The sequence below is a fragment of the Candidatus Nitrosopumilus sp. bin_6a genome (assembly GCF_054095695.1).
This window is the reverse complement of the sequence record NZ_JBSWSR010000005.1, coordinates 1-110,511: the sequence shown is the minus strand read 5'-3', so window position 1 is coordinate 110,511 and position 110,511 is coordinate 1. Positions and strand designations below refer to the sequence as shown.

Below are 110,511 nucleotides of genomic sequence, written 5' to 3'. Positions count from 1 at the left end.
ATATAATGAGGTAAGTATACTGTCATGAGTCAAACATACAACAGTTTCTTAGAAGAAATATACAGTGAGTTTCCTGCATTAGCAAACGCAAAACAAACAGATGTCACTGATCATAACATTCTATGGACATTAGAAGAATGGATGGATGCAGGACATGTCAGATACACTACTTCAAGAAAGGAACTATACAGAATCAGTATCTTACTTGAAAATTATGCAATAAAGCATAATGCACCACTGCTGGCAACGTTTGAAACAGAAAAGAGATTCAAATATGTTGAAGACAGATACGTAGAGATTCTAACGAAAATTCCAAAGGCATGGATTATTGGAAACTTTAACAATCCATTTTTGCAACCTCAACCACCAAAAGGCGCTGAAGTGATTAGTTGTGATGGAACAAACATTTCAGATATGTGGATAGTTGTCACCAAAGGTCCTAACGGTCCATTTGGATTAGTTGCAGAAGACATGGGAGATGGTCAGTTTTCAGGATTCTTCTCAATAAGTACACAAGTAATTCAAAAGGCAGTCAACATCATAAATCAAAATTTAAGATCACAAATCGTTTTTTAATAATGATTTTGATTGTCATACATATTTTTAAAAAAAACAATTCATTTTTAGAAATAGATTTTGTGAAAGAATTAAAGATTACTGTAATGTGAATTTTGTTCCTAAAATTTTACTCATCTTGTTAACAGCATGTCTACAGACATTTGGATTCAGTGTGAAAAATCCCTTAAATTTTCCGCTTTCATATTCTTCAGCTATCAAACCAAATGGCCCATATGGTCCTCTAGTTATTACACTCCAGACATCAATTAGACTGGTATCTTTGCAATTTATCACGTTAATTTTTGGAGGAGTATCTATCGTAGTTTTACCATAGTCTGCAACGACCGTAATTTGTGGAATTTGTTCAATCATTTTTTGGTATCTTTTTTCAACAAATTTGTATCGTGCAATTTTTTCAAAAGTAGCAAGTAATGGCTGATTATTCTTTTGAGCGTAATTTTCAATTAGTTTGCTGATATGGAATAATTGCTTTCTTTCTGCATGAAAATTGTGATAACCGGCTTCGATAAATTTGTCCAGACTCCACATTGAGAGAAGTGAAGGATCATCATCATGCCATTCTGCAAGCTGTGGAAAGTCTTCCCAAACTTCACCAACAAAACCAGCATATTTTCCCAGCATGATTGATATCAGTTAAAATAAGATATAAGTTAATCTTCTTTTCCAACAATTTAGAACTTTACAAATTGTTTTTATTCCCCAAAATTATATCATATTCATGGGAAGATATGAGAAAGTTCTCAACATGTTAATGGATTATGATGAATCCATTAGGCTTGCAATAATTAGTAACACATCAGGAGATATTTTATGGAATTCCAAAAGATCGGATGCAAAACTTAATGTCCCAATTGCTGAAACTAAAAAAGCTCTAAAACGTGAATCTGAAGACTGGGTAGATAGATGCAAGGCTGCAGATAGTACTGCACTTGGAGCACCACTATACCACATTACGTCTTTTGAGAAAACCAAGAGAGTGACACTTCCAATTGATGCATTTCACCTATTGTTTCTAAGTGTAGATAATACGCCTATGAAAAATACAAAAAAGAAAAGTTATGGACGAATGGTCGAAATGGGAAAAATATTATCCATAGTAGATTTTGTAAACACGTTTGAATAGAATTTTAATAGTTTTCAATCAAACTTTTAAATAATTTTAAATCAATTTTAACACTAGAAAAAGAATTTGGAATATTTATTAAGATAAATGGTTCATGTTATTTGTGGATAAATACGAAAAACTGCTTGACATGATTATGGATTTTGATGAAGCAGTTAGATTTGCAGCAGTGACTGACGAAAATGGTCAAATTTTATGGAATAGTCAAAGGACAGGATTGAAAAATATTGTTTCAGTGAGTGAAACCAAACAAACAATTTCCAGAGCTCTACATGCTTGGAAAGAAAATGCAGGATTTAAGAAGTATATTGGTTCAGGATTATATTCAATTGCATCTTATGAAAAAATTAAAAGAATCACAGTCCCTTTAGATAATGGTAAACTATTATTTTGCACTGTAAATAATGAACCACTAAAATCAGCCATCAATAGAAGAAAAAGCTATGGACATCTTGCAGACATGGGCAAAATTTTATCCATTGTGGATTTTATTAAATCCCAAAAATAAAAACTAGTTTAGTTTTTTACTGATAGTGTATCTTGAAAAATATTGAATGATTTCATTGCCACATGTAGAAAATGCAAATTTAAAATTGATATTCCAGACCAAGGTCCTTGCACAGATTTAGAATACATGGATTACATTCATGCATATGGAAAACAATGCAAATGTGGTAAAAATGATTGGCAATTAATTTCACCATAGAATTAATTGTAGAATTTTAATTTACTATAACTTTACCAGTCATCCAAGGATGAACCATACAAAAGTAATCATAAGTTCCTGCCTTGTCAAATGTAAATTCAAAAGTTCCACCTGCCATGAACAATCCAGAATCAAAAACTCCGGTTATTCCAGCAGTTACAGTTCCACTAGTTACTGTATGTGCTGCTGAATCATCATTAATCCAAGATACCGAAGAACCAGTTGGTATAGAAACTTCATAAGGCAAGTAACATTCGTTTGTTTCTTCACATCCAGGAACTGCAGAACCAACAGGAATTGAAACAATAGCACCAGATGGCAATAATTCTAGCACAGGTTCTAATACAGACTCAGATTCTGGTTCTTCTATTACAACCATTTCCTCAATTTCATTCACAGTGACTTTACCAGTCATCCAAGGATGAACCATACAAAAGTAATCATAAGTTCCTGCATTGTCAAATGTAAATTCAAAAGTTCCACCTGCCATGAACAACCCAGAATCAAACATACCATCATGCCCATCTGAAATAGTTCCACTAGTTACAGTGTGTGCAGCACTATCAGGATTATTCCATTGGACTACATCACCGACAAGAATTGTAATAGAATAAGGCAAGTAACATTCGTTTGTTTCTTCACATCCTGGTGTTCCAGAGCCTTCAGCAATGTTAACTGTATGAACACCAGTTGCAATAGGCATAGTCATTGTTGGCTCTGATTGTGCAATTATACATTCACCATCATAGTCAAATGTAATTCCAGATGATTCTAACATACACATATTTCCATATGTTTTTTCATCAACACCACATACTGGCACATATTCTTTTGTACAAGGTTTCATTACGGGTTCTGGGGTTGGTTCAACGCGAGGTATTACTTTAGGATCATCTACACCACATTCAAATCTATGAGCTAGTTCAACTCCTGCTGCATTAAGCATACACATATTTCCGTATGTTTTTCCATCAACTCCACACATAGGATCCCATTGTAATGTACAAGCAGTGACGTTTTCTTCAGAAACGGCTCTTGGCTCAATTATATAATTTGGATCTAGGGAAATGAATGTAATAGATATCGCAGCAAGAATTCCAACTGCAGCTATAATTCCATAAGAAAAATTCATCTCATCCACCTGTTAACTTTGCAAATGCCTCATTCTTACTTAACTTTTCCATAAATTCAATGTTAGATAAAGCAACAACTGCAGATTCAACCACAGGTTCTTCAGGATCCTCTAATGCTTTTTGCAGAGCTGCTTTTGCATCTTTAGAGCCAACAACTCCCAAAGCAATCGCAGCCTCGTGTCGTACAAACATACTTGGATCATGTAATGTTGCATCAGTTAGGGGAGGTATTGCACTAGAATAGCTCATTTGACCCAATGCAAACGCAGCCTCGTGTCTTACCAATTCATTTTCATCATTTTTTAAAACTTTAGCAATATATGGAACCTTATCTTCTCCACCAAAATCAACCAAAATGCATGCCACTCTTGTCCTAACAACATAATCGGGATGATCCAGAAGAGAGACAAAATATTCAGTATCTTTTTGCTCATATTTTGATTCCATTTCAGCAAAAAGTGCCAGTCGTTCTTCAGTTACTGCCTGCATTTTGTTTTAGAACTTTCTGAGTCATATATTAGGTTACTTGAGAAAAACCAGAATGGATGCGTTATCTATTTAATGGAAAAAATTCGATAAATCAACATGAGTGTAAAAATTGGTGAGAAAGCACCAAACTTTGGAGTATCAGAATGGGTACAAGGAGCTCCAACAAATTTTGATCAAGAAAAAGATCACATCATAGTCTTAGAAGTTTTCCAAGTTAATTGTCCAGGATGTTTCATGCATGCAATTCCCGAGGCAATCAACATCTATAACAAATACAAAGATGAAGGAGTTAGAGTTTTAGGTCTTGCAACAGCTTTTGAGGATTTTGATAAAAATACATTAGAAAATTTGAAAATGCTTGCAGAGACAGGAGAAGTCATCGGGGAGACTAAAGAGGCACTTTCAGCATATGGTCAATTAAAAGAAGGTAACAAACTATCATACAAAATACCATTTCCACTAGGAATGGACAAACTTACAAAGACATCAGGGGAGATTAGCCAGGAAAAAATTATGGAATTTATTTATCCACAAATTCCAGATTTTGATTCCCAACCAGAAGAATACAAGAATCAGATTATTGAAAGAGTGAAAAGTTACATGAAATCTAAAGAGTATTCTGCTGAAACTTTTGAAAAATTTGCCTTGCAAGGCACACCTTCTATGATAATAGTAGACAGAAGAGGAATTCTCAGGGATGTGTCATTTGGACAATCAGGTCATGCTGAAGCAATAATTGAAAAATTGCTCAAAGAAGACTAATCATCTTATCAATACGAGTGTAACAGAAAGTATCACAGTAATTATAAATCCACCAACAAGAGCAATTTTTGCGTTATCCATAATCATTACAAAATATGCAAAATGTTTTTTATTTTCTTCCCTGTTTGATTTTGAAAATTATTACACCTGCAATAGCACCGACTATCAAGAGAATCATAACTACTGTATAGATCAAATCATAATCAGTTGGAAGGACGGGGTTTGATTGAGGAATTTCAGTTTCCTCAGATAACCCAAAAAAATGAGTCGTTCCAAAAATTTCTAACTGGTTATTTCCAGACCCTGTAAAATTTAATGTCACAAAAGAAATTTTTTCATTTGTGTTTACTTTTGGAAAATATTCTTTATCATTTAGATAAAATGTAAGATTGCCGCCAAGAAGGTTTTGTGGAATTATTATTTCTCCCAAGTTATTCTTTAACCCGCTGCTTATGAACAAAGTTAGTTTCTTCTCGTCTTTATCAAATTCAAAATTAGAAATGTCAAAATTAGAAACTATCTCTACTTCAAAAGAATAGCCCCCAGATTGTATATCCAATCGGTTTACCAATCCTGTAGAATCAGATAACAATTGACCATGTACAGGTGTCACTACACAGAGTAATGCAATGCATGCTAAGAATATAATTTTCAATTTATGCGGTTTTAGGAATTCTTTTAGTTAGTTCTTTATCTTGAGCAATTCGTGGATGATCTGGATCTGCCAAGATAACTTCAAACCAATAGTGTTTCCCATCTTTGTAGACAAAGTATGAACCTAAAAGTTTCATGTTAGGATACCTTTGAGCAGCTCTTCTATCTGCAACAGTTTTCATATCATCATCAGCCTTTATTCTTGTAACACCGAGATGTTTTGGTCTTCTACCACCAGTAGGTCTTTGTTTTCGCATACCACCAGTACCAACTCTCATTCTAACAACAATAATTCCTTGTTTTGCTTTATAGCCTAATCTTCTAGCTCTTTGTAATCTGCTAGGCTTATCAATACGAGCGACAGCACTTTGTTTACGCCATCCAACTACGCGTTCACGGATATCAGGTGAATTTTCTTTCCATAGTCTTATCCATGTCTGATCTTGATAACTAGGCATATCGAGATTGATGAAAATCCCATTAATAACTCAAATGCTCACATGTTTTGATTCTATAAAGATGGTATTTACTAAATCACCATTACTTCTTTTAGTCACAGTATCACGAGAAGCATTATGATGATTTTGCAGGTGTGCTTTTCTAGTTTTTATTCCATAATTCCTACATAATCTACAAAAATAGGTCACTTGTCTTTCTTCTCGAGGTTTTGCCTGAAATGAAGACACATCTAAAACAGATTCTTGTTTCATTGTAAGATGTATATTAAAAATAATATTTTAATCTTGTCATAAATATGACATGATGTAATTAAATTGAGATGTAGTGATTGAAGGTTTGGACAAGCATGAACGATGTTGAATAGTTAAAAATCTCTTGAGTGGGGTTTCACATTCCACACACTCAAAGAGTTTGCTCCCGCAGAAAACTCGATGAATCAAGTTGGCTCAAGTTATTAAAAAAGATTCCTCAGCATTGCTTTGAGATTTTTATTGAAGATGAAAGATTTGGAGAAAAGATGGCTAGCAAAATAGTATATTTATCAACAATTTTCACAATCTGTTTTTCAATATTTATCACAACTGCATATGCAGAACCCACCGTGTCCATAGACATAGAAAAAACAACATACCAATACTGTGAAAAATTATCTTACATCATTGAAGTTTCCGAAGTGACAGGCGATCCTGCAATTATTCACATCAGAGATGAATCAGGCAAAGGAAGTAGTGCAATCCCAATTCCAATAGGAGGATTGCAAAATTTAGTTCCCGCAGCATTTCCATTTGAAAAAGAACAATTTGCACCAGGAAAATACTTCATAGATGTGGAATACGATGGAGTTTCAACTACGGCAGAATTTGAAATTATTGATTCAGACAACATTTGTGTCCCAGGAATTGTCAAACAATTTATCATAGGATGGATTAATGGAGAACTTCCTGATGGTTATTTTGTAGATGCATTACAAAAAAATGTTAATCCAAAATTAATCAACATACCATTTGAAGTAAATGCAGAGAATATTTTAGAAATTAACATGCCAAGTTGGGTTAAAGAGAACGTAGGGGTGTGGTGGTTAAATAACATGATTTCAGATAATGATTTTGCTCAAGCGTTCAATTATCTATTTGAGAAAAAAATCATAAAAGAAAGAACAGTTGTAGATGATGCGATTTGAATAAACACACAGTCATTACAGGAATTGCAATAACAATTATCATAATCCCATTTGTTCATTCAGGATTAAGCATAGTAGGAGTACAGCAATTAGAATACAGATGGGATAGTCCAGGAGATTTCAATTTTTTTACAATGTCCAATTCAGGAAATATGGAATTTTGTAATACTGTGCCATATTGGACCAGTTTCCAAAGTTTTGAGATTGCAACATTTTATGATACAACACATCTAGGTTCATTCGTAGTAAATCCAACTACAATCAATCCACTATCATCAACAGTACAAGCAGGGATTTTTTCATCAGAAGAAATTTCTGCAGCCCAACACAGTTTCATGACGTTGGATTTTGAATTTGATGGGGGAGATATTAGACTCGACCCAAACAAATTCATGATAGTAATCAATGCAGACATACCCATCATAGGACTAATTCCATACTCTACTTCAACTCAAATGACAGGATTTGATTTTGATAGGATAATGAATTCTGAAAATTTGTCTTGTGATTAATTACTCTTACTTGCTTTAGCTACAATTCCAAGAATTACTCCAACAATTCCAGCAGCAGCAAATGCAATAGCAAAACCCATCATTAGATCTTTACCCATTCCTTTAACAGATGGACTTGATGATTTTACAGTTGGATCAATAACACATGCGCCGTTTTTAAGAATGGTTCCAGGACCACATCGCTCATCTAGAACACATGCATTGTTTTTAAGAATGGTTCCAGGACCACATTGAGTTTTAGGAGTATCCACCACTGGTGTTTCTTCTTCAGGGGTTTCTTCAGGGGTTTCTTCAGGGGTTTCTTCAGGGGTTTCTTCAGGGGTTTCTTCAGGGGTTTCTTCAGGGGTTTCTTCAGGGGTTTCAACTGGAGGTTCTTCAACTGGAACAGATACACCTCCAAATACAGAACCTATAATTTCAATTTCTTCAGTACCAGCAGGCAATTCAATACTTAATGTTCTACTTTGAGAAGAAGTGTCTGTTTCTGAGAACACAGGTTCATCACCATCAACTAAAATAATAAAATCATCATCTAATCCCTGATAAGTGGAATCAAAGAAAGAACGATCAAGAGTAATATCAAGAACGCCACTAGAGCCAGTAATATCAACTGTTAAAATTAATGATATAAAATCAGTGTCTGCCTCAATTCCAGATACAGTCATTCCTGTTGCATCATATTGAATATCAAAAGATGTTCCTTCAACATCGACAGACATTGTTTCTGCATAGACCAATGCCGTTGAAATTATAGTAAACAAGATCAAACCAAGAGAAATTTTCAATAAAGAATCAGCATTAGGAAGTTTGGTGTGCTTTTTCGAATAGATTTCCCTTACTGTAAAATTATTCATTTGTAATTTAGACTCCCAAATCGACGTTAAAAATGAAGAGACGATAATAAATCACGTAAAAGTCAAGCTTTTTTGGTTATTTTTATAGTTCAGGCAGAAGTTCTACTAGATTACGCCACGTAGAATCTGAATAATCTTTTCAGCAATCACATTTGCTGCCAAAGATTGAGCCTCTTTTGTTTGAGCACCGATATGCGGAGTCAAAATCACATTGTCCAGTTCAGCCAGCTTTGTTCCAATGGCAGGTTCTTTTTCAAACACATCCAAAGCAGCACCACCTAAAGTACCGTTTTTGAGAGCATTGTAAAGAGCATCCTCGTCAACAACACCACCTCTTGAGGTATTGATGATTTTTGCAGTCTTTTTCATAGTGGACATTTTTTCAGCATCAAGAAGATGATATGTAGAATCTAAAAGTGGAACATGTATTGACACATAATCTGAACTTTGTAAAAGAGTATTCAAATCAGCTTTCATCAAACCTACTTCTTTTGCAAATTCTTCATCAATTGGAACTACATCATATCCAATAATGTTCATGTTTAATGCACGTGCCAGTCTTCCCAGTCTTTTTCCAATATTTCCTAAACCAATGATTCCCAAATATTTTCCACGAAGCTCTGTTCCTTTGAGTTCTTTTTTGAGCCATTTTTCATTTCTTATCGCTCTGTCACCTCGTGTAGTTTGTCTTGCTAATGATAACATTAAACCTAAAACCAATTCTGCAACGGCATTCATTGCTCCCTCTACAGCATTGATTACACGAATGTTTTTTGCCTTTGCAGCTTCTTGATCAACATTATCTAATCCAACTCCAACTCTGGCAATAATTTTGCAATTATCAGCTTTGTCAATCATCTCTTTTGTGATAGTGGTTCTACTTCTAACAATGACAATGTTAAAAGAAGAAATCTTTTCAAGAATTTGTTCAGGAGATATTTCAGGTTCGTATGAAACTTTTAATCCGTTATCAATCAAAATTTTATTCAATATAGGATCGACTTCATCACAAATCAGTACAGAGTCTTCAAATCCCATATGGAAAGAAAAGGATCAACGGAATATAATTCATTAAGAAAATAAAAAGAAAAAAAGATGTTAAAAGATCAAGAAGTAAGGATTTCTGCTACTACAGGAATTACTTCCCATAATGCGACATAATCGCCACTTGCTTGCATTTCAGAAGCTACTTCATCAGTGTATAAACCGTGAATGTTTAGTGCAGGATGAGCAATACTGTTTGCTCCCATTGGTGGGACAGCATCACTTGGATTGCCTAAAGCGTATGCATAAGATGCTACTGGTGCTGGGATAACTCCTTTCTCAACTAGAACTGGGTTCAAGCCGAATGGGTCACCTGCTACAAAGACTGTAGCTGCGCCAGTGTAAATTGCTGCATAATCGTGGTTTACTGCTGCATATGCACCTGGTTCATCAAAGACCAAATCAACAATCATTCCTTGTGAGCCACCGAGTAACCATGTCTCAGTTGCTGCAGATTGTACTCTGTTACCTTGGACAACTCTATCCAAAATTTCTCCAACAATGTGGAAGAAAACTGGTTCGTTGCCTTGGTTTTCAATAAAGAGTCTCACGTGTTGATCATTTTCAACAAACAAGAGTTGTGATTGGTATTGCTTGTGTTCAAGTCCATTCCATGGTTGTGCAACAAAGATGTTCTTCTTTACATCGCCATTGACGAGTAAGTTATGAGCCATGTTTGGTACATAACCAAATTGCATTCCGTTAACAACTGTTGCAGTGTTATGATGTTGGAACATTGCTCCTGCATCATAGTTACCTTCAGGTGTTAGGTACAATTGATTGTATTGGAGTTGGAACTCTAATGCATCTGCATCATAGAATTTTCTGTCAATTTCACCGCTTCCACTGGTTTTCTCAACCATTAATTTCTTGTATCCATTAGCTGGATCAACGATTGCAATTCCGTACATGCCGGAAAGTACGTGTTGGTCCATACCAATTAGTTTGACACCAGAACAATGGTATTTGAAAATACCTGCGGATTCAGCAATGTAACAGTACTGACTTGTTTCACCAGGATTAACTGATTCAAAGTTTCCTGCTGACATTTGTGATGCGTGCATGTCGTTACCGTGTCCAGTAACTTCATCTGCTGGAATTTCAAGTGTCATTTTTACAACATCGCCTTGTGTAACTCTAAGGGTTGGTCCTGGGACTGTTCCACTAAAAGTCATGGCGTTGTAAGTTTTTCCTCCCATGATTGGAAGTTCAACACTCTCACCGGTCAAGTTAAACTCAACTACGGTTCTACCAGAGCTTTCTAAGACACCACAATCAGTTTCTGCGAATGCTTGAGGCATTACAAGTTGCAAACCACCCATTTGCTTAATTTGATCCATCACACTGACATCCATTTTATTCATGTCTAGTGATTGACCAGCAATCTGGGTTTGTGTGTATGTGCTTCCGAATAAGGTTGCTCCCATTACAGCTACTGCTGCAATAGTAAAGAGCATACTAATACGCTTATTCATAAAGCAACGCACTAGCGAATCCTATATAATAATTCCCATTACTGCTACCGGAAATTTTGAAATAATCTGAAAAAGAATGAATAACGGGTGAAAATTTAGTAAAGTCGACATGAAATTTAGATTAGATCAAGATTCACTTGGAAAAGTCAAAATCCCAACTGACGCATATTATGGAGCATTTACAGGCAGGGCCATCAAACAGTATCACGTAACTGGGAATAAAAGCCATGAAAATCTGATAAGGTCATTTGTAATGATAAAGCGTTCTGCAGCAGTTGCAAACATGAAGACAAAGGCAATAGATGCAAAGAGGGGAAAAGCAATTGTTTCAGCATGTGATAAAATTTTGTCTGGAAAGCATGTAGACCAGTTTGTAGTAGACATGATAAATTCTGGAGCAGGTACTGCATTTAACATGAATTCAAACGAAGTGATTTCAAATGTGGCGCTAGAAATACTTCATAAAAAGAAAGGACAGTATGAATTCCTACATCCAAATGATCATGTCAACATGTCACAATCAAGTAACGATACATATCCTACTGCAATGCATGTCGCAATTCTAATGAATCTCAAAGAGACAATTCCTGCCATAGATATTTTGATAAAATCATTATCTAAGAAAGCAAAAGAATTTTCATCATTTAAGAAAATTGGAAGGACCCACCTAATGGATGCATTACCAGTCACATTGGGGAGTGAATTTGCAGCATATGTTACATCAATCACTAAAGCAAGAAAAGAAATCATTGATGCACAAAAAGAGTTGCAAAGTGTTGCATTAGGTGGAACTGCAGTAGGTACTGGAGCTAATACACCAAAAGGATATAGAAAGATTGCAATATCAGAATTATCAAAAATTTCAAAGTTATCATTAAAACCAGAAATGGATATGCAACATGGTTTGCAAAGTAAATTTGCAGTTGCAAATTTGTCAGGGGCTTTAAGAAATCTGGCAATAGAGATTGGGAAAATTGCAAACGACATAAGGTTGATGGCATCAGGTCCAATTGCAGGATTGGCAGAACTAGGAATTCCTGCAGTTCATGCAGGCTCATCCATAATGCCAGGAAAAGTAAATCCATCTTTAGCAGAATGTATGAACATGGTTTGTTTCAACATCATTGGAAACGATACAGCAGTTTCATGTGCAGCTCAGGGAGGACAGTTTGAGCTAAATGTTATGCTGCCTGGAATGTTAAAGTGCATGTTAGAATCAACAGACATGATAAAAAATTTCTTGCCAATATTTTCTGCAAATTTGATTGATGGATTAACTGCTAACAAAGACAAATTACGTGAAGACATTGAGAATAGTCCGGTAATTGTCACATTGTTAACACCAAAGATAGGATATCTAAAATCAGCAGAACTTTTCAAAGAGTCACTGAAAACTGGAAAAACTATCAGAGAACTTGTTGTCTCAAAGAAACTGATGAGTAACAAAGAGATCGATTCATTATTTGGATAGAATATGGCAAAGATTTTCGTAGAAGCCTACGGATGCTCTGCAAGCTTTGCAGATTCTGAGATGATTTCAGGATTAATCCTGAATGGGGGTCATACAATTACAGATAATTCAGAAGAATCTGATCTAAATATTGTAGTAACATGTTCAGTCAAAGATTCTACTGCCAACAAAATGATGTATAGAATCAATTCGTTAAAATCAAAACCACTTATTGTAGCAGGATGTCTTCCAAAAGCTGAAAAAGAAAATGTAGAAAAATTTTCAGAAAATGCCAGTTTGTTAGGTCCAAATTCATTAGGAAAAACTCTTCAAGTCATCAACACAACATTGAGAGGTCAAAAACAAATTGCGTTGGAAGATTCAGACTTAACCAAAGTAGGACTTCCCAAAGTTAGACTTAACCCATCAGTAGGAATTGTAGAGATTGCAAGTGGATGTATGAGCGAATGTACTTTTTGCCAAACCAAACTATCCAAAGGAGATCTGTCAAGCTACAGATTGGGAGACATTGTCAGACAAGTCAAGACCGAAATTAAAGAAGGATGTAAAGAAGTATGGTTGACATCTACAGACAATGGGTGTTATGGATTGGATATTGGAACAGACTTGCCAACTCTGATCAATGCAGTTTCAGAAATTCCAGAAGATTTTATGATTAGAGTTGGAATGATGAATCCAATGTACATGCCAAGGATAAAAGAAAAACTAATTGATTCTTATGACAATGAAAAAGTTTTCAAATTTTTACATATTCCAGTTCAAAGTGGAAGTGACAAAGTCCTAAACGATATGAAGCGAGGCCATACATCTGGAACATATAGAGAAATTGTGAATAAAATAAAAGAAAGGTTTGCAGACTTTACTATCTCCACAGACATCATTGTTGGATTTCCTTCAGAAACTGAAGAAGAATTCCAGAAAACAATCTCATTGCTTGATGAAACAAAACCAGACGTGGTAAACCTATCAAGGTATAGTGCAAGGCCCGGAACAGAGGCAGCAGAATGGAAACAAATTGATGCATCCGAAGTTAAACGAAGAACCAAGATAATTTTTGAGCAGATCAGTAAATTATCCATGGAAAGTAATCAGAAATGGATCGGTTGGAAAGGCAAAGTCCTATTTGACGAGATGACAGATGAGGGAATAAAAGGCAGAAACTTTGCCTACAAGCCCATAGCAGTAGAAGATGATGTAAAATTAGGCCAATCACACATAGTCGAAATTACTAATGCCACAGTAAAGAGACTGGTTGGGAAGATCGCAAGCTAATTTTTTTCGATCTAAAATTTGATTAAAAAAACGTAAGAAGGTTTTTTATCTAAATCAGAAAATAAGATCAGAAATGAGTTTCCAAGTTAAAGAACCAGTTTTGATCATAGGCATTGGAGGCGTAGGCTCAAAATTAGCACTGCAAGCAAAAGAGTCACTAAATTCAGATTGCATGGTAATTAGTAATGACAAAAAGGACTTGTCACAAGAAAGCCTATCAATACACGTTTCAACAGATTCTGTTGTCAACCCATCTGTTCAGTTAATCAGAGGCTCAACTTACAAAGTTGAAGATGAAATCAAGTCAAAAATTTCAGGTTATTCTACAGTTATCTTAATGAGTAATTTAGCAGGTAAAGCAGGCTCAGCCATGGCTCCGGTCATATCTGAAATATGTAAAAAATCAGATGCAGGTTTGATTTCATTTGCAATTATGCCTTTCAAATATGAAAAAGACAGAATTTTCAATTCAGGAGTATCCCTAAAAAGAGTCAGAGAGAATTCAGAGTGTACTGTTGTATTAGATAATGACTCATTGTTAGAAAGTAATCCGGATTTGAGTCCAAAATCATGCTATGAAATTGCAAATTCTGCAATGATGCATGTAATAGAATCACTAGGCACATCAGAGATATCATCTGAGACCAATGTCATCTCTACTAGTAAGAATGGACAAAATATCGAAGACTCACTCAGAGATTCACTAAAAATGCTATATGGTAATGCACCACCAAATTCTGTTAAACGTTCAATGTTGTATGTAGTTGGAGGTAGCAATATTCCTGTAGGAGTAATCAATTCAATTACAAATCTTACTGCAGGAATTGTTAATGAAAGTAATTCACAAATCGATATGGCTTCAGAATCAGAAGATTCCAAAGTTGTAATGCTATCATCGATTCAAGGAATGACAAAGTTTGACAGTTATGATCCATTAGGAATGATTCCACAGGAAAACACTCTTGATTGGTCAACACCAGATTGCAGTATTGATTGTGAATTAGATTTATACCAATTAGAATAAACTGATTGTTTTAAAATTATAATTTTTTGAAAAGAATTAATCTTTCTTTGGTGCTTCTTTAGCTGGTTCTTCTTTCTTTGGTGCTTCTTTAGCTGGTTCTTCTTTCTTTGGTGCTTCTTTAGCTGGTTCTTCTTTCTTTGGTGCTTCTTTAGCTGGTTCTTCTTTCTTTGGTGCTTCTTTAGCTGGTTCTACCTTATCAGAAACTTTTTTGGTTTCTTTTTCAGGAGAAACTTTGGTTTCTACTTCTTCATCGTATCTTGAAACAAGAACATAACCTTCTTCGGTTTTGCTCATTCTAACTCTAACTTTTCTTGGAGGACTTCTAACTCCTTTTGCCCAAACCTCATGTGCTAATTCTTCCTCAATTTTTATTGTTTCAACTTTCATATGATGTTGAGCAAATTCTCTAATCATGTTAATTGCTCTAACAGCTCTATGTTGAGATTGGGAAAGTTTTACCTTACCTAAATTAATTGTGTAAACTCGTTCTAATTCTTGAGACATCTATCCTACCTCCACATCAGTTGATCTCCAAGCTCTACGTTTTGGATTTGTTCTTACATTTCTCTTAGTTTTGAGAATAATCCATGCGGGTACTGCTGAAGTCTGTCTAGTCTTTTTGAGTAGACGGATTTTCCTTGGAGAGGACTTGCGTGCAGCCATAGATTTTCAGGCACGAAGAGCTCTTTTTAAATGAATCTCAGGATTTTAGGCAACTGTGAATTTGTTTTAGGATTCGAGCAGATGCGCCCCATACAATTTGATTCTCATATTCAAAAGTATACATTTCCTGAATTTGATTATGGGATGGATCAGGATCCTTTGCCTCAGTTTTTAAAAAGGATTCTAGAGGGATATGAAAAATTTTTTCAACTTCAGCATTGGCAGAAAGTGAGGGGATTTTGTCAACTATTGCAATAAAAGGCAAAATCAAAAAACCAGAATTCAGAGTTATTACAGGATCTAATTGTCCAATCACTTGGTCTTTAGAAATTGTCAGTCCTATCTCCTCACTAGTTTCACGCAATGCAGTTTCTAACAAATCAGAATCATTAGGGTCCAACTTCCCACCAGGAAATGAAATCTCACCAGCATGGAATTTCATATCTTTTGGTTTTTCAGTCATTACAACTATTGGTTCATTGCCATAAATTACAACAAGGATTGATGCCAAACGATACTTGTCACTATGTTCTAACAAAGGATCAATAGGAGTAGAGAGAAGCGATTTTAAATCATCTAAAAGCATCATAGTTCTTTCCTACTATTCCATATGGGTTTTGATATTCAAAGGTTTTAACCCAGAAGAAAAGAAATGAAAATATGACAATCAGGTATGAAGCCAATCCTCCAAAAATTTTACCGGATGTCAATACTGATGAGTCAATTCAAAAATTTGTTGAAAAGATAAAAATCATTTCAAAGAAATGTGATGCCATACATCTAACTGAAAACGTGTTAGGATTTCAAAGAGTTTCACCAATCAAAGTTGGAAAAATTATCAGAGAAGAAATTCCAGATTTACCAATTACCGTCAGTCTCAGAGTCAGAGATAAAAGTGAAGATGAAATTTTAGAATTTGTCAACAATTGTATTTCCATTGGCTTCTCAGGAGTTTTGATTTTGATGGGAGATCCGTCACAAACAGGAAAAAAAGATTCAGGTCAAATTCCAAGTTTAACTGTAAAAAGGTTAAGAGAGCAAGGAGTGGATTCAAAAATTGATTTGTATCTTTCAATATCAAACAAGCCTGATTTTTCAAAAATCGGAAAAAAACTAGAAGCAAAGCCCAAAGGATTCATGACTCAAGTTATTCAGAATATAGACCAAGTTGAAGAACTATATGAAAATCTCAAAGGCTTTTCAATAATTCCAATTCTGCTGTATCCATCTCCAAAAAATGAGAAATCTGCAGAGTTTCTGAATTTAGATTTAGCATCATACAGCAAAGAATTTGAAGGGTTATTGGAAAAAACACAAAGCATTACAGGAGATGTTTTACTTACTTCTCCAAGTGACTTTAATGGACTGGACAAATTTTTAGAAAAATATACCAATTAAAGCACAAAATATTTTGCATCAGGGTGATGAACAACTATTGCAGCAGTTGATTGTTCTGGAATAATTTGACCAGACTCCGTCAAGGTCATTCCAGATTTTTCAGGTTGCAATAATTTCCAGACAAGATGATGTTGAGACACATCAGGACAGCTAGGAAATCCCCAGCTGTATCTTAATCCACCTTTTTCCAAATGTAATTCAGATTTTATTTTTCTATTTACCCATTCAGCTAAGGCTTCAGCTACTTCAACTGCCAATCCATGAAGATAGTATGCATCAGTATACTTGTCTTCTTTATTCCATTGTTCAATTATTTGAGCCACTTTGTTACCTACAGTAACAGACTGAAATGCAACAATATCATCATCTCCAAAATAGTCAGTCAGGCAAAGATGGTCAGGTTTTGTGGAGCGAGGAAATTCCAACTCTATATCGTCACCATCAGGATTTTCAACTAGTAATGTTCTATCTTTGTTGTGACATTTGAAATACCCATATACAATTTCAGGTTCTAGAAGTTTATCCCTAATTATTCGAATTTTCCACTCAGTCAGTAATTGTTCATGTTCGTCTTGAGATTCTGAACCTGCTTTTCCTCTCAATCCCCAAGATAATTTGAAGAGAGATTTTTTATCAATCATGGTCCAAACCTCATCCATGTTGATTTGATCTAGTTTTAGTCGAATTGGTTTTCCAATAATTTTTGGATTGGGTGCAGGTACTGGCTTGATTTCGCTTTTTGGAAGCGTATCAGGATCTAATGAAACAGTAGATTTGTCTTTCCAGTTCTCAAGTTTTTCTTTCCAATCAGAAAGGAGTTTTGGTTTTTCATCAGAAATTAAAACATCCATTGTTTTTAGACCTTCAAACATAGTATTGCAGTAAAATACGCCGGGCTCGTAAATCCCATCTTCTTTTGCTATTCTGTTAATGTAATTACTGTTAATCGCAGCCCCGCCACAGAGAATTGGTATATCCATATTGTTTTTTCTAGCATGCTCTACAAAGAATTTCATTTGTTTTGATGTGGATACTAATAATGCAGATAATCCTACTGCGTCAGGTTTTGTCTCATTAATTTTTTCAAGGAATTTTTGCAATGGTACTTGTTTTCCCAAATCATGTACAGTGTATCCGTTATTTTGAAAGATTGTCTTTACAAGATTTTTACCAATATCATGTACATCACCATAAACAGTTCCTAGAACTAGAACTCCTTTACTTGTCCCTTCTTCTTTGATCAAATATTTTTCAAGTTCGCCTACTGCAGCCTTCATGCATTCTGCAGATTTTAGGACAAAAGGCAAAATCAATTCGCCAGCACCGAATTTATCACCAACTTCTTTCATTGCAGGAAGCAAGTCCTCATTGAGAGTCTTTATCGCACCATCATGAGTCACTTCTTGATTAGCATTAAGAGACAAAACCCCATCAGTGTCTTGAATCAGGTCATTTTTTCCTAGTTTTTCTGCAATTGCCGAAACGACATCGTTTTGAATTCCATCTTTGAGTCTATTTACAATTCTAAAGTTAGCGCGTTTTCCAGCAGGCCAGGTAGGATCAACATCTACTTTCTTTGAGACATCTCCGCTTTGAGGTCCTGCTTTCTCAAAGTATGTAATCAAGTCAGACAAGGCATTTGGATGTTTGTTGAAAATCAGATCTTCTGCAAGGTTTTTTTCTTTCTCATCAATTTCACCATATGGAATAATCTCCTTTGCATTTACAATTGCAGTGTCAAGGCCAGATTTTACAGCATGATATAGAAAGACAGAGTTTAGAATTTTTCTGGCATACGGGGCCAATCCAAAACTAATGTTGCTTAAACCTAAAGTAGTAAATGAATTTGGGAATTTTTCTTTAACTAGTCTGATTCCTTCAAGAGTGTTTTTTCCAGCATCAAGAAATTCATCCTCTCCTGTTGCCAAAGTAAATGTAAGAACGTCAAAAATGAATTGCTCAATTTTCAAACCATATTTTTTTCCAGTTTCATAGAGCAATTCAGCAGTGTCAACTTTTTGTTGAGGGGTTTTTGCCATACCTTCTGGCCCAATACATAATGCAATTGCAGGCAAACCATACTTTGCCATTATCGGAGCTAGCTTTTCAAATCTGTTTCCATCTCCTTCAAGATTTATAGAATTAATGATGGGTCTTCCAGGGATTTGAGTTACAGATGCTTCAATAACTTCAGGATCTGTGGAATCAATTACTAGTGGTGCATCAATTTCCAAGCTTAGTCGTTTTACCAAATTTAACATAAATTCACGTTCATCTGCACGTTCTGTTGTTGCAACACAGACATCAAGACAGTGAGCTCCATCCTCAACTTGGATTCTACCCAAATCAACTAATCCATCATAGTCATCAGCAAGAACTAGTTTCTTTGCTTTACGAGAACCCTGAGTGTTAATTCTTTCTCCAATTATCAGAGGTGGAGGGATTTGTTTTAGATCAACTGCTTTCAATGCTGAACTTACTCTAGGAACTGTCAATGTAGTAAAATCACATCTGTTTTTGTAAATACTTAACCCTTGATAGAATTTGCTTTTTCGTCAATTACCTTCCTTAAGGCTTTGATGTGCTCAGGATTTGTTCCACAACAACCGCCAATAATTCGGACTTTTTTGAATTCATTTAGAAAATCACCTAAAGCTGCACCCATTTTTTCAGGAGTCATCTTGTAAACTGCTTGACCTCCATCATTTTCAGGCATGCCAGCGTTTGGAACAACCAATACACTATGTTCATTTTGCTCATCTAGCCATCTAACACTTGGAGTCATCTCAATTGGTCCAGTAGAACAGTTTAATCCAAATACGTCGATTCCCATGTCAGATACTGTTGTGTATGCAGCTTGGATGTTTGTACCAAGCAACATCTTACCATATTGATCTAAAGTAGTGTTTGCAATTATCGGAACTTTTTTGCCAGTTTTTTTCATGGCATTGTGACATGCCTCAATTACCAATTTTACTTCAAGAATATCCTGGCTGGTTTCAATGAGTAATGCATCAACTCCTCCAAGAATCAATCCTTCAGCTTGTAACTCAAATGCTTCTCTAATTTCATCCAAAGGTTTTTGACCCAAATCAGGATCGTTTGAACTTGGAAGATATCCAGTAGGACCCATAGAGCCAATCACATACCGAGGTTTGTCAGTATACTCGTTGCATACTTCAGATGCCAAAGTAGCAATTTTCTTGTTAAACTCTACTGTTTGATCACCAAAACCATATTCGTCAAGTTTAATTTTGTTTGAGCCAAAAGAATTAGTTTCAATACAATCAGCACCAGCATCTAAATAATTTCTATGAATTTGTTTAATCCATTCAGGATGAGTAATAACTAAGCCATCGTTAAATCCGTCTTGATTATTTGGAAAGTCTTCAGGTTTAGGATCATGTCTTTGAATTTCAGTTCCCATTGCACCGTCAAACAACAGAATACGATTTTTCATTGCATCAAGAAAAGGTTCTTTTTCTGTCAATCTGATTTCAAAATAATACTGGACAGTTTAACTCTTTTCAGAAAAGATACAGAAAAGTGTGATTGATACGTATATTGAAATTAGGTTAAAGATAATTTTTTGTATATTTATGCAAAAGTCTCAAGTAAACAATCTAGTTCGTAGTGCCACTTTTTTTCAACATGCTGGAATTTCCATAATCTTTGTGTTTATGCCTGTCATAGCAAGAGGCGTTACAGAATCAGTATTTGAGATTGGACTTTTAGTAGCATCATTTAGTTTTGCCCAAATCTTATCTGAAATCTATTTTGGAAGACACTCAGACAAGAAAGGAACCAGGCTCAAATTCATCAGAATAGGCTTTATTGGGTGCGCAATTACATTCGGATTACATTATTTTGCAGACGACCTTGGCATGTTTTTCCTAGTCAGAATTGCTGCAGGGGTTGCAAGCGGAATTATGATTCCTGCAATGATTGCATATACCTACGAGGCAAATATTGACAAAAAGAGAGCAGCAACAGTAATTTCGTTTCATGCATTGGGATGGCTTGCCGGAATTGCAGCTGCCGGAATTGCAAATGATCTGAGATTAATTTTCTTGATCAGTGCTGCTTCATTTGTGATTGGATTGTTATTCACAATCAAATTGCCAAACCCACAACAAGTAAAAGAATTAACACCAGGAACTACAAAAAATGTAATTCTAAAAAACAAGTTTCTCTTTTCGTCACTATTACTAAGACATATTGGAGCAGCGGCAGTTTGGACAATTCTTCCAATAATGTTAATGGAGAAATTAGGTGCAGAACTTTATCAAATATCAATAGTATATGTTGCAAACACATTGACAGCTTTTATTTTGATGAATGTTATGGCAAGCAAGATTCATCTATCAAATGTAGCAAAGTTTCAAATCGGTGTTGGATTTACAACATTTGTATTTGTTGGGTTAGCAGTAATCACAGACTGGTGGATGGCAATGCCGTTTATGTCACTTGTTGGTGCAACGTGGGCATTTTTGTTCATTGGTGGAAATTTCCACCTGATGGAAAACAATCCACGTTCAACATCAACGGGGATTTTCAGCTCTACGATATCAATTGCAACAGTAGTTGGCCCAGTAATAGCAGGAAGTATTGCATTTTTGTTTGATTATACTGCAGTGATGTATTTTGCAATCATAGTAATCATATGCGCATTTGTGGTATCACTAAAGATTAGAAAATAAAGAAATTATCTCAGACCCCAACGAGACATTACTTTGTTTTCAAATCTCTTGAAAATCACACCATCAACTGCAAGACCGATTCCCATGATCACAATCATTATTCCAATGACTTGCGAAACATCATTTAGAGAACGACCAGCATTAAGCAAAAAGCCCAATCCTAGGAATGAAAATAGAATTTCTGCACCAATTACACCCCTCCATGCAAAAGCCCAGCCTTGTTTAAAGCCAGAAATCATGTATGGAAAAGCTGCTGGAATCAAAACCGAAGTGATCAACTGGCTGCCCTTTGCACCCATGTTTCTGGCTGCCTCAATAAAATGAGGATTGATGTTTTTGACTCCAGTGTAGGTGTTGATGGTTACTGCAAAAATAGCACCGATTGCAGTGACAAAAATTATTCCACCATCAGTTAATCCAAACCAAAGTATTGCCAAAGGCACCCAAGCAATAGAAGGAATTGATTGTAAACCTAAAACAAGAGAGCCAACAGTTTGGTTAATCACCTCAACTCTTGCCATAAATATTCCAAGTACAATTCCCCCACCAATTGCAATTGCCAAACCAATAGATAATCTCCACATACTAGTTGCTATTCCATACAACAAACTACCATCAGCTGCACCATATGCCAAATCTTCTGCAACCTCATATGGGGATGGGAAAATGTTTTCAGGCCAAACTCCAAGCATTGCAATGATTTGCCAAACTGCCACTATTCCAATGTAAAATGCAATTCTATGAAACGTGTAATTTTTTGCCATGATTGTCACTCTTTACTTTTTTTTACCTCGGGTCTAAGTTCTGCCAAGATGTCTTGCTGAAATTTCAGCAATGATTCATCTTCAGTTATTCTAGGTCTTGGAAAATTATTCTCAACTTCTTTTTTAATTACAGATGGGCGATTACTGAAAATTGCAACTTTGGTTCCAAGCACTGCAGCTTCTGAAACACTATGAGTTACAAACAAAATTGTCTTTTTTGTTTTCTCCCAAATTAATTGCATTTCAACTAATAGTAAATCACGGGTCTGTGCATCAAGTGCAGCAAAAGGTTCATCCATTAACAACACGTCAGGATCCATTACAAGTGCTCTTGCAATTGCAACACGCTGCTTCATTCCCGTTGATAGTTGATAAGTATACGAATCTGCAAACTTTGTCAATTGCATCATATCCAAATATCGATGAGATATTTTGGCACGCTCTTCTTTTGGAATTCCTGCCATCTTTAATCCAAATTCCACATTATCCTGAACCTTAAGCCATGGAAATAGTGCCCCTTCCTGAAACACCATAATCCTCTCCGGACCTGTCTCTGAAACAGTATGACCATCAAACAAGATTTGTCCATCATCAGGCTTTTCCAAGCCTGCAACAATGCGTAAAAAGGTAGATTTTCCACATCCTGATGGACCTACCAAGCACACAAAGTCTCCTGCCTCAACTTTGAGATTGACACCACCCAGTGCTTTGAGTTTGTGAGAATCATGGCTGAAATATTTTACAATATTTTTTGCTTCAAGTTTGGTCATGTAGTACCATCTCCATCAATAGAATTTGTATCAAAGTAGTAAAAAATACCAGACAAATCATATCCATTTCTTCCAAGATAGCCTAATGCATCTGCTTTCTCAGCAAATGAATGGACAGAATCAGGCAAGGGATCATCAGTGATTACAAGGTTTGATAATGCAACATCTACAACATCATCAGATAAGGATTGGCCCAAATGAGAATTTAAAAAATCATTAAAAATAATTCTAGTTTCCATTGGATTTTGATTAATCCAATCTGCAGTGTCGCTATTAGATTTCAATAAATTTTTAATCAGTGTTGGATTTTTTTCTACAAAATTTGTATTGCCAATTAAAAGAACAGATGCAAACTCATTGTTTGTCCATAATTCTTCTTCATGAAACAATCGTTTTCCATTCAACTCATATTCTAAGATAGTGGCCCAAGGCTCCGCTACCCAAGCACCATCAATATCACCCTTAACAAACAATGTGTAAATGTCAGGATTTGGAATATTGTAAATAATTACAGAACCGCCTTTTTCAGCTGGTTTGAGTCCATGTTCTGACAAGTAATTTCTCAAGGATACATCTTGGGTGTTACCGATTTGAGGGGCGGCAATTTTTTTTCCTGCAAAATCAGATGCAGTATTTATTTCAGATAAAGGATGAACGATAAAGCTTGCACCACCACTTGCAGCTCCTGCAAGAATCTTTACATTGTGATTTTCTGAATTTAGAAATCCGTTAATTGCAGGGCCTGGACCCACATATGCAACATCAATTGAATTGGCAAAAAGTGATTCGATTGCCTGGGGTCCACTATCAAAAACTCGAGTTTCTATTTTTGTTGTGTTTCCTATACTTGCTTCAAAAAACCCTTTTTCAATTCCAACTATTGGGATTGCATGACCAATGTTTGGAAAATATGCTATGCGTATTTTATTTTCATTCAAAGAATTTTCAGAATTAAGAGCAATTCCGACTATGGAAATGAGAATAACTGCAATGCTGAGAGATATAATCAAACGAGTTTTCATAAAACAGCGTTATATCTGGCGGTTAAATAATCATCGAATTTTAGCTCAAGCTAGTCAGAAATTTTTTCAAAATAATTGATTTTGAGTCCATCACAAAAGATAAATTCCAAAATACGACGGAAAAGATGTTTTATGACTCAAAAAGGAATTCTTGCATTTTCAGGCGGACTAGATACTTCAGTTGTTGTAAAGTATCTTCAAGATGAACACGATATGGATGTCATCACTGTTACAGTAGATGTTGGACAAGGAGATGATTGGAAAAAGATTGCATCTAAAGCAAAAAAGCTTGGTGTAAAAAAACACTACAACATTGATGCAAGAAAAGAGTTTGTCAAAGATTACATTTTCCCATCAATTAAAGCAAATGCGCTTTATCAAAAAAAATACTGTCTTGCAACAGCACTTGCCAGACCATTAATTGCTCAAAAAGTTTTAGAGATTGCAAAAAAAGAAAAAGTAACATCGCTTGCACATGGTTGTTCTGGAAAAGGAAATGATCAAGTAAGATTTGATATCACGTTACGTTCTGGTTCTGATCTTCCAATCATAGCTCCTATTAGAGATAAAAATTTGGATAGGGATACAGAATTGAAATTTGCAAAGAAACACGGAATTGAAATAGATACAGTAGCTAAAAAATTCAGTATTGATCAAAACTTGTGGGGTCGTGCAATTGAAGGAGGAGTTTTAGAAGATCCTTACAATGAACCACCGGAAGATGCATTCATTTGGGTCAAAACAAAGAATTTACCAGACAAACCAACATACTTGGAAATTAAATTCAATAAAGGAATCCCAGTTGCTGTCGATGGCAAAACAATGGAGCCAGTAAAATTAATTGAATACATTAACAAAAAAGCAGGTAATGCAGGTGTTGGAATAGTTGATCATATAGAAGACAGGGTTGTCGGAATCAAATCCAGAGAAGTGTATGAAACTCCAGCAGCAACTTGTTTAATTGAAGCACATGCAGATTTAGAAAAAATTGTCCATACCAAACACGAAAACAAGTTCAAATCAATTATTGATGACGAATGGGCATATTTGGCATATTCAGGACTATGGCAAGATCCTCTCAAAACAGATCTTGACGGATTCATAGAAGCATCACAAAAACCAGTTTCGGGAACTGTGAAGCTGAAATTATACAAAGGAGGCCTCAGAGTTGTCGGCAGAAAATCCAGTAATTCATTGTACAGTCACGATATCGCAACTTATGGTGCAGAATCAACATTTGATCAAAGATCAGCCAAAGGATTCGTAGAATTGTGGGGAATGCAGTCAACAGAAGCTAATAAATTACAAAAGAAAAGGTCAACAAAAACATGAACTGCCCAGAATGTGATGCAACAATAAACATCCCAGACGATGCCTCAGTAGGAGAAATTGTCTCCTGTCCTGATTGTGGCGCTGACTTTGAAATCGCAAAAAAAGACGGATCAAATGTTGAGCTAAAACAAGCAGAAACTGTAGGCGAAGACTGGGGAGAGTAATGTCAAAAGTTTGTATTGTCTTTGACCGTCTAAGAGCGGAAGAAAAGATGCTACAAAAAGAAGCATTGGAACTAGGTCACGATGTATTGATGTTAGATGCAAAGATCACTCAAATCAACACAGATAGCAAAAAAGAAGATTATGATTTAGGAGATATTGTTTTAGAAAGATGTGTTAGTTATTTTAGAGGACTCCATTTTACAGCCAGTCTTGAATTCATGGACATCCCAGTACTAAACAAATTTGCAGTTGCAAACATTTGTGGAAATAAAATGTTCATGACATTACTTTTGAAAAAGAACAATATTCCAACACCTAAGACATATTTTTCATTTTCAAGTGAAAGTGCAGCAGAAAATTTGGAAAAAGTGGGATTTCCACTAGTCATCAAACCAGTCATAGGAAGCTGGGGAAGAGGAGTGTTGCCACTAAAAGATAAAGATACAATGGAAGCAGTTTTTGAAATCAGAGATATTACAGATAGCCCTCATGATAGAATTTACTATTTACAAGAATTAATCAAAAGGCCTCCAAGAGACATTAGAGTTATCACAGTAGGAGATGAGCCAATTGCTGCCATGTATAGAAAATCTTCAGGAGGATTTAAGACAAATATTGCACTAGGGGCAGATCCAGAGCTTTGTGAGATCACAAAAGAGATGGAAGACATGGCATCTAAAGCATCCAAAGCCATGGGAGGAGGAATTTTGGGAATTGACATGATGGAAGATGAGAAAAATGGATTAGTTGTCCACGAAGTAAACAACACAGTAGAATTCAAAGGATTATCAAGAGTTGCACAACGAAATATACCAAAAGAAATGGTAGAATTTGCTCTAAACTACATAAGAAAATAAATTATACTACATTAGAAGTGGTCTTATCATGAAAGTAGGAGTTGTTGGAGCATCTGGATATGTAGGAGGAGAAACACTTCGTCTTCTTGTCAACCACCCAGATGTCGAGATCGCAATGGTCACATCACGACAACATGTAGGGGAATATCTACACAGAGTTCAACCAAGTTTGAAGGGATTTACCGATCTCACATTTTCAGAATTAGATTATGATAAATTGACTGACAAATGTGATCTAGTATTTACAGCAGTACCACATGGAACAGCAACTGAAATTGTCAAAGCACTGTATGACAGAGGAATCAAAGTGATTGATTTGAGTGCAGATTACAGATTGCATGATCAAGAAGCATATGACAAATGGTATGGTTGGAAACATCCACATCCAGATTATTTAGAAAAATCAGTTTTCGGAGTTCCGGAATTACACAGAGAACAAATTAAAAAAGCACAACTTGTTTCTTGTCCAGGATGTATGGCTGTAACATCAATGTTGGCACTGGCACCATTAATTCGAAATGACATTATTGATATTGAACATATTGTAGTAGATTCAAAGATTGGTTCATCAGGTGCAGGTTCTGGTTCAGGAACAGCACATGCAATGCGTGCAGGAGTAATCAGACCATACAAACCAGCAAAGCATAGACACACAGGCGAAATTGAACAAGAGCTCAGTGAAATTGCAGGAAAGAAAATTCATGTCTCAATGAGTCCACATGCAGTAGATGTAGTTCGTGGAATCTTATGTACAAACCATACATTCTTGAAAAAAGATATTGAAGAAAAAGAATTATGGAAATTGTATCGTCAAGCTTATGGAGAAGAGAAATTCGTCAGACTAATCAGAGACAAAAAAGGATTATACAAATTCCCAGATCCAAAATTCTTAGTAGGTTCAAACTTTTGTGATATAGGATTTGATTTAGACGAAGACAACAATAGATTGATTGCATTGTCTGCATCAGATAATTTAATGAAAGGTGCAGCAGGTTCTGCCATTCAAAACATGAATGTAATGTGTGGTTTTGATGAAATGGACGGACTAAGATACACCCCACTCACTCCAGTTTAGAAATGATCACAATTAAAATCGGCGGAAGTGTAGTAGACGATTTACATCCATCAACAATTTCAGATATTAAAAAAGTAGCAGAAACAGAGGGGATAATTATTGTTCATGGTGGTGGAAAAGAAGTCACCAAAGTCTGTGAACAATTAGGAAAAGAACCAAAATTTGTAACATCTCCAAGTGGCATCAAAAGCAGATACACAGACAAAGAGACAGCAGAAATTTTCACTATGGTCATGTCAGGTAGAATTAACAAAACAATTGTTCAAATGCTTCAGAAAAACGGTATTAATGCAATTGGTCTTTCAGGAGTAGATGCCAAAGTAATCGAAGCAGATAGAAAAAAGAAATTATTAATTGTAAATGAAAAAGGCAGAAAACAAGCAATTGATGGCGGATATACTGGAAAAATTCGCCAAGTTAATGCAAAATTCATCAAATCCCTCCTAGAACAGGGTCTTACACCAGTTATTTCACCCATAGCAATGAGTGAAGAATCAGAATTTCTCAATATTGACGGGGACAGAGCGGCAGCATATGTCGCAGGTAAGGTAGGATGTGATAAAGTATTATTCATCACAAATGTGGATGGATTATTAATGGATGATAAACTAGTTCAAAAATTAACATTGGCTGAAGCAAAAGAGATTAGACCAAAGATTGGACCAGGAATGGAAAAGAAGATTTTGGCATCCACTGAAGCATTAGATATGGGAGTCAAAGAAGCTTTGATTGGAAACGGTCAAAGAGAAAATCCAATATCATCAGCCATTGCACATGATAATTGTACGGTGATTGAACATGAGTGAAGATCAATACATGGGCAATCTCTATCAGAGATTCCCAGTAACAATTGAAAAAGGAGTCGGTTCTCATGTTTGGGACATAGATGGAAAAGAATACATTGATTGCATGGGAGGATACGGCGTAGCTTTAGTTGGTCATAAAAATAAAAGAGTTAATGATGCAATAAAAGAACAAATTGATAAAATCATAACAGTGCATAGTTCACTATACAACAAAACTAGAGAAGAGTTTTTGAAAACATTAATTGGTTTAGCTCCAAATGGACTCACACAAGTTCATCTAAACAACAGTGGGGCTGAAGCAATTGAAGCTGCAATGAAGTTTGCAAGAAAGTTTACAGGCAAAAAAGGAATGGTCGCAATGAAAGGTTCCTATCATGGAAAATCATTTGGGGCATTATCATTAACATTTAATCCAAAATACAGGAAAGCTTTTGCTCCACTCGTTGAAAAAGTTTCATTTGCATCATATGGAGACATAGAATCATTACGTTCAGAAATTGATGAAGACACTGCATTTGTAATTTTAGAACCAATACAAGGTGAAAGTGGAATCATTGTCGCACCAGACGGATTTTTGCAAGAAGTCAGGAAGCTTTGTGATGAAAAAGGAATTGTGTTAATTTTTGACGAAATTCAAGCTGGTTTAGGCAGAACAGGACGATTATGGGCATGTGAGCATTGGAATACCATACCAGATATTTTGTGTCTTGCAAAAGGAATTGCAGGCGGTGTGCCAATGGGAGCAACACTGGTAAAACCAAATATTTTAGCTGCAATAAGCAAAGGAGAGCATTCATCTACATTTGGAGGCAATCCAATATCTTGTGCAGCAGGAACTGCGGCACTCAAGGCAATTACAGAAGATGGAATGATTGAAAATTCTAAAAAAATGGGAGAAATATTCAGGGAAGGATTAGAAAAACTAAAAGAAAAACATACTATGATTAGAGAAGTCAGAGGAAAAGGCCTCATGATTGGAGTAGAGATGAAATTTGAAGTTAGAGATATTTTAATGGCATTAATGGAAAAAGGAGTCTTAATGTTGTATTCAGGAAGAAACATCCTAAGAATTCTTCCACCACTAGTAATATCTGAAGAAGACATAACAAAAGTTTTACATGCTCTTGATTCCGTATTAACTGAGGAGGAGCAAAAAAGAGATGTTCAAGGATAAAGTAGACGAAAAAATCATTGGTTATCTAAAAGAAGATTCTAGAGAATCATTTGTAGATATAGGTAAAAAACTCAAATTATCAGAATCAGCAGTTAGAAGGCGTGTAAAAAATCTAGTAGACAGTGGAACAATTAAGAAATTTACTTTGGAAATTGGAGAAGAAAATACAACTAGTGCAATTGTTTTGGTTTCAGTGGATTCTGCAACGGATACATCCAAAGTATCATTAAAGCTTGCAAAACTAGAAGGCGTTAAAACAGTTTATGAAATCACAGGTCAATATGACATTACAACAATTATGAGTGCTACAAACATTGCAGAGATCAATAGCAGCATTGATGCATTAAGAAAGATTCCAGGAGTAGTAGACACTAACACGGTCATTATTTTGAGAAAAGTAGCCTAAAACGACTTTCGTTTTGTAATTAAATTTAAAAACTAATTTAGGATCATTTTTGTGTATTTCAGACGAAGTTAGTACGAATATGTTTATATCATCAATTTTATGTAACGATTTCTGTAATGAAAGATCCGAATCACTATGCAAATCTGTATAATGCATACGACAAAAATCCAAAGAAAATCAGAATTTTGGACAGTACACTGAGAGAAGGAGAACAACATCCAGGTGTTTCATTTACAAACAAACAAAGAATTCAGATTGCATGGATGCTTGATTATTTCGGAGTAGATCAAATTGAAATTTCCCCAGTAGTTTCAAATGATCACAAAGAGGCAACTAAAACAATAATCAAACAAGGATTAAAGGCAGATATTGTCTCTCATGGTAGAGCACTAAAAGAAGACATCGACACTTCATTAGATTGTGATGCAAAGTGGTGTGCAGCATATTTAGGAATTTCAGATATTCATCTTAAAGACAAATTAAGAATTTCAAGAGAAGAAGCACTTGAGAGAGCAGTTGAAACAGTAGAGTATGCAAAATCTCATGGATTAAAAATTAGATTTACAGTTGAAGACGGAAGTAGAGCAGAGCCGGAATTTTTACTCAAAGTGTGTAAAGCTATTGAAGAAGCAGGAGTAGACAGAATAAGCCTACCAGACACTGTCGGGATTTTACGTCCAATTGGAATGTACAACTTTGTTAAAAAAGTAAGAGAAGTAGTAGATGTTCCATTAGATGCACATGTTCATAATGACATTGGTTTTGCAGTTGCTAATGCATTCTCAGCATGTGATGCAGGAGTTGATCAAATTCACACCACAATTGATGGCATTGGAGAAAGAACAGGAATTCCTCCACTTGCTGAAGTTGCAGTGGCATTAACCTATCTTTACAAATCACCAAATGATTTCAGATTAGACATGTTACTTGATTTGTCTAGATTAATTGAAGAATACACCTCAATCAAACCATACGATTCTAAACCAATTGTAGGTTCATCGGCATACAAACACAAGGCAGGTACACATCTTGCTGCAATTCTCAAGAATCCTGCTGCCTATGAACCAATTCCTCCTAGAGCAGTTGGAAATAGAAGACGAATAGTATTTGGAGAACTAGCTGGAAAAACAGGTGCAGCATACTTGATGTCATTATTAGGACTGGAAAAAGACGACGAAGGTGCAAAAGCAGTTGCCGCAGGATTAAAGGGTCTAAGAATGGGTGATCTAATAGAGATCCCACTAGAAGACAGACTTGAAAAAAAGATAATTAATGATAAATAAAGAGGAATAATGAAGAGATAATATGTCAAAATGTGAAGAATGTGATGCAGATATTTCTGTCCCAAGTGATGCACTTGAAGGAGAAATCATAACATGTCCAGAATGTGGAGCAAGTTTTGAACTAGCTAAAGGTTCAAACGGTTTCGATCTAAAGCCTGCCCAAACGGTTGGCGAGGATTGGGGACAGTGAGTCCTGACGTTACCATTCTTTACGATACCATCCGTTGGGAAGAAAAAGCTCTGCTAGAAGCAGGTAAAAAAAAGAACATCAATATTCAGATGGTTGATTGTAAGAAACTGGCAATAGATTTAGAAAAGAAACCCGAAGACTATGGTGTTGTAATTCAAAGATGTGTTAGTTATTATAGAAATCTTCATTCAACTGCAGCTCTTGAAGGAATCGGTGTTAAAGTAATTAATTGTCTTAACACAGGAGTTTTTGCAGGAAATAAATTATTCACACATATGTTACTAAAAAAATTCGGAGTGCCAACACCGGATGCAACTGTGGCATTTTCAAAAGAAGCAGCTTTGCAAGCATTAGATTCACAGGGATATCCAAAAGTAATCAAGCCAACAGTTGGTAGTTGGGGCAGATTAATTTCAAAATTAAATGACAGAGATGCAGCTGAAGGAATTATTGAAAGTAGAGAAAACATGTATCCAATTTATCAAGTACATTATTTGGAAGAATTTGTAAAAAGACCTCCAAGAGACATCAGAGCAATTATGGTAGGAGACAAAATAGTAGCTGCAATTTATCGTTCTTCTAAACATTGGAAAACTAACATGGCATTAGGAGGAACAGCTGATCCGTGTAAAGTTACGCAGGAAATGGAGGAAATGTGTATCAAGGCAAAACATGCAATTCAAGGAGATATCGTAGGTGTAGATTTAATGGAAAGTGATGAGAAAGGGCTCGTGGTGCACGAAGTAAACAATACGACAGAATACAAAAACACAGTAAGAGTTTGCGAAGTAGACATTCCTTCCTTAATGCTAGATTACGCGCTAAATATAGAAAAGTAAGAATTGGACAGCAATTTCACAATAACACCAAGGTTTGCAGTAAAGATGCTAGAAAAGTCACTCAGACTATACACACCATCATTGAGTGAAAAACCAATGGCAGAATTTTTAGCTGACAAATGTGATGATTTAGGTTTTGAAGACATTCAGATTGATGAAGTTGGCAACATCATAGCAAAGAAAGGTTCAGGTTCTCCAAAAATCATGCTATGTGGACATATGGATGTAGTCCCAGGAAAAGTCAAAGTTAGAAAAGAAGGAGATTCATTGTATGGCAGAGGTGCATCAGATGCCAAAGCACCATTAATGGCAATGTTGTTTGCTGCAGCATCAATTCAAAACAACAACGGAACCGTGTTTTTTGTAGGAGCTGTAGACGAAGAAGGCAATGCCACTGGAATTAAAAATCTTGTAAAGAAAAAGATGGGAATTGATTATGCAGTTTTTGGAGAACCAAGTGGAATTAAACAAGTGACTATTGCATACAAAGGAAGACTTGCAATCAATCTCAAAATCAGTGTTGATGATAGTTCTCATGCAAGTGCACCATGGCTTTCAAAAAATGCAATTCAAGAATCAATGATTTTTGTAAAAGAGCTTAAAGATAGATTAGAAGCAAATCAAGAGAGTAGAAGCAAAGGAATGCTACTTACAGTTACCATGACAGAAATCAAAGGTGGAACAAGTCATAACGTGACACCAAAAGATTGTGAGACTACATTTGACATTAGAATTCCTGTAGACATGAACTGCAAAACCATTGAGCAAAAAATTGCAACTTTGGTGAAAGAAATTGCCCAGGAAAGAGAAGTTGAAGCATTTTATTCGATTCTTGATGAAACAGAGCCATTTGAGGCATCTCACACATCCCCATTGGTCAGAGCATTTACTCTTGGAATTATGGAAGTAGAACATTCAAGACCAACTCTTATCAGAAAAACAGGTACAGGAGACATGAATGTTTTAGGAAATCAATGGAATATTCCTGTAGTGACATATGGTCCAGGGGATCCACATGAGGCCCATACAATTGATGAAAAAGTCTCAATTGATGAATATTTGAGAGGAATTGAAATTCTCAAGAAAACACTACAGCATTTAAAAAGACTACACGATAGAAAATTGCAGTAATGCTCTGGTTTGTAGGTTTAGGAATTTCGGGATTCAAATCAATTCCAAGTGAGGCATTAGATGTTTTATCAAAAGCAGATATTGTTTACTTGGAACAATTTACCAGTCCAATTGGAAAATCAGATTTAACAAAGATAAAAAATGCTACAAAAGGAGAATTCAAACTGGCAAAAAGATGGCTTGTTGAAGACGGCAGTGAAATTTTAAAAAATGCAAAGAAAAAGAAGGTGGTATTATTAGCATATGGGGATCCATACATTGCAACAACTCACATTGAATTAAGAACAAGAGCCATTGAAGAAAAAATCAAGACACAGTCAATTCATGCATCCTCATCACTCACTTCTATGATAGGAGAATGCGGTTTGCATTTTTACAAAGTGGGAAGAATTGCAACAATTATGAGCGAAATGAAATCTTTGACAACTCCATATTATGTAATATACAAAAATATCATAGAGGGAAATCACACAGTACTTCTTTTAGAATATAATCAAGACAAAGACTTTTTCCTGGATCCAAAGGATGCATTAAATGGACTCTTAGAAACTGAAAAAGGACAGATAAGAAATGTAATTGATTCATCAACATATGTCATAGTTGCTTCAAGAATAGGATTCAAAGATCAATCCATCATTTCAGGAAAAATATCTAGTTTAAAGAAAATAGATTTTGGAAAGCCTCCCCATACAGTAATAATTCCAGGAAGATTGCATTTTACAGAATCAGATGCATTGAAAATACTAGGTCAATGTATAGACGAACCATTTGATAATACAGAAAAAACAAAAAAGATTTCAATTCAAATGATGAAAAAATATGTCCCAATGGTAAGAGAAGCACTTGAGGAGGTGGAGCCCTTATACAAAGGCCAGAAAGAATTCCAAATTATTTTAGAAAATGCTGAACTATATGTCAAAGATGCAGAAAAATTTCTTGAAGATGGTCAAGATGAGGTAGCAATATTGAGTATTGGTTATGCAGATGGTCTTGTTGACGCATTGAGATTAGCAAAAGGCCTTGAACCAAAGATGTAATTTTTAGCGATGAATTAAAGAGAGGGTCAAAAATAGAAAAAATATTGGAGCAGAGTGAAAAAACCATCTTATCCATCATGTATGTATGTCAGATTGAAGGAAAAGAAGCATTTGAAATAATCAAGAAAAAGACCATGTTTTCTAAAGACGTGATTGATTCGAAAATTGATGAATTAATTAAAAATCAATTAGTAAACAAAGATAGAAAAACACTCACTAATGCAGGGAGAAATTCATTATGTGTAGTTTTAGCAGGGGGAGTTTTTGATATTATTCATCCAGGCCACATTTACACATTAAACGCAGCAAAAGAACTAGGAGACGTACTAGTTGTAGTAGTGGCAACTGACAATACAGCAGTAAAGATGAAGAAAAGAAGACCACTGCATTCCCAAGAACAAAGACAAGAATTGGTAAATTCATTGTCAATGGTAGATCTTTGTTTAATTGGTCAGGAAGATGATATTTTCAAAACAGTGAATCACGTCAAACCACAAATTATTGCACTAGGATATGATCAGGTGCATCAGGAGAAATTCATTACAGAAGGATGTAAGAAAATTGAGCTTGATGCAAAAGTTGCAAGGTTACAGTCACCAATACCTGAAAGTTCAAGCTCTAAAATTCAAAAAGAGTATGGCGAATCCATTCATGGGATTTAGGAATCTATTGGAATTTTGATTGATACCTTAGAGCCATCTTTTAATTTAGCAATTTTTCTCAGACAAGTTTTTGAAATTAATTCTATTATAGAATCATCATGATGTGTACGCTCTAAAATTATCAGTTCACAGTTTGCAGAGTTATTCAGTTTTGCATTAAAGCATTTAACCCACCCATAGGTTCTTTTTCCATCAGAGAAGCTCTTAATTTTTACACCATCCAAAGTTTCAAATTGTTTGATTGCTTCTTGATGGATTTTTTGATCTAGTTTGACATTAAGAGTTCCAGGATATGGAACATAACCTATTTTTGATTCGAATTGTTTTGTATAACCTTTCAAGCCCATATAGTATGCACCTTCACCCATTCCAGAAACTAGTGTACCCTTGAGTTCAACATGAGAGGGTGAAGAATCAAGGCTTTTTTGTAAAATTGCAGAAAGTTTTACCATTTCAGAGAATCCTTTTGGAGTAATTTTGACTGAAATATTTCTGCCATTAATTATCCTCTCAATGAATTGATTTTGTTCTAATTCAAGGAGATGTTTTGAGGCAGCTTGTTGTGATTTTTTTATGTTTTTACCCAATGAAGATGTAGTTATAGAAACATAGTTGTATTTTGCACCTTTTGAGAGTAAATATGAAAGAGTTAGGATGTGCTGAATCTTTAGTTCAGTCATCTATATTCTAAGATACACCAAGGTCGCCGAATGTTTTCAGTGTCATACCATCAGAATTTGATAGCTTTGCCACTCTATGACCAATCACACATTCAACGCCAGCATTTTTAGCGCCTTCTAAAAGTCTCTGGGTGATAATCCCATCCAATAGAAGATATTTGATTCCTGATTGAGAGGATAATTTGCTTACAACTTCGCTGATTGGAACTTTGAAAATCTCATTCTGATCACTATCTAATGCAACTGCTTCAAGGGTTTCATTGAGATTAGGATATACTTTTGCTGCCATTTCAGCTACAGGTTTATCATCTTCACTTTTTAGTTTAGGTGCAGGTTTTCCTTCTTTAATCTCATCAGCAATAGGTCTTAGTATTTCATCAATTCTTTGTGGAGTTAATTCTTCAACTTCAACACCGGTATCTGCTTGAAGTGCATAGTCTAATGTTACAAGAGATTTGAGTTCTTTTAGAATGAATCCGCCAGATCTGTCACCATCAAGGAATGCAACTACAGTTTCCTTTGAATCACACAATTCTTTTATTGATTCATCAATTTTAGCACCTTCAATTGCAAGAACGTTGTCATATCCAGCTCGTAAGAGATTGATTACATCTGCTCTTCCTTCAACTAGAATAACCCAATTAGAATTAGCAAGACCTGAACTACATGTTAATTTTGATGGACCATATGTGGATAGTTTTCCAGCATCGCCTTGATGAACATCATTTAGCATGCTTTCACCTTCACTAACAGTTTTGGTTGCCCATTTTTGTTTAATTTCTTTAGCACGTCTTACAATATCATCTTTCTTTGCAGCTCGTACATCATCTATTGCTTCTAACTTGAATTTACAATCAAACGGACCTACTTTGTCAATACTTTCTATACCTGCTGCAATTAATGCACATGTATCAATATCAGTACTCATTGGAATTAATGCATCACCATTGGTAGTGTTTGATGTAGATTTTGCATTTACTTCAATGCGACCTACTTTAGAAACTCGTTGCAGTTCATTCAGATTCATCTCAGGGCCTAACAGTCCTTCTGTTTGGCCAAAGATGGCTCCGATTATATCTGCTCTTTCAACGAGTCCATCGACTTCATAGGAAAGTTTAACGTGATATTTGACAATTCCTGATTTACCGGACATAAGTTCATCTCCTTTATTATCATAATTTTGGTCTCTGCTTTCGATATATGAGGGTATCGCAAAAAAAGATATCAAAAATAGTAAAATTTTCAAGAAATATTGGCTTCATAGCAATCGCTATAAGAAAATAAAAATGAAAAATTATGAAAATTGTTTATTCAGTGCTAAAGGAGTGACCGCATGAACAGGATTTTGTGACATTTGGATTGTTAATTTTGAATCCAGAACCCATTAGGCTTTCAATATAGTCTACGTTTGCACCTTGCAAATGATCAACGCTATAGCTGTCAACTAGAAGTTTGACGCCATTTTCTTCTAAGACAATGTCATCTTCTTCTGGTGATTTTTCAAAACCCATTCCATATGATAGACCAGAACAACCGCCACCTTGAACGTATACTCTAAGGAATTCAGGGGCTTCTGCTTCTTCTTTCATAAATTCTTGGATCTTTTCAGCTGCTTTTGCGGTAACTGTGATCATTTTTTGTGTTTGCTCAGTTGCCATAATAATGAAAAAAGACGGTTCAAATTATAATAAGCTTTTCCCACCTGACACACTAGTAATTCAAGAAATTGGCACGCATATCGCGATTTCTAGTTATCAGTAATATGTTTGACTAAATCACTAGACGTTAAAATTCCAACAATCTTGTCATCATCAATAACAGGCAATTTTCTAACATTTCTAGTAGACATCAAATCAGACGCCTCCCATAAATCAGAATCAGAATCAATTGAGATAAGAGGAGAAGACATTATTCTTCTAACAGGAGTGTCAATAGGATAAGAATGGGCAGTTACTTTTATTGCAAAATCCCTGTCAGTTACAATTCCAACAGGAAGATTATTTTCCAAAACTATTACGGCCCCAACTCCTGCATCTTCCATCATTTTTGCAGCATCAGTGGCAGTAGCAGAAGAGTCAACTGAAATGATGGAATTTCTCATAATTTGTTTTACACGGATTTTTTGATGAACAGAATCAGATGAACTCATCGATGAATACTATGGAACAAGAGATATTTCAAAGGATTTATTGAATTTCAATTGTGATAATCATGTTCGTTAAAATCAGAACCTAATGAGACAGATAGAATTACCGTGTTATCAGTGGTCTGAAATGTTAATTCTTTTTCAGGTAAGAAATTACGAAAGACCTGAGTCAGTAATTGTTCAGTAAAAACAGACCACTTCAATCCTAAATCATGCTGAATCAAAAATGTGTGCATGTCACCTTCTACTCGATGTTCAGAATTCATCCCAGATGCTCTCATGTAATCTTCTAATGTTTCAATACATCTTTTCAAATCATACCCACCTTTGATAAACAAAACAGTATCCTTGATCATTGGAAACATCAAAGTAATTATTTCATCAATATCTTTTCCATCTAATTCTCCTCCTAATGCTTCAAGAATTCCTTTTGGGACGGGAATCATTCCAATTTCAATATTAGCAATTTTATTAATTTCATTTTCTCTAAATTTTGCAAGTGCAGAACCAGTTCCAGATTGGGTAAAAAATACGGCACTATGGTATGGTGAAGGCATTGTTTCAGAGGCAGAATTTCTAAACATGATAAAATTTTTGATAGAAAATAATGTAATTGTCATAGAAACTTTAGAGAAGCAAGTACCCAAAGTTTCAAATGCAGAAATATTCATTCCTAATGGAAACTTTGATGTCACTGGTGCAGGATTCTATTCTCCATTAAACCTCGAGATTCCAGCAGGTACAACAGTCACATGGATAAATGATGATTCTGTACCTCATAACATCCAAAGTATTGGGGAGAAAGGAAAGGTCATACAATTGTTTAACAGTCCACCATTGAATACAGGAGACAAATTTGAATTTACATTTGAAGAATCAGGGGTTTACAATTACTTTTGTTCATTCCACCCATGGAGGGTTGGAGTAGTAACAGTATCTTAAAGATAGAAAAAACTCAAAAAATAATTAATAAAATAAGAAAGAAATTAGAAATAGCTATTTCTTTGACTTGTTGACAAATGCTGTCATTCTCTCTTCGCGGTCGGGATGAGTAAAGCAGTTTCTCCAAGCAAGAAGTTCTATTGCAAGACCAGTATCAAGGTCTGCGTTTCTTCCCTTGTTGATTGCAACTTTAGACATCTGAACACCCATGGTAGAGTTTCCAGCTATTTGCTGTGCCATTTTCAAAGCCTCTTCTTGTAAAGATGCAAGAGGAACTACTTGGTTTACGAGACCAATTTCTTTTGCTTCTTCGGCTTTGATCATTTTACCAGTATAGACAAGTTCTTTTGCCTTTGCTATTCCCACAATTCTCATTAATCTTTGAGTACCACCCCATCCAGGAGGGATACCAATTGTTACTTCTGGTTGACCTAGTCTAGCAGTATCTGCTGCTATTCTAATATCACAAGACATTGCAAGTTCACAACCTCCACCTAGTGCAAAACCATTAACTGCTGCAATAGTTGGTTGTTTAACCAATTCTACAGTTTCAGTAACAAGCTGACCTGTCTTTGCATATTCAACTGATTCATCTGCAGAGATTTTAGACATGTATTCAATATCTGCACCAGCAGAAAATGCCTTTTCTCCTTCACCAGTCAAAATGATAACTTTGACGTCATCATTATGGTTTAGTTCTTCAAAAGTTTTGATTAGTTCTTTTGCAACATCAGTATTCATAGCATTGAGTTTGTCAGGTCTGTTAATTTTGACAGTACAAATGCCATCAGAAGTAGATGTGGTAACTAGTGACATGAAAATTTGTCATGTCATGTGAGACTTAAATGTTATCTATTTTTTAGAAATTTTGCCCCATTGATATAATGCAGCGGCAGCTGCTACCCAAGTTCTTAGATCTTGGTATACTGGGACATTGTGTTTTTCAATTAATTTAATCATTTTTTCAGTATACGGACCACCATTGCCACCAGCTAAAAGAGGCTTCTTTCTTTTCTTTTGGAAGTCAGCTAGATGATCAACAATTGTTTCTTCTAAAGGATCATCTTGAAATACAAACCAAGGCATTGCGATATCGACATTTTTGTCATCCATGAATTGCTGAATGACAAATCTATAATCTTCTGCAGTTGCACCACCACCAACATCTGCTGGATTACCATTATGAATAGGGACAGCAGGTGGGAAATGTGCTTTCATTTTTTTAACATTTTCTGGAGATAGTTTTCCTATTGTAAGATTGAATTTTTCTAGTTGATCAATTCCACCAATCATTGGGCCAGCACCATTACTAGTCATTGCTACTTTGCTACCTTTTGCTGGAGGTTGCCATGCAAGTGCCTTTAAGACCCCTGCTAATTCTTGATAACTTTCAACTGAAATAATTCCTGCTTGTTTGAATGCGCCCATGATGATTGCATTTGAACCTCCAAGTGAGCCGGTATGGGATGCAGCTTGTTTTGCACCGGCAGCAGTTCTTCCACTCTTCCAAATCACAATTGGTTTGTTTTTCTCTTTCATTACACGTTTTGCAACATTGATGAATTTTCTACCATCTCCGAATCCTTCAACATATAACCCAATTACTTTAGTTTGAGGATCATTTGCAGCATACCAAATCATATCTGCTTCATCAACGTCAGAACGATTACCAAAACTGATCATCTTAGATAAGCCAAATACATCTGCAGATTCTAACATACTAATTCCCATGGTTCCACTTTGTGAGAAAAATGCCACAGGGCCTAATTTTGAACGTAGCATTCTTTCTTGTCCTTGGAATGCACAGTCAAGGCGATTAGCAGCGTTGAACATTCCGATACAGTTAGGACCAATAATTCGGATTTTGTATTTTTTAGATAATCTTGCAACTTCAGCTTCATAATCTGCTCTTTCTCCACCAAGTTCTTTTCCTCCACCAGATACAATTACCACACTACGAACTCCTTTCTTTGCACAATCCTCTAAAACAGGAGGAGTCATTGACAAATCAACTGAGATTACAACAAGATCAAGATCTCCAGGAACTGCAGCAACGGATGGATAGCATTTTTGTCCAAAGATTTCATCAGCTTTTGGATTAATTGGATATACTTTTCCTTTAAAATCATAATTTACTAAACTGTCCAAGATTGAATTGCCAATCTTTCCTGGACTTGCTGATGCTCCAACAAGTGCAACAGTTTTTGGTGTAAAGAATGTCTCCATGGACTCGATGTTTGGTTTTGCCTTTGAAATGGAATTTTTCTTTATCTCTTTATTTAGAATAATTTTTGCATCAACTACAAAATGTGATTTTGGGTATACTATCACAGGGTTAAAGTCAATGCTGTTAATGTAATCTGCATTTTCAACACCCAATTTTCCAATATCCACCAACATTTTTGCAACCATGTTAGTATCAATTGGTTCACTTCCTCTGAATCCTTTGAGGAGTTTTGAGCCTTTAAGTTCATTTAACATAGATTTTGCGTCTGAAGTTGTTATCGGAAGCATTCTAAATGCAACATCTTTCATAACTTCAGTCATAATACCACCCAATCCCACCATAATGATTGGACCAAATTGGGAATCATTTTGAATACCTACAATTAATTCGACACCTTTTGGAACCATCTTTTCCAAAAGAATTCCTTTAACATCAACACCCTTCTTTTTAGATAATCTGCCATACATGTCAGTGAATGTCTTTTTGACATCAGCCACATTATCTAATCCGACTTTGACTCCACCAACATCTGTTTTGTGTAAAATTTGTGGAGATACTACTTTCATAACAAGTGGAAAACCAATCTTCTTTGCTTGTTTTGCTGCATCTTCTGCAGAAGTCACTAACGCATATGGAGGTACTTTAACACCATAAGTTTTGAGAATTGATTTTGATGTTTCTTCAGTGATGACTTTGTGATCAGTTTGGATAACTTCATCGAAAATTTTCTTAACTGCTGTCATCGTTCGATCGGTAAAATCAAAACTCAGTATATTAAACTTTGGTCAAAGATCAAATGATGTTTTGAAATTGTTGTAAAAATTCTTCATATTTGATTTTACAATTGAAATATTTTCATCTATATCAGAGCGAATTTTTTGTGGATCAATGTATGGGATTTCCTTTAGTCTTTCTTCTGTATTGTCAAGCCATAGATTTACCATATCCTCATTTACTTCTAGATGAAATTGTAATCCAGTAGCGCTCTTATACTGAAAAGCTTGATTTGGATAATTCTTAGATGAGGCCAATCTGATAGAACCTTCAGGCAAATCAAAGGTATCGCCATGCCAATGAAATACAGTAAATGGGTTTTGAAAACCTGAAAATAATTTAGAGTTATTATCAACTTTCAAATCATTGTAAAAGCCAATTTCTTTTTCTGGACCAGCATACACTTTGGCCCCAAATGTTTTAGCAATTAATTGAGAGCCCAAACAAATTCCAAGTACAGGGATGTTCTTATCAACAGAGTTTTTGATTAATCGTTGTTCTGCTTGGAGGTATGGCAAATCATCATTTGCACTTTCAGGAGCGCCTAAAATTACAACTAGAGAGAAATTTTCGTCTGGAAGTTTTTCATGTTTTGCATCAACAGATATGATGTCAAATCCATCTTTTCGTAAAAGATCACCCAAATATCCTGAACCTTCAACTCGGGTATTTTGCACAAGTAATACTTTAGACATCTTCTAAACGTCTTGTCCTGTCACTACCCACTCGAGACATCTAAGAACGCCTTGATAGTATTTCATAGCATCCATGGATTCTGATTTTACTAATCTCTCTTCAATCTCTTTTCTATATTCGGCAATTTCTGTTTCAGTTTTCATTTGATTTCATTAACTTGTCATAGCGAATTAATTTATTGGTTTTCAACAAGGTGTATTTTAATAAGTGAAAATAGATTTTAGATTGTGTTAGTATCAGAGCAAGAGATTTTTGAACTAAAAAAATTTGTATTTGAATTAAATTCGATAGAGAATGGTGCAGTAGTCGTTGAAGGAAAGCGAGACTCTAATGCATTAAAAAAACTGGGTTTCACTGGAAAAGTTTTAGAGTTTCACAGGTTTGCTGGAATGATTGATTTTGCAGATTCTGTTGTAAAACATGAAAGACTGATTATTCTTTTTGACAGAGATAGAAAAGGAAGAATTCTAACTGGAAAAACAATTCAATTACTACAAAGAAGAACAAAAGTCGATCTTTCTTTCAAAAGAAAACTCCGTATAATTACAAAAGGAAAGATAATGTTTATCGAACAGTTAAGAAGTTACGAATCTTTTCTAGCCTAAGATTATGGCCAGATGCCTTTTTGGTCAAATGCTTCAAGAACTCTTTCTACAGCTAAAACCATGGTTGCCTTTCTCATGTCAATTTTGTGCTTTTTACTAAGTTCATATGCGTCTTTGAATCCCTTTGTGATGTTTTTCTCCATCTTGTTTGCAACCTCATCAAAGCTCCAATAATATCCCATATTGTTTTGTACCCATTCCAAGTAGGAGATACAAACACCACCAGAATTTGCCAAGATATCAGGAATTACTAGAATCTTCTTTTGATAAATGATAGGATCTGCTTCTGGTAATGTTGGACCGTTTGCAGCTTCTGCAATAATTTTACATTGGAGATTCTTTGCAATTTTTGCATCAATTTGATTCTCTAATGCACCTGGAACTAGAATATCACATTTTGTAGTAAGTAATTCTTCAGTTGAGATTTTTGTACTTCCTGGAAATCCAACAACTGAGCCTTTCTTTTCTTTATGTGCTAAAATTGCACTAACCTTTGCACCTTTTGGAATTGAAATTGAACCTTTAGAATCACTAACAGCAATTACTTTAGCACCCATTTTTTCAAGATATTCACCTGCAAATGTTGATGCATTGCCAAATCCTTGCAAAACAACTTTTGCACCTTTAAGAGAAATTTTCAAAGCCTTTGCAGCTTCTCTGACAGTGTATGCTGCGCCCAATCCAGTTGCAACATTTCTTGCAAGTGAGCCGCCCATAGAAATTGGTTTTCCAGTAATTACACCTGGAGAATATACATTGCCGTTTAGTTTGCTAAAAGTATCCATGATTTGAGTCATTTCTTTTCCTGTAGTGTAAACATCTGGTGCGGGAATGTCCTTGCCTGGACCAATAATTTCAGAAATTTTGTATGCAAATCCTCTAGTAAGTCTCTCTAGTTCACCTTCACTGAGTTTCTCAGTTTTTGGATTAACATAGATTGCACCTTTACCTCCACCAAGAGGAACATCTACGATTGCACATTTCCAAGTCATCCATGAAGAAAGTGCCATGACTTCACGTTCCATGTATTCCACTCCACCTTCTGGATCAAAGTAACGAATACCACCTTTGTATGGACCTCGATCATTGTTATGTTGACTTCTAAAACCTGTGAAAACTCTAATTTTACCATTATCCATTTTAACTGGAATTTTAACTCTCAAAACTTTATTTGGCATTGCCAAATATTCACGTAATTCTTTGTCTTTGATTCCGATGATATCACATGCATCATTAACTTGTTTTGTTGCATTAGCAAAAGGATCATTTTTGACCAAGATATTTTTTCAATCTGTGCATATTATATTAACTTTAGTTCAAATTTTTAGATCGCAAATTGACAAACCATATCAGATATAGATTTTGGAGTGATTCATTTTTCTATCCAGTTTGTCAATTGCTTCATCAAGTGCGCCAATGTTAATTTCAAGGAAATTAGACAAGTGAAATATTGCACCATATTTTTCGCCAATTTTTAAAACCATATTATTTTTCTCAAGCACTTTCATGTGATGCTGAACAGCCTTGTAATCAAGTTCAAGTTTTTGTGCTAGTTGATGGGTATTATATGGTTGATCTAACAAATGAATAATTATTCGTAAACGTGTAAAGCCACCTCTTGTACTTGTAAACAAGTATAGCAAGAGTTTCCTGGTCTGCTTGTCGGTCTTTCTTTGAGTAGAAGACTGTCTTGATCTAATGATTTCTTTGAATTCTAGTAGTTGATTGGACATATCTGAAATTAATAAAATCAATTTTACTTAAAACAGTATTTCCAGATCATATCCAAATTGACAGTTTATGCCTAATAAGATGCCTTTAGAGAGGACAAGATAATGATACTATAATTTTGCAATATCCTTGTAGTAAAATGATGGTGCAATCAGAAGAGATTCTATTCTAAAAGTAGAATCATTTATGAGTTAATAAAAAAGAAAATTTTCAATTGAAATATCTGATAATTTTTTCCGTATTACTTTTAGTTAGTCCGGCATTTGCACAAAGCCCATTCCGAGATACAGCAGGTTTAACAAAAAATGGGATAGAATGGTGTGAAGAAAATTATCAACTATACAAAATGATTGGGAATGACTTTTTTGAACACCATCAACATTCAATTGAATCAAGATTATGTGGTAATCTCTACAACGATGAACTATGGACATATTCAGAATATGACAGATATCAAAAACTAATCGAACAAAGTAGAATTTACTATCATCTGGAGATTCAAGAAAGCACTGAAGAAGCCAAAGAAGGGAAGATAGACACCAAACCGATAAACATCAAAGAGATCCCACAAGAAATTGCACAACAACAAAAAGAGATAGCAAAGGCAGTAGAATTACAAGTTATCGAAAAACAAGATGCAGTGTGTGACCCAGGAGCAATTTATCAAGACGGAATATGCATTATAAATCCAAAACTAGATCCAATTGCGACACCAGACAATGATTATGATGAGGAGTTAGTCTACAAGGTAGTTTTGTCAGCAGTAATTATTGGCAGTATTGTTGGATGGGTTTATGCTAGGAGGAAAAAATCCTTTAAATTTTTCAATAGATCTAAAATTTTAAAAAAATGATACTGTAATACACATATTGGATATGCTTGATCTTCCCCATATTCAGGCAAGACAATTACCCTTAAATTGACTGAGAATGAACTCGTGATATTATGATGGCATCACGCGGTTACGATATGACCCCTACCATGTATTCTCCAGATGGTAGAATTTACCAAGTCGAATATGCAATTGAGACTGTAAAAAGAGGCACACTAGCCATTGGTATCAAAAGCAAGGATGGTGTAATCATGGCAGTTGAAGAAAAACCCCGTACTTTACAAACTAGTAATGTTACACAGAAAATTTTTCAAGTTGACTATCACATCGGTGTTGCTGCAGCAGGATATATTCCAGATGCACGTGTTCAAGTAGATGGTGCAAGATTCTTCTCACAAGGAAACAGAATGACATATGATGAATCTGTTGAAGTGGCAACAGTTGCCAAACATCTAGCAGACCAAGCTCATCAATTTACACAGTATGGAGGAGTTCGTCCAAATGGTGTTTCAATGATTATTGCAGGAATTGATCAAAAAGGAGAATCAATCTATGTAACAGATCCTAGCGGAACATATGTTCAATTTGCAGCAGTTGCAATCGGTGCAGGTTCTGATGATGTTAATGCATTTTTAGAAAAACATTACAAAGATGATTTGAGTTTAGAAGACGCGGCATCATTAGCAATAGCAGCAATTAATCTTAAAGCAGAAACAAAAGAGGGAATCAATCACATAAAAATGGCAAAAATTACATCCGAGGCAAAAATATTTGAAAAAGTTTCGGAATCGGATTTACAAAATTATTCTCAAAACGCATCAAAATTTGCTCCATAGAAATTTTGATTTGCAAACTATTCAAACAAGCATACTGAGACGATAGATTATGGGTTTAGGAAGTTATTGGGGAGAAGTAATGGAAGTACTTCGAGAGATCATTCCAATTTATGATAAAGTAAATTCCATAATTTCACTTGGCAAAGATCAAGAGCATCGAATCAGAGGAATTTCGCAAAGAGTAGTTGCAGGTAACAAAATTTTGGATGCAGGTTCAGGATTTGGAAACATGTCAAAAACCGCAATGAAGTTAACTGATGGAAAAATTTCAATTACGCTGTATGATCCGCTTGTACCCATGCTAAAAAATACGGGCACGTTTTTTGAAAGAACTCCAGATATGGCAAATGGTGTTTTTGAACATATCCCATTTAAAGACGAAGAATTTGATGCAGTGTTGTGTGGTTATTCATTAAGAGACGCAATTAATTTGAGAATTGCAATATCGGAGATACATAGAGTGTTAAAAAAAGACGGAAGATTTGTAATAGTAGATTTGGGAAAACCTGATGAAGCATTTTTCCGAGCTGGTGTCTCATTTTATCTCAGATGTATTTTGCCGATTCTTGCATTTGCTGCAGGTGGAAGACTGGGATTAAAGTTCGGTACACTATATGGAACATACAAAAGATGGCCTCAAAACAAAAAACTAGAACAGTTGATTTTAGAAAAATTCTCAAGAGTGGAATTTGAGAAAGATCTTATGGGCGGGGCAATAATGGTTGCCGCATACAAATGAATAGGGTTCTCATACTTGTTAACATCACAGGATTAATCATTGGAATTTCATATGGATTACACGGTCCAATTCTTCCAGTATTTGCAAAAAATATCATAGGTGCCACATATTCTGAACTTGGATTAATTGGATTAACAAATTTCATTCCATACATGTTCATCCCATTGTTTGTAGGAATTTTACTAGACAGGATTAACAACGGATACTTGTTAAGTTTAGGGGCTGCAATTAATTCAGCGTCAATTTATCTCCTATCAATTGCACAATCAGTTCCAGAAATAATGGGATTCAGAATCATGACAGGTATAGCACATGCATTTTTTTGGCCCCCATGTGAAGCCATTATTTCAAATGAAAGCTCAGAAGAGAACAGAGTAAAGCACATTTCATGGTTTACGATGTTTTTCGTAATTGGATTTATGGTAGGACCGCTACTTGGAACAGTATTCCTTGAAGGATTAGACATAACATACAGGACTTTATTCCAAATTGCAGCATTTATTCTAGCAGCTGCAATAATTTCTTCACTTTTAGCCTCAAGAAAAAGTGTAAAGAAACATCATGAGAGATTTTCGTTTTCTTCAATAAAAGAAATGAAGCGATTTCCAGAAGTAATAATATTATTGATTTTCTGTACTTCTTCTTTTGGGATTATCCTTACAATCTATCCGGCATTTCTCAACGATAATGGAATGTCTGCAACAGATATTTTATTACTATATTTTGTTTTTGGGATTTCACGAGTGGTATCTCTTGCATTTGCAGGAAAATTTGCAAGAAATACAAGTCAAACTTTGATTGCAGGAACCATTGCAGTATCTATAGGATTGGCAATATCTATTGTTGCAGATTCAATCATTACTTTTGGAATTGCATTAGTTCTAATGGGATTTGGATTTAGCATATTTTTCCCATTAACTCTGGAAATAATTTTGAGTAAAACCAGTAAGAAAATTTCAGGCAAAATTATCGGTGCATATGAAACAGTTTTTGGCATGGGTTGGGCAATAGGACCAACTATAGGAGGACCAATGACACAAACATTTGGGAATGAAGCACCATATCTCATTTTTTGTATTATAGGAATTGGAATTGCAATATTTGCAATAAAGGTTAGAAAGAAACTAGAGCCGCAGAAAATCTTGAATTAGATATCCATTGTTCCGCGTTTTTTGTTGCAAATATCAAGTGCATCTGCTATTTCAGTTACAAAGACTTTGCCATCACCTTTAGTTCCAGTGCAAACAACTTTTTTGATAGCATCAATTACTGCATCTTTAGTTCCTGCTGGGCGATTGCTTCTACTTTTTTCATAAAAATTATGTTCCGAATTTATTAACAACAAGTCCTTCTCATGAATGAGATCAACTACAAATCATTGATTCAGGCACAAACACAGGCATTACGTTTAATTTCAAATTAGACAAAATCAAGACATGATTGATTATTCATTGAATATAGGAGGGAGTGAATGGATGATCATAATTTTTGTCGCACTTGTTTTGATTTTAGGTACAGGAAAACTTCCAGGAGCTGCAAGGAAAATGGGTCAGGCAGTTAACGAATACAATAAAGCCAAAAACGAGATTCAAGACCACATCAAAGAAGCAACTGAAGAAACGCCTAGAATTTCAGGACCTGTTGAAACAGAACGGGAAAAGTTAGAAATGATTGCAAAATCAGCAGGGATAAAAATTGGAGAAAAAACAGATGACGAGTTAAGAGAGAGCATAGCCTTGAAAATAGGGCAAAAAGTGAAGGATGAACCTGAAAAGAAAGAATAGTCTATTTTGATTTTTTAATTCTGTATGTATCAGTGTCTAGTCTTTTTTTAGCAAATTTGTAATATTCTGGAACTATTTCAAAACCAATGTATCTTCTTTTCATAGATTTGCTAACTACTGCAACTTGACCTGAACCAATAAACGGATCAAATACAATATCATTCCTTTCACTTGAATATTCCAGTAATTTTTTAATTATTTCAGAAGGTAGTTTCGTGGGAGTTTTTTCATCACCTGTCCAATATTCTCTTTTGATATCCCAAACATCTTCCTTGTCTTTGTAATGAAGGCTACGTCCATCACCAGTTTTTTCGTCTTTTTCAAATCTAGAGAATGGGAAAAATTTTCGTTTCTTGTCATCTTTGCAAACATATAGACAGTGATAGTGCGAGGTTACAAACTTCCTTTTAGTGACAACACCAAATTGGTATTTCCAAATTATGTGATTTACAGTAGTAAATCCAACATCATCTAATGCGCGTAAAATATCTTTAAGGTTATTCCATCCTGAAAACACATACATGCTTCCTGAATCTTTTAGAATTCGAAAAACCTCACTCATCCAAGAAAATGTAAAATCATAATAGTCCTTAGGTTTGATTTCATTATACCCAGACAATACACGGGAAGATGTTCTGTTATAATTTGCCTTTTTTGCCTGAAAATTGATGGCAAAAGGAGGATCAGTTATGACAAGATCAACTTTATTTTTGGGGATTAAATTCATCCCTTCAATGCAATTTTGATTGTAAATATTGTTGATTTCTATTTTTTTCAATTTTAAATTCAAACCCCATACCCATCTTAATAATGTCATGGAGCAAAATACCTGTCAAACAATAAATCATCAAGTATTTCTTATCAAATAGATCTTGAAGTTCTCATGCCCTAAATGCAAGTCAAAAATTGAAATTCAAAAAACATTCAACAAAAAAATGCATGTTTCATGTGAAAAATGTGGCATTGAAGATCTTTTAGAATTCTCAAAGAATCCAGATGAAGTATTTTTAGAATTTCTTTCAAGATACGACAAAGGACTAGTGACAGTCAAGGGATTATCTGAAGGACTCAAAGAAGAGGGAATCGTAAGAGACGAAAAAGAAATCAAGAAAATGATTGGGGAAAACAATCCAGATAAAATCACAGAAGAAATCCTATACTCAAAAAAAGACTATATCTCAGAATACAAAGTTTTGAGCAATCCTGAGCCTAAAATGGGCTGCAAAGTGGAAGATTTAGGACTAGATGAATCCATAACAGATCATCTCAAAGAATTGAAGATAGAGAAATTCTATAAATTTCAACAAGACGCTATTGAGGAGATAATATTTGGAGAGAATGTCGTCATTGAGGCACCTACGGCATCTGGAAAAACAGAAGCATTTTTGATTCCAGTTATTCAAAGAATAAAAAAAGATTCAAGTAAAGGCAATGTTTTTGCAATTTTTGTATATCCAACTAAAGCATTATCACGTGATCAATATCCAAAAATTCAAAAATTTGCAGAAAAAATTGGTACCACAGTCAAAGTATTTGACGGAGATACAAAATTAGAAGAACGCAGAGAAATAATAGACAACCCTCCCCATATTCTAATTACAAATTTTGATGTTCTACACTATCACATGTGGCACCAAACAAAATTTTCATCATTGTTAACGTCAACTAGAATTCTTGTAACAGATGAAGCTCATGTGTACTCTGGAATTTTTGGAACAAATGTTCATTACATTATAAAAAGACTAAAAAGAATTTGCACTGACAAATTACAATTTGTTGCAGCTTCTGCAACGCTTGATGATGCAGAAAAATTCTGTCAGCAGCTGTTTGGTGAAAATATGCAAAAAATTCAAGGTTCAGGTAAAAAAGGAAAAACAGATTTTGCAATGTTGTTTCCATCACTTCGAACGCAGAGATCTCTAATGGTTGAATTGACAAAAAAACTAACACAAAAGAATCACAAGACAATGATTTTCAATAATTCGCATCTAAATTCTGAATTACTGGCAATACAGGCAAAAAAACAAAGGGTAAACATCAAAGTTCACAGAGCAGGGCTGATGGCAAACTATAGAGCATCAGTTGAAAGACAATTCAAAGAAGGGAATTTACAAGCAATTTCATGCACTCCTACGCTTGAACTAGGCATAGATGTGGGCAATGTAGACTGTGTAATATCATCTACCATTCCAGTAAACAGGCTAATTCAAAGAATAGGAAGGGCTGCAAGGAAGGGTCAAAGAGGGTATGCATTTTTGGCATTAGGAAATGACCCAATATCACAATACTACAAGAATCATCCAGATGACTATTTTGAAGACATTGAAAAAACATACATCGATCCCAAGAATCCCTTTGTTGAAGAATTCCAGGTGTTGGCAATGGCATGTGACAGGCCAATATCAAAGCACGAATTAAAAGAACATCAAGAAGTAATCGAACGTCACATCATTAATGAAAATCTAAAGGAATTCAACAATAGAATCATCCCGAATTTTGATAAAATCAATACGATGTTAAATGATTACAGCATTAGAGGGATTGGAAAATCAATAGATATTTTTCTGGAAGGGAAAAAAGTAGGGGACAGGGTATTGCCAATTGCATTAGAAGAACTTCACAAAGATGCAATCTATTTTCTAGCAGGTGTACGTTACAGGGTAAAAGAATTTGATTATCCAAAAAACAACTATGCGAAACTAGAACGAATTCCAAGAGACTATCCATACTATACAAAATCACTTACAGAAGAATGGCCAACTATTGAAACTGTCTTTGAGAGGAGAAATGCAAATGGAATTGAAATTGCATTTTGTAAATTACACATAGAAAAAAAAGTATACGGCTATGTCAACATCGAATTAGGACAAGAAATAACACAAGGTGAAAAAGTTCAGTTGGACGTTCCATTAGAGTATGATTTTGTTACAAAGGGAATAGTATTCCATGCACCAAGGCCGCTCAAAGTAATTGAGGAGGCGGAAGATGAAGAATATGCAGAAGCCAGCGGATATCATGCAACAGAACATGTTGTGATAGAAGGCAGCAATATGATTACAGGAGGAGTATCACAGGATTTAGGAGGTATATCACTGGGTACATCAGGCTTGATTTTCATCTATGATGGCGCAATAGGCGGAAGTGGCGCAAGTAAGGCACTTTATGACAGATTTGAAAAAGCCCTAGAAAGAAGCATGTTCATAGTAAAGGAATGTCCCTGCAAAAATGAATCAGGATGTCCAAGATGCACATTCTCCTATAGATGCGGCAACAATAATGAATATCTCCACAAATATTCTGCATTGGAAATTTTGGAGAGAATAAATTCAGGTGAAAAAACAGAATTGATAGATCCTATTGAAGGAGACAGGCCCCTAGTATAACAAATCAAAATGGGATAAATATAACAAGAATTTAGAAGAGACATGAAAGTAGCTCTAGTCACAGGTAGTTCGTCAGGAATTGGTTTAGAGACAGCGCTTGCATTAGCAAGAGATGGCTATCATACATTTGCCAGTATGAGAAATACTGAAAAAAGAGGAGAATTAGAGCATGCTGCAAAAAAAGAAAATCTCCCCATAGAAATAATAGAACTTGACGTAGACAAAGAGGAATCAATTGTTTCTGCAATCAAAAAAGTTGTTACAGAGAGAGGAAGATTAGATGTACTTGTTAACAATGCAGGATATGGACAGTTTGGATGTACAGAAGATGTAACAGTTGATGATTTTAGAAAACAATTTGAGACAAATTTTTTCAGTGTTGTGAGAATCATACAAGAAGTTGCACCAATTATGAGAAAACAAAAATCAGGAAACATTATCAATATCAGTTCTGTGGCAGGACGAATGGGACTGCCAGGATCTCCAGCTTATATTAGCTCAAAGTTTGCATTGGAAGGATTAGGAGAGTGTTTAAGGTATGAGCTTGGACAATTTGGAATTAAAACCACGTTAATCGAGCCAGGAGTAATCAAAACAAACTTTTTCAATTCAATGAAAGTTCCAGAATCAAAGGCAGACCCAAAATACAAGGAATTAAGTGACAATATTTTGGCAGGATTGAAAATGATGTCAGAATTGGGCACCCCGCCATCACAGGTTGCAGATGTTGTCATGAAGGCAATACATGATGATGAAATGCTGCCACGATATGTTGTAGGTACAGATGCGGCCATGTTCATGGAGGCAAAAAAGATGAAAACAGACATGGAATTTGAGAAATACCTGAGCAAAGAACTATTTCCCAGATAATATCGTACTTGTACGCTAAATTGATATACAGATAAAGTAGAGTTTTCATCAAAGTCCACAATTTTGAAGTGAAATGATATGAAATGGAAAACTCTACAACACAACGGAATCTTGTTTCCTCCTGCATATGAGGCTCAAGGAATCAAGATAAAGATCAAAGGAGAGACTGTAAATCTTGATCTGACTCAAGAAGAAATGGTATACCAATGGGCAAAAAAGAAAGACACCCCTTATGCCCAAGACAAAGTTTTTCAGAAAAATTTCACTGCGGATTTTGCTAAAACTTTAGATTCAAAATTTAAAAAAATATCATACGAAGACATTGACTTTTCAAATGCTTACAAAATAGTTGACAAAGAAAAAGATCTCAAAGAGATGATGTCTAAAGAGGAAAAGAAAGAGCAGGCAAAAAAAAGAAAAGAGATTCGAGAACAATTGAAAGCAAAATACGGAATTGCCATAATGGATGGAAAAGAAGTAGAAGTTGGAAACTATATGGCAGAGCCCCCAGGAATTTTCATCGGTAGAGGAGAACATCCACTCAGAGGAAAATGGAAGCCACGGGTTACTGCAAAAGATGTAACGCTGAACCTTGGAAAAGAGGCAAAAGTTCCAGAGGGCAAATGGGGCAAAATAATTCATGATAAAGATTCCATGTGGCTTGCAAGTTGGATGGATTTTCTTACGCAGAAAAGAAAGTATGTATGGCTTGCAGATAGTTCTGATCTGAAACAAGGTAGAGATAAAGAAAAGTACGAAAAAGCAACCAAGCTTGAAAAAGAAATTGAAAAAATAAAAAAAGCAATGGTCAAAGATATGAAAGACCCTAAAAAGAGCAATGTTGCTACAGCATGTTATTTGATTTATAGAACTGCAATGAGAGTAGGGGACGAAAAAGATCCTGATGAAGCTGATACTGTAGGTGCAACGACCCTAAGAAAAGAGCACATCAAGATTACTGCAGATACAATAGAATTTGATTTTTTGGGAAAAGATAGTGTAAGATGGCAGGAAACCCTAAAAGCCATTGGGGATGATAAACAATTTCAGGAAAATTTGAAAAAATTAATTGAAAAGAAAAAACCAAATGACGAGATTTTTCACAATATCACGTCAAGGGATGTAAACAAATACTTTTCAGGAATTGTAAAGGGGTTAACTGCCAAAGTGTTTAGAACATATCAAGCCACAACAGTTGTCAAAGACTATCTTGTAAAGCATGATGATATAAAGGGAAAATCTACAACTGAGAAATTATATCATGCAAAATTGGCAAATCTTGAAGCTGCCATAATGTGTAATCACAAAAGAACAATTCCTAAAACATTTGAGCAATCATTGCAAAAGAAAAGAGACACTCTGAAAAAAGTTGAAAAAGAGCAAGCATGGAAAAAAACTCAAGAGACTTTGAAAAAAGTTGAAGCAAGCGAACCTAAAACAGATGCCCAGAAAAAAACAAAAGCAAAAAGAATCAAAACATTAAACGAGCAAATTAAAAAACAAAAAGCAAAACAAAAAGAGAGACTAGAAAAATTAGAGTTGCAAATTGATCTATCTGAAAAAACTAAAGATTACAACATTGGAACATCATTGAGAAATTACATAGATCCTCGTGTTTTCAAAGCATGGACTGATGAAGTAGGTGCAGAATGGGAGAAATTATACACATCTGCATTACAAAAGAAGTTCCTCTGGGTAAAAAATGAGGAAGTATCTTGGAAAGATTTCAAGTGAAATTAGAATCATTTAATTTCCCAAATTTTTAGCCTTATAACATGCCGGGGTAGCTCAGCCTGGTTAGAGTGCCAGTTAATTTGGTAAACTCTAACGGTTCTCCAACTAAGGCAATACTCATAATCTGGAGGTCGCGAGTTCGAAACTCGCCCCCGGCACACACAACTTAGTTTATTACTCCTCCCCGACCTACTGTATAGTCATCAAGTACTAGGCACAAATCAAGACATAGGATCGACATTCACAACTACAAATCAAGAATGATTCTAAAAATTTGGAAAAAGTATGCCTAAATTCCTGTTTTAAAGATAGGCTTTGAATCCGATTTGATTTCTATAAGATTTGAACCGTCTTAATTAGAGTATTACGTCGTCTTCAAGGAGTTCAAGTCAATACTTCAATGCCGCAATGGAATTTAGTTTTCATCTTCTATTCTTAATCAATTTTAAAAAAAGGTTTAGGATTTTGGTAAAGATATTGAAAACATAGTAGGGTTATTTTTTACTTTGATTGTTCCGCCGTGTTGTTCTACAATCCTTTTACATGTAACTAATCCTAAACCAGTTCCTTCTTGTTTTGTTGTAAACATAGGTTCAAAAATTTTATCCAACACATTATTTGGAATACCCTCTCCATCATCTATGAACTCAATTATTGTATAATGTTCATCATCATCTGCACTTATGGTGATGGTTCCTTCTTTTTTAATTGCATGAATTGCATTTCTAATTAAATTTATAAACACAACTTCCATTTTTAATAAATCACAGTAAACGTAAATGTCTTTTTCTGGTTTTTTTATCGATATGTTATCTGGAATAATGGTGGTTTTTAGCACAGTATCTAAAATTTCGGACAATAACTTTGATTCTTTTTTTAAAGGTGTATCTTTGATATAATCCAACACATTATTTATCTGATGTTTCATTCTATCAGCAGCAAGTAGTATTTGACCAAGAGTTTCTTTGTCTTTTTCAGATAACTTTTCCTTATTTCTTATCTCAAATAATTGAACTTGTGAAATAATAACAGAAAGAGGATTTCTCAAATCATGGGAGATTCTAGATGATAATTCTCCTACAATTTTCAGTTTTTCGTTTTGGAGTTTGTTTTTTTGATTTTCTTTTAAATCGGATTTCATCTTGTTGAAAGATGTGGCCAATTCTTCTAATTCATCATTTGATTTAATGATTATATCATGATCTAGTGTTCCTCTTGCAATTTCTTTTGTTGATTTTTGTAATTCAATAATAGGTCCAGATAAACGGTTTGAAAGCAAATTTGAAATAAGTAATGATAACAATATAGTAAATCCAACACTTAATCCAGTAACCAATTGAATATCAAACAGTGGTGCAAATGCCTCTTCTTTGTCAATCTTAACTACCAACCCCCAATCTGTTTTATCAATATACTTAGAAGATGACAATACCTCAACCCCCCTATAGTCTATGGTATCCTTGAATTCTGATTCCACTTTTGCTAATGCTCTTGTTATTGGAACGTCTGTTTGTGTAGATAGAATAGTCCTATTTAGTTGCGCACCTGGATCAAATCTTAATGGAGTTATAAAAAGAGCGTCACCATTGGTGTTACGCATTGCCAAAAAAGATTCTCCAGATTCACCCAATCCAGTATAGTCGTTTGTGATGTTTGTTATTGATTGAGGGGAGGATGTAATTGCGATGATCCCTATAACTTTTCCATCCAAAACTAATGGCGCAGATAAGATCATAATTGCATCATTTTGATATTTTGTAAATCGTAAATGTTGTTTGTTTGAATTTGGAAAAATATTTTCAGAAAGAAAATCATATGATTGAAAGGACATAGTCGAAAATAACATATTTTTATCTAGATCAAATATAGTAATTGATTTAAAATCTGAAATTGATTTTAATGCATCATTTAATGTGTTGCGGATTTTTTTTGCATCGACATCATTCTGATCCTGATTAAATGCATCTAAACTTAATCGTAATTGAGTTCTGCTAGTAATACTTGAAAGTCTTTCAAAGTTTCTATCAATAATGTCATTTATTCTGTCTTCTTGTATATTGGCAATGGCATTCCCATCGCTCAATGTATCTTGAATAATTTTCGATTCTAAATTTACATAGTTCAAAATTCCCCCCATACAAATCACCAATAATGTGCTTAGCATTATTGAAAACAGAATTTTGGTTTTTATTTTCACTATTGGTTTTTTATGATGCTAAGATATGAATATAGTGTTAAAGAATATATAAGAACATGTTTATAATTAACTAAATATCGTGATTCTTAGAATCAAACTATCTAGAACATTGAGTATATAAAGTTCTAATCAAATCACAGATTTAGTTATCCAGTACAGGTCAGAAGGGCAATTATTTCAAGTATCCAACAAGATCTATCACATACAATGCAATTGTTCAACTAGACACAATCAAAATGATCGAACCATGATACATTACATGACAAAGGTTTACAATTTGATTTGTAAACATGTTTTATTTTTTAATCTAAATAATTTTAATAATTCAATTAAAAATTCCAAATTTGGAACTATGAGCATTACATTATATTGCATACAATCATACAATAACACATGAGCAAGCGCATAACAATAATGATAGATGATGATCTGGATAAAAAACTTCGACAAATTCAGGCAAAAAACATACAAAAAAACAACGGATCATTTAGCTATTCTAGAGCAATAAATGAGACACTGCGAAAGGCAATCTAATTCAAGTTTAGATTATTCTAATTTTTCTAATACTTTATCATAAGTTTTCATCTCGTCTTTTGACATTACATTCTTTTTGAGATACCATAGTATACTCTTGTTGATTCCAAGTTCTTTCTTTCCTCTGGAGATATGCTCAAAATTTTATTTCTCTGTTTTTTGCTCTAATGGAAGCGTAATCTTGAACACCGTTGGTGGAGAGGTAACAGATATTGTTCCACCGTGTGCCTTTATGATGTCATCTACACTAGACAATCCCAATCCCGTTCCTTGGGTTTTTGTTGTAAATAGAGGTTCAAAAATTTGTTTGATGTCTTTTTTGGATATCCCAACTCCAGAGTCTTCAAACTCCAATATCAGATTATTTTCTTCAGTCCTTGCACGTATTGCAATGCTTCCCTTTGTATCAATTGCATCAACTGCGTTGGATAAAAGATTCCCATATTACAGGTTCAAACCCATGTAATTTTGAAAAATATGAATCCCAATCAGAGTACATAACTGCAGAACTAGATAGTTTTTGAAAATATCAAAATAAAACCAGACATTATAATGAAAGGTTTGATTTTGACAACATGTTCGAAGATCATACAGAATTAAAATATCTTTTACTCTTGTAGTATTAAGTAAAAGATTTATGAGATTCATATTTTTTTAAAATTTATGATTCTAAGATGGTGGTTCTGGACTAGGACTCTCCATATGTAAGGGAATTACTGAAGGTTTGGGGGGAACAATTGGTGTCAATAGCAAGGTTGGTGAAGGTTCTGAATTTTATATCAAACTTCCAAAACAATTGGTTTTGAATTCAAATGAATTTTCTCGTTCTCAAACAGACAAGTAGGCATTGGTATGAATTATTCACCTCCAAATGAAAACTAAATAAAATTCAACAGGGTAAATATCGCAGTAATAGTTAATCAAGATATTCTCTTTTTCTTCTATATGCCCCACATTTAGGACATGGCTTTTTTTTCTCACCTTGAGGAGTCAAATCTAAAGGAGTCCCACAATCAAGACAGGATTCTGTAATGTTTGTTGACATGAGTTTCCTGATATGTTAAGCACTTAAGCCTATTGAAATTTAGAGATTAATCACAACGATTAAGAATTAATCATAAAAATGGACAACATGAAAAAGACAATTCCTATTGCCATTGGAATTACAGTTATCGGATTAATTATCGGAGTAGTTATTGGAGTAAATTTTCTGGGTGAAGAAAATACAGATGTCCTCCAAACAGATTCAGAATCCAAATACAGCATAACGCAACAAGATTTGAAAATAATGGTAAAAGATTGGATGGACAATCCAGACGAGGATGATAAAAACCAGCGTCTTGAGATCATGAAAGCATATTATACATTTGAAGCGACAGGTCAAAAATTAACACAAGACAGAGACGGACTTGTTTTGATGAATCAAATCAGAAAAATGGTCAGTCTTGACATACCAAAATCAGAGCTTGATCAATTAAAACAGTATATCCAGAAAGAATTCAACACATATGAGGCGGATGAAAAATGCTCAATTCAGTGCTTGGTTTATGATCCTGTTTGCGGAGAGGACAACATCACTTATGCATGTGGTGTTGAAGATGCCAAATGCCATAATGTCAAGGTCAAATATTCAGGAGAATGCAATGCATTATCAGAAACCAAGATTTTGTACGTTGATTCAAAACTAGTAGATTGTGTAGGTGTAGGTCCTCAACAATGCATGTCAATTAGAGAAAATCCAAATTCAGATTGGCAAATGTTTTATGACAAAATAGATGGATTTGACTTTCAAGAAGGAACACAATACAAACTTGAAGTAATGATCAGTAATGTTGAAAATCCACCTGCAGATAGTTCATCATTAAAATATACTCTAATAGAAATTCTTGAACCCTAAATCAATTACAAGAATAAACCCAGTTTGGATTATTTTTAATTAAAAACTATTCCAAGTTAGAATACTGACAAATTTTATGATTTGTTGTCAATGTAAATAGCTTTTAAGATATCAGTTTTGCTAACAACTCCAGCTAATTTGCCATTTACTCGCACGCCGACACCGTTAATTCTATTCTGAATCATTTCTTCACATGCTACAGTAAGGTCTTCATCAAAGTCTACAGATTCAAAAGTATTTGTCATTACATCTTTTGCTTGAATTGTATTTCCAAATCCCGAATCAGAAAGGAATCCCTTTCTTGTAAAAACTACAGATATTGTAGGATCTGAGCTGTCTAATACAGCATCAGTGTTTCCCTGTTCTAAGGCAACATGGAATAGATCACGAAATGTCATAATCCCTTGTGGCTCATTGTTTTGATTTTTTAAGAAGATTCTAGAGATTTTTTGGTTAACCATTTCAGATACTGCATGCCTCAATGTGACATCATGATCCATTGAAATGTAAGATATAGTCATCACATCACCAACAGTGTGTTTTTTTGGATAATTTTGAATATAATATTGGGCAATGTCAGTTTTAGTAATTATTCCAACTAATCCTTGAGCAGTAGAGCTTACACCAAGAGAACCAATTTTTTTGTCCAGCATTATTTCTACGCAAGACTCTACATTCATAGATTCATTTACAGATGTGAGAGTTTTCATAAGTTGGGAAGCAGGTATATCATCAAGATTTTTTTCAGAATCATCTTCAAGTAAAAATAATCCAATATCTTTTTCAGTGATTATTCCCACAGGTTTACCATTATCAATCACAATTAATCTGCTAATTTTATTTTTCAATAATTCTGAAATCACATGACTAAGAGAAGAATTTTTTTCAATTGTAATTGGCTTTTGCATAATTGAAATTAAATCAGACAATTTAGTTCGACCAATTATTTTATCAAATATACAGGGATTTTGGATTTTTGAAGAACATGGTTTGAAACGCTTCCAATCATATCTTTAGAGGCAGAACCAGCACCAGTTGTACTCATCACAATATGATCAAACTTGCCTGATTTTGCAGTATGCAAAGTAACATGACTAGGGGAGCCTCGCAGAAGTTTTGTAGTAAATTTAACGTTCTTGTTTCCTGCACGTTTTGTTGCTTTGTTTAGAATGATTTTTCCATCTTCCTCTAATTGTTTGTCAAATGCTTTTGTTCTTGGACCTCCCTCAATAACATGAGGGATTACGTAGATTGCAGTTACTTGACCGTGTGTAAACCCTGCAAGTGTAATTGCTCTATCCAAGGCTTCAAAGGATTTTTTTGAGCCGTCAATAGGTACTAAAATTCTGTTAAGATCCACAAAGAAAACCATAAACCATCTAATATTAAGATTGAACTGATTCTCAATAAAGAAATCAGATATCAAGAGTTGCAAGATATCAAAAATTTGGAAGAGAATTCATGAAAAAGATAGACAGTTTACAAGAAAAGCATGAAAAACACAATCATTAACAAAAATTACATTTTTTTTAATATAATAGAAATAGGACAATACTATATTGGCACTGAAATCATTCAAGTATTCTATTCCTCAGGTCACATATCTTGTAAAGAAAAAATTATGGGCTCAGGTGCTTTTTGCGTTATTTTTAGGATTAATCGTAGGCACAATTTTAGGGCCAGAGTTTGGAATTGTGGAAAAAGATACAGCAGAAATAATTACTGATTGGTTATCCATTCCTGCCAATCTCTTTCTAAAAATCATTCAAATGATTATTGTGCCATTAATCTTTGCATCTATAATTAGAGGACTTACGTCGTCTGGAAGTTTAGAGCAGCTTCAAAAAATGGGCCTTGGGGTCGCCTTGTATTTTGTTGCAACAACTGCCATAGCATTGACAATTGGAATTATCATGGTAACTACCATTGCACCAGGGAATTTTATTGATAGTTCTTTGATTAGAGAAAGCTTTGGAATTGAAGATGCAGTGCCGGTTCAAGGTGAAGAGATATCTATTTTTGATATTCCTCAAAGCATCATAGGAGTTATTCCAAGCAATCCATTGGCATCTTTTATGTCTGGTGAAATGTTAAGCATCATTGTTTTTGCAATAATTATTGGAGTTTCAATGATCACATTACCCAAAGAAAGTTCAAAACCAATACTTGACTTGTTAGAATCTGTTCAAAAAATCACATTAAAAGTAGTATCATGGGCAATGCGTTTAGCTCCATTTGCAGCATTTGGTTTAATGGCAGGCATCACATCAAAGCTTGGATTGTCTGCACTTACTGGATTGGGGGCATACATGCTAACTGTTGTCGCAGGTCTTTTTGTGATGATTTTTGTTTACATGTTAATCATTAAATTTTTCACAAAGAGACCACTGTTTTCAACTTTTACAATGATGAGAGATGCACAATTGCTAGCATTCTCAACTTCCAGTTCTGCTGCAGTTATGCCATTGTCAATTAAAACCGCAGAAGAAAAGATGAAAGTAAAACCCAAAGTTTCTCAGTTTGTCATTCCTTTAGGAGCTACAATCAACATGGATGGAACAGCATTGTATCAAATAATTGCAGTATTTTTCTTAGCGCAGCTCTTCAATATGGATTTAGGATTTACCACAATTTTACTGATTTCTTTGACTGCCCTTGCAGCATCAATTGGTGCACCGTCAGCTCCAGGCACAGGAATAGTCATTCTTTCAACAATTTTGATAGCTGCTGGAATTCCTCCAGTGGCAGTAGTGTTACTATTAGGAGTTGACAGAATTTTAGACATGACTAGAACCATGGTCAATGTCACAGGGGACCTTACTGCTTGTTTATTTTTTGATAATAAAATCAAGGATGAACATCCCAAAGTAAAATCATAAGCATGGTGTTGAAAATAAATTAATTTTATTCAGAATTGTTTCTGAATGATCAAATTTTTTTTCTTTTACGCTTTGATAATGGCTGTCATTTAAGAGAACGTTGTTTCTCAAGTAATCTATGTCAGGTGTAATAATCACAGACTTGTCTTTAATTTTCTTGATCTATACTTCCACCCTGACCATACAATACGTGCATGGTAAAAGTATCAGTGACGTCAGGGTGATTTCTCAATCTTCGGATAATCTCTTCTACGCCGTTAGGATCTATAGTTTTGACTTTGAGAAAAATATCATATTTGCCCCAAATTCCGTTGATTTCAGTTATCTCAGGTAGTTCTTTGAGTTCAGAAATAACATTCATTTCGCTACCGGTGTTACAATTTATGAGAATGTATGCTTGCATACATTAAATCTCATTTAAGATAAATAAAGATACCCTATAAATTGCAAATATTTGTAAAGTTCACCTCAAAATTTACCATTTCGTAAAAGGTAATTTTTTGATAAACCAAATGAAGAAATATGTTTTATTCAGGTTCAGGATTTTCGTCTTCTTTTAGCAGACTCCCTATAATATGGACATGAGACAATTTTTTGAATACAAATACAGAATCTTCAATCAGTAATACTGCTATTCCAATACAATAGTCCTGCAATTATTCCAATTAGCATAAACCCAATAATTGTTGGGAATTTTATTTTTTAGTATTCCTACACCGATCATACCTCACCTAGCAACAATGCTAACAATACAAATCAGTTACTTCAACAGTAATAATTTAGACGAGTTTTCCAGTAATTGCATCTACTCGTGCAACAATAACTTTATTTTTATTATCATAACACTTTGTCTCATAAATCGGGACAAATATCTCACGAAATTCTGTTATGATGTATTCTTCATGATTAATTTTCAAATCATGTTTTAGACTATCTTTAAGTCTATGAGATAGTTTTAAAAAAATATCATCATCAGATAGATTGTTTCTTCTAATATGATCTTTGTTTATTTCCAGAACCTTTTGCGCATAATTTTCTACTGAATCTGAACTGGTGCTATAATGGAAAGCAGTTTCTAATCCATTATTGTCTAAATATATAGAATCAGTCATGCTTTTTACTACATTTTCACTTACTTTGATTTCCAAATCTTGTTTAGATATTCCAACTCCTTCTTTCATCTTTTTCCCAAATTTTTTCCACACACCAGATTTATTTGAAATCGGGAATTTTTCATTACCAATTGTAACTTCAGTCACATCAGGATCTACTTTGATCACATATGATGTGTCTCGATTAAAATCAATGTCATAATGACCCATGACAAAAACGAATTGCTCAAAATATAATTGGGGACTTTCAATGGTTACTTCGTCAGGTTTTGGTCGTCTTAATGTAGAGCCAAAAAAGGATGTTTTCTTTTTCTCTAAAACACTCACAACATCTTGAGGCAATAATTTAGTCCTTAATACGATAGTTTGTTTAGACGGTATATTTCCAGGTTTTAGATTTTCCTCATGAACCAATTTTATTTCAAATCCTTACCAAATTTCATATTCTATCTAAGATTTTTTTCTTTTTATCATTGAATTCCTTATCAGTGATGATTCCTAATTCTTTTAGTTTAGCTAATTTTTCTAAAACTTCAAGACTTGTAGAACCATATTGTGTGCCAATTTTTATTCGTCCTACAAATGATTCAAAGAAGAGGAAAAAAGCACGAGATATTTTTTTATAGAATTTAGGGCTGTTCTTTTTTAGCATATTTTTTTGTTCTAACCCTTTGTCACGGATTTTTAGTGAGTTGATTTTTATTGTTTTCAGATACTCTTTGGATTTGAGATAGTCTGCAGTATCATTAGTAATTTGATTGATTTTTGCAATAGATTCTTTTCCAAGATGTTTTCCATGCTCTACTGTTTGTGAATAATTTTTTGTAACATCATCAAGAACATGCTCTTGTTTTTTCTTGATAGTTTTTCCAAGATTTTCGTTTTCTTTTTTATCAACCATTCTGTTGTTACCAAGTTTTTGGTGTATAGGTATTATTTTAACAGATACATAGTTAGGTGATACTAATTGAGAAATTGGCCTTTAATTGTAATCTTATCTCCAACACCTACAATTCCTTCAGAAGGGACAATTTTTGATTTAAATCGAGATTTTATCTCCAAAGTTTCAATTTTGTTTGTTTCAGAATTAAGATTGATTTTGATTACTTTTCCTATTGATTTTCCATCAACATCTACAATTTTGTCATGAGGTTTAATTGGAATTGAATTTAATTTAAGAGAAGATTCAGTCAAAATTTCAAAATAAGTGACAGAAATGAAATATGGTGCAGATAATCTTCGTTTGACCATGACTCCAGATATCGAGAAGGTTTTTGGATCAATGCATATTGATTGGATTTTTCCGCAATCATTTCCCTTACGGTCAAAAACAGGTATTCCGATAAATTGTTGGCCAGACCAATACTTGCCTGAGACTTTACTTTGATTTTTCATGTTTTCGACCTAAGAGATCTCTTTAGCACATTTTGCTGAGCAACAAACCCTGTACAAGTCATGGAATTCATTTCCACAGTGTTTGCATGTTCTAATCATACTCATAGAAGAAGATAAAAAAAACGCCTAATCAGAAACAGACTCAAAGAAAATTGACATTTGATATATCAGAAAAACATGAAATTTAGATTTTTGAGAACAAAAGATCAAGCGATTTTTCAAATTGCCTGTTTAATTTTTGAAGATGATTAGGATCCACAGTAAGAGAATCTTCATCATACCAAGGGGATTGCAAATACAAGTCTCTGTTCATCTCAACTTGAATCCAAGGAAATGGCTTATTACCATATGTTTTAGTTATGTAGCCTCCATGAAATGGATTGTTTATGTATATTTCATCCCTGTCAATGGAATATGATTTTGATATAGAATCGGCAAGCAATTCAAGCATTTCTTGTGATGATGTTTGCCCATCATTGTTTGACAAACAAAACTTTGGCCTAGGATTTTTGTTTCCATCAGGAGATATTCCAGGTGCGATAGATGCCATCGAATGACAATCAAGGCATAATTGCAAGTCTAATTCCTCAAGACTTTTTTGTATAGACCTATGGTATGGCATATAATACATCTCTATCAACAAACTGCAAAGAGTTTGATCAGGCGCTTTTCCATTTGTGTAGATGGGCTTTTGATAACAAGTCATACTTTTTATCAATCCGTCAGGATTATCTGGGGGCATGTCTTCTTTAGAGCGATTAAGATCCACAAAGGCTCTTGCAATATCTGTTTTAATTACACGTTGAACCTTGTCGCCCAAATCATATAGTTCTATCACAAAAGGATCAGAATCATCAAACAGATCTTTTTTTGTTATAGACAAATGTCCATCAAGTTCTACAGGCTTTCTTGTTCCTCCATGAGGAATTGATAGTAATATTGGGAATTTAGTCAATCCACACCTTCTGCTATACCGTCACGCCTTACTTCAGCTACACCATGAAATCCATCCTTGGTTTGAAGTTTCATTATAGCATGAATTGCTCCATGATAAAAGGAATATCGGTCTTTGATTGAAATTTCATATCCCATTTTTTTAAGATAGTCGATAATTTCAGTTCTAAATCCTCCATCTTCAATGCTTACATTCCCAGCAATGGAGCAGTGGAATCGAGGTCTTTCAATTGCCTCACTCATTGGAAGATCACCATCAATCACTCGTGACAGAAATTGAGTAATTGTAGAAAAAATCCTCTGACTGCCAGGACTTCCAACTACCATCCATAATTTAGAATCATTAAAAATCAATGCTGGAGAAACAGAAGTCCAAGGAATTGAATTAGGACGAATATAGTAAGGATGATTAGGATTTGTAAACTCAAATGCAGACATGTAATTGTTGTACAAGAATCCAAGGCCTTCAGCTGCAGCTTTTGAGCCATATGCCAGCTCTATAGACTGAGTAATGCCTACAGCATTTCCTTCATTATCCATGGTAGAAAGATGTGTGGTATCTTCTCCACCAAAATCGGGATCAATCATAGGTAATGTTGCATCCATGGAATTATGAATAGAATCTGCCATCTGTTTTGCAAAGCTTCGTTGCAAATGTAGTTTATCCTGAACTTGATCGTATGTATGTCTATTAAAGGGTCGTTGAACTCTATGCAAAAATGCCTTTCTAAAAGTTTCAGCGACAAAATGATATGAACTTAATTTCGAACTACGCAAAAACTTTGAAGGAAGGTGATTTAACATCATCAATGTAAGTAAAAGAGTTCTTCCTGCAGCAGGAGGGGGTAACGTGACAACTCTTACATGTCTGTATTTTCTGCTAATCGGTTTTCGAATCAGAGGTTCAGGAATGTATGACAAATCTTCTTCTCGAATCAAACCTCTGTTATTTTTCATATCAAGAACAATTTTTTTTGCGATTTCACCATGATAGAAAATTTTATACCCATAATCTGAAATTGTGCTGAGTGTTTCAGACAGATCTTCTTGAATGAATCTATCGCCTACATCATATGGAACAATACCATCTTTTAAGAAATATTTTGCTCCAGATTTTGATTTGACTGAAAGAAAATTTTCCAATTCTCTTTTTTGTAAAGAATGCTGAAGTTGAGTGATTTTGTATCCTTTTTTTGCGATCCTAATTGAAGGTGCAACAATTTTTTGCCATTCCAATCTGCCATACCTATCATGTAAAAATCCAATCATAGCCAATGTACTTGGAACTGTTGTTGCTCTGTAACCAAGACGACGAGTTCTTTTCTTTTTGAACTTGGACGAGTGAGCTAATGAAGGAGAACGACTAGAGCCATCAATTGCATATGATTTTCCATCGATATAGATAATTCCCATAGATTGACCGCCAATTCCAGAAGCCTGAGGCTCACAAACACCTAATGCAAGTGAAGTAGCACATGCTGCATCAATTGCATTTCCTCCTTTTTTGAGCATTTCAACTCCAGCTTTTGTGGCATCAGGAAATGCTGATGATACCATGCCTCTTTTTGCTACAGAACATTTCTTGTTAGAAGTGGGTTTAAACGATTGTTCTATTTGTTCAATATCCAATATTCAGTTTCCTTCTCTAACTTGGAGTTATATCTTTTCCACAGTGAGGACATGTGTTTTTGTTCTCATCTCTTTTCTTTCGAAGCTCTTCTGTAAATGCAGATGCCATAATTCCTGTAGGGATTGCATATACTGCAATTCCTAAAATTGCAACTCCGCCTCCAATAATTTTACCAGCTATAGTGACAGGGTATGTATCACCATATCCTATTGTTGTAAGTGTGATTACCCCCCACCACATTGATGCAGGAATACTGGAGAATATTTCTGGTTGAGCTTCATGCTCTGCATAATACATCATACTAGAAGCAAAAATCAAAACAATGAAAAGAATAAAAAATGCTACTGCTAGATCTCCTGCCTTTGATTTGAATACTTCCCCCAATGTTTGCATGGGATCAGAATATCGTGCAAGTTTGAATAGCCTAAACAATCTCAAGAGTCGAATTATTCTGATGAATCGAGTATCTGTAACGACAAAAGGCAAGAAGAATGGTAGTATTGCAGATAAATCAACTAACATCATAGGACTAAACATGAATCTAATAAAACCAAACTTTGAATAATTATATTTTGGATTTAATTTACAAACAATTATTCTTCCAACATATTCTGCTGTAAAAATAATTATTGAGAACACTTCAAAGGGAGTAAAGAGATAACCGTATTCATCTAAAACAGATTCTTCTGTTTCGATTATTACTACAAGTACGTTTACTGCAATCAAAGCAATGATGAAAATTTGAAAGCCTTTTGTGGCTTTGTCATTAGTAGTTCCCTCTAGAATTTCATATGCTCTTTTCAGAACTTTGTTGGTCATGATTCATTTACAAACAATAATTTCCTTAGAAAATTGATTTTGTCTAGTCTCAAATTAGATCCACCTCTTTTTCCTAAACCAAGCAATCATCATTCCTGAGATCAAAGCCATCCCAATTAGCATGACAAAATAGCTTCCTCCCCATTGCAATTCTGGAACATATGAAAAGTTCGTTCCATAGATGCCAGCGATGAACGTAATTGGAATAAAAATTGCCGCAATTACAGTAAGAGTTTTCATTACTTCATTCATGCGGTTGCTCACGCTTGACAGATAAGTGTCAAGCATTCCACCAATCACATCACGGAGCCCTTCAATAGAATCAGTGACTTGTATTACATGGTTGTAAACATCACGAAGATACGTCCTTGTATCATCAGATATCAAAGATGTTGAATCACGCCCCAGATAATCTATAATTTCACGTGCGGGCCAGATTGATTTTCTCAATGAAATCATTCGACGTTTCAATGTTTGAATGGTTTGCATAGTTTCAGGATCAGGATTTGCCATCAATTCTTCCTCAATATCTTCTGTCATGTCACCTACTTTTTCAATAACCAGAAAATAGCTGTCTATGATTGCGTCAATTATTGCATATGTGAGGTAATCACTTTGAAGTTTTCGTATACTTCCTGAATTGTTTCTTAATCTATTTCGTATTTGATCAAAAAAATCAGCACTATGCTCTTGAAAAGTCAAGACGTGGCCTTGAGCTAAAATTATCGAGATCTGTTCTAAATCCAGTTTGCCAGTTTTATCATCATAATGAGGCATCTTTAACATGAGTAGGACATAGTTGTCAAATACCTCTATGTATGGTCTTAGTTCAGTGTTCATTATGTTTGATTGATGAAGTGCGTGGATGTCAAAATCATCTCCAAAAGTTTTAATGATTTCTGCATCATGAACACCTACTACATTTATCCAAGATACATTTGACTTGTTTTTAGATTCTAAGCATTCTTTGATTGAAGCATTAGGAATTTCATGGATGTTTTTCTCATCATATTCTATCAAGTTCATTGTAACTTGTTCTACTCTTCTCTCTCCAACATGAATTAAAGCTCCAGGACGATGTCCAATTGTATCAGACAACGTTGTTTTCTGAGTTTTTGTTTTATTCATAATACGCGAAATGTTTGTGATATCTTGTAATCCAAAGTCTTTTGTAATTTCTTTAACTTTAGATGTCTTACTTGCTACTCCTACAATTATGAATCCAGCAATAATTGAAAAAAGTATACTAACAGTTAGAGGTGCAAAATCACCTATTATCGCAGCCTGATATATTGCACTAACATCAGTTTTCGTTCCAGGTTCTACAACCATTCCGATTACAGTATCAAGTAAGAAAAATAGAAAAGAGATAGAAGCGCCAATAATAATAGCAGTAACTACAGTAATCTTTGGAGGAATTTCAATATCTTTTTCACCCTTGTACGGTGACAGATATCTTTTGTATCTGATTATCAACAAAGCCATAGCCGTAATTATTATGGTTGAAATAATCCACCAAATTACAAGCCAAGGACCATGTTGGGATTCAATTTGTTCTACTCCAGATATGAGATCTTGAATATTTCCTGTCAGAGGTATAGAAAGCAAAGATGTTGCTATTCCAATAACAATTTGATATAGAAAAGCAAAAGTAAATCCATAAACAAGTCGATTAATGATGATTCCAAGGGATTCTTTCAATTCTATATCATCCCAATTGAATTCCTTTGTATTATAACACTTCTAAACTATTAAGAAGTACAGTACTCAAGAAAACTAATTTCAATATTATTTTTCAGCGCATCTATAGATTACAGATGACAATAAGGCAGATCTGTCTACAATACTATCATGTATGATGTATTCTTTAGTTGAACGATAGTTATGGCCCAAGGGTCCAAATCCATCCAATGCAGGAAGCTTAGTTGGAACATTACAAATATCTGAAGAGATGAGTTGAGAATGTTTTTTAATTTTGATTTCATGTTTTTTAGCAAGGTCTTCAACCAATTCGTAAAATTTAGTGTCAGAGGGTTCTTCTAATACAGCAGGTCTAGTTTGAATTGTGTTTATAGACACATCTAGTTTTTTTGAACCTGTCTCCTTCTTTTTCATTATGGATTGAATTTTTGATTCGACTAATTCGCCTAGTTTTTTTGTTTTGTAACTGCATATCAATGTCATTGTAGCAAAATTCGGAGTATTACCATGAGAGCCCTTTGAAATAACAGACGTAGTTCTTAATCGATAATCTTTTTCATCTTTTGATAGTTTTTCAAGTGCAGTTAATTTTTTTGCCAAAATAGGTATAATTCCATGAATATCTGAAGATGACTGATCGTTTGCAGTAAATCTAATCTGATAATCATTTCTACCATAACATGTAGTAATTATTCCATTATCTATGCTGCCAGATTTGAGTCCAATAACATATCGCGACTTTTTAGAATATTCTTTGACAAATTTTTTACTGAATCTGCCACCTAGACTATCATCTGTTGTAAGCAATATTCCACATTTCACTTTTTTGAGTTTTTTTGCAAATCGTAATGCATGTAATGCACCTAACATTACAGTTAAACCACCTTTACTTTCAGCAATTCCTGAACCAAAAATTTTATCATCATCTTCATGATAACTAATTAAATCATCAGGACCATAGTGTGTATCAAGATGAGAAACTAGCAAAACATCATTTTCAGACTCTGTATGGTTTTTAAAATAGTAGAAATTTCCAACGTCGTGTTGCCTATGAATATGTTCACTAAATCCAAGATGTTTTAATCTCTTAGAAATCATAGTTCCTAATTGATTTACATTTTCGATATTGTATACATGTGTGTTCAAATTTACAAAATTTTTCATAGTTTCTTTTAGACTATGTAAATGACCTCTCAAATAGGTTCTAGCAACAACTCGTAATGGTTGAGTTAAATCAGCTTCAGATTCATGATGTTGTATGGAAGATCCGAAATATCTTATTACTGAAACATCTAAAATTTTATTGATTAGTGATTCGTATGTATATCCAGCAACTTTTGCTGCATGAAAATACGAACCACCCATTCCAAGACTAGCCATTGAATTTAATTCAAGAATATACAGATTTTCATCTTTATCCATTCTAAAATCAACTCTAGCATAATCATTTAGTCCCAAAGAAGCAAATGCTTTGACACACATCTGTTTCATCTCTTCTGTTTTTGCTTTAGATAATTTTGCAGGACAGGTTTTATCAACACCACCTTTTTTCTTTTTATCAGAAATGGTTTGGATTTGATCTGGATGATCTAGATTTATTTCAACAATTGGAAGAACGTCAATGTTTGGACTATTTCCTAGCAACCCCACTGCAAATTCTCGTCCCGAGATGAATTGTTCTACCAAGATATCTTGTTGGAATTTTTTAAGCTGAACTTTTACTGCAGCTCTTAGATCATCCCAATTATCAACAACTTCCATTCCCATAGAAGTGGACTCTAATTTTGGTTTTACAATTACAGGGAATATTAAATCATCATATGTATCCTCAGGAGTTCTAAACACCCAAAACCCAGGAGTAGGAATGTTGTTTTTTTGCAAAACAATTTTTGTCATCACTTTGTCTTGAACTACTGCATGGCCTGCAGGACCTGATCCCATATAGGGAATTCCAAGCATCTCCATCATGGCTGGAACGTGAGTGTATCTATTTTGACCCTGAATGCCATATGCCATGTTAAACACCATTCCAGGGTTTTCACCAGCCACCACTTTTGGCATGAATTCTCGTAATTCATCAGCGAGATGAATGTCCCCTTCTACCACTTTTACAGTATGGCCACCTTTTTCTAATGCTCTTGCAACCCTTTCGACAGCTTTGGAACTGTAATGTTCTTTGGTAGTCATTCCAAAGACATTGATTACATCATTAGGATCTATTTGTGTCTCATTATAGATTAGAGCTACTTTCATTCTACGGTTAGTAAGTTTTAGAGTATTAGTATTTTATTGAGCCTGCTTTGCTTTTTTCTGTGACCATGTCTGTTCATTGATTTGATGGCATTTACAATCAGCAGACTTGCCTTTGCAGTTTTTCTGATGTAATGTTGTATCACATTTGTTACAGTCAGGATCTCTCCAGCTTGCTTGATTTCCACAGTTAGGACATCTCATGTTTTTTCACCTCTTTACAATCCTATTAAGATGGATCTTTTTGAATTCATTTTAAAATCAGATAACCAGTTGTCTTTATTCTGATTCAAATCAATTAGAATCAATCTTAATAATTTAAAAAATATAGTATTACAGTGAATTCGTGATAAGACAGCTGTCATCTCCCGTATATTACAGGTCTGCCTTCATGAAATTCACTTGTAGAACGTTGAAGAGATAAATTCAGATACAAAAATTTTCAGTAGACTCCAAAAGATAATAATTTAGAATTAATCAGTCTATGTTTTTGTTTAAAGGGGATTTGTTCCAGATAAACTGAATTAATATCTAGAATTACAATAAAAACAATCAATTAATTGTTCATTGTTTTTGATTGAAGGTTTTTCTTTCCGTATGGTTTTAGCCAACTAGGTTTTGCCTACAAACCTTGTAACGGCAAAAAGAAAATCAAAATCCAGAAATTTAAACGTAGTGAAGAATTTGTACGATGTAATTCATCAGGTTATGAAATCTTGAATAATTTTTTGGCATTTTTGTACATGAAGTTATCTCTGAATTCTTTTTTGATATTTAGTTTAGCTACAAAATTAAGATATGAATCCATGCTGCTTATGGGCCAATCTGTTCCATAAAGTAAGTATTTAGGCTCACCTGCATAATTGATCAACTCTGCAACTTTTTCTTTCATCATTTTTTCAAAGAAATGATCAAACGAACCTACAACGAGTCCAGATACATCGGCATAGACATTTTTATTTTTATAAATTACTTCTTGTGCATCCTGAATCCAAGGATTACCTAAATGGCACATTACGATTTTGAGTTCAGGGTTGTCTACTGCAACATCATCTAGATTAAGAGGCCTAGAATATCGTAACTTTCCTTTCTCAGAATAAGTATCTCCAGTATGAAACATCACAGGAATGTCAAATTCAATACATGTATCATAGACTTTTTGATATTTTTCATCATATGGATAATAGTGCTCATAGCCTGAATAGATTTTCATGGCTTTGATTTTTCCCTCTTTGATCCATTCCCTATAGATTTTGAGATCTTCATCAGTGTGATTATCTATAGTAAATCCTGCAGCAATTCCAAGATTATCATATTTTTTGATGGCATCAATGATTTGTTTTGTTGATGGTCTTTCGGCATTTGTTTTGTAAGAAGATAAGATTATTGAATAATCCACATTGTTGTTGATCATCTCATTTTGAAGCATTTTCAGTCTATCTTCAAGCAAAGGAACATGTTGAGTTAGTTCATATTGATTTACATGAACATGACAGTCAATAATCATGATTTTTCTACAAAATTAGGATTTTTCCATTCAATAAAAGTTGCATTATTTAATGAACGTGGATCTTTCATATAATTAGGCAATATTTTGATAAATTTAAAGCCGTTTCGTATCTGAAAAGACAATACAGGTTCTTTGATTTCATGTTTTTTGACTTTTGCAACATATTCTAAAGGAGTGAATTCTTTTGCATGTTCACAATAATTAAACAATCTTGCACCTGCAATGATTCTACGTAAATTCAGATTTATTGCAAGTGTTTTTCTTGCATCATACAATTTTGTGGCAATACCCAACCTCCTATAATCAGGGTGAGAAGATACATCTGCACCGTATAAAGAATCTCCTTTCGGGTTATGGTTTTTGAAGAAACTGTCACCACATGCATCTTTCCATGTATGTGTTTCATAATCTGATTTGAGTTTGATAATCAAACTGCTACACGAACCGACAATTTTTCCATTATATTCTGCAACAAACTGACCTTGAGGGAAAACTTTCAAGTGAGCTTTCAGTTGTTCAGATTTCCAGTAAACACCTTCTGCTGCCATGTATGGAAATGCAAGTTTTTGTAATTCAACAATTTTTGGAAGATCATCTTCAGACATTTGTCGAATTATTACATGGCTGTGTCTAGTTTTAGCAGTAGTATGTGAATTCATAATTTTTGACGACGTTAATTTTAACTGTATTGTAATTAATACATTGTTTTCATTCTTTTTCTTTTCCTCAAATCTTTTTCATGTGAAGAAGATTCTAATGAATAATCATATTGAGGATATAATTTTGAAAATTGTTGTTCAATTGTGCTTTCATCATTATATGAATTTTCCATGCTCATACCTCATCTTCTTTATGCCAAACTGAATCTTTTTGCTTACACAAGTCAGAGCAATAATCACCCTGAGTACTTAATTGAACTCCACAATAATCGCAATGTATTGATTTATCATAGGATTTGTGTTCAGCAGTAAATTCCCTATATGTTATCAATGAATAGTATTTAGTTAAATTATATAAAATGTAATTAAGAGTTGATTTCATTTTAAATGAGGTCAACTAAATTATTGTTTAAATAACAATATCTGATTTTTCGAGTATGAAATGTCAATGTAGCGCAGGCAAACAATGTATGTTTCATTACATCATGAAAAATCCTGACTCCATAAAGCCAAAAAACTAAAGAATTTATTTCTAAAATAACCAATATTTGATTTTAAACATAATGAAAAACAGAAGGTCACAAAAGGATAAAATCTTGAGAAGAAATTATGAGTATTTTTGTAATGAAGTTTTAAAAATTGACAATATGATTAGATTTGTAGGATTGTTTGTAGATGATGAATTTCATTCAAAAATGCAAGAAGGTAAGAAAAGTAGTTCGACAGAAGAGAAAACACAGAAATCACTTCGACACGGAATTTTACGATGGAAATCAGGCGAATTATTTTCTACTAAAACAGCCAAACTAAAATGTCAAGTTGCAAAATATGATCATTTGTTTCAGATCACTTTGCCTCTTAGCAATACTGTCATCTGCTTAATGAGCACTGAATTGAATGTAGATCCGTTTAAAATAGCTGAAAGGGTTACCGAAATAAAAAACAAATACTTTGAATAACTAATTTTATGAACTTGAACCATACAATACAAGTCAACTAAAATTTAATTTCAAATATGCAAACCACTAGAGTAACTCATTGACAATAACATTTCATCTAAGTTTGGATTTTTCTAACATTTTAAAAACTATATCTAATAACAAACTTGTGTTTGTTTTAATATGATTTAATTTTTCTTGTTGTATTTTCTCTAATTTACCAAAACGCCCTTGAAGAAGCATGTCAGTATATGCTTTGATTGAAACTATTGGAGTTCTCAGTTCATGGCTCATAGAATCAAAAATTTCCTGACTAATGGAATCTTTGTTAGATAAAATTTCTAGGTATTCTTCAAGCATTAATTTTTCTTGTTCCATCTCTTTTATCTGATGAGTTTCATCTGAAGATAACGATTCCAATAATAATTATACATCTGACTTGTATTTAAAAAGATGATTTCAATTATTGTTTAAAGCCGAGAAATTTTTTTGAAAAAGTAGATATTGTTAATTCTGCATATCATTACTGATTGTTATCATAGATGATAAATTCTACACTAATTTATCCTAAAAATACTGGAATAACAGGTTGTAAATATGGCAGAAAAAGAAATAGTTACAGATTACAATCTACAATTAAAATAAAATCATAAAAGAGTCTAATTAAAAGACGTCATTTTATCTGAAAAATCATTACAGATAGATAACTCTCTTCTTAACAAAGGAATCAAGGGAACTTCTTCCACATATTATATGGGATGGAAAGGTGCAATGGATCAAGTATCAAAAAACCCAAGAAAGATGATCGTTCCAAATAAGTTCGAATACATATCTTCTGATAACGGAATTGCAGACATTACAATAAGGCTGGTTTCTCAGAGAAACGGTGATGGTTATTCTGGTTATACAAATTCAGTTGTAGATAACAACCAAATCTTAAAATCAACTATCACAATTTATGATATCAAAGAATTAAGCTCAAATCAAATTACAACCATACTCAGGCATGAATTTGGACACGCACTTGGCTTGGCACACTCTACGGCATCTGAAGAATTAATGTCGCCGACAATAACTACTGGTTACCCATACATTTCACCTTGCACGCTAGACGCAGTTGAAAAACTATATGACGGAAACCAAAAAAGCGTGACCATATGTGAAATATGAGCAAACTCAAATTAGATAGTGATTTTGAAAAAGTAAGAAAATCGCATCTCTCAATACAAAGTGAGTTTGTAAACAAAATACAATCAAGGCAGTTTAATAAATTTGAGAAACATATGCTGATTTGTAGGGAAAATACAAGATGATTATCTAAAATGACCTTTGGAGAAAAACACAGAAAAGCATTTCAATCTGAATGTAATGATCTTTCACAAGCAGTTCTTGGCAGTCTGCTAAAATTGGCTACCAGTCCTCAAGACAAGAAAGAACTATCAAAACTGATTCAAAGTGCAGATACTTTGATGGGCAATGCACGTTTTATTCAAGATAAAGAACTAGAGCAAAATGTCACAGATATTGTCAAATCATTTACAGGGGTTAATGATGTTAGGAAAAGAATTGACGAGTATAGTGTGGCCTTTGAGGAATTTGGTATGCGTGTAGGTGCTAGTGGTACTTGTCCAAAAGGATACATACTTGTAAATGGAAAATGTATTCCAGATAATCGATCTTATACAAAGTCACTAGTTAGAAAATACTAGTATGTTTTTAGGTCTAAAATAGTGCAAAATCTTTATGTTAAGTGATAAATTTTTGATAAAAATCAAGTAGAAAATTATGACAATATTTTCTGACTAATCTTTGGTTTTTATTACCATTTTTGAATTTTTAACTATTGTCTGATGGTAAACAATCTAAACTTTCAATCAGTCAAATTGCACTAAGAGGCGCTCTTATTGCAGTAATAATCACAATTCCTTCTATCATTACGTTTGTTCTTACATGGATTATTTTAGATAATTTGATTTATGCTGCAATTTTAGGTGCAATTGTTCATTTTATTGCAATGGGATTTTCATTAAAAATTTCTAAAAAAATCTTGGTCAAAAAATAACTGCATAGATCATGTTTTATGTTGTCATGATAATTAGTAAAAATAATGTCTTATTCTGGAATTGAAAAAGATCTTGTATCTGAAATTCGTTTAGATGCAATCCAAGCTAAAGTTTACTTGTTGGTTACATGCTTTGGAAAAATGTCTTCTGAATCAATCGCTGAAAAATTAAAAATCTCTACAAATGATGCTAAAAAAGCATCACGAGATCTAATGTCTCTTGGTGCTTTTATTGATATTTCTCCCACCGAATTTGAAGCAATGCATCCTAGATTTACTGCTGTGAATATGTATAGAAAAATGTGTGAAAGACAAAATATTGAATTTAAGCGAAACAAAATAGTTGATAATATAGGAGTAATATTGGAAAAACCATACGATGATGCAAGAACTAAATAATACTAATGTTGGGTGAACAACGTTGAGTATAGATACTGAAACCTGCAAACATCAGCCAGTTTACTTTGGTGTGGTAAATATCAATATTGATGAACGAACCATAGGTTCGGTTGATGTTTGGAGATGTGGTGTTTGCAAGAAAAAATTCTGTGAAGAGAAACAACTTGGAATAGAAGAACTAGCAGACTTGGTAGGAATGCCCAAAATAGATCCTGATGCAAAATGGGGTGTCTCTGTATGCAAACTTCAACAAGGCAAATACAAATGGAAATTGGTAAAACTAAAAGAAAATGGCGAAATCAAACACGAATGTCTTGACGAGAAAGTAGTTCCTTTGAAGGTCAAAGATTTCAAAATTGAAGACGATAAACATTGGAGCTTCTTAATTGATGACAATGTTAACAAAGCTGTAGAAATTTAATTTTAACATGGAACTCAAAGTCCACATCAATAATATTCATGGAAGCCAAATGGCCGCTAAAATTACTGGTAAATTTACAATTGACGAACATGAGTTTCGTTTTACTGCTATTGCATTTGGTAGAATTGGCGGACAAAATATTGGTGCAAAGCTTTCTCAAACAACTGAAAAGGAATTAGAAAAATTAGGTTATAACGTAGAAGAAGTGATTTTGTTGCTCCAGAGAAATTTGCTTCAAGGAGATTTGACTCTTCCAGAGGGACTCACAAAAGAATCCTTTGTCGATGACTAGAATTCTGCTTCTTCTAATGCCTTAGCACATGAACAACTTCTTGTTTTAGGAATTTTATCAATTAATTCAGTTAGAACTTTCTTTGTCTTTTCTACATTCTTTGAAAGTGTTTCAAGAACTTCTTTAGCTGTAACTGGTTTTTCTGCCCAAACATCATAATCTGTAACAGTAGAAATTGATGCATAACACATCTGTGCTTCTCTTGCTAGTTGACATTCTGGCACTAGTGTCATTCCAATAATGTCTGCGCCTGTAGTTCTATAAAATTTTGATTCTGCTTTTGTAGAAAATCTTGGACCTTCAATACAGACATATGTACAATACTTGTGCATGTTCATGTCCAGATTATCTGTTACTTGTAAAATCGATGATTGCAATTCTGGACAAAAAGGATCTGCCACTGAAATGTGGATTACTCTTCCATCTTCTGAAAATGTTCCATCTCTTGATTTTGTAAAATCTAAGAATTGACTAGGTAATGCAAAATGACCTGGTTCGAATTCTTCTTTTAAGCTTCCTACAGCTGATGGTGCGATAATTCTGGTGACTCCTAATTCTTTAAAAGCCCAAATGTTTGCTTTGAAATTAATTTTGTGTGGAGGGATTGTATGTTTTTTTCCATGTCTTGGAAGAAATGCAATTTTTCTTCCTTTGAAAATTCCAACAGTGATTGTGTCTGAAGGTTTTCCGTATGGTGTGTCAATATCTATTTCTTGTGCATTTTCAAGTAAACCTGAATCGTAAATTCCCGTCCCTCCAAAAATTCCTATCTCGACATCTTTTTCCATTAATATTTCACCAATGATTTACAGTTATAATTGCTGATTCCTTTGATTCCGTTAAGATCAACTAATTCTATTATGAAAGCAAATCCTACAATTTTGCCTCCAACTTTTTCGATTAATTTTGCAGATGCTTTTGCAGTACCGCCTGTTGCAAGCAAGTCATCACAAATTAGTACTCTTTCTCCTTCTTTGATGATGTCTTTTTGAATTTCTATTGTGTCTTTTCCATATTCAATCGTATATGCTAGTTTTGTAGTTTTACCAGGTAGTTTTCCAGCTTTTCGAATCATCATCATTCCTTTGTTGTATCTTGAGGCTAAAATTGAGGCCAGAATGAATCCTCTTGATTCTATTCCTGCAAAAATATCGACATCTTTTGGATGGAAATATTTTGAAAATTCATCTGCAATAAATGATAATGAAGATGGATCTTTTAAGATTGGACTAAAGTCCCTGAATAAAATGCCTTTTTTAGGGAAATTTGGATATTCTGCAATTTTGTCCTTAAGATTCATGATCAGTGTCATGATTATCTGAAATAAAATTGTTTGAGCCTATTTGATTTCAAACGTTGTTTCTGCATTACTTTGTGCATCTGAGACCTTGATCGTATATGTTCCAGGCTCTGTATCTTTTGGTATTATCCATGGTTGGTTAATTATCCCTTCTTTTGATGCTGGGAATGATAATTCGTCAATAATCTCTCCATCTTCTGCAATAATTTCAATTTCAACTGTTTGCGCTGCTCCGAAAACATGTATGTTGATTGTTTTACCAAATGACATTGTATTTCCTATTCCTACTTCTACTGTCATACCTTCAGATTTTTCTCTGACAACATTGATTATGGAATTGTCAAAGTTTGATCCACTTTTTGCATTAATCATCCATTCTCCTCTCTTTGCATCTGTTGGAACTCTAAATGATGACTCTGAAATCTTTCCATCTTTGTCTGAAAATGTTTCTTTGATTTTTACTTCTTCACCTTCTGGATTAATCAGAGTTATTGTGAGAAGAACGTTTGAACCTGTTTCACCTAAAACCAAAATTGAATCACCTGGGAGATAATCTGGCTTTGTTGTGTTGATTTTGATTGCTCCAGAACCTGTTTGTAGACCTACTGTGAAAACTTCTGAATTTTGTGCAGTACCTTTGCTGATAACTGCCGTATATACTCCTGATGAATAACCGTCTAACTTTATGGAATGGGTTCCTCGACCATCTGGTTGTAAAGTAATGGATATTGATTCTCCTTTTGGCTTGTCTGAAGGATCAATAATTAACAAATTGACAACCTCCGATGCTTTTCCAGATAGTGTAATAACGGCTGTCTCTCCAATTTTATAACTGAGCTTATCAAATTCCAAATTTACAGGAATTGTTGGAAGTTGACCCAGTCCCGCATATGTGAATTCTTTTTCTTTTTCTTGTGTTGCAATTAGTGTGTATGTTCCTTCTGGTGTGCTTTGTGTGGTGGGGAATTCAAATTTTACAAATCCTGTTTCATCCACTTTGATAATATCTGAAACAATTTCTTTTCCCAAAGGATCTTCTAATACTATTTCAATTAATTTATTGGGTAATGCTGTCCCATTAAATTTCATAGTATCTCCTGGTGCAAATTTCAAATTATTAGGAGTTATGATGATTACTTTATCTGACTGTATTTCCCATTCTCCAGTTATTGTATTTCTTCCATCTGAAATAGTTCCTATGTACTTTCCAAATGGTCTATCCAGTGGAACCAATAATGACTCTAATTTCCAATTCCCTTTACTGTCTGTTTCTGCTGTCGTTGTTCTGATAATGTTGTTGTCCGGTCCTTGAATCTCTATTGTAACGCCGCTACCTGGAGATGCTGTTCCAAAAATTTCTAAAAAGTCTCCCCTGTGAGCGATTTTTGGAATTCCTTTAACCGTAAGTGGTGTATTTACTTCATCTGGAATTCTATTGATGTTTTCTCCAATTCTGAGACTCAATTTCTTTTCTTGACCTTCTTTGTCTTTTACTATGAAATCTACTCTGTCAGCTTTTTGCTCCTTTGGAATTTTCATCGTAGTTATAAAATGACCATCTTCATCTGTCACAAAAGCTCCCAGTTTCTTAGAATCTATATAAAAATCAAATTCTTGTGATGATCCAAAATTGTCTCCTGTTACTCTGATTGTCGAATCAACATTTGGTTTCTCTGGAACTATTCTAAATTCTGATTTAGATAATATGCCTTGACCTACTGTTTCTGAATTTTGGTTTGGTTTTGGATTTGTAACAACTTTCTTTATTTCTCCAGGCGATGTAATTCCTGTGTCAATTTGTGTATTCTTTTTATCTAAAACTTTCCAGTTAATGCCTGTAATTGGCTTGTCTGTCTTTATTCCAAATTTTACAGATTCTCCAGGCTTGATGGATTCTGATGATGTAAAAATAATTACTCCTTGGGCATTCTTTTCCCCTATCCATCCTTTTTCTGTTTTAAATGACTTGAAATTAAAATCACTTCCAAGCCAAATTCTCAAAGTGTTGACTTCTTTATCTGAATCATTTGTCAATTCCATTACTGATGTCTCATCTAATGCAATACTGGTGACAGTAATTTCTTCAGCATAGATATCTGATGGCAATATCATTAATGCTGTTGAAAGTAACAATGCAATTGCTAGGAAAATTCCTCTAGTAGAGGATCTATTCATGTAACTCAAATTCAATATCTCTCACTTAAACCTTAAAGATTTTTCCTCGTATTTCTATTTCTGAGTTTAGTGCTTTTCATGAGCAAACTTCTTAAATCTTAATGCTTGGCCTTTTGAAATTTGTCCAAGTCCAGTTTTGTACCTTCGTTTTGGTATTGTCTAATACGTTCTGCAATTAGTCTGTATAATGATCTGAATTGATCTTTGGTTTTGTCTGATAGAAAACTAGTTTCTTCTAATGTGATCTTCTCACAGATGTATCGTGTGATCTCTTCGTTATTGAATTCTCCCCAATCTTCATCTCTATGATCCTGCCAAATTTTTTTCAATTTTTCTAAAACCCCTTTGCCTTCTTTAGATGTAAGGTCTTGAGGGGTAAGATTGGAAAAGCCTTCTCTTCTTAGCTTGATTTCATAGGTTTGGTTTACTGGATACAAATAATCTTCAAGAGCAATGTAATCTTCAATTGATTCTAGTTTCTTGCCTTCTCTTTCAAAGAAAATAGTCTGTATTGGTGAAAATTCATTTGAAACAAGCTGAGCAGAGATCTGCTTTGATTCTTCAGAGTTATCTAATAAAACAAATGTTCTATATCCGTGGTTTCTGTAAAATATTGCTAATGGTAAAACTGAATTTTTGCTATATGCTGCAACCACATTTAGTGGATTCATTGAAATGTTTGGGTCTTGCAAGAACTTGTCAAATGCATTAAGATACATTGCATCTGACATTGTTTCTACTATGATTATTGGCCTAGAGTTTGTTCCTATTTCTCTATCTACAATGGATTCAACTTGACCTCTGCAAAGTCCATACAAAATAGGTGTCAGTGTTTTATCATCTGCATTCCAATAATCATAAAATATTCTGCTGAGGTGTTTTCTCTTGTCCAGTTCTACCACAAGTAAGTTTCCTGGTGTATAATCAAATATCATAAATGGTGAATGTGTTGCATACAATACTTGGTTTGATCCAGCCAAGTTCTTCAGCAAATCTGAAATTCCCATCTGTTGTGTAGGATGTAAATTTCTTGCAGGTTCGTCTAATAGTAGTATTGCTTCTTTTAACTCTGCTCTTTGTGTTTCAGCTGCAAAGTTGACAATAAATGAAAATGTCCATTTGAAACCTTCGGCTCTTCTGTTTAACAATCCTGTGTTTGTAATAGTTCCGTCTCTATGAACATCTGAAATTACAACACTCATTATGTTGCCTGGATTATATCTCAAGTCAACATGGATGGGATCACCCTTCCATGCTGGATTTAATTTTTTACTTAATCTGTTACTTGCAGCATTGAGAAGTTTAATGCATTTTGAAGGACTCTCTTTGACCTCGTCTAACTCTTTGATGTCTAGTTCTGCAAGATAGAATAGATTTCTAACTGTCTCTGCTTTGTCGAATTCTTCAATAAACTCTATTGAATCTGGACGTTTGCCGCTTTCTTCTCTGAGATATTCATTGAGATTGATATTTCCGTAGATTTTTTTGTAATCTGAAAAATAAACAAACCTTGGATGTAATTCTGATGCAATAAAATTTTGCAAGGCCACTTTTTCACTTTCTCCACTAAGAAGATTTGAAAATTGGCTTTCTGGACTGTCATAGATTTTCTCCCACTCTTCAATGACTTTGGGCTCTTGAATTGCTATGACGTGAAATTGATTGCTAAATTCTGCCATTCCTCTATCAAACACTTCTTGGTTTTTTGGAACTTCACCTTCAAAGAATTTTGTATCAATTTGGATTCTCAGGTGATTTGGAATGGTATCTAAGAAACCAAAAATTTGTCTTGAGAAATTCTCCCAAGAATTTAATCCTTCATTGCCATCTTCACTGAGTTTGATATTTTCAAATTCATATTGGACCCTTGGATTTTGATTCGTTCTAAATAATTTAATTTTCTTTATTTCTGGCAGTCCTGGAAATTTTTCTTTAATGATGCTGATTTCATTTTGACTTAGATCAAACTCACCTTCGGCTAGTCTCATTTCTTCCTTTAATTCCTCATTCATTTCGTCACAAAGATCTAATTCTGAAATTTCTTCATCTTTATTCAACAGTGTCAGTGCTTGAAGAATTGTAGTTTTTCCACTTTCATTTCTTCCTACAAAAGCTGCCAAATCTCCAACTGTAATTTCTCCAGAATCATGAATGCAACGATATGCTCTAACTCTGAATTTTCTTAGTCGCATCTAGCGATATTTAGTCGGCTACGATTTAACTCATTCGTCAAATTGATCTTGACCCTTGAAATTTTGCTAAATAGATATAAGGGAATTGTAGATTTTAAAACAAAATGGCCACTAAACGAGTTTTTCTTGTATTTGTTTTACCTGTAATTTTCTCAATAGTGTTTGGCGCTGCAGTTTTGTCTGATGTTCTTCAAAAACCTGATAGAGAACTAAACATGTTACCAATGTCTTTTTCTGATGGAGGCTCTTCTCACAATGCCTCAATTGAAATAATTGGACTATCTAAGCAGTATTCTACATCAGAACCTGTTGAAGTTCAAGTTAAAATCAACGATTCTTCATTTAGCTGCGGAGATCTGTACATTACAATTTATTCTTCTGGAAAAAGTGATGTAATTACACAAGGTGGATTCTTTGAGCAATGTTTTGAATCTGGAAGCAAAATAATTCCAGTTGGAGACACATTTTCTGAGGTAATTGCTATTCCTGGCTCGTATGATATAGTCATAGAAATGGTCTCAAAACAACTCAAGAATATCTCTGCTAAAGGAACTTTTACTGTTAAATAGGAATTAAATACTGATTGATAATTAAGATATTGAAATTAAAATTTAAGGTGATTTGATGGCAAAGAAAAAAGATACTCTAATTGAAGAAGCAGAAAAAATCAAGGCTGATCTTGATGAGTTAAAAAAGAAAAAGAAAATTCTTGATGATAAACCTGCAAAGAAAACAGCAAAAAAAGCAGAAGCTAAACCTGCAAAGAAAACAGCAAAAAAAGCAGAAGCTAAACCTGCAAAGAAAACAGCAAAAAAAGCAGAAGCTAAACCTGCAAAGAAAACAGCAAAAAAAGCAGAAGCTAAACCTGAAAAAGTAAAAAAATTAACTAAAAAAGAATTAGAAGAAGCTAAAAGAGAAGCTGAGAAAACCCTAGAAGAAGAATTAGAAGAACAACTATCTGACGAAGAAATTGAAAATTTCCAAATAGAAAAAGTTGACATGGAAAGATTGACAAACAAAGTTTGTGATATTTTGGCTGAGAAAGAATCCGATGGAATGTTCCAAGGTGAATTATGGAAAAAGCTTAAACTGACAAATCAAATTGGTTCTCGTTTAGCATTAAAACTTGAAAGAATGGGTACAATTACAAGGGAAAAACTTCTTGAGAATAATCGTTGGACATACAAATTAATTTTAAAGAAGACTCCGATTAGCACTCAATCAATTGAGAATGCACCATGTTTAGTTTGTCCTGTAGAGCAGAAATGTTCGCTTGAAGGTGAGATTAGTCCTACAACCTGCCAGTTCATTGAGGATTGGGTACTTGCTGAATTGAAAAAACCTGTGAAGGCCAAATGAAACTAGCTGATGCACGAAAAGATCACTATCGTAGATTAGCCCATGAACAAGGTTTTCGAAGCAGAGCTGCGTTTAAACTACAAGAATTAAATCGCTCATATCGTCTTATTGGGCCTGGATTCAACGTTCTGGATCTTGGATGTGCCCCTGGAGGTTGGACTCAAATGGCTATGAAATTAGTTGGAAATCAAGGCAAAGTCATGGGAGTTGATTTGTCCTATGTAGAAGAAATTCCAGGCGCTCATATTATACGAGAAAATATTGAAGATGAACATGTCGTTGACGAAGTATTATCTTATTTTGGACGTAAGGTCAATGCAGTTATCTGTGATCTTTCGCCACAAGTAAGCGGAAATTGGTCCGTTGATCATGCAAAGCAAATTTCGCTGAATTATGACTGTACAAAAATCATGGACAAAGTTTTAGCACATAAAGGAAATGCTGTCTTCAAAATTTTTGACGGTGAATACTCTATGGAATTTAGAGACTATGTGAAGAAAAAATTCTCTAGAGTCAATCTCACAAAACCTGATGCAAGTAGAAAACAAAGTAGTGAGTTGTATCTTGTGTGTTTAGGGTTTATTGGATAGTTTCAAAAGTTTTTATTATTTCATTGATGTTTGCGTTGGTTCTAAATCCTGTTGGATTAAATGCTGTTATGCTGGATACAAATCCGTTTTCTTTTAAACTTGAAATTGCTTTTTCTAATTTTGGTGGCGATGCTTTCATTAAAGATGCAACTTCATCTACTGTAAAATAAGTTCCAGGCATGTCTGCTTCTTCTAGGCATTTACGAAGTGTTTTTTCACAAATTTTGTCTGTTTCTAATTCAGAGTTTTCATCCAGCATGTTTTGAACAAATTCTCTGTCAAAAAGATTCCCAATCCATAATGGTCCTGCAATGCTAATTTTTGATTTACATAGTTTGCATTCATGTTCTTGCTCTAGTGTGATTTCTCTATGCCCGCAATTTTTACAATGCAGAATGTATCCTAGATTTTCTTTCTGATCTGGTCTGTTGAAAACTTTGACATATGTTCTATAGTAATGCATTTCACTTTCCACAAACATTGGAGCAATTTCCACGCCTAATCTTGCTGCTACTGCCCTCAGTGCACCTAGTATTAGCCTAATTGCAATTTCATTTCCGTACTCTGTTCTAACTGGAATCCCTCCATACTTTCTTTTACAGGCAGACTGGAAGAGACCGTTTAAGACTTGAAGGTCTGTTGCTGCAGTTGATAATATGCCTCCATGCATAGTTGCTCTAATCCCGCAATCAAAATATGCTGCAGGCGAGCCAAATGGATCTATGTCTACTATTGAACCTCTTTCTCCTTTTCTTGAATAATTACTAAAAAATCTACATACTTCTTTTTCAGAAAATTCTATATTTTTTATTTCATTTAGATTTGCTGAATGCTCTGCCATTTTTAGCGCAGTGGGATTAAGATCATTGATTATCACTTTTTCAACATCCAATTCATTTGCAACTCGTAATCCTCTTGCACCCACTCCTGATAGACCCTCTAAGAAAATTCTTGGACCTTGGAATTTTTTTAGAAAAGCTGAATATGCAATTATGGAAAAATCTCTATTCACCCTTGCTTTTGGATTAAAAAATGCAGGTTTCATTGGAGGAACTTTATCTGTGATTGCTTTTTTTGGGACTAGTAGTTTTGTTTTGCCCTCTATTATCTCTTGAAAAGTTTCATCTGGAAATTCCAATTGGTTTTCAATTTTTCTAAACGTCTAACGGTTTAATACTTGTGTTTTAAGACACAATTCGTGCAAATTTGCGGTATTGATGATGCTGGACGTGGTCCAATGTTGGGACCTCTAGTGATAGCTGGAATTTCATTGCAGAAAAAAAATATTAAAAAATTAAGTGCATTAGGTGTAAAAGATTCAAAAAAGCTTACTCCTAAATTGCGTGAACAACTTTACAAAAAAATTATTGAAATTGTAGATGATTACTATATTGCAAAAATTTCTCCTAGGTCTATTGATGCTAGTGTAAAGAAACACTGTCTAAATGGTTTAGAGGCAAAATATATGGCAAAAGTTGTTTCAAAATTAAATCCTGATATTTCATATGTTGATTCATGCGATGTAAATCCAACTAGATTTGGAAAAGAAATATCCAAACTATCTGATAATCATAAGATCAAGTCATTTCATCGTGCAGACAGTAGGTTTGTAGTGGTTTCTGCAGCTTCCATCTTAGCTAAAGTTACTAGAGACAAAGCAATAATGAAATTAAGAAAAGAATATGATTTGGGAAGTGGTTATCCCTCTGACTCTGTCACTGTCAAATTTGTAACAAAATATTATAAACAAAACAATGAGATGCCTAAATTTGTGCGTAAAAGCTGGAAACCTGTTCAGAAAATAATTGACAATAACTAATTTTTGAATTTTGAAATTACGATTGCATGGTCCTTGTCATAAGGGTGCAAATCAATAGTCTGCAAAACATCAAATCTTAGTTTCAATTTCTCTATTTCTTCTTCTACGATTCTTTTTGGTGCTTTTGTAACATCGATACTTCGAGTTTTGATAACTAAAAAGAAATATCCTCCTTTTTTTAGATACATTTCACAATTATCCATCGCAATTTGTGTTTGATCCGGTTGCGCAATATCTACATACACTACATCTACTTTTCCAAATACTGAAAAATACTCTTTTGGTTTTCTTGCATCTTGTAAAATTGGAATAATGTTTTTTCTATACGCTGCAACTCTATCTAAGAAGTCCCTTGCAACTCTACTTGCATGTTCTACTGCAAAGACTATTCCCATAGGCCCTACAATATCTGAAATATGGCTAACTGTAGTTCCTGTAGATGCTCCTAGATACAAAACCGAACTTTTATTTTCAAAAGGAAAATAATCAAGATCATTCATTATTGCTGCAGCTAATTTGCTCCTAAATGGATCCCATAACCTGTACTCGATATTCTTTTTGATAATTAATTTTTCTTTGTAAACTTGATTTCCAGGAACCATGTTTTCAGTTGCTAGCTTGTTTTGGCCTTCTGATTTTATCCAAAAAAATGATTTGTTATCTTCTTCCAAACTTCTTTCTCTTTTTATTTGAATTCTTGTCTTCTCTTCTTGGACTATCTCTATAGCTTCCTTCTCTTCTATCTCCACCTTCTCTTCTTGGACTATCTCTATAGCTTCCTTCTCTTCTATCTCCACCTTCTCTTCTTGGACTATCTCTATAGCTTCCTTCTCTTCTATCTCCTCTTCTTCTATCTCCACCTTCTCTTCTTGGACTATCTCTATAGCTTCCTTCTCTTCTATCTCCTCTTCTTCTATCTCCACCTTCTCTTCTATCTCCACCTTCTCTTCTATCTCCTCTTCTTCTATCTCCACCTTCTCTTCTTGGACTATCTCTATAGCTTCCTTCTCTTCTAAATGATGGAGGTGGTCTTGTGTCTTTTTCAGTAGGATTTTCATATTTCTTGCCTATTTCATCAACTCTAACGTTTAGTTTCTCAAGTAAAGTTTGGTTCAATCCTTCACCGTATACATCAACTCTTGCAGCAATGACTGCTTTTGCAGCAACTGCACGTGCAATTTTTCCTCTTTGCCATCTTGGAGCTGCATGAACCATTGCATGTTGGAATAATAATCCGTGTTTAGGAGGTTGAGAACCTGTTTTCAATGATCTGAATAATGCTTTTTCAGCTCCTAGGACTTGAATTGTACTGGCAGGAAGTGATGCCATTTTTTTAAGACTGCCAGCTCTTCCTAATATTCTTGCACCAACTGCGGTTCCTAGAATTGCTGAAAGATTTGGAGCAATCTCTTGCATTTCTGTTTCAACATGTTCTTCAAGTTTTTTACGTAATTCATGAAAGTCTAAAACTTGTTTTGCAATTGATTGCACAATTGCCAAATTGATATCTGAAATGTCTCCCCCTCTACTTTTTGATGAAATTAATGATAACATTTCCACTTTTGATTCTGGAAAACCTGCATCTTCAAAAACTTTTTTAGTTAATGACTCTCGTTTACCTGCCAGAACAATTTGTGCATATCCATTAATGCTATCAATTATGTTGTCTAATTCTGGAAAGTGCAATCCATACCATTCTCTTAGTCTTGAACTCAGTCCGTTTGCAATCTTGTCAATTTCATCTAGAGAATTAATTGCTTGGATAATGTGGAGGTCTGGACTCTCTGAGACTTCAGTGACTTTTGAAGATGAAAAATCTAAAGCAAATTCTCTTAATTTTCCTAATGTATCTTGTAAGTTAGAAGCAAAACCTGAATCGACAATAATTTGTGGTTTTGTAGCTTGAACTGTAGCTAATTCTGAGGATTCCATTAAATGACAATCAATTGAATATTTTTTTAGAATTGCAAGTAATGATTCATCACTTACAGAAAATCCTCTTTGAGTAGATGCTAAATAATTTACCAGTTCGTTTAATTTTGATTCTTTATTTTTCACAAGCAGGTATTCTTTCACAGGGTTTGAGAAAGCAAATGCCTTGTCTAGTTTCCCATCGTTGAAAACTGAGATTCCTAACTCTGTTAATATTACAGAATACATGACTAGTTGATTCTAAATCACCTTTAAAAAAGGTACCAGAATCACGAATCAACTGTTATATTCGAAACTATGCTCACTAATCAAAGTGGAACCTAGTATTGCAACTTCCATAGGTCAAATTCAATTAGATAAACCTGTAATGCTCGCGTCTGGAATTCTAGGCATATCTCTTGACGTGTTTAATCGACTTTATGCATCAGGTGCTGGTGCTGTTGTTACAAAATCTCTTAGTACTGCACCATGGGAAGGTTATCCAAATCCTACAATTTTCAGTGTTGGAGGTGGTGGATGGATAAATGCAGTTGGATTATCTAATCCTGGCGCTTCAAATTTTGCTAAAATGATTGAACCTAATCAAGATGTACCAATTATAGTAAGTTTAGTGGGCTCTGTACCTGAAGATTTTGAAGATATGATAAAGGAATTCAAAAATTGTAAAGTCAAAGCTTACGAATTGAATTTATCGTGCCCTCATGTTGCTAAAGTTGGGCTAGAAGTTGGAGATGATCCTGGATTGGTTAAAGCAATTGTGTCCACTGTAAAAAAATCAACAAATGTGCCAGTAATTGCAAAAGTTGGTTTAGGAACCAGTAATTATCTGAATACTGTAAGTAATGCAGTTGATTCTGGAATTGATGCTATAACTGCAATTAACACTGTTCGTGCAATGGCAATTGATGTTGAAACCAAACGACCTATCCTCAGTAACAGGTTTGGTGGGTTATCTGGAACTCCGATTAAACCGATTGCCTTAAGATGTGTTTATGAAATTTCTTCAAAATATGATATTCCTATTATTGGATGTGGAGGAGTTTCCACATGGGAGGATGCAGTAGAATTCTTTTTGGCCGGAGCTTCTGCAGTTCAACTTGGTAGCGCAATGGGTGATAACTGGGTTGGAGTTTTTGATGATATCAACAAAGGAATTTTGGAATATATGAAGAGAAATAACTACGCTACAATAAAGGACATGGTGGGTCTTGCAAAGAAATCCTAATCATCCAACAATTGTTACAATTGAAAAAGTAATTGACGAAACACCTACTGTTAGGACTTTGGTTTTTTCAGATGATGTAATGCCAAATGTTCTTCCTGGACAATTTGCTATGGTTTGGATTCCTGGAGTTAATGAATTGCCAATGAGCATAATGATTTCAAAAGAATCTGGAAAGGCAGCATTTACAGTTAGAAAGCATGGTCCTTCTTCAACTGGTCTATTCAATGTTCCAGTTGGAGGACAAATAGGAATTAGAGGTCCATATGGAAATTCATTTGATGTTAAAGAAGGAAAACTTTTGCTGGTTGGTGGTGGAACAGGTCTTGTACCTATGATGCGACTACTTACTTTTGTAAAACCTACTGATGACGTCACTGTATTGATGGGTGCTAAATCAAAAGACGAGGTATTCTTTGAAGACTTGTCTAATGAATTACTAAAAAATAATTCTCATCAAGTGATTGTTTCAACTGATGATGGTAGCTATGGTGAGAGAGGATTTGTAACTGATTTGGTTGAAAAATTAGTCAATGAAACTCACTTTGACGCAGTGTATGTTTGCGGTCCTGAAATTATGATGTACAAAACTGTCAAGGCTGCGCATTCAAAACAAATCTTTGTTCAAGCTAGCCTTGAAAGAATGATGAAATGTGGAGTTGGAATTTGTGGTAGTTGCTGTGTGGGTGAGGATCTTGCTTGCAGAGATGGCACTGTGTTTGACGGAGACCATTTATCCAAAAACAAGGAATTTGGTTATTTACATAGGAATAAGGCTGGAATTTTAGAAAATTACTAATTTTGCCTAGCAAGGTTTAAAATAAATCAGAAAATTATTTCCATGAAGGGTATGGGTACACCAAAAATAGTCTTAACAGCCGATAGAACTTTAATGTCTCCTTATAGGGGATTGTCTCTTGCAACATTTTTCGGATGTGCTCCGGCACTTGACCCTAGCAGAGATAAAAACAGTTTTTGGTATAAGATTCTTGGAAATCAAGTAACTCCAAAAATTCTATTTGATTTCATTTGTAATTGGTCTCCTGATATTGATGGTGTTGCAAAATATGCTCCATATGGATTAAGAAAATTAGAAGCTGGTTTACTACGTGATGGCTTTGCACGCAAAGATGTAGTTGTTGCTCACCCAAATCATATTGAAAAATTCATCGGTCCTGAAACTGAAGTTATCGGAACTTATGAAATGGATCCATTGGGAATGGGCCCTGTCACTATGACATTTACTTATGGTAGAAAACAAACATCATATGATGAATTTTACAATGCTGAATTACACCATAGAATTAAAGCTGCTAAAGCAAGGACTGGAAGTAAAGCCAAAGTAATTTCTGGCGCATCTGGAACTTGGCAGTACAATTATGATCCAGCTAAAATTGAAGAATTTGGAATATATGCAATTCTTGAAGGAGAACTTGGTGGTATCGCACCTGAAATTGATGGACATGCAGGTCGATTCTTTAACTATTTGATTAATGGGGATTTTGAAAACATGGATCCTTTCAGAAAGAGAAGTGACTTTAAGGTTAACATTAAAGAATTTGAAAGAGAAGGAAAAAAGATTCATGGAAGATTTGTAAACTTTTGGGATCGACCTGAACTAGAAGAAATTCCTGACATTGTTGAACCAAGTATGCATGGAATGGTTGAAGTAATGCGTGGTTGTGGAAGAGGCTGTAAATTCTGTGACGTAACACTACGATCTTTAAGATATTATTCTCCAGAAAAAGTCAAAAAAGAAATTGAAGTTAACATTAAGAAAGGCGGTTCAAAATCTGCATGGATTCACAGTGATGATATTTTTGTTTATGGTATGGATCCTAGAACTGCCAAAGGGATGGAACCTAACAGAGAAGCCTTGGAAGAATTATTTACTGCTATCATGTCTACTGGAGTTGAACATACCAATCCAACCCACGGAACACTAGCAGGCGCAATTGCAGATGAAAAACTTATTCCTAATCTCTCTAAAATCATGAAAGCTAGTCCTGATAATATGATTGGAATTCAAGCTGGATTTGAAACTGGTAGTCTTAGATTAATTGGCAAGTATGCTGATAGAAAACTTGCACCGTATGATCCATCTGAATGGCACTGGGTTGTAAAAGAAGGTGTTAAGACTTTGAACCAAGACTATTGGATTCCTGCATTTACTTTAATCATGGGTCTTGATAATGATGAAACTCCTGAGGATTCTTGGGAAACTATTAGATTGCTCAGTGAATTAGAACGAGAACAACCTGATTCTATGTTTACTGCTACAGCACTAACATTCGTTCCAATTGGATTGCTTGAAAAATCTGATTTCTTCCATATTGGAAACGAAATGACTCCTGCACAATTAGGTGTTTTATACAAAACATGGCAACACAATTTCAAATATGGTATTCAAAAATTCATGACTAAAACTGGTTCTAAAGGTCCACAGAGATACTTCTTTAACGCGATTGCACGATCTCTTGGCGGTGTACCTTTAGGTGCAATGGAAAAATATGCTCGCAGAAAGAGTAAGGAACATGAGAAAGTCATTGAGACTGTTAAGGCAAAGTATTGGTAGTTATCCAAATACATAAATTCACTAATTCTTATTTTAAAACATGGCAACACACGGTTCACTTACCAAAGCAGGTAAAGTTAGAGGCCAAACACCAAAAGTTGAAGGTAGAAAAATTGTAGGCACTAGTTCTAGTGTTGGAAATAAAAGCAATTTCAAGAAACGATTTGTCTTAGGTAGATTCCCTGGTCAAAACAAACCTGGACAAAGAAGAAAGAGACGATAGTCGATTTTTACTAAAATTTACCTCTTTTACGATCATTTTCCCAAACAATACTCTTATAAAGTACTGGTACCGTACTATACGGTATGGTAGAAGATTTAAGATTAGATAGTTTAGAGGGCGTAGGTCCTGTAACTACAAGAAAATTATCCGATGCAGGTGTCCACAACGTCATGGACCTCATCGTTAGAGGTCCTGTAGAAATTGCAGAAATAACTGGAATGGAAAAGGATACTGCTGAAAAAATTGTCAATAAAGCCAGACAACATTTAGTTGAAGGTGGATTAATTGCCAAACATTTTACAAGTGCAACTGAAATTTACAAACACCGACAAAGTATTGGTAGAATTACCACTGGTACAAATTGTCTTGATACATTATTTGATGGTGGTATAGAGACTCAAGCATTAACAGAAGTTTATGGTGAGTTTGGTTGTGGTAAAACACAATTTGCTCATACAATGTCTGTGATGGTTCAAAAAAGCAAAGAAGAAGGAGGCCTTGAAGGTTCTGTATTATACATTGATACTGAAAATACTTTCAGACCAGAAAGAATAGTGTCTATTGCCAAAGCTCATGACATGGATCCTGAAAAAGTTTTAGATAACATCATAGTAGCTCGTGCATACAACAGCTCACACCAAGTATTGATTCTTGAAGAAGCTGGTCCAGTAATTGAAGAAAACAATGTTAAATTAATTGTTGCAGATTCTGCAGTTGGACTGTTCCGTGCTGAATATCTTGGAAGAGGAACATTGTCTGTAAGACAACAAAAACTAAATCATTTTGTTCATTTGTTGTCAAGAATTGCAGAAACATACAACTGTGCTGCAATTGCCACAAATCAAGTTATGGCATCACCTGATGTCTTCTTTGGTGATCCAACTCGTCCAATTGGCGGAAATGTAGTTGCACATACAAGTACATACAGAATATACTTTAAGAAATCAGGTAAGAAACGAATTGCTAGAATGGTAGATAGCCCTCACCATCCTGAAGAGGAAGTAATCTTTGCTCTAGGTGAAGCAGGAGTTATAGATCCTGAAGAGGCCGATAAAAAGACGAAAAAGACTACCAAAAAAGCAACTACCAAAAAGGCAAAAGCAACTGAGGTAGAGGCTACAGTAGAAACACCTGAGGTAGAGGCTACAGTAGAGACACCTGAGGTAGAGGCTACAGTAGAGACACCTGAGGTAGAGGCTACAGTAGAAATCGAATCTGATGATTTGGATCCTGTAGAAGAGTAAATCCTCTTCTCTCCAATTTTTCACTCTTTTTGATTTTCATTTTAATTAAATCACCAAATTATAAAATATCCCTCATGTGAATCTGTTAATACATAATGACAGATTTGTATAGATTACTTCCTGAGGAGATGGAACAACTTGTTATCGATATGGGATATCCTCGATATAGGGCAGACCAAATTTTACTTCCATTATATTACAAATTTCCAAAACAACTTGATGATATCCCACAACTCCCCAAAAAATTAAGAGAGGAATTAACTGCAGCGGGATACACAATAGGTTCTGCAAAAGAAACTCATCGTATTGTAAGTGATGATGGGGATACAACAAAATTATTACTTGAGCTATCTGATGATAATGCTGTAGAAACAGTTCTAATGCAATATGATCCTGCAAAGATTGGAGGTCATCCAAGATCCACAATCTGTGTTTCTACTCAAATTGGATGTGCGATGGGATGTGTATTTTGTGCAACTGGTCAGATGGGTTTTGAAACAAATCTAAAAGCAGAACATATTATATCTCAAGTAATTCATTTTGCAGAAATACTGGAAAAACGTGGAGAACATGTAACGAATTTAGTTTTTATGGGTATGGGTGAACCCATGGCAAATTATGACGAAATGATTCGAGCTGTAAAAATTTTAACGCATGATAGAGGATTTGGATTAGGTCAAAGACACATAACGATTTCAACTATTGGAATAAAATCTGGGATTGAAAGACTAGCTGAAGAGAATTTACAAATCGGTCTTGCAATATCATTACATGCTCCAAACAATGAACTACGAAAAAAATTAGTTCCTACGGCTAGTCCTACGTCTGTGGAAGACATTATTGAATTAGGTAGAACATATTTTAAGAAAACCGGCCGTCGTGTAACTTTTGAATATGCCCTTATGGCAGGAATCAATGACTCGCCTGAAATAGCAACAGAATTGGCTAGGCTTTTGAAAGGCAATGGCTCACATGTGAATCTGATCCCAATCAATCCTACCGCAGGAGATTTTAAGCGTCCATCTGAAAAAAGTGTCTTAGAATTTGAACGAATTTTATCTGATGCTGGCATAAATTGTACAATTCGAATCGAGAAAGGTACTGAGATTTCTGCTGCTTGTGGCCAACTTAGAACCGATCTTGCTAGTAAAAATTGAGCATATCTTGTTCTAAGTCTTAAAATAGGGCTTTCAAAGATTTTACACTACATGGCAACTAAGAAATCACATGGTCGTTCACATGGATTTAAACACAAATCTAGATCTGTAATGAAGAAAAAGTCCCCAAGAGGAGTCTCATTTTTGTTACGTGAATACCAAGAAGGTCAACAAGCCCTTGTCATTATTGATTCAAGACAGCATAAAGGATTACCACACAGACGATACCATGGTAAAGTAGGCGTCATAACAAATGTGGGTAGACGTGCTGTAACCCTAGATGTGAAATTAGGTGAAAAATCGAAAACCTTAATCACTAGATTGGATCACATTAAACCATTCGGTGTGTAATATGGAAGAAGTAAAAAAGAAACAAGCTATTTCTCTTTCAGAAGTTAAAGAAATTTTAGGCAAAGTCGATGTTGAAGAAATGGATCAAATTCAACGTTGGACATATGATTATGTTTCAAAATTTGTATCCACCGAACCAAAGGATGCAAAAGAAATGAAAAAACAATTGATTAAAGATTGTGAATTAACAGAAGATGAAGCTGTTGAAATAGTAAACATCAGACCAACAAGTTTGGCAGAGTTACGTTCCTTCACATTTGGTTGGAAAAAACTAATTCTTGCTGAAACACTAGAAAAAATGCTCAAGATAATCAAGGAGCATTCGTAAGTTTTTCGGAGTATTTTATTTTGTATCGGGCACAACCCCCAGCTAGAAAATATGAAGAGTATGCATATGTTTTAGATTTCAATCCTAGAGGAAAGTCATCTACCGTAAAGGGCAGGGATGGAATTATTATCACTGCAATTGGTGAAGACAGACTAACTCTTTTAGAAATTCTTGGAATTCCAAATTCTACATTTGAAATTGGTGAGAAGATCTATATCGGAAAAGAAGGACGTACTAAAGTTCTATCTGTTTTAGGAAAGATGGATTATAATCGAATATCATCGTCTGCACAAAGTGAATTAGAGTCTGTAATTGAAAAAATTGTAACTAATAATGAGGAAAAATTTGTAACATATCTGAACAATGCACAACCATTAACTCCTAGAATTCATGCACTAGAATTGATTCCTGGAATTGGAAAAACATACATGAAAACAATGCTTGAGGAGAGAGAACAAAAAAAGTTTGAAAGCTATCAGGATTTACAAGATCGTGTTGGATTCAAAGAACCAATTAAACACATTTCAGAAAGAATTCTTGATGAAATCACTGGTGAAAGTAGAATGAATCTCTTCGTTAAGAGATGATAAAACGAAAAAAACTCGGACAACATTTTCTAAACTCAAATTCTATAGCAAAATCCATCATCTCTGAGGCAAAAATCACCAAAGATGATATTGTATTTGAAATTGGCATTGGACAAGGAATTCTGACCTCTCTTTTGTGTGAAAAGGCTGGAAAAGTAATCTCTGTTGATATTGACGAAACACTAGTACAAAATGCAAAATCCAAATTTTCTCATATAGACAATCTTGTTCTAAAATCTGGAGATGGCTTGAAGAAAAAAGACAATTTCACCATTTTTGTATCAAATCTTCCTTATTCTAGGAGTAAGGATGCAATTGAGTGGTTGGCTCAAACATCTTTTTCCCATGGTGTGATTATGGTTCAAAAAGAATTTGCTGATAAATTGCTTGCAAAGTCCTCCAAGAATAGAAAAGCCATTAGTATTATAGCAACTCATGCCTTTGACATAACAACTGTATCCAAAGTCGGAAAAAATAATTTTTCTCCTCCTCCAAAAATCGACTCTGTTATTCTTAAAATAGTTAAAAAAAATAATCTAAGCAAAGATCTTGTTCAAACAATCAATAAGATATTTTCATACAGAAGAAAAACTGTCAAAAATATTTTGAAACAATTTGATAAAGAATCTATAATAGATAAACGAGTGGATGATCTTTCAGGGGATGAAATAATTAATCTTGCAAAACAAATTCTCGAAAAATGACGAATATCCTCCTTCTGAGGATACTTTTTTCATAGCAAACAACATAGAAAATGAAAAAGGAGAATATGCATTAGATATTGGAAGTGGTTCTGGGTATCTCACACAATTACTCTCTGATAATTTTTTGTTTGTGGTGGGCACTGATATCAATTGTAAGGTATTGCAACATCAAACTTCTTACAAAACAAAGAATTTGATTTGTTGTAATGGTTCAGATGCATTAAAAATCAAATTTGATTTTATAATATGTAATCTACCCTATCTTGCAACTGACGAAATAATAGATGTTGCAACCGATGGCGGTGCAGAAGGATTTGAAATTCCTAAAAAAATATTCGATTCTGCAATTAGTAATCTTGCCATAAATGGGAAATTTGTTTTTGTTACATCTTCCTTGTCTAATTATCAAAAATTGATAGAATATGCTGAGAAATTAGGCTTGAAAACTCGAATTGTGGGCAAAAAGAAACTATTTTTTGAAGAATTAATTCTTGTAGAAGCAGTTTGGTGATTATTTTCTTAGATTTTCTTTGGCATATGTAATAATTGCATCTGTCATTTGTGTTGTTGATGCGTTACCACCAATATCCCAAGTCACTGCTTTTCCTTCATTGATTACTTTTTCAGTAGCGTCAAATATTGCATCTCTAATTGCCCTTTCTCCCATATAGTCTGCCATCCAAGCTCCTGATAGTACAGTTGCAGTAGGGTTTACTTTGTTTTGTCCTGCAAATTGTGGTGCACTACCATGTGCTGCCTCAAACATTGCATAGTTATCTCCAATGTTTGCAGAATAAATTAATCCGATTGAACCAACAAGAGCTGATGCAAGTTCTGAAATGATGTCCATAAATAAATTGGTGCTAACTAATACTGCACCATTGAACTGTTCAGTTGCTATTACCATCTGTTGTGCCATGTTGTCAATGTAAATTTCAGATAATTCTATGCCTGTTCCTTCTACTGCTTTTTGTGTTTCATCCCAAAATATCCCGTCTGTTTGTTTCAAGATGTTTCTTTTTGTGATTGCTACCATTTTTTTCATATTGAATTTATTTGCCCAGTCTACTGCAGAATCTACCAATCTTCTACTTCCTTGTCTTGTAATCTTTCTAATTGCAATTGCTGCATCATCTGTGATTTTTGCTTCTACCCCTGTGTACAATCCTTCTGTGGCTTCTCTGAAACATACACAATCGAGTTTTCTATCTGGAGTTAATCTGTCATAAGTTTTAGTAGGTCTAATATTTGCATAAAGATCAAATTTTTGTCTTAATGTAACTGCAACACTTCTTGGTGCGCCTGGAACTGGAATTGTAGTTGTTGGACCCTTGAAACAACAGTCTGCTTCTTCTAATGTCTTCATGGTTGCATCAGGAATGTATGATGCATCTTTTCTACCATTTTTGTCCCACTGTTCTGATCCTGCCTCACACAAGATTAGTTCTGATTGAAAGTTGCATTCCTTTAGGACTTTGAGCATTGAATCTACAACCTCTGGTCCAATGCCATCTCCTTTCATTACTGCTGCTTTTTTACTCAAAACTGCAGTAACTTGAGGAGTTTATTATTTAATTCTACCTTGTATTTGAAAATGTTTTCTACATATTTTCTATAGTGATGATTTAATACCTAATTTGATAAATGATATTCAAATGCAGATTGTTCAAATCTCTGATCTTCATGTCGGCTCTCAATTCTTACAAGAAAAATTTGATGTTTTAGTAGATGAGATTAATGAACTAAACCCTGATGTTATTGTGATTACTGGTGATTTGACTAATGAAGGTTTGATGAAAGAGTATGAAAAATGCAGATCATTATTATCAAAATTTAATACAAAAAAAATTATTGCCATGAGTGGAAATCATGATTATAGAAACACTGGTTATCTGTTATTCAAAAAATTCTTTCCATTTGAAACTGTAAATGAACTAGATGATGATGTGGTATTGGTCACTGTTGGAACTGCTAGACCTGATAGAAATGAAGGTGAAGTAGGTTATAGACAAAATTTGTGGTTAGAAAGAACTATGAAAAAATACAAAGATAAGGTAAAGATTGTTGCAATGCATCATCATTTAATTGCAATTCCTGATACCGGTTCTGATCAACTTACTGTCGTTGATGCAGGTGATGTTCTTAGAACTGTTTTAGATTCAAAGGTGGATATAGTATTATGTGGTCATAAACATAGGCCATGGGCTTGGAATTTTGGATCACTTACTGTTGTAAATGCTGGAACTGCTACATCTGAACGAGTTCGTGGATTTTTTGATAATACCTACAATATCCTTACAATAAATGACAAAAAAGTTCGAGTGGATCTCAAAATTGTAGGTGGAAAAAGACTTCCAATCAATGAAATTGTGAATAATTACCGCCAATTCTCCGACGAATGAATTTATTTACAGATAAATTCTAGGCCTCATTATGCGGGGGTCGCCTAGCCTGGTAGGGCGTAGGATTGCTAATCCTATGTCCGCAAGGACGCGGGGGTTCAAATCCCCCTCCCCGCGCCATTAAAACTTAATAGACGGATTTCAGAAGTTTTTCTATGGGACGAAGAAAAACACAAAAAATTATTCGCACTGGCCCAAAAAATGCCACTACTGGAATGTGTCCTCTTTGCAAAACAATTGGTAAGATTTTCATTCTTGGTTCACCTGGTGAGGAGAGAGCAAAGTGTGAAAAATGTCGTCAAGAATTTGAATTATAGTTAAAGCTGTCAAATACACCTATTATCTTTAATTTTCTGACTATCCTTAATGTTGAAGGTTTACCAAGTTCTAAAGAAATTTGATTCAAAGAAAGATTATGGCTTTGAAATTCGTCCACAATATGCAAGATGTCTTGCAGTAATGAAAAAGGGTGAGAAGATTGATTCTAAAGCATTTGCTAAAGTTCACAAAAATGAGTTCACTCAAAGAAGAAACACAATGGAGGCAACTTTAGCAGTTGTTTACAAAGCAATTTCGATTGGTAAGAAGATTGGAATACTAAAAGAAATTCCTAATGATTCTGTACCAATATTATATGATGATTTTTGTAAACTAGAAACTGTCTCTTACTTTAGAAGTCAACTCAGAGGTAGTAATCGTAAAAATATTGAATCTGTCACAAACGGAACTAAAGATACCTACGCTAGACATCTACATTATTTTAACAACTGGATTTTTGGAAAAACTTTGGAATACACAACAGAAGTTCAGACAAGCAAAGACAGCTACAAAAAAGTAACAAAGAAAATAACTCTAAATGGTGTTGAACATTTCCTAAAAATCTTTTCTGAAAGTCATTATGATAAAAAACCCTTTGTCAAATTAATCAAGAGTTACTTTTTGGAATCTGATGTTAAATTAAAAAGTAAATCTATGAGAAATAACTCCTTTTTTGCAATAAATGAGTATTTCAAAAAGAATGAAGAGCCTATAGGATTAAGCTTTGATCCTAATGCAGGAATCCAACTTGATGATAATGATTCTGAACAAATAATGACGTTGGATGAGTTTCTAACACTCCTAACAATAGGAAAGCCAAGTCTAACTGAACGGGCTGTATTTTTGTGTAAATTCCAAAGAGGTCTTGATTCATCTACTCTTGTTGACCGCTTTAATTTTGAGATTTGGTCAAAGTTAGTAGAAGCATTTGGAACAGAAGATTATACAAAATGGGATTTAAAAAAATGCCCAATTTTGTTAGAACTGACAAGAGTCAAGACCCATGTATCTCATTTTGGTTTCTTAGATAGAGACGCAGTTTCAGCAATAATTGACTATCTTCCTTATAGAAAAAAAATTACAGGACAAGAAATGGGTGACAAGGGTGCACTTTTCTTAAATAATTTCCAAAAACCAATCAAAGAAACTTGGATAACTAAAAGCTTTGATAGAATGAGAAAAAATTCAGGACTGGATGAAATCTTAAACTCAAAATCTGTAGGAAATGGATCACGAAAGAAATACCGAATAACCCCTCATGAAACTCGTGATCTTTTGAAATCTGTACTGATAGATTCTGATGTAAGGTATGATTTGGCTGAAGAGTTCATTGGACACAAAACAAAAGACTCGTATGAAAAACAAGCACAGCTATTTACTGCAACATTGAGAAAAGAGTACATCAAAGCCTCTGGAAGGTTGAATATTTTTTCAAAGTTTAAGGAAATTTCCAAAGGTGCTAATTCCAATGAAGATTTGGAATTGAAAATAAAGGAAATGAGTCTAAAAATGCAGAAGATGGACAAGAAAATTTCTAGAACTAGTAAACTCAGACGAAAGTCTTAATCTAACTTATCAAAAATTGCTTGAACTGTTTTTCTATTTGTAAGCATATCTGTAATCTCCTTTATCGTAGATTTCATTAGATAGTGAAGTTCCATGTCTTGATTAATAATTGAAAATAATTTATCAACATTCTCAAGGGTTCTTTTTTGAAATTCTGCAACTATTGATTTTATTTCCTCTTCGCTTTGTTTTATCGTATTATTTTTATCATATTCAATATTATTTTGCAGGTAGAGATTAGTCAGTTCTCCAGAACTTGTACCTACATGTAATAAATTAAAAAATAACAGGAAGGTAAAACGTTCAGTGATTTTATCATCAATCTCATGATTCAAACTTTCAAAAGTATCACTTACTCCCCAATCCATTTTTGTAGGAATTTCTTGAACTTCTGGTTGGCTATATTTTCTAAATATTTTAACTTCAACCATCCCCATTGGAATGACAATACTTTCATCTAATTTCCCACCAAAAATTACTTCATCCTGAATTTTTCCTTCTAGTTCGGGTCTAATGTCTATTCTTTCTAGTGTTTTTCTTAATACATCAAATAAGACCTGTTCATAACTTTCAACTAATTCGCCCCAATATTTGAACAACAAAGGAAAAAAATCACGGTCAAGGTCAATACTTGAAATTTTTTGTGTTGATTGCCATTTCAAATATGCTAAAATTCCCAATCTAGTTATCTGAAAACAAAAATAATTTTCACCTCCATGATATTCTGTTTTTGTCAATCTAAGAAAATAATTTTCTAAAAAATATTTACTGTGATTTCTAAATGTTTTAGGTTCAATTCCATATTTCTCTAACCCTTTAGCCGTAATTCCTTTGGAAATTTTATTTGATTCATCCCGATATTGCTCGATGAACACTTTGATAATTTCTGCTTGTTTTGTAGTTAAATCTAACATGGGAATTTTTTCCTAGATTTTTCCTATCTCAAATCGAGTTAATTAAGGGACGAATCTGCTAAATTATTGACAATTTCAACCCGAATCACGCCTGAATTAATTGAATATGAGTGTGAATGCTCAGATGTTAAGAAATTCAGAATTGTATTTGATGGTGATTCTACTGGAAATTATATCATAGAATATTGTCAGAAATGTTTTGATTCAGACGACAAACAGTTTTTAATTTCAACAGAGGTTCTACTTTGAAAGTAACAGATTCTAAATCTTACTCTTTAAGACATGAAACTTTGTCTAGTTTAAAAGAACAAGGTCTTAAAATTTTTCCATTAAAAGATAAAAGACCTGCTGTAACTAATTGGCAGAAATATGTTGGTGATGTAAATGAACAACAATCCTTTGGAATTGTAATGGGTGGAGAATCAAATATTTTTGTCATTGATGTGGATGATTATTCTTTATTTCCACATTTTGAGCAATTCTTAGATAAGACATATGTTGTAAAAACAGGAAAAGGATTTCATATTTTTGTAAAAGCAAATATTTTACCACAAATAATGCACCTTGATAATAATAAAGATCAACATATTGACATTCAATCCACTGGAAGTTACGTTGTTGGTGAGACTTCTGAACATTATGATAAAACTTCTAGTGGGGATTACATCAAATCAGGTAAAATATATAAAAAAATTTCCAACACGAGAACAATCAATTACGTTAATTTTGAAATAGAGATTAAACCAATTCTTGAAAAATTAGGATTTAACTTGATTAAGAAACCAATCAAGGAAGAATTATCAAATGCCATTAAATATGGAGTGACTAAGGGAAATAGAAATAACACATTATTCAAATTGTCATGTAATCTTTTAAAAACAGTTGGAGATAATGAAATAGCATTTAACACCATTTCAACAATTAATGATAAATCTAAAGAGCCATTAGATAATCAAGAACTAGAGCAATTATTTCATTCTGCAATAACATATGTCCAAGATGAAATTCTAGAAAGTAATCAAAAATTCCGAATAAGTGATAGAATAGAGTATGAACTCCTAGATAAATCCCCAAATGAACTTCGTGCAATCACATTAGATGATGATAAAACAAGGCTAATTCTTGTCTATTTACCTGTAAAAATAGAAGAAAATGGGTTAGAAACTTTTGATTCCAAAGCTTTCATAATTTCAAATGGGATATCTGGAAAACAAATACGGGCACTAGAAGATCCTCAATTTAACGAACAATACACTACCAATCTTTTTTCAAGTTTTAGAATATTGAATAATAAATGGAAGAATAAAGACATTCAAAAATATATTCAATCTAATGATAAAGTAAATCCAAAACAAGTTTTTGAATCTCTTCATAGTCTTGAACTGAAATACTTTGAGTATGAATATGAATACGATTATTATTATAATCCATGTTGGATAACACACACATATTTTTACACTCTATTTGACATTACACCTTACAATGATTATTCTGGAATGAAAAATACAGGCAAATCAAAACATTTGAAATTTCTAAGAATGCAATGCTATGGAGGAATCTCTTCTGGAGACGCTAGTATTTCCTCCATATTTAGAACCATTCAAGGTACAGGGGCAACATTACTGTTAGATGAAACTGAAAATCTTAAAGGAGGCAAAGATGACCGTAGTGATTTTGAGAATTTACTTAGAAATGGTTTTTCAAAGGAAGGATTGGTTACTAGATCCAAAGAAGGAAAGAACAAAGAATTTCACCCCGAGTTCTTTTCTGTTTTTTCACCAAAAGCACTTGGACACATTCAGGGTTTGGATAATGTTTTAGAAGACAGATGTATCAAAACAAAACTTAGACGAACAACCAACAAAAAAATTGCAGATAGTGAACCTGATGAACACGAAGATCCACAACTCTACAAAACACGAGATTCACTTTACAGACTGTTCTTAGATTACGGTGATGAGATCTATACATTAATCCCTAAAGCAAGAGAACTGATCAAAGAGCTATCGGGGAGGGAGATGAAATTATGGCTTCCAATAATTACCATGGCTCTATTTTATGAAACACATGGAGTTGAAGGAATTATTGATAAAATTACAGCAAAAATGCTTCATACTTCTGAAGACAAAAAAATATCTGACATTGAGGATAACATTGATTTTAAAATTTTACAGATTTTGGAGAATCTAGAGTCAATTCCTACTCAATCACGCCTACTTTACAATGTAATTAACAATTCATTGCATGAGCAATGGAGACTGGAATCTCTTGGCGACGCTAAAGTGAAACAATCTCTGGAGAGACTTGGATTTAGGAATAAGAGGGGAAACAAAGGTGTTGTGTGGAGTATTGCTACTGAAAAAATCCAAGAAGCAAAAGAACGAGTAGGATTGGTAGAGCCTACACAAGCTACATTGTCTGAAAGTGATTCTAGTCATACAAGTGTAGGGAATGTAGCTAGTGCAGGAAGTGTACCTCATGATAGCATGGTGAAAATAATGGAGAAATAAAATGATTAAAAATGGATTAGAAGATATTGGAAAAAACTATTTTCAACCAAATTATATTTCAAAATATACCAAACTAAAAGATATTCAATACTTTAAGCAGTTTTTTTGTGATTACTTGCAAAAAGTGGAATATGTATCTGATGATAATTTAGATGAAAGTTTTCTGCGATGGTGTGATCAACTAAGTCATGGTAGAGCTCCACTTGAAGTAAGAAGAATTGCAATGTTTTCACTTTGGATTCATTGTAATTTAAAACAAGTTCACATTGCACAACTACTTGGTGTAAGTACAAGAACAATTCGAAGAGATATGCGAGCATTACATAAGGAAATTGGGAAAAGCGGACACTATTATTGAAATTTTACGCATACATCTTGTCCGCATTACAAAATTTTTTGGGATCATATGACACAACATCCATTATCTAATTTTAAATGCGTAAATGTCATTACTGTTAATCTGATGTATGATACCTTTTCACCAAATTTATGGTTGTACTAGATGTGGAAATATGTTTCATATTCATTTTCGCTATGTCCAACGTTGTCCTCATTGTAGAAGTGGACTTAATTATGCACAAAAGCTTGAATTGACAACATGGTGACAAAAAGAAAATGCCCAAACTGTCAAAACACTAATCATGCAAAAATTCTTTGGGGACTCCCTGCCAATATGAGAGAAATCGAGCACGCAATAGATAGAAACGAGATTGTTTTGGGTGGATGTTGTGTATCATGGGATGATCCTAAATGGAAATGTAATGATTGTGGAACTAGATGGAATTAGAAATATTCACGTTAAGATATTACAATATACCAAGTTCCAATGGCAATTACTGCATATACAATAATTCCAAGCACTCCAAATCTTTGAAAAATTTTGATAATTGCAATGATGGGAAGTATAGTTAGTATCAATAAAACAACTGGAATGACCCATGCGGTTTGCTCTACTGCTAGAGGCTCTAAAGCAGGCATAATCATCTTCAAAATCCCAGCAGGTGTGATATCGATATTGAATCTCATTAGTATTCCTAAAGAAAACCCTTGAATCACTGCTGTTGGAATTAATCCTGCTGATTTAGCCATAAAATAGGTATAATTTTGTGCTTTATCAATAGGGCGTTGGAATTAATTAATTCTACATTAAAAATTCCATGTTGTGGATTATCTAACTAGACAAGAATTTACCGACTTTTTTTAGTCCAAAACTGGCTGAAATTCCAATTAACACAATTCCAGTTATCAATGGTAACATCATAGTTAGTAAATTATTGACAGGATCTTTGATCATATCTGAAAATGTCATCGAAATACCTGAGATTGTAAGAATTACTCCTATGACAAACATTATCAAAAGTACTATGTTTGGTGATGATACCATGTTAACTTCATAAAATATTAGATATTTTAAGTATATGCCTTTACGATAATAGTGCAACCATAAAGTTAAGAATCATATTTATTTTAATTATTTTATGATCACAGTAACTCAAGAAGAATATTCAAAACTTTGTGAAAAATATGATTTTTTTAAAAAAATTGGATTTGAGGGATTTGAGACAAAAATATGGTTAGTTTTCAAAGCACTTGTTGATGAACAAGTAAGTGTCAAAAGTGTTGCAAAAAACCCCTGCCAATCACTTATGGAAAACGATGTTCCTTTTCACAACATTAGAGATTATTTAGATCAGTTAAGTAATGATGAACTTCTTGTAAAATTATCAGGTGGAAATTATATCCTCAAAGATGATCGCTCTTATGAATTACATCGAATATGTTATCAAATTACTTCAAAGATAGTTAAAACAAAAGCCCCTTTGCATACTTTGATCAAAGATTGTGGTTATGTGTATGATACTAGGAATGTGGAGCTTGTAAGGAATTTCAATAATGGGGACATCAATGCTAAAGAAAATACATTCAATGACTTGATGACGCAATTAGCGTTTGCAGGAGCACGTTTGCTTACTAAAATCGTCGTACATATTGATGAAAAAATTCCTGAAGTGTAAGATGGATTACTGGTCACTTTGCGGATACAAAAAAAGAAAATTGCTGACAAAGTAACTACGGAATTACTACAATGATGAACATCCAGATAAGAAAAAATGGAAATGGAATTAATATTGATAAAAACTCAATGAGTTAATTCAGGTTTCAAAGTCCATGCTATGCCTAACATTACAAATGGAATGGACATTATTCCAATTATTCCCAATGTTGTATAGAAAGCAGATTCTGATACATTTGGATTGTTAATTATCCAAGGAAGCGGCAATGAAATTACAAACCAAATCAATGCAAGTAAGACAATTAGTTTTTTATTAATTTTCAATTAATTATTTTGTTTTTACAATTTATTTTTACGTGTATCGTATTTTAGTACAATAAACGAATACGATTAACACGCTAAATTCTCTTCATCATTTAACATATTCCAAAAGTCAAATGCAGTATACTGTTCTGATACTACATATGGAATCCCGATGATTGTTGTTTGATATTGTGTTACCACATCCATCTTTCTAGGATCGATCCTAACGGTATCGTCACTACCACTAAACAAATGATCAAAGTGCATGAAAAGAGTTTGCGAATATTCTAATGATTCTGAACTGTATGTTCCATCTGCCTCAAAAATAGAATTTGGCATAATACTTGCAGAATCAATTACATAAGTGCCCAAAAGTTCCTTTTCAAAATAAATCATAATATCCAACTCGTTAAAATTTGCTGGAATCAATGAATTGTTACAGATATTGATTGTACCATCTGCCGTATAAAATGAAAAAAATCTAAAAAGATTATCATTTCCACCCCATTCTAGTTGTTCCAATGCATAGACATTCACTAATGAATATCCAACTGTCCCAATTATGATTATGATTGCAATAAAACTAATTATTTTTTGTTTTTCCATATCTACCCTATGGATTCATCATTGCTGCTCGCTCATTTATTTTTCCATCATATGTTCCAACTACTACATCCCCTACTTTTGCGTCACATGGACCAATATTTACAGAAAATCCGTCAAAGGATTCAGCAATACATCCATCAGCAGTATTTGCAATAATTTTAACTTGTTCTGTTATTTCATCAGGTGACATATACCATGTAAGATATGAAAATAACAAAATTGACACTCCTAGTATTGCAATTACAAGAAAAACTGTAAACTTTGAATTTTCAAACAACGTTTAAAATAAAAAAAACTGGTATAATAATTACAGACTAGTTTTACCATTGTACTAACAAGTGACTAGTTATGAACAATGATGTAATTAAGATTTCAAATTTGTACCAAAGTTCTTTTAATTTATAATTTTAATCGTTAAAATATCACATAAGAGAAAACATGAAGAATAATTTTAATCTAAAAAATCTTGTAGAGAACAATCTTCGTATTAGTATAATTTCTGGATTGATAATTGTATTTGTTCTAGGTTATTTTATTGGAATAGAATCAGGACAAGATATAGTTAGAAAACAAGAATTAGAAAAACTTGAACAAAGAATGGAAGAATTAAAGACTCCTGAAATTAGTCTATTTTTCCAAATTTCCAAAGACAATGACCCTATTTTGGGAGATCCTAAAGCACCTGTTTCTATCATTGAATTTTCAAATTATCAGTGTCAGTTTTGTGCTCGATTTTATTCAGATACATTGCCATTGCTCTATTCTGAATATATTGAAACAGGCAAAGTGAATATTATCTATCGTGACTTTCCAATCCAAAAAATTTATTCAAATGCAATGTCTACAGCCCTTGCTTCAGAATGTGCAAATGAACAAGGTAAATTTTGGGAATATCATGATATGTTATTTGAAACTCAAAATTCATGGAAACAAAGCAAGTACGATTTACTTATTTTAACATTAAAACAATTTGCCAAGGAATTGAATTTGAACCAAGAAAAATTTGATTCTTGTCTAGATTCAAGTAAATATGCTGAAGAAATAAATCAAGATATTGCTGACGGAGAAAAATATCTAGTTTTGGGTACTCCTACATTCTTTGTTGGAAACGAAGAGATGGGATACTCTTCAATATTTGGAGGACAGACATTTTCAGACTTTCGAATAGTGATTGATGAAAAATTAAACCAATAGTTTTCTAAAATTAAAAAGATTAGATAACTTTGATTGTGACATAAGTTGATATTGATACATCTGGAATTTGCGAACCTATTAAAATTTTATAGATTCCTTTAGGGGCATTTTCATCAACCAAGATTGTAACAGGTATTTGCAATACTTGTTCTGAAATATGTGTTGGTTCGGTTTTTGTATTTATTTTAATCATTTCAGAATTAGAATTTCCAGATAAAACTAAATTCATACTTTGGCTTGTTTGTGGTGTTACAGTAATCAAAACTTCTTGTTGTTTTCCTTGTTTGA

The 110,511-nt window shown here is 34.2% G+C and carries 132 protein-coding genes, 2 tRNA genes and 3 pseudogenes; 72 read left to right on the top strand and 65 right to left on the bottom strand.

From position 1 onward, the window contains the following. Window positions 1–24: 24 nt before the first annotated feature. Window positions 25–576: a hypothetical protein gene (locus ACW9XA_RS06360; RefSeq protein ID WP_457763528.1), complete on the top strand. Its 552-nt coding sequence runs from the start codon at window positions 25–27 to the stop codon at window positions 574–576. A gap of 78 nt (window positions 577–654) precedes the next feature. Here the strand turns inward: ACW9XA_RS06360 and ACW9XA_RS06355 are convergent, their stop codons facing one another. Further along, window positions 655–1,200 (bottom strand): hypothetical protein, encoded by a 546-nt coding sequence (locus ACW9XA_RS06355; RefSeq protein ID WP_457763527.1) that lies wholly within the window; start codon window positions 1,198–1,200, stop codon window positions 655–657. A gap of 97 nt (window positions 1,201–1,297) precedes the next feature. Here ACW9XA_RS06355 and ACW9XA_RS06350 point away from each other — a divergent pair, with 97 nt between their 5' ends. The 3 genes from ACW9XA_RS06350 to ACW9XA_RS06340 all read left to right on the top strand — a co-directional run bounded on the left by ACW9XA_RS06350 (window position 1,298) and on the right by ACW9XA_RS06340 (window position 2,408). Next, window positions 1,298–1,702 carry a hypothetical protein gene (locus ACW9XA_RS06350; protein WP_457763526.1) on the top strand — a complete coding sequence of 135 codons (405 nt, stop codon included), beginning with the start codon at window positions 1,298–1,300 and terminating at the stop codon, window positions 1,700–1,702. A gap of 103 nt (window positions 1,703–1,805) precedes the next feature. Then, complete coding sequence (locus ACW9XA_RS06345) at window positions 1,806–2,210, top strand: hypothetical protein (protein WP_457763525.1); 405 nt, start codon at window positions 1,806–1,808, stop codon at window positions 2,208–2,210. A gap of 42 nt (window positions 2,211–2,252) precedes the next feature. After that, the gene (locus ACW9XA_RS06340; protein WP_457763524.1) at window positions 2,253–2,408 is read left to right on the top strand and encodes a hypothetical protein; all 156 of its coding nucleotides are present in this window, start codon (window positions 2,253–2,255) and stop codon (window positions 2,406–2,408) included. Window positions 2,409–2,424: 16 nt separating this feature from the next. Here ACW9XA_RS06340 and ACW9XA_RS06335 read toward each other — a convergent pair whose 3' ends face one another. After that, a complete protein-coding gene (locus ACW9XA_RS06335) occupies window positions 2,425–3,540 on the bottom strand; it encodes a plastocyanin/azurin family copper-binding protein (protein WP_457763523.1) in 1,116 nt (371 codons plus the stop codon). Window position 3,541: 1 nt separating this feature from the next. Then, window positions 3,542–4,030, bottom strand: a complete 489-nt coding sequence (locus ACW9XA_RS06330) for a HEAT repeat domain-containing protein (protein WP_457763522.1) — start codon at window positions 4,028–4,030, stop codon at window positions 3,542–3,544. A 96-nt stretch (window positions 4,031–4,126) separates the two neighbouring features. Here ACW9XA_RS06330 and ACW9XA_RS06325 point away from each other — a divergent pair, with 96 nt between their 5' ends. Further along, on the top strand, window positions 4,127–4,792 hold the full coding sequence (locus ACW9XA_RS06325) for a peroxiredoxin family protein (RefSeq protein WP_457763521.1): 666 nt from the start codon (window positions 4,127–4,129) through the stop codon (window positions 4,790–4,792). Window positions 4,793–4,901: 109 nt separating this feature from the next. On the opposite strand, the gene ACW9XA_RS06320 is transcribed toward ACW9XA_RS06325, so the two are convergent. The 3 genes from ACW9XA_RS06320 to ACW9XA_RS06310 are packed head-to-tail and all read right to left on the bottom strand — an operon-like array spanning window position 4,902 to window position 6,156. After that, window positions 4,902–5,447 carry a hypothetical protein gene (locus ACW9XA_RS06320; RefSeq protein ID WP_457763520.1) on the bottom strand — a complete coding sequence of 182 codons (546 nt, stop codon included), beginning with the start codon at window positions 5,445–5,447 and terminating at the stop codon, window positions 4,902–4,904. Window position 5,448: 1 nt separating this feature from the next. Then, window positions 5,449–5,904, bottom strand: coding sequence for a 50S ribosomal protein L15e (locus tag ACW9XA_RS06315; RefSeq protein ID WP_457763519.1), 456 nt, complete (start codon window positions 5,902–5,904; stop codon window positions 5,449–5,451). Between the two features lie 30 nt (window positions 5,905–5,934). Further along, complete coding sequence (locus ACW9XA_RS06310; protein ID WP_457763518.1) at window positions 5,935–6,156, bottom strand: hypothetical protein; 222 nt, start codon at window positions 6,154–6,156, stop codon at window positions 5,935–5,937. A 266-nt stretch (window positions 6,157–6,422) separates the two neighbouring features. Between ACW9XA_RS06310 and ACW9XA_RS06305 the strand changes: the two genes are divergently transcribed. Both ACW9XA_RS06305 and ACW9XA_RS06300 read left to right on the top strand, forming a co-directional pair. Continuing rightward, window positions 6,423–7,085 (top strand): hypothetical protein, encoded by a 663-nt coding sequence (locus tag ACW9XA_RS06305; RefSeq protein WP_457763517.1) that lies wholly within the window; start codon window positions 6,423–6,425, stop codon window positions 7,083–7,085. After that, a complete protein-coding gene (locus ACW9XA_RS06300) occupies window positions 7,082–7,597 on the top strand; it encodes a thr operon leader peptide (RefSeq protein WP_457763516.1) in 516 nt (171 codons plus the stop codon). Before ACW9XA_RS06305 ends, ACW9XA_RS06300 begins: the two co-directional genes overlap by 4 nt. Here the strand turns inward: ACW9XA_RS06300 and ACW9XA_RS06295 are convergent. The 3 genes from ACW9XA_RS06295 to ACW9XA_RS06285 all read right to left on the bottom strand — a co-directional run bounded on the left by ACW9XA_RS06295 (window position 7,594) and on the right by ACW9XA_RS06285 (window position 10,952). After that, on the bottom strand, window positions 7,594–8,451 hold the full coding sequence (locus ACW9XA_RS06295) for a hypothetical protein (RefSeq protein ID WP_457763515.1): 858 nt from the start codon (window positions 8,449–8,451) through the stop codon (window positions 7,594–7,596). The genes ACW9XA_RS06300 and ACW9XA_RS06295 overlap by 4 nt on opposite strands. A gap of 105 nt (window positions 8,452–8,556) precedes the next feature. Beyond that, window positions 8,557–9,489 carry a D-2-hydroxyacid dehydrogenase gene (locus tag ACW9XA_RS06290; protein WP_457763514.1) on the bottom strand — a complete coding sequence of 311 codons (933 nt, stop codon included), beginning with the start codon at window positions 9,487–9,489 and terminating at the stop codon, window positions 8,557–8,559. A 68-nt stretch (window positions 9,490–9,557) separates the two neighbouring features. Continuing rightward, a complete protein-coding gene (locus ACW9XA_RS06285) occupies window positions 9,558–10,952 on the bottom strand; it encodes a multicopper oxidase domain-containing protein (RefSeq protein WP_457763776.1) in 1,395 nt (464 codons plus the stop codon). Between the two features lie 127 nt (window positions 10,953–11,079). Here ACW9XA_RS06285 and ACW9XA_RS06280 point away from each other — a divergent pair, with 127 nt between their 5' ends. The 3 genes from ACW9XA_RS06280 (at window position 11,080) to ACW9XA_RS06270 (ending at window position 14,737) form a co-directional block, all read left to right on the top strand. Beyond that, the gene (locus ACW9XA_RS06280) at window positions 11,080–12,441 is read left to right on the top strand and encodes an aspartate ammonia-lyase (RefSeq protein WP_457763513.1); all 1,362 of its coding nucleotides are present in this window, start codon (window positions 11,080–11,082) and stop codon (window positions 12,439–12,441) included. 3 nt (window positions 12,442–12,444) lie between these two features. Then, window positions 12,445–13,713: a tRNA (N(6)-L-threonylcarbamoyladenosine(37)-C(2))-methylthiotransferase gene (locus tag ACW9XA_RS06275; RefSeq protein WP_457763512.1), complete on the top strand. Its 1,269-nt coding sequence runs from the start codon at window positions 12,445–12,447 to the stop codon at window positions 13,711–13,713. Between the two features lie 73 nt (window positions 13,714–13,786). After that, window positions 13,787–14,737, top strand: coding sequence for a cell division protein FtsZ (locus ACW9XA_RS06270; RefSeq protein ID WP_457763511.1), 951 nt, complete (start codon window positions 13,787–13,789; stop codon window positions 14,735–14,737). A 36-nt stretch (window positions 14,738–14,773) separates the two neighbouring features. Here the strand turns inward: ACW9XA_RS06270 and ACW9XA_RS06265 are convergent, their stop codons facing one another. From ACW9XA_RS06265 to ACW9XA_RS06255, 3 genes are read right to left on the bottom strand one after another with little or no spacing between them, the layout of a single operon-like run. After that, window positions 14,774–15,241: a 50S ribosomal protein L31e gene (locus tag ACW9XA_RS06265; protein WP_457763510.1), complete on the bottom strand. Its 468-nt coding sequence runs from the start codon at window positions 15,239–15,241 to the stop codon at window positions 14,774–14,776. Next, window positions 15,242–15,400 carry a hypothetical protein gene (locus ACW9XA_RS06260; protein ID WP_008301622.1) on the bottom strand — a complete coding sequence of 53 codons (159 nt, stop codon included), beginning with the start codon at window positions 15,398–15,400 and terminating at the stop codon, window positions 15,242–15,244. Between the two features lie 37 nt (window positions 15,401–15,437). Continuing rightward, window positions 15,438–15,986: an NUDIX hydrolase gene (locus tag ACW9XA_RS06255; protein ID WP_457763775.1), complete on the bottom strand. Its 549-nt coding sequence runs from the start codon at window positions 15,984–15,986 to the stop codon at window positions 15,438–15,440. Between the two features lie 74 nt (window positions 15,987–16,060). Here ACW9XA_RS06255 and ACW9XA_RS06250 point away from each other — a divergent pair, with 74 nt between their 5' ends. Further along, complete coding sequence (locus ACW9XA_RS06250; RefSeq protein ID WP_457763509.1) at window positions 16,061–16,798, top strand: 5,10-methenyltetrahydrofolate synthetase; 738 nt, start codon at window positions 16,061–16,063, stop codon at window positions 16,796–16,798. Here ACW9XA_RS06250 and ACW9XA_RS06245 read toward each other — a convergent pair. Continuing rightward, window positions 16,795–19,293, bottom strand: a complete 2,499-nt coding sequence (locus ACW9XA_RS06245; protein ID WP_457763508.1) for a dihydropteroate synthase — start codon at window positions 19,291–19,293, stop codon at window positions 16,795–16,797. The two genes, ACW9XA_RS06250 and ACW9XA_RS06245, sit on opposite strands and share 4 nt — an antisense overlap. Before the next feature lie 32 nt (window positions 19,294–19,325). Further along, window positions 19,326–20,288, bottom strand: a complete 963-nt coding sequence (locus ACW9XA_RS06240; protein WP_457763507.1) for a homocysteine S-methyltransferase family protein — start codon at window positions 20,286–20,288, stop codon at window positions 19,326–19,328. A 109-nt stretch (window positions 20,289–20,397) separates the two neighbouring features. On the opposite strand from ACW9XA_RS06240, the gene ACW9XA_RS06235 reads away from it, so the two are divergent. Continuing rightward, on the top strand, window positions 20,398–21,498 hold the full coding sequence (locus tag ACW9XA_RS06235; protein ID WP_457763506.1) for an MFS transporter: 1,101 nt from the start codon (window positions 20,398–20,400) through the stop codon (window positions 21,496–21,498). A gap of 5 nt (window positions 21,499–21,503) precedes the next feature. Here the strand turns inward: ACW9XA_RS06235 and ACW9XA_RS06230 are convergent, their stop codons facing one another. From ACW9XA_RS06230 to ACW9XA_RS06220, 3 genes are read right to left on the bottom strand one after another with little or no spacing between them, the layout of a single operon-like run. Beyond that, window positions 21,504–22,262, bottom strand: coding sequence for an ABC transporter permease (locus ACW9XA_RS06230; RefSeq protein WP_457763505.1), 759 nt, complete (start codon window positions 22,260–22,262; stop codon window positions 21,504–21,506). Window positions 22,263–22,267: 5 nt separating this feature from the next. Further along, complete coding sequence (locus ACW9XA_RS06225; RefSeq protein ID WP_457763504.1) at window positions 22,268–23,032, bottom strand: ABC transporter ATP-binding protein; 765 nt, start codon at window positions 23,030–23,032, stop codon at window positions 22,268–22,270. Then, a complete protein-coding gene (locus tag ACW9XA_RS06220; RefSeq protein WP_457763503.1) occupies window positions 23,029–24,054 on the bottom strand; it encodes an ABC transporter substrate-binding protein in 1,026 nt (341 codons plus the stop codon). The genes ACW9XA_RS06225 and ACW9XA_RS06220 overlap by 4 nt, the downstream gene beginning before the upstream one ends. 132 nt (window positions 24,055–24,186) lie before the next feature. Between ACW9XA_RS06220 and ACW9XA_RS06215 the strand changes: the two genes are divergently transcribed. From ACW9XA_RS06215 to ACW9XA_RS06155, 13 genes are all read left to right on the top strand, one after another. After that, window positions 24,187–25,386 (top strand): argininosuccinate synthase, encoded by a 1,200-nt coding sequence (locus tag ACW9XA_RS06215; protein ID WP_457763502.1) that lies wholly within the window; start codon window positions 24,187–24,189, stop codon window positions 25,384–25,386. Next, a complete protein-coding gene (gene lysW/argW / locus ACW9XA_RS06210; RefSeq protein WP_300325520.1) occupies window positions 25,383–25,550 on the top strand; it encodes an alpha-aminoadipate/glutamate carrier protein LysW in 168 nt (55 codons plus the stop codon). Before ACW9XA_RS06215 ends, lysW/argW (ACW9XA_RS06210) begins: the two co-directional genes overlap by 4 nt. Beyond that, the gene (lysX, locus tag ACW9XA_RS06205) at window positions 25,550–26,407 is read left to right on the top strand and encodes a lysine biosynthesis protein LysX (RefSeq protein WP_457763501.1); all 858 of its coding nucleotides are present in this window, start codon (window positions 25,550–25,552) and stop codon (window positions 26,405–26,407) included. Before lysW/argW (ACW9XA_RS06210) ends, lysX (ACW9XA_RS06205) begins: the two co-directional genes overlap by 1 nt. Window positions 26,408–26,435: 28 nt before the next feature. Beyond that, complete coding sequence (gene argC, locus ACW9XA_RS06200; RefSeq protein ID WP_457763500.1) at window positions 26,436–27,482, top strand: N-acetyl-gamma-glutamyl-phosphate reductase; 1,047 nt, start codon at window positions 26,436–26,438, stop codon at window positions 27,480–27,482. A gap of 2 nt (window positions 27,483–27,484) precedes the next feature. Then, window positions 27,485–28,288 carry a [LysW]-aminoadipate/[LysW]-glutamate kinase gene (locus ACW9XA_RS06195; RefSeq protein WP_457763499.1) on the top strand — a complete coding sequence of 268 codons (804 nt, stop codon included), beginning with the start codon at window positions 27,485–27,487 and terminating at the stop codon, window positions 28,286–28,288. Further along, window positions 28,281–29,462, top strand: a complete 1,182-nt coding sequence (locus tag ACW9XA_RS06190) for an aspartate aminotransferase family protein (RefSeq protein WP_457763498.1) — start codon at window positions 28,281–28,283, stop codon at window positions 29,460–29,462. Before ACW9XA_RS06195 ends, ACW9XA_RS06190 begins: the two co-directional genes overlap by 8 nt. Then, window positions 29,449–29,868, top strand: coding sequence for an HTH-type transcriptional regulator LysM (gene lysM / locus ACW9XA_RS06185; protein WP_457763497.1), 420 nt, complete (start codon window positions 29,449–29,451; stop codon window positions 29,866–29,868). Before ACW9XA_RS06190 ends, lysM begins: the two co-directional genes overlap by 14 nt. A 116-nt stretch (window positions 29,869–29,984) precedes the next feature. Beyond that, on the top strand, window positions 29,985–31,151 hold the full coding sequence (locus ACW9XA_RS06180) for a LeuA family protein (RefSeq protein WP_300325500.1): 1,167 nt from the start codon (window positions 29,985–29,987) through the stop codon (window positions 31,149–31,151). 22 nt (window positions 31,152–31,173) lie between these two features. Continuing rightward, window positions 31,174–31,341: an alpha-aminoadipate/glutamate carrier protein LysW/ArgW gene (lysW/argW, locus tag ACW9XA_RS06175; protein WP_457763496.1), complete on the top strand. Its 168-nt coding sequence runs from the start codon at window positions 31,174–31,176 to the stop codon at window positions 31,339–31,341. Further along, window positions 31,338–32,180, top strand: a complete 843-nt coding sequence (gene lysX / locus ACW9XA_RS06170; protein ID WP_457763495.1) for a lysine biosynthesis protein LysX — start codon at window positions 31,338–31,340, stop codon at window positions 32,178–32,180. The genes lysW/argW (ACW9XA_RS06175) and lysX (ACW9XA_RS06170) overlap by 4 nt, the downstream gene beginning before the upstream one ends. A gap of 3 nt (window positions 32,181–32,183) precedes the next feature. Then, the gene (locus tag ACW9XA_RS06165; RefSeq protein WP_457763494.1) at window positions 32,184–33,311 is read left to right on the top strand and encodes a M20/M25/M40 family metallo-hydrolase; all 1,128 of its coding nucleotides are present in this window, start codon (window positions 32,184–32,186) and stop codon (window positions 33,309–33,311) included. After that, entirely contained in the window at window positions 33,311–34,348 is a 1,038-nt protein-coding gene (dph5, locus tag ACW9XA_RS06160; RefSeq protein ID WP_457763493.1) for a diphthine synthase, read from the top strand. Before ACW9XA_RS06165 ends, dph5 begins: the two co-directional genes overlap by 1 nt. A 44-nt stretch (window positions 34,349–34,392) precedes the next feature. Then, window positions 34,393–35,010: an adenylyltransferase/cytidyltransferase family protein gene (locus ACW9XA_RS06155; RefSeq protein ID WP_457763492.1), complete on the top strand. Its 618-nt coding sequence runs from the start codon at window positions 34,393–34,395 to the stop codon at window positions 35,008–35,010. Here the strand turns inward: ACW9XA_RS06155 and ACW9XA_RS06150 are convergent. From ACW9XA_RS06150 to ACW9XA_RS06130, 5 genes are all read right to left on the bottom strand, one after another. Continuing rightward, window positions 35,007–35,690 (bottom strand): DUF120 domain-containing protein, encoded by a 684-nt coding sequence (locus ACW9XA_RS06150; protein ID WP_457763491.1) that lies wholly within the window; start codon window positions 35,688–35,690, stop codon window positions 35,007–35,009. The two genes, ACW9XA_RS06155 and ACW9XA_RS06150, sit on opposite strands and share 4 nt — an antisense overlap. Window positions 35,691–35,697: 7 nt before the next feature. Next, window positions 35,698–36,843: a DNA primase DnaG gene (dnaG, locus tag ACW9XA_RS06145; protein WP_457763490.1), complete on the bottom strand. Its 1,146-nt coding sequence runs from the start codon at window positions 36,841–36,843 to the stop codon at window positions 35,698–35,700. Window positions 36,844–36,997: 154 nt separating this feature from the next. Then, complete coding sequence (gene erpA / locus ACW9XA_RS06140; protein ID WP_457763489.1) at window positions 36,998–37,348, bottom strand: iron-sulfur cluster insertion protein ErpA; 351 nt, start codon at window positions 37,346–37,348, stop codon at window positions 36,998–37,000. An 89-nt stretch (window positions 37,349–37,437) separates the two neighbouring features. Continuing rightward, window positions 37,438–37,839, bottom strand: a complete 402-nt coding sequence (locus tag ACW9XA_RS06135; RefSeq protein WP_457763488.1) for a CBS domain-containing protein — start codon at window positions 37,837–37,839, stop codon at window positions 37,438–37,440. 47 nt (window positions 37,840–37,886) lie between these two features. Beyond that, window positions 37,887–38,420, bottom strand: a complete 534-nt coding sequence (locus tag ACW9XA_RS06130; protein ID WP_457763487.1) for a hypothetical protein — start codon at window positions 38,418–38,420, stop codon at window positions 37,887–37,889. Here ACW9XA_RS06130 and ACW9XA_RS06125 point away from each other — a divergent pair. Continuing rightward, window positions 38,419–38,778 (top strand): cupredoxin domain-containing protein, encoded by a 360-nt coding sequence (locus ACW9XA_RS06125; protein WP_457763486.1) that lies wholly within the window; start codon window positions 38,419–38,421, stop codon window positions 38,776–38,778. The genes ACW9XA_RS06130 and ACW9XA_RS06125 overlap by 2 nt on opposite strands. 54 nt (window positions 38,779–38,832) lie before the next feature. Here the strand turns inward: ACW9XA_RS06125 and ACW9XA_RS06120 are convergent, their stop codons facing one another. Genes ACW9XA_RS06120 through ACW9XA_RS06105 form a run of 4 tightly spaced genes read right to left on the bottom strand, consistent with a single transcriptional unit; the run spans window position 38,833 to window position 42,618 of the window. Next, window positions 38,833–39,594, bottom strand: a complete 762-nt coding sequence (locus tag ACW9XA_RS06120) for an enoyl-CoA hydratase/isomerase family protein (RefSeq protein WP_457763485.1) — start codon at window positions 39,592–39,594, stop codon at window positions 38,833–38,835. A gap of 36 nt (window positions 39,595–39,630) precedes the next feature. Beyond that, window positions 39,631–41,748: a 3-hydroxypropionate--CoA ligase gene (locus ACW9XA_RS06115; protein WP_457763484.1), complete on the bottom strand. Its 2,118-nt coding sequence runs from the start codon at window positions 41,746–41,748 to the stop codon at window positions 39,631–39,633. A gap of 42 nt (window positions 41,749–41,790) precedes the next feature. Next, the gene (locus ACW9XA_RS06110) at window positions 41,791–42,474 is read right to left on the bottom strand and encodes a type 1 glutamine amidotransferase (protein ID WP_457763483.1); all 684 of its coding nucleotides are present in this window, start codon (window positions 42,472–42,474) and stop codon (window positions 41,791–41,793) included. A 3-nt stretch (window positions 42,475–42,477) separates the two neighbouring features. After that, entirely contained in the window at window positions 42,478–42,618 is a 141-nt protein-coding gene (locus ACW9XA_RS06105; protein ID WP_457763482.1) for a hypothetical protein, read from the bottom strand. Window positions 42,619–42,702: 84 nt separating this feature from the next. Between ACW9XA_RS06105 and ACW9XA_RS06100 the strand changes: the two genes are divergently transcribed. Beyond that, window positions 42,703–43,080 carry a toprim domain-containing protein gene (locus tag ACW9XA_RS06100; RefSeq protein WP_457763481.1) on the top strand — a complete coding sequence of 126 codons (378 nt, stop codon included), beginning with the start codon at window positions 42,703–42,705 and terminating at the stop codon, window positions 43,078–43,080. A gap of 2 nt (window positions 43,081–43,082) precedes the next feature. On the opposite strand, the gene ACW9XA_RS06095 is transcribed toward ACW9XA_RS06100, so the two are convergent. Together ACW9XA_RS06095 and ACW9XA_RS06090 are read right to left on the bottom strand one after the other, a co-directional pair. Continuing rightward, entirely contained in the window at window positions 43,083–44,357 is a 1,275-nt protein-coding gene (locus ACW9XA_RS06095) for a Glu/Leu/Phe/Val family dehydrogenase (RefSeq protein ID WP_457763480.1), read from the bottom strand. A 72-nt stretch (window positions 44,358–44,429) separates the two neighbouring features. Next, window positions 44,430–44,813 (bottom strand): ArsR/SmtB family transcription factor, encoded by a 384-nt coding sequence (locus ACW9XA_RS06090; RefSeq protein ID WP_457763479.1) that lies wholly within the window; start codon window positions 44,811–44,813, stop codon window positions 44,430–44,432. A gap of 212 nt (window positions 44,814–45,025) precedes the next feature. Between ACW9XA_RS06090 and ACW9XA_RS06085 the strand changes: the two genes are divergently transcribed. From ACW9XA_RS06085 to ACW9XA_RS06070, 4 genes are all read left to right on the top strand, one after another. Beyond that, complete coding sequence (locus tag ACW9XA_RS06085; RefSeq protein ID WP_457763478.1) at window positions 45,026–45,664, top strand: hypothetical protein; 639 nt, start codon at window positions 45,026–45,028, stop codon at window positions 45,662–45,664. A 92-nt stretch (window positions 45,665–45,756) separates the two neighbouring features. After that, window positions 45,757–46,479, top strand: coding sequence for an archaeal proteasome endopeptidase complex subunit alpha (locus ACW9XA_RS06080; RefSeq protein WP_457763477.1), 723 nt, complete (start codon window positions 45,757–45,759; stop codon window positions 46,477–46,479). A gap of 49 nt (window positions 46,480–46,528) precedes the next feature. Beyond that, on the top strand, window positions 46,529–47,218 hold the full coding sequence (locus tag ACW9XA_RS06075; RefSeq protein WP_457763476.1) for a class I SAM-dependent methyltransferase: 690 nt from the start codon (window positions 46,529–46,531) through the stop codon (window positions 47,216–47,218). Beyond that, complete coding sequence (locus ACW9XA_RS06070) at window positions 47,215–48,369, top strand: MFS transporter (RefSeq protein WP_457763475.1); 1,155 nt, start codon at window positions 47,215–47,217, stop codon at window positions 48,367–48,369. The genes ACW9XA_RS06075 and ACW9XA_RS06070 overlap by 4 nt, the downstream gene beginning before the upstream one ends. Here the strand turns inward: ACW9XA_RS06070 and ACW9XA_RS06065 are convergent. Continuing rightward, complete coding sequence (locus tag ACW9XA_RS06065; RefSeq protein ID WP_457763474.1) at window positions 48,366–48,560, bottom strand: P-II family nitrogen regulator; 195 nt, start codon at window positions 48,558–48,560, stop codon at window positions 48,366–48,368. The two genes, ACW9XA_RS06070 and ACW9XA_RS06065, sit on opposite strands and share 4 nt — an antisense overlap. A gap of 94 nt (window positions 48,561–48,654) precedes the next feature. On the opposite strand from ACW9XA_RS06065, the gene ACW9XA_RS06060 reads away from it, so the two are divergent. After that, a complete protein-coding gene (locus ACW9XA_RS06060; RefSeq protein WP_457763473.1) occupies window positions 48,655–49,002 on the top strand; it encodes a Sec-independent protein translocase subunit TatA/TatB in 348 nt (115 codons plus the stop codon). A 1-nt stretch (window position 49,003) separates the two neighbouring features. Here the strand turns inward: ACW9XA_RS06060 and ACW9XA_RS06055 are convergent, their stop codons facing one another. After that, the gene (locus ACW9XA_RS06055) at window positions 49,004–49,819 is read right to left on the bottom strand and encodes a DNA-methyltransferase (RefSeq protein WP_457763472.1); all 816 of its coding nucleotides are present in this window, start codon (window positions 49,817–49,819) and stop codon (window positions 49,004–49,006) included. A gap of 55 nt (window positions 49,820–49,874) precedes the next feature. On the opposite strand from ACW9XA_RS06055, the gene ACW9XA_RS06050 reads away from it, so the two are divergent. From ACW9XA_RS06050 to ACW9XA_RS06035, 4 genes are all read left to right on the top strand, one after another. After that, entirely contained in the window at window positions 49,875–52,385 is a 2,511-nt protein-coding gene (locus ACW9XA_RS06050; protein WP_457763471.1) for a DEAD/DEAH box helicase, read from the top strand. 42 nt (window positions 52,386–52,427) lie between these two features. Further along, window positions 52,428–53,255 (top strand): SDR family oxidoreductase, encoded by an 828-nt coding sequence (locus ACW9XA_RS06045; protein ID WP_457763470.1) that lies wholly within the window; start codon window positions 52,428–52,430, stop codon window positions 53,253–53,255. A gap of 78 nt (window positions 53,256–53,333) precedes the next feature. Then, on the top strand, window positions 53,334–54,989 hold the full coding sequence (locus ACW9XA_RS06040) for a DNA topoisomerase I (protein ID WP_457763469.1): 1,656 nt from the start codon (window positions 53,334–53,336) through the stop codon (window positions 54,987–54,989). Window positions 54,990–55,032: 43 nt separating this feature from the next. After that, window positions 55,033–55,147 (top strand) — tRNA-Met (locus ACW9XA_RS06035). 299 nt (window positions 55,148–55,446) lie between these two features. On the opposite strand, the gene ACW9XA_RS06030 is transcribed toward ACW9XA_RS06035, so the two are convergent. Beyond that, a complete protein-coding gene (locus ACW9XA_RS06030; RefSeq protein WP_457763468.1) occupies window positions 55,447–57,126 on the bottom strand; it encodes a sensor histidine kinase in 1,680 nt (559 codons plus the stop codon). A gap of 453 nt (window positions 57,127–57,579) precedes the next feature. Between ACW9XA_RS06030 and ACW9XA_RS06025 the strand changes: the two genes are divergently transcribed. After that, a complete protein-coding gene (locus ACW9XA_RS06025; protein WP_457763467.1) occupies window positions 57,580–57,720 on the top strand; it encodes a hypothetical protein in 141 nt (46 codons plus the stop codon). A 144-nt stretch (window positions 57,721–57,864) separates the two neighbouring features. Here the strand turns inward: ACW9XA_RS06025 and ACW9XA_RS06020 are convergent. Continuing rightward, window positions 57,865–58,149: pseudogene (locus ACW9XA_RS06020) on the bottom strand (ATP-binding protein); the annotation flags it as partial. A 259-nt stretch (window positions 58,150–58,408) separates the two neighbouring features. Here ACW9XA_RS06020 and ACW9XA_RS06015 point away from each other — a divergent pair. After that, window positions 58,409–58,564 (top strand): annotated as a pseudogene (locus tag ACW9XA_RS06015) (ATP-binding protein); the annotation flags it as partial. 72 nt (window positions 58,565–58,636) lie between these two features. Here ACW9XA_RS06015 and ACW9XA_RS06010 read toward each other — a convergent pair. Further along, window positions 58,637–58,765, bottom strand: coding sequence for a hypothetical protein (locus ACW9XA_RS06010; RefSeq protein WP_457763466.1), 129 nt, complete (start codon window positions 58,763–58,765; stop codon window positions 58,637–58,639). Between the two features lie 87 nt (window positions 58,766–58,852). Here ACW9XA_RS06010 and ACW9XA_RS06005 point away from each other — a divergent pair, with 87 nt between their 5' ends. Continuing rightward, a complete protein-coding gene (locus ACW9XA_RS06005; protein WP_457763465.1) occupies window positions 58,853–59,617 on the top strand; it encodes a DUF4377 domain-containing protein in 765 nt (254 codons plus the stop codon). Window positions 59,618–59,691: 74 nt separating this feature from the next. On the opposite strand, the gene ACW9XA_RS06000 is transcribed toward ACW9XA_RS06005, so the two are convergent. Beyond that, entirely contained in the window at window positions 59,692–60,546 is an 855-nt protein-coding gene (locus tag ACW9XA_RS06000) for a CBS domain-containing protein (RefSeq protein ID WP_457763464.1), read from the bottom strand. A 14-nt stretch (window positions 60,547–60,560) separates the two neighbouring features. Further along, a complete protein-coding gene (locus ACW9XA_RS05995; protein ID WP_300326036.1) occupies window positions 60,561–60,977 on the bottom strand; it encodes a universal stress protein in 417 nt (138 codons plus the stop codon). Window positions 60,978–61,176: 199 nt separating this feature from the next. Here ACW9XA_RS05995 and ACW9XA_RS05990 point away from each other — a divergent pair, with 199 nt between their 5' ends. Next, on the top strand, window positions 61,177–62,496 hold the full coding sequence (locus tag ACW9XA_RS05990; RefSeq protein ID WP_457763463.1) for a dicarboxylate/amino acid:cation symporter: 1,320 nt from the start codon (window positions 61,177–61,179) through the stop codon (window positions 62,494–62,496). Window positions 62,497–62,644: 148 nt separating this feature from the next. Here the strand turns inward: ACW9XA_RS05990 and ACW9XA_RS05985 are convergent, their stop codons facing one another. From ACW9XA_RS05985 to ACW9XA_RS05920, 14 genes are all read right to left on the bottom strand, one after another. Next, complete coding sequence (locus ACW9XA_RS05985) at window positions 62,645–62,899, bottom strand: Lrp/AsnC ligand binding domain-containing protein (protein WP_457763462.1); 255 nt, start codon at window positions 62,897–62,899, stop codon at window positions 62,645–62,647. Window positions 62,900–63,023: 124 nt separating this feature from the next. After that, a complete protein-coding gene (locus tag ACW9XA_RS05980) occupies window positions 63,024–63,152 on the bottom strand; it encodes a hypothetical protein (protein ID WP_457763461.1) in 129 nt (42 codons plus the stop codon). Window positions 63,153–63,275: 123 nt separating this feature from the next. After that, window positions 63,276–64,022, bottom strand: coding sequence for a hypothetical protein (locus ACW9XA_RS05975; RefSeq protein WP_457763460.1), 747 nt, complete (start codon window positions 64,020–64,022; stop codon window positions 63,276–63,278). Window positions 64,023–64,047: 25 nt separating this feature from the next. Next, window positions 64,048–64,509 carry an SHOCT domain-containing protein gene (locus ACW9XA_RS05970; RefSeq protein WP_457763459.1) on the bottom strand — a complete coding sequence of 154 codons (462 nt, stop codon included), beginning with the start codon at window positions 64,507–64,509 and terminating at the stop codon, window positions 64,048–64,050. 62 nt (window positions 64,510–64,571) lie between these two features. Continuing rightward, on the bottom strand, window positions 64,572–65,003 hold the full coding sequence (locus tag ACW9XA_RS05965) for a PRC-barrel domain-containing protein (RefSeq protein WP_457763458.1): 432 nt from the start codon (window positions 65,001–65,003) through the stop codon (window positions 64,572–64,574). A gap of 184 nt (window positions 65,004–65,187) precedes the next feature. Further along, entirely contained in the window at window positions 65,188–65,958 is a 771-nt protein-coding gene (locus ACW9XA_RS05960) for an N-formylglutamate amidohydrolase (protein WP_457763457.1), read from the bottom strand. Continuing rightward, window positions 65,955–67,586 carry a gamma-glutamyltransferase gene (gene ggt / locus ACW9XA_RS05955; RefSeq protein ID WP_457763456.1) on the bottom strand — a complete coding sequence of 544 codons (1,632 nt, stop codon included), beginning with the start codon at window positions 67,584–67,586 and terminating at the stop codon, window positions 65,955–65,957. Before ggt ends, ACW9XA_RS05960 begins: the two co-directional genes overlap by 4 nt. Window positions 67,587–67,602: 16 nt before the next feature. Beyond that, entirely contained in the window at window positions 67,603–68,406 is an 804-nt protein-coding gene (locus ACW9XA_RS05950) for an ion transporter (protein WP_457763455.1), read from the bottom strand. 54 nt (window positions 68,407–68,460) lie between these two features. Then, window positions 68,461–70,107, bottom strand: a complete 1,647-nt coding sequence (gene corA / locus ACW9XA_RS05945) for a magnesium/cobalt transporter CorA (protein ID WP_457763454.1) — start codon at window positions 70,105–70,107, stop codon at window positions 68,461–68,463. An 87-nt stretch (window positions 70,108–70,194) separates the two neighbouring features. Then, complete coding sequence (locus ACW9XA_RS05940) at window positions 70,195–72,360, bottom strand: M20/M25/M40 family metallo-hydrolase (RefSeq protein ID WP_457763453.1); 2,166 nt, start codon at window positions 72,358–72,360, stop codon at window positions 70,195–70,197. 33 nt (window positions 72,361–72,393) lie between these two features. Continuing rightward, on the bottom strand, window positions 72,394–72,561 hold the full coding sequence (locus tag ACW9XA_RS05935) for a hypothetical protein (RefSeq protein WP_300327091.1): 168 nt from the start codon (window positions 72,559–72,561) through the stop codon (window positions 72,394–72,396). A gap of 502 nt (window positions 72,562–73,063) precedes the next feature. Then, on the bottom strand, window positions 73,064–73,864 hold the full coding sequence (locus tag ACW9XA_RS05930; protein WP_300327092.1) for an amidohydrolase family protein: 801 nt from the start codon (window positions 73,862–73,864) through the stop codon (window positions 73,064–73,066). Continuing rightward, window positions 73,861–74,472 (bottom strand): GNAT family N-acetyltransferase, encoded by a 612-nt coding sequence (locus ACW9XA_RS05925; RefSeq protein WP_457763774.1) that lies wholly within the window; start codon window positions 74,470–74,472, stop codon window positions 73,861–73,863. Before ACW9XA_RS05925 ends, ACW9XA_RS05930 begins: the two co-directional genes overlap by 4 nt. Before the next feature lie 89 nt (window positions 74,473–74,561). Beyond that, complete coding sequence (locus ACW9XA_RS05920) at window positions 74,562–74,699, bottom strand: hypothetical protein (protein ID WP_300327093.1); 138 nt, start codon at window positions 74,697–74,699, stop codon at window positions 74,562–74,564. A gap of 390 nt (window positions 74,700–75,089) precedes the next feature. Here ACW9XA_RS05920 and ACW9XA_RS05915 point away from each other — a divergent pair, with 390 nt between their 5' ends. Further along, window positions 75,090–75,485, top strand: coding sequence for a hypothetical protein (locus ACW9XA_RS05915; RefSeq protein WP_457763452.1), 396 nt, complete (start codon window positions 75,090–75,092; stop codon window positions 75,483–75,485). 93 nt (window positions 75,486–75,578) lie between these two features. Here the strand turns inward: ACW9XA_RS05915 and ACW9XA_RS05910 are convergent, their stop codons facing one another. Further along, window positions 75,579–75,884 (bottom strand): histidine kinase dimerization/phospho-acceptor domain-containing protein, encoded by a 306-nt coding sequence (locus ACW9XA_RS05910; protein WP_457763451.1) that lies wholly within the window; start codon window positions 75,882–75,884, stop codon window positions 75,579–75,581. A gap of 351 nt (window positions 75,885–76,235) precedes the next feature. On the opposite strand from ACW9XA_RS05910, the gene ACW9XA_RS05905 reads away from it, so the two are divergent. From ACW9XA_RS05905 to ACW9XA_RS05880, 6 genes are all read left to right on the top strand, one after another. Continuing rightward, window positions 76,236–76,634, top strand: coding sequence for a matrixin family metalloprotease (locus ACW9XA_RS05905; RefSeq protein WP_457763450.1), 399 nt, complete (start codon window positions 76,236–76,238; stop codon window positions 76,632–76,634). A 152-nt stretch (window positions 76,635–76,786) separates the two neighbouring features. Then, the gene (locus tag ACW9XA_RS05900) at window positions 76,787–77,173 is read left to right on the top strand and encodes a hypothetical protein (protein WP_457763449.1); all 387 of its coding nucleotides are present in this window, start codon (window positions 76,787–76,789) and stop codon (window positions 77,171–77,173) included. Between the two features lie 134 nt (window positions 77,174–77,307). After that, complete coding sequence (locus ACW9XA_RS05895; RefSeq protein WP_457763448.1) at window positions 77,308–77,526, top strand: hypothetical protein; 219 nt, start codon at window positions 77,308–77,310, stop codon at window positions 77,524–77,526. 45 nt (window positions 77,527–77,571) lie between these two features. Then, window positions 77,572–77,925, top strand: coding sequence for a hypothetical protein (locus ACW9XA_RS05890; protein WP_457763447.1), 354 nt, complete (start codon window positions 77,572–77,574; stop codon window positions 77,923–77,925). Between the two features lie 22 nt (window positions 77,926–77,947). Next, window positions 77,948–78,346: a hypothetical protein gene (locus tag ACW9XA_RS05885; RefSeq protein WP_457763446.1), complete on the top strand. Its 399-nt coding sequence runs from the start codon at window positions 77,948–77,950 to the stop codon at window positions 78,344–78,346. Between the two features lie 7 nt (window positions 78,347–78,353). Then, window positions 78,354–78,638 (top strand): hypothetical protein, encoded by a 285-nt coding sequence (locus tag ACW9XA_RS05880; protein WP_457763445.1) that lies wholly within the window; start codon window positions 78,354–78,356, stop codon window positions 78,636–78,638. On the opposite strand, the gene ACW9XA_RS05875 is transcribed toward ACW9XA_RS05880, so the two are convergent. The 4 genes from ACW9XA_RS05875 to ACW9XA_RS05860 form a co-directional block, all read right to left on the bottom strand. Next, window positions 78,635–79,426: an S-methyl-5'-thioadenosine phosphorylase gene (locus ACW9XA_RS05875; RefSeq protein ID WP_457763444.1), complete on the bottom strand. Its 792-nt coding sequence runs from the start codon at window positions 79,424–79,426 to the stop codon at window positions 78,635–78,637. The genes ACW9XA_RS05880 and ACW9XA_RS05875 overlap by 4 nt on opposite strands. Next, on the bottom strand, window positions 79,426–79,938 hold the full coding sequence (locus tag ACW9XA_RS05870; protein WP_457763443.1) for an adenine phosphoribosyltransferase: 513 nt from the start codon (window positions 79,936–79,938) through the stop codon (window positions 79,426–79,428). The genes ACW9XA_RS05875 and ACW9XA_RS05870 overlap by 1 nt, the downstream gene beginning before the upstream one ends. 39 nt (window positions 79,939–79,977) lie before the next feature. Next, entirely contained in the window at window positions 79,978–82,113 is a 2,136-nt protein-coding gene (locus tag ACW9XA_RS05865) for a biofilm-associated protein (protein WP_457763442.1), read from the bottom strand. Window positions 82,114–82,211: 98 nt separating this feature from the next. Next, on the bottom strand, window positions 82,212–84,305 hold the full coding sequence (locus tag ACW9XA_RS05860; RefSeq protein ID WP_457763441.1) for an AAA family ATPase: 2,094 nt from the start codon (window positions 84,303–84,305) through the stop codon (window positions 82,212–82,214). A 104-nt stretch (window positions 84,306–84,409) separates the two neighbouring features. On the opposite strand from ACW9XA_RS05860, the gene ACW9XA_RS05855 reads away from it, so the two are divergent. The 3 genes from ACW9XA_RS05855 to ACW9XA_RS05845 are packed head-to-tail and all read left to right on the top strand — an operon-like array spanning window position 84,410 to window position 86,254. Next, window positions 84,410–84,874 carry a hypothetical protein gene (locus ACW9XA_RS05855; protein ID WP_457763440.1) on the top strand — a complete coding sequence of 155 codons (465 nt, stop codon included), beginning with the start codon at window positions 84,410–84,412 and terminating at the stop codon, window positions 84,872–84,874. A 55-nt stretch (window positions 84,875–84,929) separates the two neighbouring features. Continuing rightward, complete coding sequence (locus tag ACW9XA_RS05850; protein ID WP_457763439.1) at window positions 84,930–85,664, top strand: transcriptional regulator; 735 nt, start codon at window positions 84,930–84,932, stop codon at window positions 85,662–85,664. Then, window positions 85,661–86,254, top strand: a complete 594-nt coding sequence (locus ACW9XA_RS05845; RefSeq protein ID WP_457763438.1) for an RlmE family RNA methyltransferase — start codon at window positions 85,661–85,663, stop codon at window positions 86,252–86,254. Before ACW9XA_RS05850 ends, ACW9XA_RS05845 begins: the two co-directional genes overlap by 4 nt. Here the strand turns inward: ACW9XA_RS05845 and ACW9XA_RS05840 are convergent. Continuing rightward, a complete protein-coding gene (locus tag ACW9XA_RS05840; RefSeq protein ID WP_457763437.1) occupies window positions 86,244–87,392 on the bottom strand; it encodes a tRNA (guanine-N1)-methyltransferase in 1,149 nt (382 codons plus the stop codon). The genes ACW9XA_RS05845 and ACW9XA_RS05840 overlap by 11 nt on opposite strands. A gap of 60 nt (window positions 87,393–87,452) precedes the next feature. Between ACW9XA_RS05840 and rnhB the strand changes: the two genes are divergently transcribed. Continuing rightward, complete coding sequence (gene rnhB, locus ACW9XA_RS05835) at window positions 87,453–88,073, top strand: ribonuclease HII (protein ID WP_457763436.1); 621 nt, start codon at window positions 87,453–87,455, stop codon at window positions 88,071–88,073. Here the strand turns inward: rnhB and ACW9XA_RS05830 are convergent. Next, the gene (locus ACW9XA_RS05830) at window positions 88,070–88,744 is read right to left on the bottom strand and encodes a fibrillarin-like rRNA/tRNA 2'-O-methyltransferase (RefSeq protein WP_457763435.1); all 675 of its coding nucleotides are present in this window, start codon (window positions 88,742–88,744) and stop codon (window positions 88,070–88,072) included. The two genes, rnhB and ACW9XA_RS05830, sit on opposite strands and share 4 nt — an antisense overlap. After that, complete coding sequence (locus ACW9XA_RS05825; RefSeq protein WP_457763434.1) at window positions 88,731–90,233, bottom strand: NOP5/NOP56 family protein; 1,503 nt, start codon at window positions 90,231–90,233, stop codon at window positions 88,731–88,733. The genes ACW9XA_RS05830 and ACW9XA_RS05825 overlap by 14 nt, the downstream gene beginning before the upstream one ends. A gap of 85 nt (window positions 90,234–90,318) precedes the next feature. On the opposite strand from ACW9XA_RS05825, the gene ACW9XA_RS05820 reads away from it, so the two are divergent. The 11 genes from ACW9XA_RS05820 (at window position 90,319) to ACW9XA_RS05770 (ending at window position 98,907) form a co-directional block, all read left to right on the top strand. After that, window positions 90,319–91,230 (top strand): dihydroorotate dehydrogenase, encoded by a 912-nt coding sequence (locus ACW9XA_RS05820; protein ID WP_457763433.1) that lies wholly within the window; start codon window positions 90,319–90,321, stop codon window positions 91,228–91,230. Then, window positions 91,214–92,026 (top strand): dihydroorotate dehydrogenase electron transfer subunit, encoded by an 813-nt coding sequence (locus ACW9XA_RS05815; RefSeq protein WP_457763432.1) that lies wholly within the window; start codon window positions 91,214–91,216, stop codon window positions 92,024–92,026. Before ACW9XA_RS05820 ends, ACW9XA_RS05815 begins: the two co-directional genes overlap by 17 nt. A 51-nt stretch (window positions 92,027–92,077) precedes the next feature. After that, complete coding sequence (locus ACW9XA_RS05810; protein WP_457763773.1) at window positions 92,078–93,802, top strand: B12-binding domain-containing radical SAM protein; 1,725 nt, start codon at window positions 92,078–92,080, stop codon at window positions 93,800–93,802. A gap of 40 nt (window positions 93,803–93,842) precedes the next feature. Beyond that, the gene (locus tag ACW9XA_RS05805) at window positions 93,843–94,025 is read left to right on the top strand and encodes a 30S ribosomal protein S30e (protein ID WP_179360494.1); all 183 of its coding nucleotides are present in this window, start codon (window positions 93,843–93,845) and stop codon (window positions 94,023–94,025) included. A gap of 83 nt (window positions 94,026–94,108) precedes the next feature. Then, window positions 94,109–95,269 carry a DNA repair and recombination protein RadA gene (radA, locus tag ACW9XA_RS05800; protein WP_457763431.1) on the top strand — a complete coding sequence of 387 codons (1,161 nt, stop codon included), beginning with the start codon at window positions 94,109–94,111 and terminating at the stop codon, window positions 95,267–95,269. 95 nt (window positions 95,270–95,364) lie between these two features. Beyond that, entirely contained in the window at window positions 95,365–96,426 is a 1,062-nt protein-coding gene (gene rlmN, locus ACW9XA_RS05795) for a 23S rRNA (adenine(2503)-C(2))-methyltransferase RlmN (protein WP_457763430.1), read from the top strand. A 51-nt stretch (window positions 96,427–96,477) separates the two neighbouring features. Next, a complete protein-coding gene (locus ACW9XA_RS05790; RefSeq protein ID WP_300323348.1) occupies window positions 96,478–96,777 on the top strand; it encodes a 50S ribosomal protein L21 in 300 nt (99 codons plus the stop codon). Window position 96,778: 1 nt separating this feature from the next. Further along, on the top strand, window positions 96,779–97,105 hold the full coding sequence (locus tag ACW9XA_RS05785) for an RNA polymerase Rpb4 (RefSeq protein WP_457763429.1): 327 nt from the start codon (window positions 96,779–96,781) through the stop codon (window positions 97,103–97,105). Window positions 97,106–97,125: 20 nt separating this feature from the next. Continuing rightward, window positions 97,126–97,692 (top strand): DUF655 domain-containing protein, encoded by a 567-nt coding sequence (locus ACW9XA_RS05780; protein ID WP_300323344.1) that lies wholly within the window; start codon window positions 97,126–97,128, stop codon window positions 97,690–97,692. After that, the gene (locus ACW9XA_RS05775) at window positions 97,689–98,396 is read left to right on the top strand and encodes a ribosomal RNA small subunit methyltransferase A (RefSeq protein ID WP_457763428.1); all 708 of its coding nucleotides are present in this window, start codon (window positions 97,689–97,691) and stop codon (window positions 98,394–98,396) included. The genes ACW9XA_RS05780 and ACW9XA_RS05775 overlap by 4 nt, the downstream gene beginning before the upstream one ends. Then, window positions 98,371–98,907 (top strand): HemK2/MTQ2 family protein methyltransferase, encoded by a 537-nt coding sequence (locus ACW9XA_RS05770; protein ID WP_457763427.1) that lies wholly within the window; start codon window positions 98,371–98,373, stop codon window positions 98,905–98,907. Before ACW9XA_RS05775 ends, ACW9XA_RS05770 begins: the two co-directional genes overlap by 26 nt. On the opposite strand, the gene ACW9XA_RS05765 is transcribed toward ACW9XA_RS05770, so the two are convergent. After that, on the bottom strand, window positions 98,908–99,939 hold the full coding sequence (locus tag ACW9XA_RS05765; protein ID WP_457763426.1) for an isocitrate/isopropylmalate dehydrogenase family protein: 1,032 nt from the start codon (window positions 99,937–99,939) through the stop codon (window positions 98,908–98,910). Between the two features lie 112 nt (window positions 99,940–100,051). Between ACW9XA_RS05765 and ACW9XA_RS05760 the strand changes: the two genes are divergently transcribed. The 4 genes from ACW9XA_RS05760 (at window position 100,052) to ACW9XA_RS05745 (ending at window position 102,682) form a co-directional block, all read left to right on the top strand. Further along, the gene (locus ACW9XA_RS05760; protein ID WP_457763425.1) at window positions 100,052–100,798 is read left to right on the top strand and encodes a metallophosphoesterase family protein; all 747 of its coding nucleotides are present in this window, start codon (window positions 100,052–100,054) and stop codon (window positions 100,796–100,798) included. 33 nt (window positions 100,799–100,831) lie between these two features. After that, window positions 100,832–100,918, top strand: a tRNA-Ser gene (locus tag ACW9XA_RS05755). Between the two features lie 35 nt (window positions 100,919–100,953). Continuing rightward, window positions 100,954–101,115 carry a hypothetical protein gene (locus tag ACW9XA_RS05750; protein WP_014965662.1) on the top strand — a complete coding sequence of 54 codons (162 nt, stop codon included), beginning with the start codon at window positions 100,954–100,956 and terminating at the stop codon, window positions 101,113–101,115. A 49-nt stretch (window positions 101,116–101,164) separates the two neighbouring features. Then, window positions 101,165–102,682, top strand: coding sequence for a tyrosine-type recombinase/integrase (locus tag ACW9XA_RS05745; protein ID WP_457763424.1), 1,518 nt, complete (start codon window positions 101,165–101,167; stop codon window positions 102,680–102,682). Here ACW9XA_RS05745 and ACW9XA_RS05740 read toward each other — a convergent pair. Further along, complete coding sequence (locus ACW9XA_RS05740) at window positions 102,679–103,596, bottom strand: hypothetical protein (protein WP_457763423.1); 918 nt, start codon at window positions 103,594–103,596, stop codon at window positions 102,679–102,681. The two genes, ACW9XA_RS05745 and ACW9XA_RS05740, sit on opposite strands and share 4 nt — an antisense overlap. 66 nt (window positions 103,597–103,662) lie before the next feature. On the opposite strand from ACW9XA_RS05740, the gene ACW9XA_RS05735 reads away from it, so the two are divergent. The 4 genes from ACW9XA_RS05735 to ACW9XA_RS05720 all read left to right on the top strand — a co-directional run bounded on the left by ACW9XA_RS05735 (window position 103,663) and on the right by ACW9XA_RS05720 (window position 106,893). Next, a complete protein-coding gene (locus ACW9XA_RS05735; protein ID WP_457763422.1) occupies window positions 103,663–103,845 on the top strand; it encodes a hypothetical protein in 183 nt (60 codons plus the stop codon). Continuing rightward, complete coding sequence (locus ACW9XA_RS05730) at window positions 103,842–106,106, top strand: primase C-terminal domain-containing protein (RefSeq protein WP_457763421.1); 2,265 nt, start codon at window positions 103,842–103,844, stop codon at window positions 106,104–106,106. Before ACW9XA_RS05735 ends, ACW9XA_RS05730 begins: the two co-directional genes overlap by 4 nt. Before the next feature lies 1 nt (window position 106,107). Then, window positions 106,108–106,464 (top strand): DeoR family transcriptional regulator, encoded by a 357-nt coding sequence (locus ACW9XA_RS05725; RefSeq protein ID WP_457763420.1) that lies wholly within the window; start codon window positions 106,108–106,110, stop codon window positions 106,462–106,464. A 240-nt stretch (window positions 106,465–106,704) separates the two neighbouring features. Beyond that, window positions 106,705–106,893, top strand: coding sequence for a hypothetical protein (locus tag ACW9XA_RS05720; protein ID WP_457763419.1), 189 nt, complete (start codon window positions 106,705–106,707; stop codon window positions 106,891–106,893). Between the two features lie 11 nt (window positions 106,894–106,904). Here ACW9XA_RS05720 and ACW9XA_RS05715 read toward each other — a convergent pair whose 3' ends face one another. Both ACW9XA_RS05715 and ACW9XA_RS05710 read right to left on the bottom strand, forming a co-directional pair. Further along, entirely contained in the window at window positions 106,905–107,195 is a 291-nt protein-coding gene (locus tag ACW9XA_RS05715) for a hypothetical protein (protein ID WP_457763418.1), read from the bottom strand. Between the two features lie 82 nt (window positions 107,196–107,277). Then, window positions 107,278–107,490: a hypothetical protein gene (locus ACW9XA_RS05710; protein ID WP_457763417.1), complete on the bottom strand. Its 213-nt coding sequence runs from the start codon at window positions 107,488–107,490 to the stop codon at window positions 107,278–107,280. A 94-nt stretch (window positions 107,491–107,584) separates the two neighbouring features. Between ACW9XA_RS05710 and ACW9XA_RS05705 the strand changes: the two genes are divergently transcribed. Further along, a complete protein-coding gene (locus ACW9XA_RS05705) occupies window positions 107,585–108,121 on the top strand; it encodes a hypothetical protein (protein WP_457763416.1) in 537 nt (178 codons plus the stop codon). A gap of 125 nt (window positions 108,122–108,246) precedes the next feature. Here the strand turns inward: ACW9XA_RS05705 and ACW9XA_RS05700 are convergent, their stop codons facing one another. The 3 genes from ACW9XA_RS05700 to ACW9XA_RS05690 all read right to left on the bottom strand — a co-directional run bounded on the left by ACW9XA_RS05700 (window position 108,247) and on the right by ACW9XA_RS05690 (window position 109,306). Next, the gene (locus tag ACW9XA_RS05700) at window positions 108,247–108,444 is read right to left on the bottom strand and encodes a hypothetical protein (RefSeq protein ID WP_457763415.1); all 198 of its coding nucleotides are present in this window, start codon (window positions 108,442–108,444) and stop codon (window positions 108,247–108,249) included. Window positions 108,445–108,510: 66 nt separating this feature from the next. After that, the gene (locus tag ACW9XA_RS05695) at window positions 108,511–109,029 is read right to left on the bottom strand and encodes a hypothetical protein (RefSeq protein ID WP_457763414.1); all 519 of its coding nucleotides are present in this window, start codon (window positions 109,027–109,029) and stop codon (window positions 108,511–108,513) included. Between the two features lie 7 nt (window positions 109,030–109,036). Next, window positions 109,037–109,306 (bottom strand): hypothetical protein, encoded by a 270-nt coding sequence (locus ACW9XA_RS05690; protein ID WP_457763413.1) that lies wholly within the window; start codon window positions 109,304–109,306, stop codon window positions 109,037–109,039. Window positions 109,307–109,467: 161 nt separating this feature from the next. Between ACW9XA_RS05690 and ACW9XA_RS05685 the strand changes: the two genes are divergently transcribed. Then, the gene (locus ACW9XA_RS05685) at window positions 109,468–110,223 is read left to right on the top strand and encodes a DsbA family protein (RefSeq protein WP_457763412.1); all 756 of its coding nucleotides are present in this window, start codon (window positions 109,468–109,470) and stop codon (window positions 110,221–110,223) included. Window positions 110,224–110,242: 19 nt separating this feature from the next. Here ACW9XA_RS05685 and ACW9XA_RS05680 read toward each other — a convergent pair. Further along, window positions 110,243–110,511: pseudogene (locus ACW9XA_RS05680) on the bottom strand (virginiamycin B lyase family protein); the annotation flags it as partial.

What these genes read in the sequence shown, in the direction of transcription:
- ACW9XA_RS06090 (WP_457763479.1), bottom strand. Translation starts at nt 44,813, where the DNA reads ATGTCCAATCAACTACTAGAATTCAAAGAAATCATTAGATCAAGACAG.
- ACW9XA_RS06130 (WP_457763487.1), bottom strand. Translation starts at nt 38,420, where the DNA reads ATGTTTAGAAATTCTGCCTCTGAAACAATGCCTTCACCATACCATAGT.
- ACW9XA_RS06135 (WP_457763488.1), bottom strand. Translation starts at nt 37,839, where the DNA reads ATGAGTTCATCTGATTCTGTTCATCAAAAAATCCGTGTAAAACAAATT.
- ACW9XA_RS05805 (WP_179360494.1), top strand. Translation starts at nt 93,843, where the DNA reads ATGGCAACACACGGTTCACTTACCAAAGCAGGTAAAGTTAGAGGCCAA.
- ACW9XA_RS05825 (WP_457763434.1), bottom strand. Translation starts at nt 90,233, where the DNA reads ATGTATTCTGTAATATTAACAGAGTTAGGAATCTCAGTTTTCAACGAT.
- rlmN (WP_457763430.1), top strand. Translation starts at nt 95,365, where the DNA reads ATGACAGATTTGTATAGATTACTTCCTGAGGAGATGGAACAACTTGTT.
- ACW9XA_RS06125 (WP_457763486.1), top strand. Translation starts at nt 38,419, where the DNA reads ATGATAAAATTTTTGATAGAAAATAATGTAATTGTCATAGAAACTTTA.
- ACW9XA_RS06350 (WP_457763526.1), top strand. Translation starts at nt 1,298, where the DNA reads ATGGGAAGATATGAGAAAGTTCTCAACATGTTAATGGATTATGATGAA.
- ACW9XA_RS05785 (WP_457763429.1), top strand. Translation starts at nt 96,779, where the DNA reads ATGGAAGAAGTAAAAAAGAAACAAGCTATTTCTCTTTCAGAAGTTAAA.
- radA (WP_457763431.1), top strand. Translation starts at nt 94,109, where the DNA reads ATGGTAGAAGATTTAAGATTAGATAGTTTAGAGGGCGTAGGTCCTGTA.
- ACW9XA_RS06265 (WP_457763510.1), bottom strand. Translation starts at nt 15,241, where the DNA reads ATGTCTCAAGAATTAGAACGAGTTTACACAATTAATTTAGGTAAGGTA.
- ACW9XA_RS05950 (WP_457763455.1), bottom strand. Translation starts at nt 68,406, where the DNA reads ATGACCAACAAAGTTCTGAAAAGAGCATATGAAATTCTAGAGGGAACT.
- ACW9XA_RS05705 (WP_457763416.1), top strand. Translation starts at nt 107,585, where the DNA reads ATGATCACAGTAACTCAAGAAGAATATTCAAAACTTTGTGAAAAATAT.
- ACW9XA_RS06010 (WP_457763466.1), bottom strand. Translation starts at nt 58,765, where the DNA reads ATGTCAACAAACATTACAGAATCCTGTCTTGATTGTGGGACTCCTTTA.
- ACW9XA_RS05865 (WP_457763442.1), bottom strand. Translation starts at nt 82,113, where the DNA reads ATGAATAGATCCTCTACTAGAGGAATTTTCCTAGCAATTGCATTGTTA.
- ACW9XA_RS05790 (WP_300323348.1), top strand. Translation starts at nt 96,478, where the DNA reads ATGGCAACTAAGAAATCACATGGTCGTTCACATGGATTTAAACACAAA.
- lysW/argW (WP_457763496.1), top strand. Translation starts at nt 31,174, where the DNA reads ATGTCAAAATGTGAAGAATGTGATGCAGATATTTCTGTCCCAAGTGAT.
- ACW9XA_RS06260 (WP_008301622.1), bottom strand. Translation starts at nt 15,400, where the DNA reads ATGGCTGCACGCAAGTCCTCTCCAAGGAAAATCCGTCTACTCAAAAAG.
- ACW9XA_RS05855 (WP_457763440.1), top strand. Translation starts at nt 84,410, where the DNA reads ATGGCCACTAAACGAGTTTTTCTTGTATTTGTTTTACCTGTAATTTTC.
- ACW9XA_RS05810 (WP_457763773.1), top strand. Translation starts at nt 92,078, where the DNA reads ATGGGTACACCAAAAATAGTCTTAACAGCCGATAGAACTTTAATGTCT.
- ACW9XA_RS06335 (WP_457763523.1), bottom strand. Translation starts at nt 3,540, where the DNA reads ATGAATTTTTCTTATGGAATTATAGCTGCAGTTGGAATTCTTGCTGCG.
- ACW9XA_RS06045 (WP_457763470.1), top strand. Translation starts at nt 52,428, where the DNA reads ATGAAAGTAGCTCTAGTCACAGGTAGTTCGTCAGGAATTGGTTTAGAG.
- ACW9XA_RS05740 (WP_457763423.1), bottom strand. Translation starts at nt 103,596, where the DNA reads ATGTTAGATTTAACTACAAAACAAGCAGAAATTATCAAAGTGTTCATC.
- argC (WP_457763500.1), top strand. Translation starts at nt 26,436, where the DNA reads ATGAAAGTAGGAGTTGTTGGAGCATCTGGATATGTAGGAGGAGAAACA.
- ACW9XA_RS05845 (WP_457763438.1), top strand. Translation starts at nt 85,661, where the DNA reads ATGAAACTAGCTGATGCACGAAAAGATCACTATCGTAGATTAGCCCAT.
- lysM (WP_457763497.1), top strand. Translation starts at nt 29,449, where the DNA reads ATGTTCAAGGATAAAGTAGACGAAAAAATCATTGGTTATCTAAAAGAA.
- ACW9XA_RS06295 (WP_457763515.1), bottom strand. Translation starts at nt 8,451, where the DNA reads ATGAATAATTTTACAGTAAGGGAAATCTATTCGAAAAAGCACACCAAA.
- ACW9XA_RS05870 (WP_457763443.1), bottom strand. Translation starts at nt 79,938, where the DNA reads ATGAATCTTAAGGACAAAATTGCAGAATATCCAAATTTCCCTAAAAAA.
- ACW9XA_RS06250 (WP_457763509.1), top strand. Translation starts at nt 16,061, where the DNA reads ATGACAATCAGGTATGAAGCCAATCCTCCAAAAATTTTACCGGATGTC.
- ACW9XA_RS05745 (WP_457763424.1), top strand. Translation starts at nt 101,165, where the DNA reads ATGTTGAAGGTTTACCAAGTTCTAAAGAAATTTGATTCAAAGAAAGAT.
- ACW9XA_RS05935 (WP_300327091.1), bottom strand. Translation starts at nt 72,561, where the DNA reads ATGAGATGTCCTAACTGTGGAAATCAAGCAAGCTGGAGAGATCCTGAC.
- ACW9XA_RS05880 (WP_457763445.1), top strand. Translation starts at nt 78,354, where the DNA reads ATGGAACTCAAAGTCCACATCAATAATATTCATGGAAGCCAAATGGCC.
- ACW9XA_RS06025 (WP_457763467.1), top strand. Translation starts at nt 57,580, where the DNA reads ATGAGCAAGCGCATAACAATAATGATAGATGATGATCTGGATAAAAAA.
- ACW9XA_RS06325 (WP_457763521.1), top strand. Translation starts at nt 4,127, where the DNA reads ATGAGTGTAAAAATTGGTGAGAAAGCACCAAACTTTGGAGTATCAGAA.
- ACW9XA_RS06290 (WP_457763514.1), bottom strand. Translation starts at nt 9,489, where the DNA reads ATGGGATTTGAAGACTCTGTACTGATTTGTGATGAAGTCGATCCTATA.
- ACW9XA_RS05930 (WP_300327092.1), bottom strand. Translation starts at nt 73,864, where the DNA reads ATGATTATTGACTGTCATGTTCATGTAAATCAATATGAACTAACTCAA.
- dph5 (WP_457763493.1), top strand. Translation starts at nt 33,311, where the DNA reads ATGCTCTGGTTTGTAGGTTTAGGAATTTCGGGATTCAAATCAATTCCA.
- lysW/argW (WP_300325520.1), top strand. Translation starts at nt 25,383, where the DNA reads ATGAACTGCCCAGAATGTGATGCAACAATAAACATCCCAGACGATGCC.
- ACW9XA_RS05925 (WP_457763774.1), bottom strand. Translation starts at nt 74,472, where the DNA reads ATGTCTGAAGATGATCTTCCAAAAATTGTTGAATTACAAAAACTTGCA.
- ACW9XA_RS05695 (WP_457763414.1), bottom strand. Translation starts at nt 109,029, where the DNA reads ATGGAAAAACAAAAAATAATTAGTTTTATTGCAATCATAATCATAATT.
- ACW9XA_RS05905 (WP_457763450.1), top strand. Translation starts at nt 76,236, where the DNA reads ATGGATCAAGTATCAAAAAACCCAAGAAAGATGATCGTTCCAAATAAG.
- ACW9XA_RS05720 (WP_457763419.1), top strand. Translation starts at nt 106,705, where the DNA reads ATGGTGACAAAAAGAAAATGCCCAAACTGTCAAAACACTAATCATGCA.
- ACW9XA_RS06075 (WP_457763476.1), top strand. Translation starts at nt 46,529, where the DNA reads ATGGGTTTAGGAAGTTATTGGGGAGAAGTAATGGAAGTACTTCGAGAG.
- ACW9XA_RS05940 (WP_457763453.1), bottom strand. Translation starts at nt 72,360, where the DNA reads ATGAAAGTAGCTCTAATCTATAATGAGACACAAATAGATCCTAATGAT.
- ACW9XA_RS05965 (WP_457763458.1), bottom strand. Translation starts at nt 65,003, where the DNA reads ATGAAAAATCAAAGTAAAGTCTCAGGCAAGTATTGGTCTGGCCAACAA.
- ACW9XA_RS06280 (WP_457763513.1), top strand. Translation starts at nt 11,080, where the DNA reads ATGAAATTTAGATTAGATCAAGATTCACTTGGAAAAGTCAAAATCCCA.
- ACW9XA_RS05685 (WP_457763412.1), top strand. Translation starts at nt 109,468, where the DNA reads ATGAAGAATAATTTTAATCTAAAAAATCTTGTAGAGAACAATCTTCGT.
- ACW9XA_RS05760 (WP_457763425.1), top strand. Translation starts at nt 100,052, where the DNA reads ATGCAGATTGTTCAAATCTCTGATCTTCATGTCGGCTCTCAATTCTTA.
- ACW9XA_RS06105 (WP_457763482.1), bottom strand. Translation starts at nt 42,618, where the DNA reads ATGAAAACTGAAACAGAAATTGCCGAATATAGAAAAGAGATTGAAGAG.
- ACW9XA_RS06005 (WP_457763465.1), top strand. Translation starts at nt 58,853, where the DNA reads ATGAAAAAGACAATTCCTATTGCCATTGGAATTACAGTTATCGGATTA.
- ACW9XA_RS05775 (WP_457763428.1), top strand. Translation starts at nt 97,689, where the DNA reads ATGATAAAACGAAAAAAACTCGGACAACATTTTCTAAACTCAAATTCT.
- ACW9XA_RS05875 (WP_457763444.1), bottom strand. Translation starts at nt 79,426, where the DNA reads ATGGAAAAAGATGTCGAGATAGGAATTTTTGGAGGGACGGGAATTTAC.
- ACW9XA_RS05900 (WP_457763449.1), top strand. Translation starts at nt 76,787, where the DNA reads ATGACCTTTGGAGAAAAACACAGAAAAGCATTTCAATCTGAATGTAAT.
- ACW9XA_RS06215 (WP_457763502.1), top strand. Translation starts at nt 24,187, where the DNA reads ATGACTCAAAAAGGAATTCTTGCATTTTCAGGCGGACTAGATACTTCA.
- ACW9XA_RS06275 (WP_457763512.1), top strand. Translation starts at nt 12,445, where the DNA reads ATGGCAAAGATTTTCGTAGAAGCCTACGGATGCTCTGCAAGCTTTGCA.
- ACW9XA_RS06330 (WP_457763522.1), bottom strand. Translation starts at nt 4,030, where the DNA reads ATGCAGGCAGTAACTGAAGAACGACTGGCACTTTTTGCTGAAATGGAA.
- ACW9XA_RS06180 (WP_300325500.1), top strand. Translation starts at nt 29,985, where the DNA reads ATGAAAGATCCGAATCACTATGCAAATCTGTATAATGCATACGACAAA.
- ACW9XA_RS05985 (WP_457763462.1), bottom strand. Translation starts at nt 62,899, where the DNA reads ATGCAAGCATACATTCTCATAAATTGTAACACCGGTAGCGAAATGAAT.
- ACW9XA_RS05890 (WP_457763447.1), top strand. Translation starts at nt 77,572, where the DNA reads ATGTCTTATTCTGGAATTGAAAAAGATCTTGTATCTGAAATTCGTTTA.
- ACW9XA_RS06070 (WP_457763475.1), top strand. Translation starts at nt 47,215, where the DNA reads ATGAATAGGGTTCTCATACTTGTTAACATCACAGGATTAATCATTGGA.
- ACW9XA_RS05920 (WP_300327093.1), bottom strand. Translation starts at nt 74,699, where the DNA reads ATGGAAAATTCATATAATGATGAAAGCACAATTGAACAACAATTTTCA.
- ACW9XA_RS06060 (WP_457763473.1), top strand. Translation starts at nt 48,655, where the DNA reads ATGATTGATTATTCATTGAATATAGGAGGGAGTGAATGGATGATCATA.
- ACW9XA_RS06110 (WP_457763483.1), bottom strand. Translation starts at nt 42,474, where the DNA reads ATGTCTAAAGTATTACTTGTGCAAAATACCCGAGTTGAAGGTTCAGGA.
- ACW9XA_RS06360 (WP_457763528.1), top strand. Translation starts at nt 25, where the DNA reads ATGAGTCAAACATACAACAGTTTCTTAGAAGAAATATACAGTGAGTTT.
- ACW9XA_RS06270 (WP_457763511.1), top strand. Translation starts at nt 13,787, where the DNA reads ATGAGTTTCCAAGTTAAAGAACCAGTTTTGATCATAGGCATTGGAGGC.
- ACW9XA_RS06255 (WP_457763775.1), bottom strand. Translation starts at nt 15,986, where the DNA reads ATGCTTTTAGATGATTTAAAATCGCTTCTCTCTACTCCTATTGATCCT.
- dnaG (WP_457763490.1), bottom strand. Translation starts at nt 36,843, where the DNA reads ATGTCCGGTAAATCAGGAATTGTCAAATATCACGTTAAACTTTCCTAT.
- ACW9XA_RS06285 (WP_457763776.1), bottom strand. Translation starts at nt 10,952, where the DNA reads ATGCTCTTTACTATTGCAGCAGTAGCTGTAATGGGAGCAACCTTATTC.
- ACW9XA_RS05715 (WP_457763418.1), bottom strand. Translation starts at nt 107,195, where the DNA reads ATGGCTAAATCAGCAGGATTAATTCCAACAGCAGTGATTCAAGGGTTT.
- ACW9XA_RS06310 (WP_457763518.1), bottom strand. Translation starts at nt 6,156, where the DNA reads ATGAAACAAGAATCTGTTTTAGATGTGTCTTCATTTCAGGCAAAACCT.
- ACW9XA_RS06115 (WP_457763484.1), bottom strand. Translation starts at nt 41,748, where the DNA reads ATGACAGCAGTTAAGAAAATTTTCGATGAAGTTATCCAAACTGATCAC.
- ACW9XA_RS05750 (WP_014965662.1), top strand. Translation starts at nt 100,954, where the DNA reads ATGGGACGAAGAAAAACACAAAAAATTATTCGCACTGGCCCAAAAAAT.
- ACW9XA_RS06315 (WP_457763519.1), bottom strand. Translation starts at nt 5,904, where the DNA reads ATGCCTAGTTATCAAGATCAGACATGGATAAGACTATGGAAAGAAAAT.
- ACW9XA_RS05860 (WP_457763441.1), bottom strand. Translation starts at nt 84,305, where the DNA reads ATGCGACTAAGAAAATTCAGAGTTAGAGCATATCGTTGCATTCATGAT.
- erpA (WP_457763489.1), bottom strand. Translation starts at nt 37,348, where the DNA reads ATGGCAACTGAGCAAACACAAAAAATGATCACAGTTACCGCAAAAGCA.
- ACW9XA_RS06305 (WP_457763517.1), top strand. Translation starts at nt 6,423, where the DNA reads ATGGCTAGCAAAATAGTATATTTATCAACAATTTTCACAATCTGTTTT.
- ACW9XA_RS06355 (WP_457763527.1), bottom strand. Translation starts at nt 1,200, where the DNA reads ATGCTGGGAAAATATGCTGGTTTTGTTGGTGAAGTTTGGGAAGACTTT.
- ACW9XA_RS05915 (WP_457763452.1), top strand. Translation starts at nt 75,090, where the DNA reads ATGAAAAACAGAAGGTCACAAAAGGATAAAATCTTGAGAAGAAATTAT.
- ACW9XA_RS06220 (WP_457763503.1), bottom strand. Translation starts at nt 24,054, where the DNA reads ATGAAAACTCGTTTGATTATATCTCTCAGCATTGCAGTTATTCTCATT.
- ACW9XA_RS06195 (WP_457763499.1), top strand. Translation starts at nt 27,485, where the DNA reads ATGATCACAATTAAAATCGGCGGAAGTGTAGTAGACGATTTACATCCA.
- ACW9XA_RS06040 (WP_457763469.1), top strand. Translation starts at nt 53,334, where the DNA reads ATGAAATGGAAAACTCTACAACACAACGGAATCTTGTTTCCTCCTGCA.
- ACW9XA_RS06030 (WP_457763468.1), bottom strand. Translation starts at nt 57,126, where the DNA reads ATGGGGGGAATTTTGAACTATGTAAATTTAGAATCGAAAATTATTCAA.
- ACW9XA_RS06225 (WP_457763504.1), bottom strand. Translation starts at nt 23,032, where the DNA reads ATGACCAAACTTGAAGCAAAAAATATTGTAAAATATTTCAGCCATGAT.
- ACW9XA_RS06080 (WP_457763477.1), top strand. Translation starts at nt 45,757, where the DNA reads ATGATGGCATCACGCGGTTACGATATGACCCCTACCATGTATTCTCCA.
- ACW9XA_RS05710 (WP_457763417.1), bottom strand. Translation starts at nt 107,490, where the DNA reads ATGGTATCATCACCAAACATAGTACTTTTGATAATGTTTGTCATAGGA.
- ACW9XA_RS06120 (WP_457763485.1), bottom strand. Translation starts at nt 39,594, where the DNA reads ATGTCACTAGTTACCACATCTACTTCTGATGGCATTTGTACTGTCAAA.
- ACW9XA_RS06235 (WP_457763506.1), top strand. Translation starts at nt 20,398, where the DNA reads ATGCAAAAGTCTCAAGTAAACAATCTAGTTCGTAGTGCCACTTTTTTT.
- ACW9XA_RS06150 (WP_457763491.1), bottom strand. Translation starts at nt 35,690, where the DNA reads ATGACTGAACTAAAGATTCAGCACATCCTAACTCTTTCATATTTACTC.
- ACW9XA_RS06190 (WP_457763498.1), top strand. Translation starts at nt 28,281, where the DNA reads ATGAGTGAAGATCAATACATGGGCAATCTCTATCAGAGATTCCCAGTA.
- ACW9XA_RS06230 (WP_457763505.1), bottom strand. Translation starts at nt 22,262, where the DNA reads ATGGCAAAAAATTACACGTTTCATAGAATTGCATTTTACATTGGAATA.
- ACW9XA_RS05970 (WP_457763459.1), bottom strand. Translation starts at nt 64,509, where the DNA reads ATGGTTGATAAAAAAGAAAACGAAAATCTTGGAAAAACTATCAAGAAA.
- lysX (WP_457763501.1), top strand. Translation starts at nt 25,550, where the DNA reads ATGTCAAAAGTTTGTATTGTCTTTGACCGTCTAAGAGCGGAAGAAAAG.
- ACW9XA_RS06055 (WP_457763472.1), bottom strand. Translation starts at nt 49,819, where the DNA reads ATGACATTATTAAGATGGGTATGGGGTTTGAATTTAAAATTGAAAAAA.
- ACW9XA_RS05725 (WP_457763420.1), top strand. Translation starts at nt 106,108, where the DNA reads ATGATTAAAAATGGATTAGAAGATATTGGAAAAAACTATTTTCAACCA.
- ACW9XA_RS05850 (WP_457763439.1), top strand. Translation starts at nt 84,930, where the DNA reads ATGGCAAAGAAAAAAGATACTCTAATTGAAGAAGCAGAAAAAATCAAG.